Consider the following 115,343-nt stretch of genomic DNA (forward strand, 5'->3'; position numbering starts at 1 on the left):
TATGCCACTCTGGAAGCGAAATATGGAATGTGATTGTGGAAACTACATTGATAGAGATCGCAATAGTGCAATCAATATTATGTCAAATTTCCTATCACAGAATGCCCTGTGGACAGGCTATCGGAAATTTTCTGATAATCTTCGACAAACAGGTTTACCGATGTCGATGAGGTTCTTAGAATCTTACCCACAAATGACGTAAACAATCGAAGGAAGCTCCATTCTCGCTTTCGAAGAAAGCAGGGAGGAGTAGTTCACGTAGAGCTGAATATTTGAATGAAAAATAATTAGTTACTGAAAGAGCAAGCTATAATATCAATGGGTGTTAAAGACCTTGAATAGTTGATAGAATGATTTTTGGAATCTCAAACTTGCACCGAAATAAAAAAAGAGAAGGTAAAAAGAGAATAAGAAAGCTTTAATTTAACTGCTCAGGTTGTGGAGAGGTATTCCCGACTTGTATGATCAGATTTTTAATTTGAGAATGAACTTTTTATGTATGAGGCTGTAAGGGAAAATTGCTTTGACCTCAAGTTTTTTCGCTGATTCTTCAGGACAGATTCTTGAGACGTTCTATGTTCTGGAGAATAGTCTTGCTCTCAGCGATGACGTTTTCTTCTATTGTATTAATAATAGTCTCCATCTGGACTGTCAGCTTGTAGAGCTTTACCGGCCTGCCTTTGCCATGATTTTTCTTTTCTTCCCTCATATTTACCCAGTCGTTTTCACGAAGGTAGCGCATTGCAATGCTGACTTCCGGCTGCCTCAGGCCTGAAACCATTTCTATACACTGGGAAGAAATCTCTTCTCCTTTTGAGAGGCATGCAAGGGTCAAAGCTACAGGTCTGTTTATATTGAGCCTCCTTAAAAGCTCGACCATTTCGTACTCTACCTCTCCCATTTTAAAATTATTATCTTCTGTTATCAGTCCATTATCTGCCACAACTATCATCTGCCGTTTATACCGGTAATATGCCCAGACTCGGTTCCGGTACTCTATTTTATCCAAGTATCATCAGATCATAGAAATATATTGTTTTAAACGAATGGCTTTAGTAATTGTATTTCTCAAATGTTTCAAATATTCAGTTGAATTTAAACGACGAATTCAGATAACTATTTCTGATTTTTTTGCTTTTTTGTTAAATATATTTCTATTTACTTAAATTTAAAATCTGAGGAAGTGCCTGATAAATCTGGCATCTCAGTTGGTTTAAATAATAATACTCTCTCCCTATATATAATTATATGCATATAAAAACTTTCTGATAATAAGAGACACTAAATTTGTTTTAAGGACTTATGCATCGACAGAGTAAGGAATAGTTGGGAAATGTGATTTTTCGCAGTTTTTCATTCAGGTATATATAGGATTAAAACATTTGGTTATAATTGTTCAATTGATTTATTCGATTCGAGAACGCTGGCCAGGGCATAACATCATATATGGACGTTAAACTCGATCTTTTCTCCAAAATCTGTCCTAATCTTGCAACAACTTCTTAAAAAATGTCCTTTTTGGGTCATTTTTTATGCCTTTTTCGGCAAGCCTTAAATACAAATCCCTGAAAGATTTAGTATAATGACTGATGGGAAGACTGAAGGGCTGGACAAAGCTGCTGTATTTATCTGCCACTGCAGCGGGAACATCTCCGAACATGTTGATATCGATACTGTGAAAAAGACCCTTAAGGCAGGAGGGGTCTCGGTTTTTGATTATGAGTACCTGTGTTCAAGCCAGGGGCAGGCCCTGATCAAGAATAAAATTCTGGAAGGGCATTTGGACAGGATAGTAATAGGTTCGTGTACTCCTTCCAAGCACGGTACTCTTTTTAAAAAGTGCATACAGGAAACCGGACTAAACAGAGCCGGGCTTGAGATTGCAAACCTGAGGGAACAATGCGCCTGGGTGCACCCTGACAGATCAGGGGCTACGGACAAAGCCCTTTCTCTTCTTAAAGCCAAGCTGAAACGCCTGGAAAACATCGAGCCGCTTGAAGAAATAAAAGTGGATATTACTCAGCAGGCCCTTGTGATAGGCGGCGGGATTGCAGGAATCACAGCTGCACTGAATCTTGCAGATAACGGGATTTCCACCTTCCTTGTCGAGAAGGATTCAAGCATAGGCGGGCAGATGGCAAAAATAGGGAAAATCTTTTCTCCTGATAAACTTGCGGAGGAGTGTGCAATGTGCTCTCTCAGCCCTCTCATGAATGAGGTTGCAGCCCACCCTAAAATCACACTTTTGACCTGGACCGAAGTAGAAAACCTCAGCGGGAGTGCAGGAAATTTTACGGTCAGGCTAAAAAAGAAACCGAGATATGTAAAAGATAACTGTACCGCATGCGGAAGGTGCAGCCGGGTCTGTCCTGTCCTGGTTGAAGACGAGTTCAACTGCGGCTATATGGATAAAAAGGCAATTTCTCTACGCTTCTCTCAGTCAGTACCCAAGGTTTTCTGTATCGATTCCGATTACTGCCTGCAATTAAACGGGGAAACCTGCGGAAAATGTGCGTCCACCTGCAAAAACGGGGCGATCGATTTCTCTCAGAAGGAAGAGACAATCGAGCTTAATGTAGGTGCAGTTATCGTTGCCACGGGCTTTGAGGAGTATGACGTATCTCAGAAACCTCAGTATGGATATGGGATTTTTGAAAATGTGCTTACCCAGATGGAACTTGCAAGAGTCCTGGGCATTAATGGTCCTACAAAAGGAGAACTTCTCAGGATATCGGATTTCAGCAAAGCTTCCAGCGACCCTGCCCCTGCAACCTGTGATTCAAGGTGCGAAAATTCATCTAATAATTCCTCCGGTGCTGAAACGCCAAAAAGGATAGTCATGATCCAGTGTGTTGGTTCAAGAGACGAAAAGGAAGGAGGGAACCGCTACTGTTCGAGGTACTGTTGCATGGCGGCCCTGAAGCATGCAAGCCTGATTAAGAAAAGGTATCCGGAAACCGAAATTACGATCTGCTATATTGACGTGAGGGCTTTTGGCTTTTACGAAAACTACTATCGTGCGGTTCAGGAAACAGGAGTTAACTTTGTAAGGGGAAGGCCTGCCGAAGTTATTGAAAAACCGGATAAAAGCCTTGTTGTAAGGGTTGAAGACACCCTTGACCAGAAAATGAGAGAACTTCCTGCTGACCTGGTTGTACTTTCCGCAGCCATGATTCCCTCCCCGGGGACAAAGAGAATTGCCAGTGTACTGAACCTGAGCCAGGATGAAAACGGGTTTATAAAGGAGAGGCATTCCAAGTTGAAGCCTGTTGACAGTTCCCTTGATGGTATCTTTGTCTGCGGCACTGCCCAGAGTCCTAAAGATGTTACTGACACGATTGCCCAGGCAGGACTTGCAGCTGTAAGGGCAAGGGCTTTCATTACGGACAGTCCGAAAGCTCTGGATAACGAGATTGTAGCCATCAACCAGTTGCTCTGTACACGGTGCGAAGAATGTCTTAAATGTCCCTTCGACGCCCTTTCCATAAACGAGAGTGGAAGGGTCGTTCTTGATCCTCTAATCTGCACGGGCTGCGGATACTGTACCGAGCTCTGCAAGGAAGGAGCTGTCCAGGTTGCAGGCTTTACGAAACCCCAGATAAAGGCCGAGATGGAAGGCGTGCTTGAAGAAGGGGATGTGCTTGGCTTTGTAAACAGCGGAATAGCCTCCCTTACCTGTGACAATATCGGTAATAGTGTGCTCACATATCCTTCAAATGTTAAACTGATCAGAGTCCCTACCAGTCTCGTAGTTGATAAAGATCTGGTGCTGCATGCATTCAGGTATGGGGCGTCTTCTGTCCTGTTTGTAGAAGACCCGCCAGAAAGTCCGAGAGCTGAAGTGATATATCCTCTTACTGTGATGCACTTTGAAAAACTTAAAGAAGAACTTGGAGACTTAGGAAGCCGACTTCATTTCAAAAAAGCCTATGTTCCGAACACCAAAGGGCTTGCAGGAACTTTTACCAGCCTTGCCCGGGAAGGAGAGATGATAAAATGATGTCATATGTAAACGAATACGATGCCCCGGAGTGTAAAACTCTTGCAGAAACCGCAAAAAAAAGTATCCGAACCCCTGAATCTCTGGGACTGGACCGCTGTATCCAGTGCGGAGCCTGCACTGCTTCCTGTCCTGCAGCCCGGTTTACGGATTACAGTCCGAGGCAAATCGTAAAAAAAGTGCTGGAAAATGACCGCAGTGTTCTTGAATCAGAAATGATCTGGTCCTGCTTCTACTGCTATTCCTGCAATGTCCGCTGTCCCAGGAATAACAGTCCTGTAACAATCGTGCAGGTACTCCGGCAAATGGCTATCAACGAAGGAAATGGCATTGAGAAGCTTGCTTATTTCCTCGAGATTGGAGAATACCTTGCAGAAAACGGGGCGAGCAAGGTTCCCGGTGCCGGTATTAAGAATATGGAAAAAGATCTTGGGGAGCGCTGGATCGGGATTAAGAATAATCTGGAACCAATCCGTTCCGAGCTTGGGCTCAGCTCCAGGGATATCAGGAATACCCATGGAGAGGTTCAGGCTATTCTTGAGAGTACAGGGTATTTTGAAAGAGAAAAATGGATTAAAGCAAAGATACAGGAAAAAAAATTTCGCGGGTTCCTGAAGACAGACTGCACTGAAAACGAAAATAACAGCGGAGACTTCGGCTTTGAAAGCGATAGAGAGTATACCGGACAGGAAGCTCTTACTGTTTAAGAGCTGCATGGTCGGACAGGAATACCCTGGTGTGGAAACAGCTACACGTTATGTTTTTGACCGGCTCGGGGTAGATTACTGTATAAACGACGAGCAGTCCTGCTGCACAGGGATAGGGCACTATACCGATATCTTTGAAGGTCTCACAACAACAGCAATTGCAGCCCGAAACTTTGCTGTCGCAAGAAGGTGTGGGTACTCGAACATTACCTGCCTCTGTTCAACCTGCTATGCCATAAACAAGGAGGCCTGCGAACTCCTTAACACCAATACCGAGGTCCGGGAAAAAGTCAACTCTATTTTCAGAGAAAAGGGTTTTGACGACCTTGTTTACGAAAAGGGGGACATGAACCCGCGGACCAACTTCTATCATGCAGTAGAGATCCTTTTAAGTAAAGTCGGAAAGATTCAGGAAGAGAAACAATTCGATTTCTCAGGCGTTAAAGCAGCCGCCCATCACGCCTGCCATTATTATAAAGTCAAGTACCTTGATGTTGTCGGAAACCCCGAAAATCCCCAGCTTATAGATACGATAGCTGCAGCCTGCGGGGCCTCTCCTGTCCGCTGGTACGAAGACCGCACTCTTACCTGCGGGATGGGCTTTTCCCAGCTTCACCTTAACAAAAAAACCTCTCTCCAGGTCACAAAAACCAAACTCGACAGCCTCCAGAGAGCCGGAGTGGAACTAATGATCCATATGTGTCCGAACTGCCATATCCAGTATGACCGCTACCAGCCTGTAATCGAAAAAGAGTTCGGGGTAGAGTACGAAATGGTTCATATGAATATTGCCCAGTTAGTAGCTCTCTCAATGGGAGCAGACCCCTACAAAGTATGCGGTTTCCAGACTCACTCAGTGCCTCTGGAAGGATTTCTGGAAAAGACCGGCATAATATAAAAATTCGGACTTAACCCCCATTTTAAGGTTTTAGCCGGTCATTTTTTTCTTTTGATCTTTTTATTCCGATTTTTTAATCTTTTATTTTAACTTTAAGGCGGGAAGTCCCCTTCCTCGGAGCGAAGCGACAGGTGGGGGATGAAAGCCGTCAACTTCCTCACGTTCTCTTGTTATTGATTCTGCTAACTTACTTGTATTATTAAGGCCATTATATAGTGCTGTATTGTCACCACAAGCTGAAGCGAGAACCAAGCAAGGCGGTTGGAAACAGGATATGGCAACTCCTGAAGGGATCGGGAGATAACGCCACTGAAAGGTGGAAGCTGTAAAGCATCTCAAGTATATCACGCTCATAGATTCCAATTCAAATTCCATCACCTGCGGAACGCGGGGAAGAGCCTGTATGACTTGTCGCCATTAGGCGGAGGGGTGACTCAGGAAGCTCCTCCCTCAAAACTCTGAGCTTCGCGAAGAGTTTAGGGAGGGGTAGTTCACTTCACATCACTTCTGAAAACTCAGACCGATTTCTCCCAGCCCTGTCCCATATCAACGAGAGGTCTCAGCTCAATGATCTCGAAGGTAACCGTTGCATTCATCATCTGCGCAGCCTCCTCCCCGGCCATTTTTGCGATCTGGCTTTTAATCGTATCAAGCATTTCCCCCGACGTTGCAGATTCCTTCATCTTCATATAAACCCTGATCCCTTTCCATTCCGTATCTTGTTCCATTATCAGGTATATCGCGTAAGGGTTTTCCTGAAGGTTTGAAAACGTGCGGTTCTTACCTGTTGCAACTACAACGGTCTTTTCATCGATCATATTGGGTGAGCCGAAAATAGCTGAATCTACCTTTCCATCTTTACTCGCTGTGCTGAGAACTCCAATTCTCGGTTGCTTGTTAAAGTAGTCCATCAATTTTGATGTCATGTCTAAACCTCTTCTAATAGCCTGTTTTAGCGCTCTTTCCTTTAAGAGTTGAGTTTGCGAAATTGCTTGGTCACAAAATACTGTCATGAAAAGAACTATAATTAATCTGCAGGCTGCAATAATAATCGTCTTAAGTATGCTTAAAACTTTTTACTCTGCTAATCTGTATACCATAGAGAACTTCGATAATTTATGAATGAAAATATGACCAAAATCCATGAAGAATAAGCTAAGGCATTCAATAAAAACAAATTTACGGAAAGAAGGCAGAAAGCCCAATCCCTTTAGGGTTGGGATGAATGCCGTCAACTTCCTCACAACTACCTTTGTTATTTTACCAGTAACTTATATGCGGGTAAAACGTAATATCATGCTAATGTTAAATGCCTATAAGTACAGACTAAAACCTACAAAAAAACAAGAAACGCTAATAAATAAGCACATTGGTAGCTGTAGGTTTGTCTATAATTGGGCTTTAGAACAGAAAATTAAAACTTATGGACAGACCGGAAAATGTATAAATCATATGGGCTTAGATAAGCTTCTTCCTGCTCTGAAAACTGAAAAACCTTTTCTGAAAGAAACTAATTCTCAATCTCTTCAGGGAATGACTAAACATGTAGACGCTGCCTTTGTTAGATTTTTCAGAGAGAAGAACGGCTTTCCCAGGTTCAAATCAAAGAAAAATCCGGTACAGTCTTTTCCTGTACCTCAACACTACTCTGTAGACTTTGAAAAGGGCATAGTCAAGCTTCCTAAAATCGGAGAGGTTGAAGTTATATTCCATAGAACGTTTGAAGGTACTCTGAGAACAGCAACAATTTCAAAAACATGCACTGGAAAGTACTTCATATCGATTCTTGTAGACAATGGTCAGGAACTTCCTAATAAACAAAAATATTCAGAATTAACTACTGTAGGTATAGATGTAGGTATAAAAGATTTTGCAGTACTTTCTACTGGAGAAAAAATTGAGAATCCAAAATATCTTAAAAACTCTCTTAAAAGACTTAAATGCCTTCAAAAAAGAGTAAGTAGAAAGGTTAAAGATTCAAAACGCAGAGAGAAAACGAGACAGCTACTTTCTAAAATCCATGAGAAAATAAGCAATCAGAGAAACAATTTCCAGCATCAAATCTCTTCTAAATTAATAAGCGAGAACCAAGCTATTGCACTGGAAACTCTGAATGTTAAAGGTATGGTCAAGAATCACCATTTAGCACAGTCTATAAGTGATTCTGCATGGAGTAGTTTTGTAACAAAGTTAGAGTATAAAGCTGAATGGTTTGGTAAAACTGTCCTTAGAATAGGGCAATTTGAACCATCCTCTAAACTTTGTAACGTTTGCGGATACCACAATTCAGAACTAACATTAAAGGATAGAGAATGGGTCTGCCCCATTTGTAAGACTCCGCATGATAGGGATATTAATGCTGCAATAAATATCAAAAAATTCTCTCTCCTTGACCAAAATCTCATAACCACTTGACACCTGCGGAACGCAGGGAAGAGCCTAGGGACTTGCTCTCAAAAGAGAGAGGGATGAACTAGGAAGCCACACAGCTCTAGCGTCGGGGTAGTTCACAAATATGCAAGAAAAGAATATATTTCTTTTATGTTGATTGTGGTTCCAGTTGTTAAAAGTAAATGTTACAGGAGTAAAGAATGAAAGGTATTGAATACAAAACGAGTCCTCCTACCTGGCAAGAGTATTTTCAATTGTTCACAAGCACAGGTTGGATGTCGGTTCTGAAGATCTCCGAGGACGACTTAAAGAGGGTTTTTGATAACACATGGTATTGGATAACAGCATATCAAAATGAGAATATTGTCGGTTGTGGACGTTTACTTTCGGATAGAGTTTTGTATGCATTAATTTGTGATATAATAGTAACGCCAGATCATCAAAATAAAGGGATAGGAAGCACGATCTTAAAACGACTGGTTAGTAAGTGCCAGGAGACCAATATTAAAAGGGTCTGGTTATTTGCAGCTCCCGGAAAAGCCGGATTTTACGAAAAGTATGGTTTTTCAGTTCGTCCAAACGAGGCACCGGGAATGCAACTTATAGAATTTGAATTCCAGCAATGAAATTATGTTATTTTATCATCAACTTGGAACTATCGAATCGCGGTATTTTTTGGACAAAAAGTAGCTTGCAGAACAGATAGAAATTTTTCGGGCCAGCTTTGAAGATGCGATTGAAATCTTGATCCTTCAGAAACTGGCATACCTGAATGAAGCTCAGATCTACGATGAGTTGTCCATCCCTCTATGCTCCAAATTGTTGAAGAGATCAGAGATGAGTTCAGTACCATTGTGTTCCTCAAAGCCGTCAGCGAGCACTTGATTATAGGTTAACTTGTATATTTGGAAAAGATAGTGATTGAAAAAGCGCACATGAAATTCTCTGAATAACAGGCACAAATAATGAAAGTACCTGAGAGCACTCCATGCCAAAAGAAAAATATCGGATATAAAAATTCTTGATTTTTAATAGCCACTATAACCAGAGCGGTGGCGTGATACCCGTTACTTGCAGTCGGGCGCGCCACAACGACTTTGGTTTGTTATTTTTATCTCTATGACTTTTGAAAACTCAGATCGATTTCTCCCAGCTCTGCCCCATATCAACGAGAGGTCTCAGCTCAATAATCTCGAAAGTGACAGTTGCATATATCATCTTTCCCGCTTCCTCGCCAGCCATTTTTGCGATCTGGCTCCTGATCATATCAAGCATCTCCCCCGATGTTGCAGACTCTTTCATCTTCATATAAACCCTGACCCCTTTCCAGCTCATAATATCTGCCCCCGGCTCCATTATCAGGAACATTGCATAAGGGTTTTCCTGAAGGTTTGTGAACGTGCGGTTCTTACCTGTTGCGACTACAACGGTCTTTTCATCGATCATCTGGGGTGAACCGAAAACAGCCGAATCTGCCTTTCCGTCCTTACTCGATGTGCTGAGTACACCTATTCTTGGTTGCTTGTTAAAGTAGTCCATCAATTTTGACGTCATATTAAATCCCCTATCACAAACTTATTTTCTTGCTCTTTCCCTGAAATGAATAAACAGGCCGCTTTGTTCCTAAAGTACTGCCTGGAAAAGAGCTTTATTGTGATGCAAGCTGCGATAAATATGAGTCGTGAGTATTTTTAAAACTTCGCTTGATTAGTGAGAATTCCATTCTAAATTCAGTGAGAATTTTTTATCTCAAAACACTCATTTGAGATTTCCTAATTTTCTTATAAAATAAATTGATTCGGACTAATGTTTAAAAGGTCAACAATTCTATCAAATGAGTCCAAGTTTTTATGTTGATAGAGTCTCAATCTCTTCAGGGTCTGATTTTAACCGTCTGGAGTCTTCATTCCACTATTTCCATAGATTTACCAGTAGATCGTGTATTTTTCTACAGTTCCCATATCTTTCCAGTTAGTATTTTCTTTTATAAGACCTTTGAATTTTAAAGTTCCACCTTCTTCACAGGTAGCGATTACGTCCCAGGTCTGACTGCCAGTATATATCATACCATAATCTGTAGTCTCAAAGCAATTCAGTACATAATAATCGCCTTTAAGATCAACACGTACTACACCACATCTAATTCTCTTGCCATTTGCATTCTTTTGTACCTGTTCGGCATATTCCCAACAGTCGGTAAGTTTTTCTTTATCCGTCGTATCACTGTTGATGAGAGATATTACCTCTCGTTTTGTTACATCCCTTACCCGAACAGTATTTTCATAAGATTTTTCAACGGTTTGGTTTGTATCCTGGTCTACTTTTTGATTTAAAGTTGCGTTGTTTACTGAAGCAGGTTCATTTATAACAATTTGGCATTAGTTAATACTGCTACTTTCTGGTTATGATGCCAGGCGGTGCTTCCATGCATACCATACAACCAGTGACGAAGCTACGGCTGCTGAGAGTGTCATTAGTGCTCCTCCCCAGTATGCAGACTGTATAGCTTCAATTACGCTAACGAACCACAGGACAGAAAAGGCTGCGCCCACGATTATATTTAACTGGCGATTAAGCGAATCTTTCAAGGTCAGGGAAAGGAAAGCCATTATCATTGGAACCAGCATTAAGACTGCAAAGAACAGTATCATACCAGGGCTTATTTTCTGACCTTCTGCTATTCCTGCCATTAATTGTGCTATAACACCAGGTTCCATAAGCATTATTATCTGATGAGCCAGAAAGGCAATTGATGCAAAGAGCCAGAGCACCGAAATCTTTATCCTCCAATCTTCCAAAACTTCTGCCTCCTGAGAAATATCTTAAAGCAATTTTACTGTTTACCATTCTTAAAGCCATCGCTGATGATTTCAATCTCATTTTCATCTATTCACTTATCCGTTTTTATTTATACAATCTCTACTATTATGAGTCGATTTTAAGAATAAAGATTCCAGGGATAAAAATGACAGATATTGAATACAAATCTGACCCTCTTACCTGGCAGGATTATTTTCAATTATTCTCAAGTACAGGCTGGATACTCATTTTGAAGGTTTCTGAAAGTGATTTAAAAAAGGTCTTTAGCAATATCTGGTACTGGATAACTGTCTATCAAGATCGGAATATTATCGGTGCCGGACGTCTAATTTCAGACGGATCCCTGTATGCATTGATTTGTGATATAAAACCGGATTCTATGAAAAGTACGGTTTTTCAGTTCGTCCAGAAGAGGCATCGGGAATGCAACTGGGAAAATTCGAGTACAAAAAAATGAGAGCACGGCTCTTTTCTTCGCAGGTAGATTTTTCTCTGCATAATCTTGAATGTTTTTGGATACTTTGGATGCTTTTGGACTCCTAGCGTTTTCATTAGGCAAAAAATGACTTATAGGTTTGTATGTTTAGTAGTCGTGCAGTTCTCAAAAACTCGCAGCATACTAAGTCTTCTAGTCTTGCACTAAATTTGTTAACTTAAGAAGTGAGGCGGATGAAAAATATGGCGGAACAAATTGAAATTCTCTGGGCCACTCTTGAGGATGCAATCGAAATCTTAGCTCTCCAGAAGCTGGCATACCAGAGTGAAGCTCAGATTTACAGTGATTGGACAATACCTCCTCTACTTCAGACTGCCGAAGAGATCCGAAACGAGTTCGGTACTTATACATTCCTTAAAGCCATCAGCGGGCACTCAATTGTAGGATCTGTAAGAACTCGCACGACGGAAACTACTTGTTATATAGGCAGGCTGATTGTGCACCCGAAATGGCAGAACAGAGGGATGGGTACTCGCTTGATGACGGAGGTTGAGGTTATGCATCGGGATGTGGCTCGGTTTGAACTCTTCACAGGATCGGATAGCATCAAAAACCTTCATCTCTATCACAAATTGGGATATCAGGAGTTCAGGCGAGAGCCACTGAGCAACAAAGTTGAACTTGTATATCTGGAAAAGATTACAATTGACAAGCAGGCGTAAATATTGGCCAGGAGTGAGTATTGAGAAAATTCCTACTTTGATGCTGTTTTCATCTTATATGTTAACTTAATTTTAAAAAAGATGTAGAATTCTATTCATTGCTTTCTCAATCTTATGTTCTGGTTTACTATCGCGTTTTGAGGTTATTTCAGTTGAATACCCCGCTAGCTTGCTGCGGGATGGAAAACTTCCCTGGTAACCGTTGATGATAGTCTCCTGAATCAATTCCATTTCTCAGAAATCTATGCATGAGGAAAAAGTAATAATATATTTGTTCTTTCCGTTTGTGATGTGACCCCCTTACACGAAGTTTTGGAATAGGCTCATAAAAAATTTAATGTTCTTGTGCTTAACAGCGTGCCGTTTTGAGATTGTTTCTATATGGGTATTTATCCTTTCCTTCTGCCTCCCACCACTGTTTCGGAGAATTTATGTTTATAGATAGAATCATATCTTGAAGCAGCTCTGGAATTGCAATGCTTACTAAAGATTTCATCAGGCCGTATTCCATGACTAAGGAGGTAGTTAGAGCCCCTATTCCTGAAGTGGTCTTGTTCTTCTTAACTAAATTCTTCTCAAGCCCTTCTCTAAAATTGAGGATTGCTTTTCCGTTTTCATGTACCCAAGGCTGGTAATAGCCTTTTGTGGACTCTATGTTTATTGTAAATGAATAATCTCTGTATTTTTCGGGAACGGAAATTTTTACGATACAATTCATCTGTCCTAATTTGATATATTTAGTAGTTGTAAGGACTTTTGTTCCGTTTTTTGCAGTTATCTGAGAGATATTTTTGTTTCTTTCGTTATCCAATTCGATAGTTTCACATACTTGAGTCATTTTACCCCTTCCCACTTATATTGATGGATATATGATACTATAATTAATTATATGGTTATACCAATGTATAAATATTATACTATTGGTATAATATACCTCATAGAGTTATAAAAATAGCAATAGAACAGTCTGTAAGCTTGAGGCCTCAAAGCAAAGTGATTTATTCTTTATTCTTTTGAGTATGATCCAATATTAGTTCTTAACATTTAATTAACAGTACAAATTTAATTTGGCATTTGACCTCATTTTTTTGTCAAAGATTGTTTGACAGCTTTCAATATTCGATAAAAAATACTCATTATCTAATAATGAATACTTTAACTGCCGTATACTTGACTCGAAATTGTTCCTGCACGCAAGTGGACTACTGGAAACATCTTGTTTCAAAAACTTATGCTCCAGGGTTCAGATGAAGAAGGAAAGGAAAAAAAGGAGGTAGGGGTCGGGAAAAAGGAAGGGGGAGAGGAGGAGAAAGGGTATAAGGGACGGAAGGGCTTGCGAGCTTTTTCTTGGCCGGCCTGGCATGAGAAATATCGGTTTTCCAGGCTCCATAGGGTACGTTTAAAAAAGCAATAAAAAAGGATTAAACTGATCAGCGGCTGCTAAAAAAATGAAAAAATAGTTAAGCTTAGGCGGGGACCCCCATGTAAATTATGTGAAGTTCCTCAGCGACATCCTCAGCGCTATTGTATTGCCTGTCCGAAAGCATGCCAAGTCCCCGAAGTATGTCCGGGATTGCTCCGCTCTTCCTTGCTTGCCCAATAATGTCGTTCCTGTTTACGGGATAGGCTATGTTGTTCAATATCTTCTGAATTTCCACAGGAAGTTCTCTAATAAATCTGCTTTTACTCTCGGTTTCCATGATATTCCCCCTTTACTTTTGTTCAGTCTCCTTTAGATTTCCTGGTGGCATCTGCAGCATTTGTCTACTCGTTTTCCGGAGACTACTTCTATTTCGCAGATGTCGTCCCTGGTGTTACTATCCTTCTCGCTTAACAGCATTTCCTTCTTTGCAGGAAAATCGATACCTGCTAAAGCTTTATGAAGGAAACCTAACTCTTTTGTTAGTATTAGTATCAATGGTAATCTACTATTTAAATGTTAACATGTTAATGCACTGATATATTAAATATTAAGATCTTTCTATCAATTGGTGTTAATACATAACTTCTTATTAATGATACTGCAGGATAAAATTAACACGAACAAAACTAATAGTAACTCTTTATTTTTATAGATAGACAAATAGAATAAAGCCGTTTAGTGTCTCTGATCACTAATCTATTGCGGCGGCTTCGTTAGTCTAAGATTTCAAAAACTTACATTCGGGAGCTCAGGGGAGAAGAATAGAAAAAAGGAGGTAGAAAACCACGTTCTTTCCAACCCTATGGAAGATTACCTAAATCTAAATTGAAGTTTTTTGACACCGTTTCTTAAAATTCGGCAGGCTCAACTGAGAATATTTACAGACAGTGGTAGACATTAACAGACGGACAGGTTAAGTATATCGATTCATTTTTGCACCACGTTCATTTATTATAGTACTGGTCAAATGTCTACACTCAATTCTGGAAATAACCCAAAAATGTGTTAAATAATGTTGAGCAGCCCCTCTCAGTTTTGAGTGTATTTTTACGCGAATAACTAAAATAGAGCATTAAATGTTGTTCCGGGAAAATGGTAAATATAGAATTCCATACTAATTTTGAAATTTTTAACCTCAACATTTTTTTTGCTTTGAAACAATTTTTCGCTTAAGTAATTTAATATAAGTGTGAAAAAGTATTTTATTTTATAATCAACTACAACTTCTGGAAATTATCTTAGAGTTGATGTCGGCACACAATAAATATTGATTTTGGCTGCAAGGAGAATCCCCCATGAAAGTATTGATTGTAGATGACGATCCTTCATTTTTAGAGTTATCAAAGACATTCTTAGAAGTTTTCCACGATATACCCTCCGATACTGTGGATTCTGCAAGAGAAGCTCTCAATATGTTAGAGAAAGACTCCTATGATGTGATAGTCTCGGATTATGACATGCCTGTTATGAATGGTATTACATTCCTGAAGACTATCCGTGATAAAAGAATCAACGTTCCTTTTATTCTATTTACGGGAGTCGGAGAAGAACTTATGCACCAAGCAATAAAAAATGGTGCAGATTCTTTCATTCTCAAAAATAATGACCCAAAAACCCAGTATTTAGAGTTGTCAAAGCGAATATGGAAGATTGTAAACGGCGATACAAACCTTAATCCAAATCCTAATACTGCGATTCCAGAGTACATTCACAAAACCTGACTTTTAAATTATTTATGGGATGGGCTCTGTATTGAAATTCTTTTCAAGAGGATAGTATATTCAAGCCAAAAGTTTCAAAGCAGGCATAAGTTCTATGTTTACGTTTTTGCTGGAGCACTCTGTTCTTATGTATTATTAATGAGTGTTATCAGCTTATCTCGACGTTGTTAAACCATATAGTGAATTTCGTTCCTTGATCTCTTCTAAGCTCTATACAGCCATCTACTTGTTTCACAAGAGTATCCACAAGTTGAAGCCCAAGAGAATTAGCAGTTTGGAGATCTATTTTTTCTGGAATGCCTTTTCCGTTGTCTGCTACTGTAAGTTTATACTGGAGATCTTTTCCTTGATTATATTCACTATTTGTCTTAAAATTCTCTCTGTTTACATTGGATTCTTTCGTTTTCTTCAAGCTTATACTGATTTCACCTTTTCTGCCCGAAGGGAAAGCATGTTTTAAGGAGTTTGAGACCAGTTCATTGACGATGATACCAAGAGGGATTGCAGTATCCATGCCAAGATAAGCCTCTTCAAGATTCAATTTTAAGTTGACATCTTCGTTTCTAAGATTATATGAGCTGAAAAGTTTTTTAGTGAGTGTCTGGATATATGCTGCAAAATTCAGATTATCTGTTCCTTTGCCTTTGTAAAGTTCTTGATGAATTAGAACCATTGAAACTATTCGGTTCTGGCTATCCTTGAAGGCATCTATAACTTCCGAAGCGTTACAAGTCTTAAGGTGAGAGAAGGTCTCTGCTTGAAGGTCAAGCAATGATGAAATCACTTGCAGATTGTTCTTGATTCTGTGATGAATTTCTTTTATTCGAGTCTCTTCAATTTTTGCCAGAGCTTCTTCAGCCCTTTTTCGTCCGGAATTTTCTATTATCTGCCATTTCCCTTTCTTTTTGGCTAGAGCGAACTGATGGTTGGAGACCATCTCAGCAATTTCAACTATCTTGCACATCTCAAGATAATAGGTACATAGAACTATCATACGGTATTTGCCAATGATAGTATCCAGAGCGTCTTCGTAGTATACGAAGTCCTGCCAATGTGTTTCCAGCCAAAAAGAATGTCCGCTCAATCTCAAACCATCGTAACCACATTCGAGGCTCTGATCGGTTTTCTTAACCCAGTTCTTTAAGACCTTCTCAGGATCCAAACCACCGTCTTCTACGTATCCGAGAGTGTAGGGGACAATTTCGATTTGCCCTTTATCCAGATAAATATCAAAACCAGGAACAACTCTTCTCAGGGATTCTTCTGCATCCTCTACAGTCAGCTCTTGTGGTATGACCCATATACAGAATTCATTATTTTCCAGTCCTGTTTTAAAATAAGGAACAAGTATATCTAACAGATCCTCTTTAGTCTGGTAAAACTGACAGAAGTGCGTTCCCCATGGCAGATCTCCAATAATACCAATGCCAGAATTTCTCAGTTTTTCTTCCATCCCATATGTCCCCTTCGCAACACGACTCATTCAAACTGTTTTTCCACTCAGGAAAAATCCAAATACATTTTCTCTAAAATTAAGTATGGACTATAAAATGTAGAAACTTAATAAATATCAAATTATTATTCTATCATTTAATTTCATCGACTATTTAATAATTTAATATGAAATAGCCAATCTAATTTTTACTTATTATTAGATAAGTTTATTTTTTTACAAATAAACACTTCTAAATTTAGAAGCATTTCTAAATTTTGATATAATTCATATTCGTCATCAGAAGGCGTATATTAGAAAAAAGTAAAGTTGATATAAAATTCATTAACGATTTGAGGTATTAACATTCACCATTGCGATATTTGAGAAACACGTATATTAAGCAAGAATCTATGCCTTTTTTGCTAAGGAAAGAGACCAATTTAAAAAATCAGTGCTTTTCAAGAGGGCGGAAAACTTTCAAAACTTTTTGACCCCTGCAAGCTTCGTCTTTATAGTATTATCTGAGAGCTCCCTATTCTGCAAATATTTTCTAAAGCTGATGAGATAACCTTTTATCTTCCTACATCTCATAAGATGCCTGCTTTAATCTCGGCTTCGGCTTCGGTTAGTAACTCATCAGGAGATTTATTTACCCAATCATTATAATCTTGCATACCTTGGAGATAGATTTTCTTTGTGTTATCAGACCGGTTTAACTTTAAGGCGGGAAGTCCCCTTCCTCGGAGCGAAGCGACAGTTGGGGGATGAAAGCCGTCAACTTCACTATATTAAGTTTAACAAAACCTATATATTTCTTTAAAACGCATAATGTATAGTATGTTAAAAGCCTACAAATATCGAATCTACCCTAGCAAAAAACAAAAGGAAATGATACAAGTTCATTTTGGTGCATGTAGATTTGTCTATAACTGGGCTTTAGAACAAAAGATAAAAACTTATGAACAAACTGGGAAATCAATATCGAGGTTTGATTTACAGCACATTTTAGTCCATGAAGTAAAACCTTCTAACGAATGGTTAAAAGAAGCTAATTCACAGGCTCTACTTGCCTCTTTAGTAAATGTAGAATCAGCATTTACTAAATTCTTTAGAGAGAAATCCGGATTTCCCAAGTTCAAGTCTAAGAAAAATCCGGTTCAATCATATCAAATGCCTCAACATTATGCGGTAGATTTTGAGAAGCAGATAATTAAGCTTCCTAAAATAGGTGAAGTTAAAACCATACTTCATAGAAGGTTTGAAGGCAAACTTAAAACCGCAACAATTTCAAGATCAAGTACAGGAAAATATTATATCAGTATCCTTGTAGATAACGAAAAAGATATTCCTGAAAAGCAGAACTTTTCAGAATCAACTACAATAGGTATTGATGCAGGCATCAAAGATTTTGCAGTTCTATCAAATGGAGAAAAGGTTGAAAATCCAAAATACCTTAAAAATTCTCTAAAAAGAATGAAAGCTCTCCAAAAAAGAGTATCGAGAAAAGTTAAAGGCTCTAAGAATAGGAATAAGGCTAGACAGCATCTTTCAAAAATCCATGAAACTATTAGCAATCAGAGAAATAATTTCCAGCATCAACTCTCTTTTAGACTGATTAGCGAGAACCAAGCTATTGCGCTGGAAACTCTGAATGTTAAAGGTATGGTAAAAAATCATTGTCTGGCTCAATCTATTTCAGATGCTTCGTTGAGTAGTTTTGTAACAAAATTAGAGTATAAAGCTGAATGGTTGGGAAAAACCATTTTACGAATAGGAAGATTTGAGCCATCTTCTAAATTATGCAATGTTTGTGGGCATCACAATTCCAATCTAACTCTTGATGTTAGAGAGTGGACGTGTCCTGGTTGCAAAACAAAGCATGACAGAGACGTAAATGCTGCAATCAATATCAAAAAGTTCTCTCTTCAAGATCAAAATCTTATAGTTATCTGACACCTACGGAACGCAGGGGATGAGCTTGTGGACTTGCGAACGGTAGTTCGAGGGATGAAGCAAGAAGCCACTTCCTCGCTTTCATCAGAAAGCAGGGAGGGGTAGTTCACTGTATTAAGTCACTCGATTATGAACGGATCGTTACTAAGGTCTCGGGCTCTCATGAAATTCATCAATTGATAGATATATGCCGTTAGACATAATAGACATTTCATTATAGTGAGTTCTGAAACCTTAATTTCTTCACAATACTCATTCATTATTATTTGGTTATCGTAAATTATCATTTGATTATCGGAAAGGAGGTTTACTTTTGGGAACAATAAGCGAAAAAATCTTTTCCCGGGCAGCAGGAAAAGAGGCAAAAGCTAATGATTTTGTGCTGGCAGATGTAGATTACGCAATGGCGCATGACGGCACGTCAGTACTTGCAGTAAATGCTTTTAAGGAAATGGAGATGGAAAAGGTCTGGGATCCTTCAAAGATTGTAATTCCTTTTGACCATATTGCCCCCGCAAACACCGAGACTTCAGCTATCCTGCAAAAAGAGATCAGGGAATGGGTGCAGGAGCAGGGAATACCCAACTTTTATGAGGTTGGAGAAGGGATCTGCCACCAGGTGCTTCCGGAAAACGGCTTTGCACTTCCAGGAAAGCTGGTTGTCGGGGCTGATTCGCATTCCTGCACATACGGGGCTTTCGGAGCTTTTGCAACAGGGGTTGGAGCAACCGACATGGCTGAAATCTTTGCTACGGGAAAGCTCTGGTTTAAAGTGCCCGAAAGCTTCAGGATGACGGTCGAAGGCAGCCTTGAAAAAAACGTCTATGCAAAGGACCTTACCCTTTACCTGATAGGAAAAACCGGAATTGCCGGTGCAACCTATAAAGCAGTTGAATTTTACGGACAGGCTATCAGCGAACTTTCGGTTTCTGGAAGGATGACGCTCTGCAACATGGCAATCGAGATGGGCGCAAAAACCGGAATTGTCCCTCCTGACGAAAAGACCTTTGATTTCCTGAAAAACAGAGCAGTTGCTCCTTACGAACCAGTGTATACGGATCCTGACGCAACTTATGCGGGTGAGTTCACCTATGATGCAGGAGATATCGAACCTCAGGTCGCCTGCCCGCATCAGGTGGATAACGTAAAGCCTGTAGGAGAGGTTGAAGGGACTCATGTAGACCAGGTCTTTATAGGGACATGTACAAACGGAAGGCTCGAAGACCTCGAAGTAGCAGCAGAAGTTCTTAAAGGAAAGAAGGTTGCAGTCAGAACGTTAGTGATCCCTGCATCCCGAACCACTCTCCTTGCAGCAATCGAGAATGGAACAATGGAAACCCTTCTTAAAGCCGGTGTAACTCTTACAACTCCCGGCTGCGGTCCCTGCCTTGGCGCCCATCAGGGCGTGATCGGGGAAGGCGAAGTATGTATTTCAACCGCGAATAGAAACTTCAAAGGCAGAATGGGAAAAGGCGGCTTTATTTATCTTGCATCCCCTGTAACCGCAGCAGCCTCTGCACTGACAGGCGAAATCACCGACCCGAGGACAATCTGAACCGGCAGTCTTTATGGTTTCTTTCCAAAATATCCCCAAAAGCCGATTTTGACAGTATGAAAATTCATCTTAAATCCGGCTAAAATTTATACCATGAATTCTATATTCTTTAACAGGAGGGAATAGCTATAACTGAAGAACTTAGTCACGATAACCTTTCCCATTTAATTGAGCACTGGATCGAACATAACGAAACCCATATACAGAGTTTTAAAGAATGGGCTCAGAAAGCCAAAAAAGACGGTTTTCTCGAAGCCTCCGAAGATATTCTTGAGGCTGCCAGCAAAGTTGAGGAAGCAAATAAGCTCCTTGACAAAGCAAGGGAAGGGCTTTTCCATCTCCACAGCCACAAATAACTGTAATGGCTAAATGTACATAACTTTTTCTTAATTATTTGTGTGCCGGGCCTATGCACGCCATCTTTTTCCTTTTCCTTTTATTTCTTGTTTGCCTCTTTCCTTACCTGCTTTATTTTCTCACGGTCTCACCCTGCGTGTTCTATCCGAACAAGAAGTGCCTTTACACTTTTTAAATCAGTAATCAGCTCTCCCACCTCCGGTTCTTCCAGATATTTCATAAAGCCCTGCTCTTCTTCAGAGTTCAGGTCATCACTGTTCAGAAGCTCTTCAATCAGGTCATTTCCAAAAAGATTCACTGAGGGGTTGTTTTTGTTTTCGTTTCTTCCTTTATCAGTAAGAATTGAGCTGGAATTTCCGCTGGAAACTGTGTTTTCATTCACCCTCCCCGCTGAGAAAGGATAAACATTTTTTATTTTTTCTTCCTTCTCCTGAAGAGTCTTATCTTCCCTCTGTTCTTCTGCTTTACTTTTCGAGTCTTTTTCTTCTTTTTTTTCTGTTTCACTTCTTATAGTCATTTCTTTAGAATTGTCTATTTTCTCTATCATATCTTCAGGTTTTTTATCTTCAGGTTTTTTATCTTCAGATTTTTCGATTATTCCTCTGATCACTATTTCCAGTCCCCCAACTTTTACTTCTGAAACTTCAGATTCTATCATATTCAAAGACTCATGCTTGAATTCAGGAGCTTCGGACATTTTTAAACGTACTTTTTCGGGAAGCGGTGAGGAAATTTCTTCCCGCCAGGGGAATTCTGAAATTTCTTCGGTTTTTTCGGTCTCTGATTTCCGTGCCTTCTCAATGCGAGCCTCTATCTCCTTTTTTTCTTTCAACAGCTTTCGGATTTTTTTCCTGATCTCTTCTCTGCTTTTTGTCAAGTCCTTCATGTCTTTGGTATTTATATTAGCTGTTTTCGGCTTGAATATTAAGCCCTTCAAGTCGCTTGCTTTCAGTTCTTTTAACCCCTTAACTCCCAGTTCCTTTAAACTGTTCATTCCGTTACCTCCCACAAAGTTAGATTTATTCTAGATTCAATCCTTTTTCAGAAACTTTTTTAGAGTTTTTTCTGACGTTTTTCTTTCTGCCTCAAATGAAAGCATTTCATATCTGGAACGTAAACACCTTCGATACAACCGGTGGGATAAGAATCATACAGAGCCCTGAAATTCCAGACATCAAGCCCCCATAGAAAAAAAGTTTGTAATTCCCTCCGCCTTCAACTATCTTTACCACGAGTGTGTTTGAAATTGTCAGGATAATTATTACTGAGAAGGTTAACCTATATAGTATGGGTACACTTTCAGCTAAATTGAACATACTCATCCCAATTTCAGACATCCCGCTCATTCCCCCTTCTGCGGACATATACGATTCGCTCAACCTGGAGACAAGCCCGCTGAATTTGGAGATTATCTCCATTACAAAGATCAGGAGCCCTACCATAACAGTATGAAGGGTTATGGCAAGCCCCTTGAAGCCTGAACTGACCAGCTGCCGTTTCATTCTCAGGAGGACAATTGCCAGGCTTGAGGTCGAGACTATGTTCCCTATCTCCGCCGGGTCGCCGCCCAGTTCTACTGCATCGGTAAAGATCCTTGAGCACCTGTTAATCAGTTCGGAGCCTGTTTCCCCTATGAATTTTTCCCAGCAGAGCTTTGACTTAAATCCCATTGAAAGGCCAGAATGCAGCTCTTCAACTCCGGGCTTGAGACAACCTATGGTTTCCCTATCAAGGTTTTCCATCGCACTCCTGATGGTGATTCCTGTTGTCCCGGCAAGGGTTCCGAGAGTCTTTACAAAAGCAGGAAAACTGCTGTCCCTTTCGTTGATTTTCCGGTCATCTGCCATAGCAAGAATGCCTATCGGAAGTGTAAAAGCGGTCACTCCGAGCAGAATAAATTTCAGTTCTGTCCCATACAGAGTGAGAGTGGCTAGAGAAATCACTCCGAGAGGAAGCAAAGTCCGGCTCAATAGCCTTATTTGCTCCTGCTCCTTTGATTTGTGGCGGAGGGCATGTACTTTTTTTTCGGCAGGAGCTGCTTTATATATAATGTAAAGGGCAAGCCCGCATATGAAAAGAGTTAGAATCTCTATAAGAAAAGCAATGGTTTCCATATTCGTTATATTATAGATCATAACAGAAACAAGAGTTATGGTAATAACCAGGGTTACGGATACCATAAGGGCAGTATAGCCGTCAGTCCACTTTTTCAGGGATTCAACGCTTCTCTCGTACTCATTGGAGTAAATCTCTTCCCTTGTGATTTTCTCCTGTTTCAGAAAGTTTTTTTCCGGCTCTCCGGAAGAAAGGACATTTGCTATTTTTTCAAAAAATTTTGAAAGATAAACATCCTTTAATCTCTGAGAAGTATACTTGCAGGCTTTTGCATATTCGTACCCCCATTTTGAGGCAAGGATGTGTATCTGTCTGAAATACTTCGAAGCATCATATTCTTTCTGCCGTCCCGCATAATCGAAGATCCTGTCCCTTTCGATATCTGCAGTTGAAATCGCAGCCATGTATATTAGCAGAAAGAGCATATCATCATTGACTCTTTCAACAAATTTAGTATTTTTAAGTTTTCTGGCGAGATTAAAGTAGCCTTCAACTTCCCGTTTTGCAGCATTTAGAGTTAAGTTCGGAATTGCTTGCACAAAAGTCATGATGTTAACCCCGCCTCCTCAAGCCGGATCAGGGTATTGAACAGGTCGTAGAAATTGGTAATATTTGCCTGGTGAATCTTCCGGAGGATTTTTGCTCTTTTGTCAAGTTCGGAGTAAATTTTTCGTACCTGGTTTTCAGGAATTCCCAGGCGAGGGGCGATTTTATGTTCCAGCATGTATGAGTTGTTTTTCCCGATAAACTTGAAGGTATCCGTAGCAGGATCCCATTTGAAGATATCCATGAAATTAAAAGACTGGCTCTCGGAATCGTAGGCTACGATTTCGTTTATGCTCAGGACTCTTCTCCCAAGCCCTTTTCCCGGAACATTTACGGCACTCTGGATAAGAACGACGTTCAGGTTATCCACATAATTTCTGGGAATATTAATGGGATCTCCTGTCAGTCTCTGGATAAGTTTCTCAACAGAGGCGGCATGGAAGGTGGACATTACAGGGTGTCCTGTCTGCATTGCCTGAAAAGCGATATTCCCTTCAACCCCACGGATCTCTCCTATCATAATCTCATTCGGACGCTGGCGCAGGGCGGCCTTTAATAGGTCAAACATGGAGACATCCGAACCGCTATCATCCCTTGTAGTCCTTGTAACCTCCCGGGTCCAGTTCTTATGTGGAACTTGCAGCTCCGGAGTGTCTTCGATAGAGACGATTTTGGATTCGGGAGGAAGAAAAGTAGTCACTGCATTCATCGTTGTGGTTTTTCCGGAAGCTGTTTCACCTGAAACGAAGCAGTTCATCCCTGCCCTGAGCATCATCCACATGTATGCAGCCATTGTGTAGTCAATTGTTCCGAATTCAATAAGTTCGAGGATTGAAATAGGGACCTCCATAAATTTCCTGATGGTAAAATTGCTTCCGCGCTTTGACACATCTTCTCCGAACACGATATTAATTCTTGAGCCGTCCGGTAGAGCGGTATCTACTATCGGGTCCCTGTAGGTAATCGGTTTTCCTACTTTTTCGGAGATCTGTATGACAAAAGAATTGAGTTCTTCAATTTCTTCAAAAGAGATTGTTGTTTTAAGGGAGGAGAACACCTTATGCTCAACAAAGATCCTGCCAAGCCCACTGCAGCTGATATCTTCTATGTTTGAGTCCCGCAGTAAAGGTTCGAGCAGTCCCATCCCCACTTTGTCCCTGATCATCAGGTATTTGATTGCATCGAATTCCTCAGGCGTTACGGAAATTTTCTGCAGTTTTCTAGTTTTGAATATTTTGCCTGCTTCCTTCAGGTTCCCAAAAATTTCGGGTTTTTCGCTATTAATTCCTTCTCCGGATGAATTTTTTTCCTTCCCTGAAAAGTCCTTCTTTCCTCTGCGTTTTCCGTCCGATGTCCCGGAGCTTTCCTTTAATTCCTTTCTCACTTTACAGGTTTTTTCCAGAGCTTTTTCGAGGAGTTTCTTTTTTTCTTCTGGATCTTTTGTAGTAATATCCTGATCGTGTATTACGTCAATAAGTAACTTTTCTACTTCCTCAAGTTTACTGTCCAGCTTCTGAAAAAGGCAGGGCTCTATGGGAATGTAATAATTTCTTACATCCTCTTTATCCGGATATATATGGACGGCAAGCCCTTTCCCTGCAGGATAAATCAGGTTGGGATGTTTGATGCTTCTCATGGCTCTCGAGATTCTCGGATAGAACTCCGGAAACCCTATTTCCTCTGTCGGAAGCCTGCAGATATAATCAAGGATGTGATGATTTTCTTCTCTACTGACGAACTCCTGCATTTCTGAAGAAAGGCTGGAGTATATTTCTTCTCTGGAACACCCTCCATTCTCCGGTGCAGGCAACGGGTCAAAAGGCAGAGCTTCCATTTCAACTCCTCATTTGGGTTTTTTCTCCGATTGCCATTTTTCCGAATTTCTTTCAGGCTTTTACCTTTGAAACAGGAATAATTTTCAATCCGAACTCACTATCCACATCAAAACTCAGTAAATTTCCGCTAATTTTCCTGGCACCCCTCAGTTTCTGAATTTCCATAGTTTTTATCCATTGATCCCCAACCTGCTCTATCCGGAGTTCAAGATAGGCACTACAAACTGACCTCAGCCTGTAAAGCAGAGCCTGGGAAAAAGCATATCCATGCACGCTGATGAAAATAGTTTTTCCATTATCGCATAACTTTACACATTCGGTAAAGAAGTTTAACACTGCATTTTCCGAAGCATTTACTGCAAAGATCGTCAGAGAATCTATAAGGATCAGTTCTTCTTCGCACCTTTTTATCGATTCCAGAAGCACCTGAAGCAGGCACTCACTTAACATGGGATTTTCTTCAACGTAGACCGCATTAATTTCAAATATTTTTGCCCTGCCTATTATGAAGTAATCCGAAATCCCGTGCTTCAGGCTCTCCATCTGGTTCAAAAGTTCTTTTGAGGTTTTTTCCGTTGTTAAAGCAAGTACCTTTTTGTCCTGGTTCAGAGCTCCCCACATTATCTGCTGCAGAAAAATAGACTTTCCACTATCGTTTCCTCCCTCAAGCAGGCAGAGTGAACCTACGGGCACGCCTCCCTCCAGCTTCCTGTCTATTTCCAGGTTTCCGGAAGATATAAACTCCAGTGATTCTTTTTCTTCCTCTTTCAGGTCACTGAATACCTCTTCGTAGAACGAATCATTCTCAAACAGTGTTCCTTCGCCCTTCCTTCCTTCCATTTCTCTCTCCGCCCTTCTCCGGGATTCCAACGCAAATCCCTTTGTTCTTTTAGCCAGCCGGATCCGTCTGTTCCGGTTTACCTGCCTCTCAGGATCTCCTTGATGCCGAATTATCTGCTGAAACACTATTCACTGAAATATTATTCACTGAAATACCGTGAAGCCTTTGCGCCGTTGGGGGCAGTTACCAGAAGCCAGTTTACACTGGAATTCCCAATAGGGTTTGAAGAATCCAGCCTGACCTGCAATTTCATTTTCTCTCCCGGGTCAAAGACTCCCGGGTTTATCAGGTCAGGAACAATCTCCATTTTTGTCCACCTGTTATTAGAAGGAATTTCGCCTTCCTGGTAGGGAATCCAGACAGTTTTCATGTCACATGATTCATTTTGATAGGTCACGATTATGTCCATGTAAGTGAAGTCCCCGATTTTTGTCGAGCCCGTGTTCTGCAGGTATACCAGAATACCCACACTGTCAGTAGTGATGTTTGTAATATTTATTTCCGTTTTTACCATGTCGTTTTTGTTTTCCTGCATCTCAATGACCGAATCTGCAAGCACGTCTGCCATGTAGAACCCTCCTTTCGAGCAGACATACGATACCAGGAGGATGGTTGCAACCGAGATCATTGCTGCAATTATTGACCCGAAACCCATTATGACACCGTGAAATAGGTCTCTTCGGAAACCCCGTTGTATGTACTGAACTTGATAAAGTATTTCTTCCCGCTCACAGGCAAGTCTACAGGTTTTATTCTTATAAGCAGGGTCTCTCCTTTGTTCCAGTTCTCGTCTCCGTTCTGTTCAATCCGATAGTTCCAGCCCGGGCCTGAACTTCCGTTTTCGTCATAGGGTATGCGCTCAAAGTTTCCTGCCTCTCCGAAAAATAGGTCGGAATCAGTGATCATGCCTGACGATATTTCCTTGCATCCTACATTCTTTATCCATACATGAATCTCGGTACCTTCGGCCCCGGTTGTTTCGTGCAGGATTTCAATATCTGTCAGGATCTGGTCTCCCATAGCGTCCGAACGGCTCATTATCGGGTCTCCTGCCGAGATAACAGAGGGGTACACAGCTGAAACAAATCCAAACGCACAGATTACGGATGCTATTGTCAGAATTGCAGAGCTTATCGATTCCCCACTCAATTTTCGACCCCCGCTTTTGCTTTCCAGTTTTTCAAACCGGATAAATTGCTGCTGATTTCTGATTATACAATTTATCAAATTGGTTAATGTATGATCTATATGATCCTGATTTGTATCAAATGAGATGATATCAGATAATGCTGCTAATGAAGGTGATATTCCTCAGTAAAATGATCTTGATTCATGAAAATGACACTGATTTATCCCAAATTTATCGCTTACTGCTGGAAGCAGTTAGTTTCAACCTCTCAGTTCCTTCTGAGCTTCAAATTCGATTGAGACGTGCCCTGTTCTCTTCTCTTTTTCTTTATCTTTCCAGCCTGAAGAATTTTCATAAAGCGGCTGGATATTTTTCCGGAAGCCTTCAGGACTCAGGATTGCACTCAGTTGAGAAAGCACCATGATATTGTCTTTCATACTGACACTTTCTTCTTCCGCAGGCTCTTCAATTGAAAGGTTTGCAATGTTTTCTATAATCCTTTTAGTTTCTTCAGGGAGATGTCCGGTAAGAGTATAGAGACTCAGCAGTTCTTCGAGGTTGCTGTGTCCTATTGTTCTGACAGCATAATCCACCCAGCGCATTAATTCAACCAGCGTAAATGTATCCATTTTTCGAAAATCTTCAGGTTCAGGCCCGTACATTACCTGTTTCTGGACGTTCTGTACAGAGTTTTCTTCGGATCTGGCTAATCTCTGGGAATGCTCATTGTTTTTTACTATTTGATTCACAGGTTCCAGAATCTTTGCAGAAGGATTGCATTCTATTTCTCCATTTCCTGTTACAGCTGGCTGGTTACATGCAGCTTCCTCTTTTTCCTGTATCGGATTCTTCAATGTTTCAGGGTATGGGATACCGAGGAAAGGATTTTCGTTTTTGTTCACCAGGTCTCTTATATCCACAAGTAACTCTTTGATCTCCCCTTTCATAATTTTTAGTTCGGTTTCAATTTCGTTTACCCTTTTGTCCAGTTCCATACTGACCACCCGAAAATGAAAATTAAACTTTCCGTTTTTGTGCCCGTAAAAGGGGAAGTATCCCCTTACAGCATGGGATTACCTTAGGTTCATCACAGCGTCAATCTGCGGAGGTGTAACTCTGGTAACGGGCACAATTGCACCTATCTTCGGTTTTACCTCAAGCCTGAACTCTCTATTGACTACCTGTGTCGGAGTTCCCTGTAGCATTGAGGGTTCAGGGACAGTAATTGTTAGTTCAACTTTTTCATGCCGTTCCAGCACACTATCTCCATCATCGTCTCCGATGAATTCTTTTGTCCAGCTTACATCTGGAACATAGGTTGAGTTGTCAGTGTAAGATACAATCATCAGTCCTGAAGTATTATCGGTCCCTATATCCACCGGGGACTGGCCTGCTGTGAGTTGAAGAGTAACAATTATGGTATCCACCGAGGGGGTTGCAGGAGTGCCTTTTGCGATCACATCCCCTGCAAGCTCAACGGAAGAAGTAGTTTGTTTGACACCCTCATCAATTGTTTTCTTGGCGGTATCTGAGGTCGTAAAACCAGCCCCGAGGACTACATAAGAGAAAACTGCTGCCACCACTACGAAAGCAGTCAGCACTATTGCAGACTCAAGCCCTGTAAAAGCTTTCTCGTCTTTTCTAAAGATGTTAAAAATCCCTTTCATTCTGTTTTCACTCCATAATTTATTTTACAATTAATGTATATAGAAAAGTCAACGGGCTCCATTTACCAGCGCCTGATTTTTCTATGTTTTCTGGATTGCAGTTTGTTATAGGGATATCTGTTCAGGAGCTGATGCTTGTGGTTCCTAGTGTAATGACCCCCTGATATACATGCCAATAAATTTACAACAGATAGTACCCCTTTCTAATTTATTAACTTTTGCCAAAAAATTATAAAGTTTTTATATTAGTAATTTTTTAAATTTTTAAGTTTATTTAAAAAAACAAAGATTTTCAGGCAAAATATTTCGAGAAAAAAGAACTTTAGATCTTTAGAGAATGAGCATAAACAATAAATGAAACATATATCTAAGTGATAGATAAAAAAATATGTGAGAAATTTTAATAAAATTTCTCAATTTCGTGCTTAATATCCTCAAGTGAGAACTTTTTCCTCACAAGAGGGGTTTCATGGATTGTCGGCATCATTTCTTCCAGGGTTTCCTTATCGCTTTTGTAAAATATGCCATTGGGAATTCTATCTCCCCATTCAAGAGCTTTTTCGAATGCTTTTATCTGGTTGTAAGGGTCATGGTCATCCTCAAGTTTGTAAACCCTTTCCCGATACCATTTAAAAGTATTCACTTTATTAAAAGTGACACAGGGCTGAAGAATATCAATCAGGGAAAAACCTCTGTGTGTTATTGCAGCTTTCATGAGCTCTTTCAGATGCTCCTGGTCTCCTGCAAAACCCCTGGCAACAAAACTGCAGTCCTGAGAGATTGCCAGAGAAAGCGGGTTAAACGGGTGCGCAAGGTACCCAAAAGGCTGAGCCGGTGTATGTGTCCCTTTAGCTGTTGTGGGAGATGCCTGTCCTTTGGTCAGCCCGTAGATCTGGTTATTGTGCACGAAAAGACTGATATTCGGGTTCCTGCGGATCGCATGAAGGAAATGGTTTCCACCTTCGGCATAACAATCTCCGTCCCCGGCAACCGCAATGACATGCAGGGAGTTGTTTGCAAGCTTTGCAGCTGTGGCAACAGGGAGTGTCCTTCCGTGAAGCCCATTGAAGGTGTGACACTTTATGTAATGGGGAAGCTTCCCGGCCTGTCCTATTCCCGAAACCACCAGGACTTCCCAGGGCTCGATGTCAAGTTCGACAAGTGCTTGTTTAATGGTCGAAAGAATCTGGAAGTTTCCACATCCAGGGCACCATGCAGGGACCTGGCCTTCATAGTCCTCAGAGGTAGGCATTCAATTCCTCCTTCAGATTTTCAATGGTAAACGGTCTTCCATCGTACTTTAAGATCTGATGGGTAATTTCAAAGCCTGTTTCGGTTCGCATGAGCTTCGCAAACTGCCCGGTGGCGTTATTTTCTACAGAAATGACAAGATCCGCATTCTTAAGAAGTTCTGTATAATCGAACCTATCCCGTTCGGAAAACGGATAGATCTGGCTGAAATGCATCATTGCGATCTTTCTATCCTTTGAATAGATATCCACTATCTCTCTTATCACACCATAGGTCGAACCGTGCCCAACAAGCACTACCTCCGGAGAAGGATCCCCGTATAGTAGCGGAGCTTCGATTTCTTTTTTTATCAAAGGCAGTTTTTTCAGCAGTCTTTTCTGAACCATCTTTATGCGCGTTTCAGAGTCTTCTATGATATGCCCTTCTTCGTCATGCTCGTCGCTATCTGCCACAACAAGATGCTTTCCTGCTTCTCCGGGGATTGCAAGAGGAGAGACTCCTGTATCCGTGTATCTATAGCGTTTATACTCTTCTGTTGTCCCTTCCAGGTCTTTTTCCCTGATGCGGTAATCATTGTATATCAGGCGTCCTAAGTCGAAGTTTTCGAAGGTCCATTCGGACTCTCCAAGGTACTGGTCAGACTGGATAAAAACAGGAATCTGGTACTTTTCTGCAAGTTCAAAAGCCTTATTGGTAAGGTAAAAAGCCTGCTCCGGGGTTCCCGGCTCAAAAATTACTCTTGGAAATTCCCCGTGTCCTGCGTGCAGGACAAAAAGCAGGTCACCCTGTTCGGTACGTGTGGGCAAACCCGTAGCAGGCCCGGGACGCTGCATTTCTGCGAGCACCAGCGGGGTTTCGGTAATCCCTGCAAGGGAAAGACCTTCTACCATTAGGGAAAAACCTCCTCCCGAAGTGCCGGTCATGGATCTCACACCGGTAAAAGAGGCTCCTATTGCCATATTAATTGCCGATATCTCATCTTCAGCCTGCTCAATTACCAGCCCGTATTCTTCTGCTCTAGAAGCCAGATAATTCAGAATTCCTGTGGAAGGGGACATAGGATATGCCGAATAGAACTTGCAGCCTGACGCAAGAGCTCCCATCCCTATCGCCTGGACCCCGTCTATGAGCAGGAGTTTTCTGGCTTCCGGTTCAGGAGCTCCGAAAGCTTCGCAGCGGGGACAGTTTGAACGGGCATAATTGTACCCCGCTTCTGCGCAGGCTATGTTTTTTTCAATTATTTCTTCTCCTTTTCCTTTGAAAGTCATTCTCAAAATATTGTTCAGGACATCGAGCCCCAGGTCAAGCAGCCCAAGCACTGCCCCTGTTGCTACGGTGTTCGCCATGACGCTGTTCTTCCCAACATCAAGCGCTATTTTCCTGAAAGGGATATCTATAAACTGAGGGCCTTCAAATTTCTTTTTCATGCTCTCAGAATCGTAGAGGATAAACCCTTCCTCTTTAACGCTATTTTTATGGATCTCTACCGTATTCAGATCAAGAGCGAGAAGAATGTCAACAATTTCTCTTGAAGCCATCACTTTACGGTCAGAAAAACGGACCTGATAAAAATTATGCCCGCCGCGTATCCTGGACATATAGTCCTGGTGCGTAAATACATAATATCCTTTTCTGGAAAAGATTTTTGCAAGAGCTCCTCCTATTGTTTGCAGCCCCTGCCCGGCTTCTCCTCCTACCCGAAGTGTATAGTCCAGAAGCTAAACCCCCTAATTTTCTTTCATTTTCTATCTGATCAGGCAATTCCCAGATTTTCCAAAATTTCTGTACATTTCCTGGATTTGAGTTTAAGACTCTATAAGAGTCACAGGAATATAAATAAGAGCACAACCTGTCTGAAATAATTAGCAAAATAGAAACTCTTCTTACTTTGTATTCTTTCTTTTTCTATTCTCCCCTGTCTTTTTCAGGCCTTTGTCCCCTTTAGCTAAGAAGTATTAATATTAAACCTTAAATAATCTTGCTTCTGAAGCCGATCCGGAAAATAAGTGAAATACTGGTAATAGAACGTGACATTAAAGTATTAGTAAAATAAGTTCACATATGAGTACAAAAAGATAAGCAGGTTGTGGAATAGGAAGCCAGATAGACGTATTTTGGAAGTAACGTCTAAAAATATTCTGCTTGTCTGGAAACCAGGTCTATTAAGAGTAAACTCTCATGAATATGGTCTCTATCAGTGAATCGTTTTAAGAATATTTGCACAGGAGAATGAATCAAAGTGTTATCTAAAGATTCTGTAAAGGACTTTTTTACAAAAGGTCGGGGTGTTTTGATAGGTTTTTCCCTCATACTTATTGGAGCCCTTTTGATTACGGTCAACAAAATTCTTGGCTCAATTGCAGTCCTCATTGGAATTATTTTCCTTACTCTTAGTGACTATATTAGTGAAAGTGAAGAGGAGGAACCTGCCTGGGGTGAGGAAAACGATGATGAGCCGAAAAACGAGAAATGATGTTCAAAACAGATAAAGTACCTTCCCGAAAAGAACACAGCCTATCAAAACAATTCCCAGTAACACTTCAAAAATATAATGCCCCCTCCTACTCTTTTCCAAAGGAAGGAGCTTCTTGTTTTTGTGCAAATTCGGTATGTGTTTTTAAATAAATATTGTGTTTTTGTTTCTAATATGGATTAGACTGAGTCCTCTCTATGTTTTTACTGTAGAATTTCAGAACTTTCCGCGGCCGAGCTGTGCGTGCGCGCGTGCCAGATGTCCTGCAGCCTGTGCTCCTATAAGGGAAATCTCTCCTGCAAGCACTGCAGAGGCTACGATTTCTGCAAACTTGCGCGAGTTTATGCCAGGAGTGTCTCCTGCTCCTGCCACCCCAAGGATATTGAGGCAGTCTCTCTGGGTTCCAAGACCGGTCCCTCCTCCTACCGTACCTGCAGGAAGGGCTGGCAGGGTGACCGAACAGTGAATTTCTTCATACCTGGTAAGTTCCATACTCGTAATTGCGGTACTGCCTTCGACAACATGAGCCGCGTCCTGTCCGCAGGCAAGATAGATAGCCGCGATAATGTTTGCAGCATGCGCATTAAACCCCATGGCTCCTGCTCTTGCTGAACCAAGCATGTTTTTACTGTAATTCACTTCAAACATTGACTCCGGGGTGCACTTGAGCCTCTCCTTGACTATTTCTTCAGGGATAGTTACTTCGGCAACCACAGTCTTTCCTCTGCCAAGAATAGTACTTATGGATGCAGGTTTTTTGTCAGTGCACATATTGCTTGAAAGGGTAACAGGCTGTGCTCCAAATTCGTCTTCTATAAGGTGCATCACCGCATCTGTGGCTATTGTCACCATATTCATGCCCATTGCGTCTTTTGTATCATAGGAAAACCTGAGATACACGTATGTTCCGGTTACAAAGGGCTTTACAGAGAGCAGTTTTCCAAACCTGGTCGTCTTTTCAGCAACCTGCTTCATCTGCTCGAAAATTTCAGGGCTCTTTACCCAATCATAAAACTTTTTGGCTCTATCAAGGTTTTCTAGCTTAAAGACCGGGGCTCTGGTCATCTCATCTTCGAAAACTCTGACGTTTGCTCCGCCCGATCTGGTAATTACCGAGCAGCCGCGGTTTACACTGGCAACGAGAGCTCCTTCCGTTGTAGCCAGAGGAACATAGTATTCAGCATCTGCATATTCTCCGTTTACCTTCAGAAGCCCGGCAACCCCTAAAGGAATCTGGACTGCTCCAATCATGTTTTCGATATTTCTCTTTGTTACGGTTTCCACATCTAAAGAGAAATTCTGTATATGTTCGAACTCAAGTTTTGCATACTCCTGGATAGCAAGTCTTCGGATTTTTACTGCTGTTAACGGGTCTGCAAACTCTTCAATCTTACGAAATGCTATATTCCCATCGAGAACCTTTTGCAAAAGAAGTTTCTCTTCCTCAGTAAGTTCATAGTCTTCTAAAAACATGAAATCACCAGTTGATCTTTTTATTTTATACTAAAAATTAAAACCCTGTAGTCCTGAAGTAAGGAAAGCTAATTCAAGTGTCTTCCTCGTTTGGATATGGCGCCTTTGTATTAAGATAATACTCCTTTTATCCTAAATATCTGCATATTAACATATAATTCATTTCTCTAAAACAGTTTTTTAGACTATCTTACATAGTCCTCAAGGATATTGTTGGAAAGTATAATAACTGTTGCCTTTTTTGTAATAGTTGTTTATAATAACTTAAGAATATTTTCCCTATCTGGTTTGGTTTCCGCAAATATATCTTGGATGGTAAATCAGGCTTGCAGTCTTGAATTGAGTTCTTGAGAAGAAGATTAGCAGGATAAAGAAGATATCCTGGATAAAGAAGAAAATGCTACAGGACAATAATGAATTTAAAATCAACTTTGAAACCTTTCATAAAAACAATGCAGGAAATCTTTAGAAAAATAGTTATTGAATAATAACTATTAAGTAATTATTTTAAAAGAGATTTTAAAATAACTTTAAATATCCTTTAAAGTTGACCTCGAATAAGCTGTCATATTCAGAAGTTTATAATCAACTGGTTTTCCTCTCTGTATGTCAGAAAAAGTTCAGCCACATCTTTTGAGCAAATAAACTCAATTCCCGGGATTAGTTCTTCCTTCTTAAGCCCAATCATATCTGAGGCAAGCTGACAGCATCTGAACTCTACTCCCATCTCGATGCATTCCTGAACTGAGGCATCGTACTTGGGTGACCCTCTCGTTTTATCTTTCTTTGCAAGCAACACTCCCATAGGTCCCCACAGAATAACCAGAACATCGAGCCCTTTACTCCTATAATACTTAGCAAACTTGAGAGTTTCCTGCGGGCTGGTGCTTTCATACACCATATTTTTGAGTAGCAGTAATACCTTTTCGACTTTTGTCATAAGAACCCCAGGTCTGAATAATACTTTTCTGAAACAGATTACCTGGATGTATATAAAGTTTCACATTGAAACTGAGGATATATACATTTTTTCACTCCAATTATATAAATTTGTTAACTCTCCTGGAAACTTGCAAAGTCTGTACATATACCTAATTTAGTCAATTCTACTGCGTCATGAAACTATACGAGTGATCTTTTACCTCCAAAACGTCTGAACTCTTTGACTCAAAAAAATTTATAAAGTATGGGGCTAATTATAGAGTCATATTTTGAAAATTTATTTAACTGATATTGTCACATCCGATGCAATCTTTTTCATCTTATTTTTATATAGTTGCTACTCTTGAGTATGAAAATTAATAATCGGCTCAAAAATGGATTTAATAAGAAACTTTGAGTGCACAAGACATAATTAAAACTATGAAAATTGCATTTATCTGGTTGAATGTTTTATGGACAACTTGAAACCTAATTTTTATAACTGTTTATTTTTACCTATATCTTTATATACTTTACCAAATTATATTTATAGTGAATATATAAACTATTGGGAGAGTATTGCATTATGGTTTCGTTAGATTACGATTCAAACCTTATGCCACAAAAACATCTTACAAAAAAAATTACTGAAGACATAGATTCAAATGCAAAAGAATTAAGCTGGCTAATAGATAACCTTCCATTAACTGTTTTCAGGTTATCGAGCGAGTCTGCCTGGACGATACATTACATAAACAAAAATGTAGAACAGCTTACCGGTTATTCTCAAACAGATTTCATTTCCCAAAAATTGTCGTGGTCTGACATTATCCTTCCAGAGGATCGTTCCATTATAAATACAGTTGTACAGAAAGCAATAAAAAACAGAACTCCCTATCAGGTTGAGTACAGAATCAAAAAATCCAACGGTAATACTGTGTTTGTTCAGGAGCAGGCTCATCCTGTAAAAGATGATAAAGGAAATATCGCTTATTTTGATGGGGTATTCCTGGACTTAACTCTACAGGTAAATAGGCAAGAAGAGTCCCAGAGAGCGATTGTTAACAGCATTCCAAAGCCGTCTCTTGCATATTTAGTAGACTCTTCTCGAAAAATAAAGTTTATTAATGACTACTTTGTCGAAATTTGCAATCAGAAAAGTGCAAATGAGCTGATAGGGCTGACCCCTTCTGACATAGTGGAAAGCAGTACTCTGGTCCATGGTACCGGGAAAACCAAATCGGTTGCTGAAACAGTGCTGGATACTGGACAAGGGGTCTATAACATTGACGGGTTCATTAAACTCAGGGGTGCAGACCGAGCGATATATGTAATAACTTCTGCCACGCCGATAAGAGATGATACTGATTCCATTATTGGCAGCCTCATGGTCATGACCGATATGACCGAAATGAAAGACAAAGAGAAAGAAGTTGAGGACCTTTTAAATTATACCAACACCTGTCTGAAGGACCTTGGAGAGGGTATCAGAAGAATCGGTGAAGGTGATCTTGAAGCTCATCTGGAGAAGATTAAGGACGACGATTTTGGCAAGACCTTTGACGAGTTCAACAGGCTTGTTGCCAATCTGAAGTCGGTTATTGAAATCATTCTGGAAGACATGCTTACTACCCTGGAAGAAGCCCGGCAGTCCGAAGAAGCTGTTGGCCAGATGAACACGGGCATGCAACAGATTTCAACTGCTGCGGAACAGATTGCAACCGGTTCTGAGAACCTTTCCAGGCATGCAGGTACAGCAGCTTCTGATATAAAATCTTCCCAGGAAATCTTCAGAAAGTTGAGTGATTCTTCCACCAAATCCTCAAGTTATGCTTCCCAGGCAGGTAAAACCAGCGACGAATCCCAGGGCCTCAGCAATATGGCTCTGGAAGAAGTGGAGCAGCTTGTTGCAGAAATTTCTAAACTTGGAGATATTGTCCACTCTCTCGATGATGCTGTGAATAATATCGGTGCCGTTACAGGGAAAATCAAATCCATTGCTGATCAGACTAACCTTCTTGCCCTGAATGCAGCCATCGAAGCTGCAAGAGCTGGCGAGTACGGCAGGGGATTTGCCGTTGTTGCTGATGAGGTTAGAAAACTTGCTGCCGATTCGAGAAAGAGCACTGATGAAATTAATGAGATCGTCACAAACGTCCAGAAAGAGACCAAGAAAGTGACAGAAGCTATTAACACCGCAGACGGTCAGGCTAAAACCGGAAGCAAGAACATTAAACAGGCTTTAGGCAAGGGACAGGAGATTGCTACAGCAGTTGCCACTATAAACTCCATGCTTGCCGAACTTGACAGGCTTGCAGAAGAAGGCCTGGATAGAATTGAGAATATCGAAAAAAGCATCAGTGAGACCGCATCTACAGCCGAAGAAAATGCAGCAAGCAGTGAAGAAACCTCGGCTGCAATTGAAGAGCAGACAGCTGCAATGCAGCAGGTAAGCAATTCTGTGCAGAATGTTAGTGAGCTTGCTCAGAAAACGGTCAATACTCTCTTAGAAAATTTCCAGGTATCGGGAGAACAGAAAAACAGTCAGCCATCTTCTGGAAAACCACAAAGTTTTGACAGAAAGAAAAACCCAAAAATATACTGAATACCAACCTCAGGTTTTTTGAGCTCAGGGCTAATGAAACCAGGAGTTTCTATTAGCCCTATTTTAGTACAGCATGAAAATGAGCCTCGTTCCTGTTTTTTTTTCGCCACTTTTTAAAGTACATTGCATAATGTGGAATTACCAGAGTAATTTATTTTTGCAGTCTTTATATTCTATTTATAATCCCATACTTGAATAATTTGATCTAAATTTTTTTATCTAGGCTAATGAAAAAAAAAATAAACTCTAAAGTCTCTTTCTAGTCAAATATTCTCAAAATTAGATTAAACAGTCTACTGGGCGCTAGCCAGATAGAAGTTTTTCTTTTTCTCACCTATACATTTAAATACTTCCTCCAATTATAAACATAGTTATTATATAAATCATTAGGGGATTGATTGGACATGTCGTCAATAGTTTCTGATTTAGGAAAGACAAAACAAAAAAACTTATCAAAAAATTTAGTTGAAAACATTGATTCCAAAGAAAAAGAAATAAGCTTGTTAATAGATAGTCTTCCAGTAACTGTTTTCAGAGTTTCGAATGAGTCTTCCTGGGCGATACATTATATCGGTAAAAGTGTGGAACAACTAACCGGTTACTCCAAGATGGATTTTATTACCCGGAAACTGTCCTGGTCTGATCTTGTTTATCCAGAGGACCTTCCGGTAATCGACAAGATTGTAGAGAAAGCGATGAAAAACAGAACTCCCTATCAGGTCGAATACAGAATCAAAAACGCAGATGGCAGTACAATATTCATTCAGGAACAGGCTCATCTGGTGAACGATGATAAGGGAAACCTGGCTTACATTGACGGTGTGTTTCTGGATGTAACTCCTCAAATAAAAAGGAGAGAAGAGTCCCAGAGAGCAATTGTTAGCAGCATACCCCAGCCGTCACTTGCACTTTACGTGGATTCTTCTGGAAAAATAAAGTACATCAACGATTACTTTGTGAAAGCTTGCAAATTTAAAAGTGCAACTGAAGCAATAGGTCTTTCTCCTTCTGATTTAATGGAGAGCAGTACCAAAAAATCACTTGCCGAAAAAGTCCTGGAAACTGGAGAAGGGGTTTACAACCTTGAGCGGACACTTAAACTTAAGGCTCAGGATAAACCTCTGCACACAGTGACTTCTTCCGTACCTATAAAAGACGATACCGGAGCAATCATCGGAAATCTTACGATCATAACTGATATGACCGAAATGAAAGAGAAGGAGAAAGAAGTTGAGGATCTTTTAAATTATACCAACACCTGTCTGAAGGACCTTGGAGAGGGTATCAGAAGAATCGGTGAAGGTGATCTTGAAGCTCATCTCGAAAAGATTAAGGACGACGATTTTGGCAAGACCTTTGACGAGTTCAACAGGCTTGTTGCCAATCTGAAGTCGGTTATTGAAATCATTCTGGAAGACATGCTTACTACCCTGGAAGAAGCCCGGCAGTCCGAAGAAGCTGTTGGCCAGATGAACACGGGCATGCAACAGATTTCAACTGCTGCGGAACAGATTGCAACCGGTTCTGAGAACCTTTCCAGGCATGCAGGTACAGCAGCTTCTGATATAAAATCTTCCCAGGAAATCTTCAGAAAGTTAAGTGATTCTTCCACCAAATCCTCAAGTTATGCTTCCCAGGCAGGTAAAACCAGCGACGAAGCCCAGGGCCTCAGCAACATGGCTCTGGAAGAAGTGGAGCAGCTTGTTGCAGAAATTTCCAAACTTGGAGATATCGTCCACTCTCTCGACGATGCGGTGAATAATATCGGTGCCGTTACAGGGAAAATCAAGTCCATTGCTGACCAGACTAACCTTCTTGCCCTGAATGCAGCCATCGAAGCTGCAAGAGCTGGCGAGTACGGCAGGGGATTTGCCGTTGTTGCTGATGAGGTTAGAAAACTTGCTGCCGATTCGAGAAAGAGCACTGATGAAATTAATGAGATCGTCACAAACGTCCAGAAAGAGACCAAGAAAGTGACAGAAGCTATTAACACCGCAGACGGTCAGGCTAAAACCGGAAGCAAGAACATTAAACAGGCTTTAGGCAAGGGACAGGAGATTGCTACAGCAGTTGCCACTATAAACTCCATGCTTGCCGAACTTGACAGGCTTGCAGAAGAAGGCCTGGATAGAATTGAGAATATCGAAAAAAGCATCAGTGAGACCGCATCTACAGCCGAAGAAAATGCAGCAAGCAGTGAAGAAACCTCGGCTGCAATTGAAGAGCAGACAGCTGCAATGCAGCAGGTAAGCAATTCTGTGCAGAATGTTAGTGAGCTTGCTCAGAAAACGGTCAATACTCTCTTAGAAAATTTCCAGGTATCGGGAGAACAGAAAAACAGTCAGCCATCTTCTGGAAAACCACAAAGTTTTGACAGAAAGAAAAACCCAAAAATATACTGAATGTTGAATCCGTTTGAGTTGGGGGCTAATGAGATGCAGTAGTTTGGATCATGCAGTTTCTATAAACCCTCTTTTAGGTGGTAAAATGAGTTATCATAGTCAAATCGTAAACGTGGATAATACAATTCAGGTGATTGTTTTCAGTCTTGGAGAAGAGCGATATGGAGTCGAAATCTCTCAGGTAAAAGAGATTATCCTGCCAACTCAGATCACCCGAATTCCAAATGTGCCTGGCTTTGTAGAGGGAGTCCTGAACCTTAGAGGACAGATTGCAACAATTATCAATCTCAGAAAAAGATTGGGTAAAGAATCGAAGAAGAATGATGAGAATACCCGAATTATTGTTGTCGAATACAATAATGCTACTATAGGGATGATGGTTGACAGTGTAAGTGAAGTCAAGTACCTATCTTCTCAGAATATCGAAGAAATCCCCAGATTCCTGGCTTTGAGAGATGATTCTAAGTTTTTGAAAGGAGTTGGTAAACTTGAGGACGGGCTTCTCACATTAATGGACCTTAAAGAGTTGTTCAGTGAAGACGAGTTGAAGGAGATAAAGGGATGACCGACAAAGTCCACCTTAGAACTCCTGTTAAAACTTATGATAATGGTGGATGGGTGGATGTTGAACTGATTATAACTGACAGTGACCTTGTTATAGGTAAAAAAAGCATCTCCCTCAAGGAAATAGAAGACCTGGAAGATATTGATATAGAAGGTGTTAGTTGCATCAAGATTAAAAAAGATGGCAAGTTCATAATTAAACTGCCTCTGAATCTTCATCAACAGGTTTTCAAATACATTGCGTTTAATCTCAAAGCAGATAAATTTGCAGTGTTTTTCCTATCGTCCGCTACTGTTGGGGGTGTTGTTTCATCGGGTGCACAGTGGGAAAAAGGATATTTCAGTGTAACCGATGAGGGTTTCTGGTTTTTGTCCGCCAAAAATCAGAAAAGAATCCCAATTGAGAATCTCGGATCTGTCAAAACAGATCTTAGAGATGTGGGAGGGAAACAAAGAAAGGTTCTGGTCCTTTCTCACGTTGAAAAAAGTAATGTAGTAACAAGCCTGGTCCTTTGCCCGGAAAGTACGCTGGAAATGCTTGAAGGCTACCTTCAGAGGCTCTTCGAAAAACACAAACCTGCAATTAAACTGTCCGATAACGAAATGGAAATTCTTACTCTGATCTATTCCGGGCTGGACTTTGCATCAATTGAAAATATAGCTGGAATGTCAACAGATGAATTAAACAGTTATTATGATCGCCTTGTCGATTCTGGCCTGGCTAAAGTCGTAAAAATTAGAAAAGAAATTGAATTGACTCCTCACGGGGTAAGTATGGTTGATAAAATATCTAAGAGATAATTCGGGGGATACATATGGCAAAAGTATTAATTGTCGATGATACAGCTTTCATGAGAAAACTTCTGAAAAACATTCTTTTCGGTGCCGGATTTGATATCGCAGGGGAAGCCGAAAATGGAAAGCAGGCTGTGGAAATGTACCGCACACTCAAGCCAGACGTTGTTACAATGGATGTTGTCATGCCTGAAATGACAGGAATTGACGCATTAAAGCAAATAAAGACCACTGATAAAGACGCTAAAGTTGTGATGTGCACTGCCATAGGGCAGGAAAATATCGTAAAGACAGCCATAAAATTGGGAGCAAGAGGCTACATTATAAAGCCTTTCCAGGCTCCCAAAGTCATTGAAGAGATTAAAAAAGTAGTCGGTGAATGAGTAGGGGATAGCATGATTCGTACTCTTATTGTTGATGATTCTGCCTTCATGCGGATGGCAATAAGAAGCATGCTTGCCAGCAGCCCTGACATAAAGATAGTCGGAGATGCGTGTAATGGAAAAGAAGCTGTAGAAAAGTCAAAAGCATTACACCCTGACATAATCATAATGGACGTTAACATGCCAGTCATGGACGGGCTGACGGCTGTTAAAACCATTATGAGTACGGACCCTGTCCCCATAATCATGTTTAGCACCCTGACTACAGAGGGCTCAAAAGAGGCATTAGAAGCTCTGCAGCTTGGAGCAATAGATTTTACTGCAAAATCCGAATCTCACCATGATGTGAATAAGGCTGAGAGAGAGCTTGTTGATAAAATAAGAAACATTCACAGCTCAAACCCTAACATATTAAGACTAATTAATATGAGGAAATTTAAGGGTGAGGTTGTCAGGGGGAAATGGAAATGTACCGGAAATTTTGGGGTTCTGGTTGGGTCATCTACCGGAGGCCCTTCATCTCTTGAACAGGTGATTCCAAGGCTTCCAGCCGATTTGCCTGCACCGGTTTTTGTGGTCCAGCACATGCCTGAAGGCGGTTTTTGCAGGCAACTGGCAGAAAGACTGAATTTTCTGTCAGAACTGGAAGTAAAGGAAGCCAGGAATAATGAAAAAGTAAATGCAGGTGTTGTTTACATAGCCCCTGGCGGCTACCATATGACCGTTAGAAAGGCTCTGGACATCGTCAGAATAAAACTCGTAAAAGGTCAGCCGGTTCATGCTGTAATGCCTGCAGTTGATGTGACAGCTGAAAGCGTGTTAGATGTATATGGAAAGAACATAGTCGCCGCTATCCTTACAGGTATGGGGGTTGACGGAGCTGCCGGGTTTAAAAAGATACGGGATGCAGGCGGTTCCACAATCGCATGCAGTGAAGATACCTGCGTTATTTTCGGAATGCCAAAAGCTGCGATAGAAGCTGGAGGTATTGATATTGTGAAACCCCTTTTTGAGATCCCTGAAGAAATAGTGAGGATGTCGGAGGTGAAATGCAGTGGAAAGTGATATGGCAGCCTATAAAAACGATTTCCTTCAAGAAACATACGAGTGTCTGGATATATACAATCAATCTTTTGTGGACCTGGAAAACGGAGATGCTGCTGCAATTGATGAAATCTTCAGAATAACCCATACAATAAAAGGGATGGCTGGATTTCTCGGATATTCATCACTCGAGCACCTGTGCCATAATATGGAAGAAGTCCTCTGCGGCATAAAAAACGGAGATATAGAGATCGACGGCGAACTGGTTGATATTTTACTTTCAACAGTCGACCGAATAACAGACATTGTCAAACAAATAGAGAGTGCAGATAATGATAATGTAAAAATAGACGATCTGATTGAAGCTTTTAAAAACTACGATAAATCGAAGAATGAAGAACATACATCTCTTTGCACTTTATCTGCAGAAAAGGAAGTCTCATCTCCGACAACAATGTCTACACGGCAGCCAGAGGAAAATGTCTTTTCAATCTCTGAATGTCAGGAGAAACCTGAAAATGAAAAGACCTGCAGTCTGGATAACTGTAATCTTATTCTGGATATAATCCTTGTTAAAGACTGCGTTATGAAAGGTTTGAGAGCGTCATTGATCATAGAGTCTCTCAAAGACATAAGCAAACTGGCTAAAACAGAGCCTGATGAAAACGAAATGGACAATAGCTTTGATGGCCATTTTAAAGTGTTTCTTTCAGGAGACCGGGACAAAGTTGAAGGTCTGATGGATCGAATTCCGGAGATTGAACAGTTTGATATTTCTGAAATCGAGCCCTCTAATTCCGAATGCTTTGATGTCATGGAACAAAGGAGTACTTGCAGCCCGTATGATTGCAATCTTGTTCTGGATGTAACCATTGTTAAAGACTGCGTTATGAAGGGTTTAAGAGCGTCTCTGATCATAGAATCACTGAGGGATGTCTGCAGCATAGCCAGCACGGATCCGGATGAAAATGAGCTGGATAACAATTTTGACGGTCACTTAAAAGTGTTTCTTTCAGGAGACCGCAGCAAAATTGAAGGTTTGATGGATCGAATTTCCGAGATAGAATGTTTCGATATTTCTGAAGTTAAACCGCTTAATGCTGCCTGCAATGAAGAAATCAAATGTAATATCCCCGTAGAGGAAGAAACGCTCTCCGATGCCTCTTCAACTTCATCCTTTATCCGTGAAGATCCAGCTGCATCAGCCGCAAACAATCCGAGTTCATTTCACTCCTGTATATGCAGTTTGGCAGCAAGATTGCGTTATATTCTGGACAGAATAGGCAGGTCCATAAACTGTTTCAGAACTACCGAATCCGCTGGAATACTTCCAAAGAAAAAATGCAAGGAATCTTCCCCTGAAGTTCCGAAGTCTCAGGAAGTACGGGTTTTGGAAGAAGCTTCAGAGGTAAGTTCTGCGGTTCCTGATCAGGAGTTGCAACTGGACGAAATCGGGGTTTCCGAACAAATTTCTGAGCCGGCTTTTGACGAGCCCATTCTTGATAGGAGTGTTCCTGATAAAAATGCTACTGATGACAGTGTTCCTGAAAACAATGTTCCTGATAAAAATGTTTCTGATAAGGGTATTTTCTATCAAGAGCTAAAGCTGAATAAAGCCCAACCTCCGATTGAAAAGTCTGAAGTAACTCATATCTCGGAACCAAAGTTACATGAGGTCCGGAAAAATGAGGAGTCGGAAATTGACTCAAGCAATCACTTCTCTGAAACATCAGCTTCAACAAAAGCGCCTCTTGAAACACAAAGACAGGAAACTATCCGCGTCAGGACCTCCAATCTGGATAATATAATGAATCTTGTCGGCGAGCTTGTCATAAACAAAGGGCGTCTGCTTCAGATATCTCAGCAATATAACCTGCCTGAACTGGGAGAAGCAACCGGAACTCTGGATAAATCAATTTCAAGCCTGCAAGATGAAGTGATGAGAATACGGATGGTAAAAATTGAGAGAGTATTCAGCAAGTTTCCACGTATGGTAAGAGACTTAAGCAGGAAATTTAACAAAAATATTGAATTTGAAATCGAAGGCCAGGATACGGAGTTAGACAGAACGATTCTGGATGAAATTAGTGATCCTCTGGTCCATCTTGTGAGAAACTCCGTTGATCACGGTATCGAACTTCCTGATGAGCGGGAAAAAACCGGAAAAAGTGAAGCCGGACATATAAAACTCTCAGCCAGAAGAGAGAAAAACAACGTAATAATCGAGATCGAAGATGACGGCAAAGGCATAGACGTTGAAGTAATAAAAAGGAAAGCAATTGAGAAAGGAGTATTGTCATCATTCGATGCAGAGAATCTAAGCGAAGAAGAAATAAGGATGCTTATTTTTGCCCCGGGCTTTTCGACAAAAGACTCCCCTACAGAAATCTCCGGCAGGGGAGTGGGCATGGATGCAGTAAAAACTGCTGTCGAGAAACTGGGGGGAAAGGTCAGGGTATATTCGAAGAAAGGGGAATTTACGAGAATCAGAATTGACCTGCCTCCCACGGTTGCTATAATAAAATCCCTTTTAGTAGATGTCGGTCCTGAGACGTATGCGATCCCGATTTCTAATGTTGTGAAAGCTTTGAGTGTCGGTAGTAACGATTATAAAATCGTTAAAGAAACTCCTCTGCTCTATATCCGGGATAAACTAATACCGATTATCGAATTGAAAGAAATTTTTGGTATAGAATGTGAGAAACTTGATCAACAAATTGCTATAATTGTTGAAAAAGAAAATGAAGAAGTTGGCCTGATTGTTGATTCGATCATTGACCAGCAGGAAATTGTTATTAAACCACTTGGAAACGTTTTATCAAACTCAAAAGGATTTATCGGTGCCACAATACTGGGGGATGGACGTGTGATACCGATCATAGATGTTTCAATGCTTATAAAAGGTGATAATGATGACTGATTTGGAAAATCTTAGCGAAGTGGAACTTGATGTTCTGAAGGAACTGGGGAATATTGGGACAGGTCATGCTGCAACATCTCTTTCCAAGTTACTTAATAAAGATGTTTATCTCTCGGTTCCGAGGGTCAAGATAGGAGAAATAAAAAATCTCTCCAGAGAATTCATCGGCGACATTGTTGCAGGAGTTATTATAGCACTTCAGGATCTCGAAGAAAAAAAATCCGGGTATCTGTACATTATGTTCCCGGAAGAGTCGGCAAGGAAAATCGCAGGCGATCTATTTGGCATGGACGAACTGGATGAGGAGATGTATGCGTCAACAATTATGGAGGTCGGGAATATATTGTCTTCATCTTTTTGTGACGCATCAGCTGATTTTATGGAAATAATCCTGCTCCCGTCTCCTCCAAGTTTCGCAGTAGATGTACCTACGGCAGTCATTGACTCAGTAGTTTCACAGATGGCTAAGAACAGCAACCATATTATCCTGTTTGAGACATCTCTAAGCTCTGAATCCAATATACAGATTTATTTAGCCCTGCTTCCGGAAACCTGCCTGCTTGATGATATGATGAAGATATTGGGACAACTATGAGCGGGGATATTTTATTTGTCTCGAACGGAAGTGGAAAAGCGATTTTTTTAACCAGCAGGGACGTGCTGGTTAAATCTTTTTGTTCGCTTTCAAGTACCTGCTCATTTCAGGACTCTTGCCGGTCATGTGACATTGTCAGTGCCGCAAAAAATCATCTGGCTGGCAATAAGTCTAATTTGAACATTAAAAATCTGGACGGAGAATTGTCTGCCGGTATAGGAGAGTACAAGATCGGAAAGAATGTCCTGTTAAAAGTTATGGGGCTGGGTTCCTGTATTGGCGTCATTCTTTCCGACGCTTCAACCGGTATATGCGGAATAGCCCACGTGCTGCTTCCCGGGGCTTCAGATAAGGGAGAAACCAAGTATGCAGAAACAGCCATAGAAAAAATGTTAGAAGAAATGGTAAAAATGGGAGCAAGAAAAAGCAGGATTACTGCAAAATTTGCAGGCGGAGCCCAGGTTTTTAAACATATGAACCTGGATATCCTCAAAATCGGTGACAGAAACGCAATATCTGTTGAGGAAGTCCTGAACAGGAAAAATATCCCTATCCTGGCAAAAGATGTGGGTGGGGATACTGGCAGAAATGTTATTTTCAATCCTGCGGACGGAAGTATGATCGTTAAGTATACTAAAGGGGATGTACTGTGGTTGTAAATCTTGATGATGATTTTAACTTTCTTATTCGAAAGATTTCCAAATCTTCGGGCATTGTTCTCTCCGGGTACAGGGATAGTTATCTCAGAAGGAGAATTGACCTGAGAATGAAAGCTGTAGGTACGAATAACTATACAGCATATATGGGACTTCTGGAAAAGGATAAAAATGAGATGAAGGAAGTCATAAACACGCTTACAGTAAACGTTACCGAGTTTATGCGGGACAAAACTCCGTTTATATTTTTCCGGGAAGAAATTCTGCCGGATATAATGGAAAGGAAAAAGCAGTGTAAAAGTAATATGGTCAGGTTCTGGAGCGCTGCCTGCTCTTACGGGGAGGAGCCCTATTCTATCGGCATCTGCTCAAAAGAGGTTCTGCCTGACGACTGGACCGTGTCAATTTATGCAACCGATATTGACGAGAAATGCCTGGAAGGCGCTTCACAGGGAGTATACAGTAAAGAACAATTAAAAAACATGGACCCTTCCATTGTACGAAAGTATTTTGAACCTGTCGGAGAAGAGTTAAAAGTAAGAAGAATTCCCAAAATCTCTATTCGTTTCAAGAAGCATGACCTGACCAGCGAACCTCCTATATCCAAACATTTTGATGTCGTATTCTGCAGAAACGTCATGATATATTTTAATGAAAATCAAAAAGTAAAAATGTTGAATGACTTCTATAATTCTCTTTCAGACAACGGTTATCTTATTATTGGAAAGTCCGAAACTCTGCCGGTTGAAATAAGAGAACTGTTTGCTCCTGTAAGTGTGAAGGAGAAAGTTTTCAAAAAAATATAATTGTTTAATTAAGTACCATGTTTTAATATCTTTATATAGATCTTTTTCGCCAGACTATTATCTCTATTTTTTCTTACTAGATGGAGAAGAAAACTGTAAAGATATTTCTTCTTTTCTTTTCAATTAAATGACTCTTCGCTGTTTTGTATGAGTGATTTATTATAAAATATTTAGTATATCTTATAGTAATCACTTATTTCGTTCATATAATTGCAGGAGTTTGATCTACCATTTACAAAGAACTTTTTTCAGAAAGCTTTGAATATCGAAGATCCCTGGTACATTAAAGATATCGATTTTAATCCAGAATTAAAGCAACTTGATATTTGGATCGATTTTAAAAAGGATCTAACTTTCCTTGCCCTAAATGTAGCGGTGCAAACTGTTCCGTCTATGATACGGTTGAAAAAGTATGGCGTCACCTTAACTTCTTTGAATATAAGACCTATCTGCATTGCAGAGTTCCAAGAGTTAAATGCGATGACTGTGGAATTCATCAAATTGAAGTTCCTTGGGCTCGTAAACAAAGTGGGTTTACTCTCCTTATGGACGCAATGATCTTAATGCTGGCACAAAGCATGCCGATATTAAAAGTTGTCATGTTACTTGATGAACATGACACAAGGATTTGGCGAGTCATAATCTACTATGTTAAAAAATCAAGAGCAAAAGGGACTTTTCAAAAGTTTCGAAAATTGGTATTGATGAAACTTCATTTAAAAAAGGACATAAATACATCACTATATAGCCGACATCGAAAATTCAAAGGTTGTATATGTTTGTGAAGGAAAGAACTCTTCGACTCTTACCAGATTTAATGAGGACTTAACAAATCATGGTGGATTTTCCACCATGATTCAATCCATTAGTTGTGATATGTCACCAGCATTCATCAATGGAATTTTAAGTGAATTTCCAAATGCAAAAATTACGTTTGATAAGTTCCATGTAATAAAAATAATGAGTGAAGCAGTCGACGACATCAGAAAACAGGAACAATCATCGATAAAAGAACTGAAGAATAGTAAGTACTTATGGCTCAAAAATGAAGGGAATTTGAGTGAAAAGCAAAAAGAAAGGTTTCTAGATCTTAAGAATCAAAACCTGAAAACGGTAAGAGCATATAATGTAAAGTTAAGTCTTCAAGAATTTTGGAATTCAAAAAATAGGAAAGAAGCTACACAATATCTCAAAAAATGGTATTTCTGGGCAACTAATAATAGGTTAACTCCAATAACTGAAGCAGCAAATACTGTTAAGAAGCATTGGGATGGAATGCTGAATTATTTTGATTCAAAGATAAACAATGGAATCCTGGAAGGAATTAACAGTATTGTACAGTTGCAAAAAAGAAATGCAAGAAGCTTCAAAAACGTACAATGTTTTATTAATATTATCTATCTAAAATTAGGGAAACTTAAGTTTGAGTTACCCACATGAAATAGCGAAGAGCCAAAAAATATTAATAAAAATAGAAAAAGATTATATAAAAGAAAAAGCTATAAAATAAAAACAAACTAGTTTATTAAGTAATAAAGATAAAAAATGATGAGAATAAACCATATGTTTTGGCTAGTCAGTTATCATATAAAGAATAACTTTGCTTTAATTGTCAAGTCTATAATTTATAACTCCCAGAAACTCAATTTATATCAGCGGCTTTATTTTTATGCATCAAACGGAAAGTCAAATCATGAGTATAAAGGAAAGCCAGTTAAGGAAAGCCAGTTCGAGGTATAAAAGAAATTGAAATAATATTGGAGAACTTAAAAATGGTAAATAAAAAAATGTTCATATTAATGTTTATAGCGATAATGTGTTGTGTACAGACAGCATCAGCTTTATTGTATTGTAATGATGTATTGTACCCCGGAAATCAAGGAGTAACTGGTTATGCTCCACTCATAATAGATTTTTATTATGCAGGACTTTCTAATTCTACTACAATTGCTTGGAAATATAGTGACACCCCTTGGGATTATGGTGCAACTTCAACGCACACATTTAATGCTTCAACAGGATTTTTTGTTGAAACATGGGCACCAGGTTCACATGGAACTGCTTATATAAAAGTCAATGTACTTCCTCAATCGGTTGCTAATTTCACTGCTAGTCCTGAAATTGGTTGTGCACCATTAAATGTTAGTTTCACTGATTGTTCAACTAATGCAACATATCGTGAATGGGACTTCGGAGATGGAAGTCCAAAAATGATAAATGTGCTTAATCCAGTTCATACTTATGCACAGCCAGGAAATTACACAGTCAGTTTAATGGTGCATGGTTCAACAAAAGGTACATTCGGATGGGATAATAATACTGCTACAAAAGTGATAAGTGTGTATGGAGTACCTGTATCTGGATTCTCTAAATCTATAACTGTAACATTTACTGATCAATCACAGTACGCAGATACAGTTCTTTGGGACTTTGGAGATGGATCTACTTCAACAGAAAGAAACCCAACACATACGTATGCGGCATCAGGTACATACAATATAACACAAACAACAAGTAATCCAGCTGGTTCAAGTGTTTCGTCCAGTGTAATTACAATTTAAACGAACTTACTTTCGTTTAAATTTTTTAGGACTTACGCGGTTGCCTGCTTTGCAGGCAACTTTTTAATTTTCTTATTTTTTATCCTAATGCATATTTTGGATTACTTAAAAATTGATTAACAGCATTTCTTGTAATGCTTCACTTTGTTTCAAACCAAGTAATACCTGTTTTTATTCGGCTCTTCACTGTTTCTTTCTGCATGAATTGCCCAAGATGTAAGAGTTCCATTCACAAAAAGAATGGCATAGTTAATGGACGTCAACGCTATAAATGCCATGATTGTGGATATAACAGCATACTGAGGCACTTTCTGGCAAGGTTGAGACGAAAGACAAAGTGTTATACTAAGAGTATTGAAATGCTAAAGTACTCTGTTCTTCTATTGATAAAATACAGAAATAGAGAGTTAGCTATACTTAATTAACAATACCAATTATAGATATCTTGTAAAACACTTTGAGGACTGCTCTATTCTAACTATTCTTTGCACGCTTACCATAACAAGAAACTAATTTTCTATTTGATCTTTTATAAAATGTGTAAGGAGATCTGTAAAATAAATCAGGTATTTCTATGGTTGTTCTTTATCTGTCTATGGACTACATCATTATAAAATATATGTAAAAGCATCCTTCGATTAATCGAATCTCGTGTGACTAAATACTTTTATCTTTTTATAATTCTCAAATCAATGACTATATGTCGCGGCAATAACGAAAATATAGTATTCCAAGCCTTTAAATTTTCATAAAAGAGATTTTAATTAATTTAAAAAGTGTTTTTTCGGCAAACTTAATAAATTAATTTGTAAAAGACAGTACTAATTATATATCTAAGATATTCCCCTTTTTTACGTGTATGTGGTAACTGGATGAAATAAATATTTCTTGAATTATGTTTGAAATCATTTTAATAAACGATATCGATAAATTATTTTTATTTTTAATGTCCTTCCAATAATTTATCAAAAAATCTTTTTTTCTATATCTGGATGTATTCAAAATACTTCTTATCTGTACCAAACTTTATATAAAGTTAACCCTCTAACAGCCGAAACATTTATAATATCATTTGATATTCTAATTACTGTTATAATAATCACAATATTAAGGTGATTTATTATGTGGAATCGATTAATCAAAAATGAAAAAGGGTTTACCGGGCTTGAAGCTGCAATAGTGCTGATAGCCTTTGTTGTCGTAGCAGCAGTTTTTAGCTACGTCATGTTGGGAGCGGGGTTCTATACGACCCAGAAAAGCCAGGAAGTCGTGCACACTGGTGTAGCACAGGCAAGTAGCAGTCTTGCACCTTCCGGAGATGTAATCGTTAAAGCAACTAATGCCGGCGACACAGCAGAGTCCATTACATTTTATGTGACGAACACGGCCGGTGGAACCGATGTTGACCTGGATAAGACCATAATTACCTACACTGATAAGGATGAAGCTGAAACACAGGAGTATGGCGCTGGAGCAAATGGATGGGTATATACTGGTGTCATATCCAACACAGCAGTTGCAGACAATCTGCTTTCAAAAGGTGAAAAGTATAAGATAGTAATGACTCTTGGTACAACATTCGGTGCTGATTCTTTACCTGGTATAAATGAACAGATTAAGGTCGAGGTAAAACCGCCAGAGGGTGCAGTTCTCTCTATCACAAGAACATTACCAGCTGCACTTACTTCAGATAATTATTATCCGGTTTACTGAGGTGATTTGTAATGTGGAAAATTTTCTCTAAAGACGAAAAAGGTTTTACTGGGCTTGAAGCTGCAATCGTTCTCGTGGCTTTTGTAGTCGTGGCTGCAGTTTTCAGCTACGTCATGCTCGGAGCAGGTTTCTATACAACCCAGAAGAGTCAGGAAGTTGTGCACACCGGTGTTGCGCAGGCAAGCAGCAGTGTTGAACTGAGTGGAGATTTAGTTGCCACTGGCGATCTCACCGCTGGTAGTGAATGCCTGGACATTGTCACACTGTGCTTACAACCTACTGCAGGTGGTTCAGCAGTCGATATGGCTACAACTCTTATTACCGTTACGACTCCAAACCATGCCCCAACTGATTTGAAACTGCCAGCTGGAGCAACTTACGCAGCTGCAACTGCTGGACCCAGTACTGTCGTTCCATCTGCCACAGAGTTTGGGATAGCAAACATCTACAACGACAACGGCAATTCAAACTTACTCTTGGAAAGGGGCGAGAAGTTTGAAGTAACCGTTGATATGAACTTAGTGGATACGGTAGGAGCTAATGAGGGTTTCCAGCTTGAAATCAAGCCACCTCAGGGCGCTTCCTACACCATCCACAGGACTGCACCGCCGGCAATCAGTGCTCTAATGACACTCGTCTAAACTCGAAACAAAAATTCAAGCAATAATGACACTCTCCGGAGTGCCATTATTTTTATTTTTTAATGCTACAGTTGGGTGATATGATGAATAGTGGGGAAACCTTTGACCAGTCCATGATTGATAGTATTGTAGCTTCGGCTGAGAGCGACACTATAGAGTCCAAGGTTGCAAACCTTGAAGAAGAGGTTGCAGAGATCAAAGGCTCCATAAAGACTCTTCTCATGGATATAAGGGAAACGATGGGGGTCCTGGAAAATCCTTTCCAGAATATTCAGGGTATTGCTAATATTTCCAGTGCCATAGTAAATCCCAAGGCAATAGAAGACCAGCTTCCTAAGGATGAAGAAATCGAAGAAGAGGATGAGCCTGATGATATGGAAATGGAGCAGGTTCCAAAAAATCTCTTTGAAGATCTGAGAAAAGCTGCTAAAAAACAGGCTAAAAGGGCTGACTCAAAACTGATTGATCCCATTTCCTTCTACAGGACTATTGTCTGGAGTAAGGATATGGTGGAAAAATATGACCAGGACGCCATAAAGGAGTTAATCGAAGTATTCTCTCTCTTAGGATATATTCCCGGCGAAATTAAGGAAATTATTATTAAAGTCATTGAGATCCTGATTAAAAATAACAACCTTGATGATGCAGTTATAGACCTGTACAGACTTTATCACATACTTTATCCGGAAGACATGTCTCTTGACTCCAAAGTGCTGGATCACATCCTGAATGAAAGATAAAACGGTGAATAATACATGTCAAAGGAAGTGATATCGTCAGCAATACTCGTAATAGTGAGTGTTATAGCTGCAGTGGCTTTTGTTAATGCCGTACTTCCTTCCGTATATGGTCTATCCGAGTCTTACAGTTCCGTTGCTCGCAGCATGGAAGACCAGTTCAAAACAGATATCGATATCATCTTTATTTATCCTGACGGGGACAACGTGTATGTCTGGATAAAAAATGTAGGGTCCTCAAATATACCCCTGTCGCAGCTACAATTCAGTGATGTCTTCGTTATGTCTTCTTCAGGCTACTGGAACCCCGCGTTTGAAGCTGCTTCAAATCCTTCATGGGATTATACTCTTGAAAACGGGGACGGAGATACCTGGAACCGCGGAGAAACCATTAAAGTATCTATAAAATTTGATGTTGATGAGCTGTCAAGTGGTATTTATAAAGTTACCTTCTTCCTTTACAACGGGGTATCAGCATCAGACACATTCTCAAGGTGATGCAATGGGCCTTGACACGGTAATCGTAGCGTTCTTCGTAGTCGGAACGATTCTGGTTGTTGCAGGTACTCTGACAATGGGGACCAATAATCTTGTTGAGTCGTCTTTCCACGGATACGTCTCAGCTCATCAAACCATGATGGACAGGCTTCAAACCAGGATTGAAATCCGGAACATAGCCTTCAATGTCTCAACAAATCATGCCAGCTTTACAGTTGCCAATACAGGTGAGACCAAATTATACAACTTCGATCACTGGGATGTTCTCCTGGTAAAAAACGGTCAGGTATCCTATCTGGATAACTCTCAGTACACCATTACACCTGATGTTGATATCATAAATCCGGGTATTCTGGACCCCCATGAAAGTGTTAAAATGGAATTACTGGTTGATCTCGAATCTAATGAGAGTTTCATTGTAAAAATTATTACCGAAAACGGTATCGTCTCTTCCGCAGAGCACGAGGCAGGTGAATAAAATGGGAGAAAGTGAAGACAAGAAAAACATTATCTCAAGCGGCAATGATGAAATTGATAAAAAGCTGGGTGAGGGCATCCCATTGGGTTCCCTTGTGCTCATTGAAGGTGAAAACGATACGGGAAAGAGTGTATTCTGCCAGCAAATGACATATGGCGGATTGAACCAGCTTCACAGGATAGCTTACTATTCAACCGAGAACACCGTTAAAAGCATGCTGGCTCAGATGGATAGCCTGAGCCTCGATATCTCGGATTTTTACAGCTGGGGCTATTTCAGGATTTTTCCTGTCCATCTCGAAGGTGTCGAATGGACTTCCGAGCAGATGAAAGGTACCCTGCATCTCGTTACAACTCACATTAAAAGTATCAGAGAAAAAGTCATTTTTATCGACTCTCTTACAATGTTTACCACTTATTCTGATGAGGATAATATCCTTGAATTCCTTACAAGTTTGAAAAATTTGTGTGACAAAGGATATACTATTTTCATTACTTTACATCAACATGCTTTCAAAGAAGACACTCTTGTCAGAATACGGTCTTCATGTGATTGTCACCTGTTCCTCAGGAAGGAACAGCTCACTGACCGCTATATTAGCGTTATGGAAGTCTCAAAAATAAGGGGCGCCAAGAAGAGTACAGGTAATATAGTGAGTTTTGAAGTCCAGCCTGGGTTCGGTTTGAAAATAATTCCGATATCACAGGCTAAAGTCTAAATAAATTTAAACACTATTAGCCACGCATGGGGTTGACATGGATAGCATTGAGGAAAAGCTGGGTACTGAAGACGGTCATGTACTTAATGCAGGAGTATACACAAATTTTCCGTTTAAGCCAAAAAAATACGACGGACATGACCATTCAAACCTGAAAACGTGTAACCTTTACAAACTCCTCCCTCCGGAAATGAAATCCGAAGTTGAAAAAAATCTTCATCTTCTGGAGTACCTGCATATCCTGCCCATAGATACAATGGGCATACCCAGATATGTTCCCAAGCTTGAGTCAAAACACGGTGATATAGAGGATCCCAATCTGATATACAGGGTCAATGACCAGATATACGTCCATATTTATCCAAACAAAAACGATGTAAGGAACTTCTATATTCCTATTGAGCCCATACTTCTTACCGGAGTTGGAGGTCTTATTAAAGAACTGGAAATCAAGCTTGTAGACCACCTTACAGGGATTGAATTTGATCCTGAAAATTTAGAGGAAAAAGAAAGGATACTTAGAGAATCCCTGGATGCTATCTGCGTAATCGGCAATAAAAAAGAGATTGACAGTTCTGCTGCTGGTGCTGGTTCCGGGATCAAAAAATTGGGGTCAAAGTTTTTTCCAGCAAAAGAAGACCCGGAGAAGAATCACATTTACGTAACAAAGGAACAGTATGAAGCCCTGAAATACTCGATTATAAGGGACAAAATCGGAGTCGGTTTTCTTGACCCTTACATAAATGATAATAAAATTGAAGATATTACCTGCAATGGTCTCGGGCCCATCTTTATTGAACACAAGGTGTTCAAGGGGCTCCGAAGTGTCATAGAATTCAATGACAATGATGCCCTCAACCATTTCATAGTCAGGCTTGCAGAGAGGATAGGAAAGCCAATTACTTTCAAAAACCCTATAGTTGACTCCACACTCCCTGACGGATCAAGGATTAACATTGTTTTTGGGGACGATATCAGTAAAAACGGGAGTAATTTCACTATACGTAAATTCGCTGACATTCCTTTCAGTATTCTTCAGGTCATAAAAGGAGGAACTCTGGATTACAGGATGGCAGCCTATCTCTGGATCCTGATCGGTGAAGGCATGAGCGGTTTCATATGCGGAGAAACTGCCAGTGGTAAGACAACCACATTGAACGGAATCACAGCATTTGTAAATCCCGAGTCAAAACTGGTTTCAATCGAAGACACTCCAGAACTTCAGATTCCTCACAAAAACTGGACCCGGGAAACAACCAGAGGCAGTACAAGAGGTGCAGGAACCGGAGAAGGCAGCGGTTCGGATGTTACAATGTTCGACCTTCTCAAAGCAGCATTGAGGCAGAGGCCAAACTACATCCTTGTAGGAGAAATTCGAGGAGTTGAAGGTAATGTCGCATTCCAGGCCATGCAGACCGGCCACCCTGTCATGTCAACGTTCCACGCTGCAACCGTTGAGAAACTTATCCAGAGGCTTACTGCTGATCCTATAAACATTCCCAAAACGTATGTGGATAACCTCAACTTTGTCATCATTCAGTCTGCGGTACGGAGACCGGACGGCAAGCTTGTGAGGAGAGTTCTCAGTATAAATGAGGTTCTCGGGTACAATCCGGACAAAGGCGGAATTTCTTTCATTGAAGCCTTTTCCTGGGATCCTGTTACTGATACACATGTTTTCAGTGCTATGGGAAGTTCGTATATCCTTGAGAACAAAATCGCCACAAGGCTTGGAATTCCAGGTAAGAAAAAGAAAGCAATTTATGATGAGATTGAAAAACGGGCAAAAATCCTGGAAAGACTGAACGATGAAGGAATTGTAAACTACTGGGACTTTTTTAACACAATCGCAAAGATTACGAAGTCCGGTATGCTGAGGATTCAGTTCTAAATGGTGGTTTAGATGGGTGTCAATAAGATAAAAAACATTTTTAGCAAAAAGTCTAATTCAGGATCCATTTTAGACCAGCTTTATGTTAAATATCAAGGCTACCAGAGAGAACTCTATATGAGCAATGATATGCTTTTTGCTCTTACTTATATGGCTTCAATCTCGACTGCCAATCTTACAAGGGACAAAATATTCTCAAGCATATCTGGGAAGAAAGAGTACTGCCCAAGTAAATATTTTAATCTGATTAGAGAACTGGCTCAACACTGGCATTATGATTATGCCAATGCCTGTGAGCTAATATCCACAAAAGTAAAGAATGACAGAATGAGGTCACTTCTCAACAGGCTGTCAAACGCCATAGCGGCAGGAGAACCTGACAGTGAATTCCTCACCAAGGAATGGAGATTATTCAAGACAAAAAGAAAAGATGAGTTCGAAAGAGACCTTGATACCACGAAAGAATGGTCAAACGCATACACAGCATTGCTTGTCTCCACATCGCTTGTAGCTATAATTATATTGCTTTCAGTGATTTTATACAATATCGGAGATCCGGCTGATACGCTTTATTCCACAATGTTTATCATATTTTTTATGGCCTTCTTTGGGGTAGGCCTGCTTTTTAGATGTTCTCCAAAAGACACTAAAGTCCATAATTTAAGTGTAAAATCAAAAGAACAGACTTACATTTATAAGTGGACTCCTCTTACGCTTGTTATCGCAGCCCTGGCTGTTTTATTGCTAACTGTTCTGCCGGCTTTCACCGGCTCAGCTGCTGATTTCTTTATTGATATTAAAGGAGTCGGGATGATTGTTGCAGGAGTTACCATGATTCCTGTAGGGATTGCGGCAAAAAAAGATATTGAAAAAATTAACAAAAGGGATGAAAGTTATACAACTTTCATAAGAAGCCTCGGGTCTATTATAAGCGGGTCCGGTCTGACTGTTCCAAAAGCTCTTTTAAAGATTGACCCCAAGAATCTTGGAGAGCTTAAAGATATGAGCCAGGAGCTCTATAAGAAATTGGCATCCGGGCTGGACCCTGCCCTTTGCTGGGGGAGGTTTGTCGGAGAAACGGGCAGCTATTTGATCTACAAATTTACAAGCGTTTTTGTAGACGCTGTCAATTTCGGGGGTAATGCAGAAGTGGTAGGTGAGCTCGTGAGCTCGTCAAACCTTGAACTGGTCCTTTTGAGAATGAAAAGAGAACGCATAGCCAAGGGATTTTCCAGTCTTGTTATACCTCTCCATGTATCGATGGTTGGCCTTCTCCTTTTCATAGGGCAGATCCTTACAATCTTTTCAACCATTATAAACTCCCTTTTTACCCAGTTTGATATAAACGAGTCCGAACTCGGGGGTATACCCGGCGGTATGGGCGGTATGAATATGGGGATATTCGGAGGCGTCCCTCTCGAATTGCTGGGGCAATTTGTTGTAATAGTCACTATTATTCTAACGATTGCCAACCTACTTGCGATCGTTGCCGTAAAAGGAGGGCCGATGTACCTGGCGATCTACTATGGTACATTTATGTTCATACTTTCGGGAATACTGATGATTATAGTCCCTCCGTTAGTGGAAATGGCTTTTTCATTTAATGGAGTACTCGATAGTCTAGCAGAAGGTATGTGATATGGATTTAATAACGATATACGAAACAAATTTTACAATATTCATAGGTATTTTTGTAACTCTGGCTGTAATGGGAACAACAACTCTATACGATAAATATAAAAGTAAAGGCGGAGCCTCATTCGATCTCGATAATTTTAAGTTTTTTTCGGATCTGAACCAGAAAATAACAGCTTTTGGCTCCAAGGGCTTGAAACAGTTTTCTAAATACAGCAAAAAACTTAGCAGTTTAATCCTGAATAAGTCCAGCTCAGGTCCGAAAAAGTCCAGTTCGATGAGGAAAAAACCCGCCTCAACCCGGAGTAACTCTAATAAAAATTCCTTTGAAAGAGTGGAAACAATACTCTTTAAAGTAAAAGGTGCTGTTCAGGATCTTTTTGTTAATCTCCGCAGTAAAACTTTATCCCTTTCGTCAGCTTTACCCCGCAGAAGCAATAAAGATAAGGAAAAATTTGCTTCTTTATCTGATAACCAGAAAGCAGATCTAAACTACAGTGCTGCTGACAAAGCTAACACTCTTGATAAAGTAGTCGAATCCAAAAAAGACGAATTAGATTTTGATGACGACCTTCTAACTGAAATGTCTACTTCAGACACTTTAACAGTCAGCAGTCCTGAACTTAAGACTGCAGAGCCATCTCTTGGTGGTATGTCTCTGGATTTAGATACGTCATTTAATAACGATTTTAAGTTAGATGAAAATGAATTTGCGATTAAAGTTGATGGACTGGATGATGAACCTGATGAAAATAACTTCAAATTTAGCGAGAACACTGAAGAGATAAAGTTTGGTGACGAAAGTGATAATTTCTTAGCTTCACTAAAGAAAGATATCATAGTTAAGAAAGAGAAAACGATCAATTTCATGGATAATATGCAGGACGAAAATCTGGATTTGAAGTTGATGAAATCCGACCTTGAAGGTGTTCTCAAGAATCTTAAAAAGTACAGACGGTATTCACATAGAAACTGATCAATCGTTTATTCTGAAACAGAATAAATTGCAGTACTTCTAGCTAATATTCTAACTTTAAAAACAAAAATAATTTGTAGAAAAACAAAGTGAGTGACGAAAAATGATAGAAGCAAAATATATCGGACTTATAGTTTTAGCAGTGTTTTCTGGGTCAATGCTGGTATACACCTGGCTGTCCCTGTATAACAGGTTTGATCCCAGTGTAATGTTCTATGCAGCGCTTTTGATCCTTTCTTTCTCTCTGATGCTAGTAAAAGGTAAAACATCAGAACCAAACTAAAAATATGTTATGAGGATTTCGAAATACCTGTAAAACCACACACAGTAGAGTAAGTTCCATTGAAAACTTGTCGGAACTGCAGGTCAATTGAAATCCTACTCATTTATATTTTTTAACATTTACTCTGCATCTTTGTGAGCACACCGGAAGCAGGGAAAAATAGTAAAAAGAAGGAAAAGAAGTCGCAGGTTATTCTTTGCCTGTTCTCTTCTTTTTCCTTTTAAGCTTACCTGACAATTACAACTACTGCACCTTTTATGTCCAGAACATCGACCTCACGGCCTCCGGAAATTACTTCTTTCCGGATTTCGACTGCTTCGGGTTCGAGTTCTATTTTTTCTCCGTTTACGGTAACGGTTATCTTACCTGAAGCTGCCTGAGCCTCGACTGAAGTGGGGTCTTCTGCCTTGAGGGCTTTCACAATGGCCCCTGCCTCTTTTCTGAAGCGTGGCCCGAGAACGCCCATATTGGGTTTAACTTCCACGGGCACGTACTCAAACGAAGGAGCTCCTTCCATAAGCTCAACCTCGGAGTTTGTAGCCCCTGCAATATCCCCTGTATCGATCTTTGCATTATAGATCTCTATTTTCTTCAGGGGAGCATTCAGTGCCATTCCCAGGTCTGACTTATATCTGCGGACCTCACCTGTGATATCTTTGATCATTTCGCCTGCAGCTTCGGCTTCTTCGCTTATCAGGCTTTCATTGACCACAGGCCAGGCACGGGTGTGCACGCTTTCGTTGTCGAACCTCGAATACATTTCTTCTGCAAAGAAAGGTATGAACGGTGCCAGCAGAAGGGACAGAGTCCTGGTTGTTGTATAAAGGATATACTGGGCTGCTTTCCTGCCTTCGGTATCTTCGCCATAGAGTCTGCCTTTCACAAGTTCAAGGTAGTTGTCTGCAAGAATCTCCCAGGCAAAGCCCCGAATAGCCTTGAATGTGGAATCAAACTGGTATCCGTCAAGCTCCTTTGTGGTCGTTTCAACAAGCCTGTTAAGCTTGCTCAGAAGCCACCTGTCAATGGTATAGAGGGAGTCCAGAGAGAAGCTTTCGGCATCTTCAGGCTCAAAGTCCTTCAGGTGGGACATAGAGAACCTGTAGATGCTCCACATTTTCTGCAGGAAACGAGAGGCTGAGACTACGTCTTTCCAGCGGAACATTACGTCCGAACCTGTGGAACCTCCAACTGCCCCCCACTGCCTGAAAGCGTCGGCACTGTACTGTGTGGTCACTTCTTCTGGAGAGATGACGTTTCCAAGGGATTTGCTCATCTTGTGCCCGTCTGGCCCGAGCACCATTCCGTTGATCACTATAGAGTCCCAGGGTCTCTTTCCTTCGAGAGCCAGGCTCCTCAGGATAGTGTAGAAAGCCCAGGTCCTTATGATGTCATGCCCCTGAGGGCGGATCTGTGCAGGCAAGCGGAGGTCGTGCTCGCTTTCCCAGCCAGAGACATGCAATGCGGTAATTGAAGAGTCCATCCAGGTATCCAGAACATCGGTTTCGGGTTCAAATTCTGTTGAGCCGCAGGCACATGCTTTCTTTGGTGCATTTTCGTTCGGGTCAATGGGAAGCCAGCTTTCTTCGGCGATCATGACTTCGCCGCACTTTTTGCAGTACCAGATGGGAATCGGGGTTGCAAAGATCCTCTGCCTGGAAATGCACCAGTCCCATTCCATAGTGCCTGTCCAGTTCTGGAGCCTGACTTTCATGTACTCAGGGTACCAGCTAATCTCGTCTGCAGCTTTCAGGATACCTTCATGGTTGATTTTTACAAACCACTGCGGCTCGGAAAGGATTTCTATAGGGGTATCGCAGCGCCAGCAGAGCCCGACATTCTGCTCGAGGGGTTTCTGGTCATAGAGGAAACCTGCAGCTTTCAGGTCGGAAATGACAGCCTGTCTGCATTCGGGAATGCTCATGCCTTCGTACTTGCCTGCAGCTTTTGTCATTTTTCCCTGCTTGTCAATAGCTTTTACGAGAGGCAACCCGTATTTTACCCACCAGCGCACGTCCTGCTTGTCTCCGAAAGTACAGATCATCACAGCACCTGTACCGAATTCGGTCTCGACAGCTTCGTCGGCAATCAGAGTCACTTTCTGCCCGAAGATCGGCACTGTAATTTCCTTGCCGATATACTGGCTGTAACGCTCATCTTTGGGGTTAACTGCAACTGCAACGCATGCTGCCATCAGTTCCGGCCTGGTGGTTGCAATGTTTACCTTGTCGAAGTGGACAAAATTAAGCTTTGTTTGCCCTTCGTCGTACTCTACTTCCGCAAAGGCAATGGCGGTCTCACAGCGGGGGCACCAGTTGACAGGGTGGTCTTCGTGATAAATGTGCCCGTCGTTATACATCCTGACAAAGGACTTCTGTGTCTTTACGAAGTACGAGGGTTCCATGGTGACGAATTCGTTGCTCCAGTCCACGGAGAAGCCCAGGCGCAGCATTGTCTGGCGCATTTTGTCGATATTTCCTGCAGTAAGCTCTCTGCACATCCTGCGGAATTCAGCCCTGGGGACCTGGTTCTTAGTAATACCGTGGATTTCTTCAACCTTGACTTCAGTCGGCAGGCCATGGCAGTCCCAGCCCTGGGGGAACATTACGTTATATCCGCGCATGCGTTTGTACCTGGCTATGAAGTCGATATAACACCAGTTAAGCGCGTTTCCGATATGGAAATTGCCTGTAGGATATGGAGGTGGGGTATCAATGATATACTGGGGGCGGGTATCTTCTCCCCAGTTAAAGTGGTACATGGAGAGGTTCCACTTCTCCATCCACTTTTTCTCAACCTCATTTGCATTATATTCTTTTGGAATTTCTGATTCTGTCATAAAGACACTCCGTAATGAGAAATGAGTGTAAGAATTTCTTTGGTTTTAGAGTGCTTGCGATTATTTAAATATATCTGGTTTCGAACAAAATGTTAATTCTTACTGCCCAATGATTCTCAGGAATATAAATCGGTTTTCGTTGATTACGTTTTTATCCGGAAATTGGCTTCAGGTGATAGGTAAGGAACCGGCTAGTCTCATTCCTCGGCAAACTGGCTAATATTTACTGTGTTTCTGTCCTGCTGTCCTGCGCGGCCGGAACCGCTGGCTTCGAGCAACAAAAACAAATCTTCAGCACTACCGAATAAGTTAAGTCTCAAGTCTCAAAAGAGGCTTTTCAGTAGTCGGATGCCTGAGTGAAGGAAAGAAAATATTTTGAGTTGGCATATATAGGTCATATCGGATCCAGTGCAGGAACATTAAAAGTGAATTGCAGTTTTTCTTTTTCTTAAAAACACCATAACTTGCCAATAAATCTTATTTTCAGGGATTATTTCTAACTTCAGAGATAATTTTTCATGAGTAGTTAAAATCCGCTGATAACTTTCTTTGCCTCTAGCAAAAAGTTTGTTATATCTGATTCTTCCATCAGTTCTATCTCCTGAGGTATTTTTTCCTTGATACCACAGATTGCTGCCTCCACGGCACAACCGTATAAAGGTATCCCGTCAGCCTTAGCCCCTTCCAGAAATTTCATGGGATCGATTGGAAGTCCCATCTTTTCTGCATTTTTGTTGATTTTAGTAGCATATCTTGCTACTGATGGCGAAAACTCGAAGTGCCCCTCTGCAAAAGCAATCAGAGCCCTCCACTGAAAAGATACAGATACATCTGCTCCTTCGTTCTTGAGCCTGGTAGCCATGATCAAACCGGGTATAATTGTATCCAGGTTTCCAGAGTTGATTTGAATAAGTATATCCATACTCGTTCCCCTCTTTTTCACTCCTTTCTGCTATAGAAGCAGGGAAAATAGGCATATGTTTAACTGAACAAAGGTTTCGATTACTCCCTTTTCCCAGTCAATAATGTGACATTCTATCTTTAATAAGCTTTCTATTATAATATTTCAAAAATATTTCTGTAAATTGTCCGAAAAGTAGATTTCTGAAAGGAATATGTTTACCTGCGTATCAGCAGTATTGAGTTAGATAACAGGCTCAGCGCTAAGTAAGAAGGTTGTCAATAAGAAACGAATTATTATGATCAATACGAGAATCAATTTATGGATAATATGATCAGGAAACTAGGAAAAAAATTATGTAGTTTTTAAATAATTACTTTGCAGTAATTTTTCTCATTACAGCCACCATTTCATCAGGTTCAAAAGGTTTTACTATAAAACCCACAGCACCTATTTTCAGCGACTCTGTTATCACGGCCTGCTGTCCAAGAGAAGAACACATTAACACTTTTGCTTTCGGGTCCATAAAAAGAAGTTTTTTCAATGCTTCTTCTCCACTCATATTTGGCATGGTTATATCCATTAACACAAGATCAGGTTTTATCTTAAGATATGTTTGTATTGCTTCCTCTCCGTCAGCCGCTTCAGCAACCACTTCGTATCCATGCTTTATAAGAGTATCTCTGATCACCATTCTCATAAATTCGGTGTCGTCCACAATCATAACTCTTGTCATTTATTTGCCTTCTTTTGTTTTATACTTCTTTACGCATATCTCCATGCATCCCGGATATGCATGGCATTCATTCCAAGGCTCTGAGGTGGATAGATATCATTTTCGGGTGTATCTCCGATAGATAGCACTTCCCAGGGTTCAAGTCCAAGACCATCGAGAGCCATCCTGAAGAGCCGGGTGTCAGGTTTCTTGAAATAGTGGTCCGAAGACATAATTGTAAAATTGAAACGGTCATACAGGCCTAAAAAGCGCAGTTCCTGCTCAGTAAACACTCTCTGAGCATTGGACACAATGCATTTCGGAACATTTCTGTATTTCTCAAGCAGACGGAGGCTCTGTGGGTAAGCTTCGAGTTTTCTTACAGATGAAGTTCTGAATACCTTGGCTGTTTCAATTCCAAGCCAGAAGGGATCGATCTCTCTAAAAGCGTTTTCTGCACAGATCTCTGCAAAGATCTCCTCTATGCGGATATCCGGGTGCTGCTGGCCTGAATTACCAAGCCTGCCTATTACTTTCCACCTGTATTCTTCTCTGAGCCGGTCGGGTTCTATCTTTACCCCCTGATAGAGTAGCCATTTGCTTACTCTTTCATTTGTTTCTCGGCTTCCTTCATCTGTTTTTATATCTATAAGAGTTTTATAACAATCAAAGATTAAACCTTTTATTTTTCCTTTCTGGAGCATAGGGACTCTCCGTTTAGTTTTTTGGATTTTTATATGGTTTGGATCTTTCTATCTCTATCTTCTATCACTCTAGATATTATCCTTTGAATATATAGATATTTCGTAAATACTCCTCTTATTTATAGACTTCAATATATAGTTCTATATAACTATATACTATCTCTTTGGTATCGACTCGGAGATGAAATTAAAAGTGATAGGTTTAAACTGATCTGGTGGTGCCATAGTCGTTGTGGCTACTTAGTAATAGAAAAGTCCATTTGTAGGAGTGTATGTCTTTCATCGATGAGTTTTCAAACGGCTTGAAGCTGACAGCAGATCAAGGGGAAATTTCCATTAGGTGAAAGGCTTCTACTCAATAGGAAATGCCCCAAAAAGTGAAATCACAGTGCTGCTCTCTGATTGCCAGTTAAAGCTCTATTAAATCAGACCTGGGATCGGTGATGGACCTCAATTCTGAGCCAATGAGATTTGTCGCAAGCACAAACAGCATGATCATGCCTCCCGCAGATAAAGCCATCATAGGGGCGGTCTGAAGGTATACCAGCCCGTCCTTCAGGATCGCCCCCAGTTCAGGTGTGGGAGGCTGAACCCCGAGCCCAAGGAACCCAAGCCCCGATATTGCAATAATCCTGGACCCCAGTCCGAGAGTTGCAATCTCAATAATAGGTCCGAAGCTGTTAGGGAGAATATGGCGGAAGAGAATATATCTGTCAGATGCCCCGAGAGCCCTGGCTGCCTCGACAAATCCGCTATTTTTTAACGAAAGGGTAGATCCCCGTATCATCCGTGCATACTTTGCCCAGCCTGAAACGGAGAAGGAAAGAATGATACCTGCAGGACTGGGACCGACAACACCAACAATAGCAATTGCAAGGACAATGTTGGGAAAAGAAAGCAGGATATCAGTTATTCGCATCAGGAACGCATCATACCTGCTGAAATAACCCGCATACATACCTATGATGATCCCTGCGGTTACTACGATGAGAGTTGAGATGATCGCAATTGAGAGCGATGTCTGCGCCCCGTATACTATGCGGCTGAAGATACACCTGCCGAACTGGTCGGTCCCCAGGGGAAAGGATGCTGATGGTGTAGATAATCTTTCTTCAAAGTGCATTTCTGCAGGGTCGTGCGGAGAAATTGTAGGAGCAGCTATGGCCATGATGGAGATAATGACAAACAGCAGAATCCCGATTGTGAGCGTTGCATTTCCTCGCAGAAGTGACAATGCCCGGTTTATGCCGGACACAGCCCATTTTTCGTCCAGGTACGGATATTCCATCTTACTGCCCCCTTATTGAAGGATCAAGATAAAAGTGGACGAGGTCGACACCGAGATTGATAAGGACAATAATCACTGCAAAAGTGAGCATACACCCCTGGACCACCATAATGTCCATCGAGGAAACCGAATTTACAAGAAGCCTCCCAAGCCCTGGCAGTGCAAACATGCTTTCGATAACGACCACACCTCCAAAGAGCCAACCAAACTGGGTGCCCATGTATATCAGAACAGGGACCAGAGCGTTCCTGAGAGCATGCCTCTGAATAACGTTTCTGCGGCTGAGCCCTTTTGCGCGGGCTGTCCTGATATAATCCTGCTCAAGCGTTTCTATCATGCTCGTTCGCATAATGCGCATTGTTACTGCGGTAAGGCCGACCGAGAGAGTCAGGGAGGGAAGGATAAAATACTCTATACCGCCAGTTCCTGCGATCGGAAAAATTCCCAGGTAAACGCCTCCAACCAGCATAAAAATTATCGCAACGAAAAAGTCAGGGCTTGAGAGACTGATAACGGAAGTAAGCCTGCAGAGATGGTCCACAGGCCCGTTCTGTCTCAGCGCAGAGACAATTCCGAGAGGAATGGCTGTGGCAGCTGAGAAAAGCATTGCAAGGACGGAGAGAGAGATAGTTGTGGGTAGAGCATGTGTAATTTCCTCGAAAGTGCTTCGTTTTGTCTGGTAGGAATACCCCAGATCTCCGTGCACAACCCTTGATGCCCATTTCAGATAACTGATATGCCAGGGATCGTCAAGTCCCATTTCCTCGTGAAGTCTGGCTACCGCCTCTTTCGGTGGGCTTTCAGTGCCAAGTGTAGCTCTCAGCGTGATTTCAGCCGGGTCTCCGGGAGAGAGGGAGACTACAGCAAAGGTAATGAGTGAGACTCCGACCATTACATATGTCAATTGAAACAGGCGATTCAGTACGATTTTGCGTGTCATTCTTACTCAAACCTGTTATTAATTACAGCAGGATGCGGGTGGCTTATCCCGCATCAGGCGATTGAGACATTCTCAAGGTTGAGAGAGTACTCCGTAGGATGGAGGCGGTATCCTTCTATATTCGAGGTGGTGACGTCGATATTGACATAATAGTTCAGATATGCAACAGGTGCTTCTTCAACTACTATTGCCTGAACCTCATCATAGAGTTCTTTTCTGGCAGCCGTGTCGGACGTGGTTCTGGCCTGTTCGATCAGCTCGTCCACACGGTCGCTGTGCCAGTGATAAGCTCCCCAGCCGTCTATTGACGTACCGTTCGAGTGATAATCAGTCATCATGATCTCGTCGGGGTCGGGTACGAAGAGTAGCCCTCTTCCAACCAGGAAGATATCGAACTCGCCTTTATTTCGAAGGGAATTTGCGGCATCGGTGTTGAGAACCTTAAGTTCGGTCTCAAACCCTACTTTCCTGAGCTGCTGCTCGATCACCTCGGCTATCGGCGGCAGTTCTGCCCGCTCCGGGTAAGTAACGAGCGTAATCTTCAGAGGTCTGCCGTCTTTATCCAGGGTTCCGTCTCCGTCCGTGTCGGTCCACCCTGCCTCTTCAAGAAGCGACTTCGCTTTCTCCGTATCATATGTGTAAGGAGCAATCCTCTGGTTAGCCCAGTAAAAGTTCGGAGGGAAGAGCCCTGCTGCCGTGGTCCCGTATCCGTGAAGGATATACGTCACTATTGCTTCCCTGTCAATGGCATAGTTGACTGCCTGGCGCACCCTCTTGTCGTCAAAAGGCTCCTTCTCCGTGTTGAACCCTATCATCCTTACGCGAGCGATCGGCTGCTGCAGGACGGTATAACCATCCTTTTCCGTATATTCTTCCGCAATCTCGGGAGGAAGGATCATTGCGATCTGAATTTCCTTACTGTCAAGGAGCATCTTTCTCGTAAGTGCTTCAGGGATTACCCGGTATATCACTTTATCAACTGAAGCAGCCTGCCCCCAGTAATCGGGGTTTTTGACGACAACAATCTCTTCTTCCGGTTTCCATGACTCGAAAATAAAAGGTCCTGTACCGATAGGTTTTGTTACATTTCCGCCTGCATCATAAGACCCTGGGGCAAGGGCCGCACTTTCCGCTCTGGAAAGATAGGCAGGCAGTGCAGGAAAAGGTGAATCAAGGCTTATTGTCAGGGTAAGGTTATCAGGAGTTTCAATGGCTGATACCGGGATTTTCCCGAAAACCGAGTCCGACTTGACAAAGGACCTTTCGAGTGAGTCCTTCATGGTCACGGCTGTAAACCGTGTCCCGTCATGGAACCGGACACCTTCTCTCAATATAAATGTCCAGTTTTTACCATCGCTGGAAACCTCCCATGATTTTGCAAGGTTAGGGATGATCTTCCCCTCATAATCGACCCCTACAAGAGTTTCTACATACCCGAGCCTTTGAGATATGTAACCTGACAGGTGAGGATCAATGGTATTGGGGCTCCACTGACCCGAGATAGATAACGTCCGAATGCTTTCCTTCTGTTCCTGGTCTGCACAGCCCGCTCCCATGACAACGAGAGCCAGCAGAACCAAAATAACCTCTTCTTTTCTTTTCATTTAACTCATCACACCCAATTTATGTGTCAATATCAGTGCTGCAAAATCAGTATGCAGTAAATGTATGGAATAATCTGGAGTAATCCAGCTGTTTTCTGCCCCTTCCTGCCTCCGGCTGTTGCAGGCCAGCGCTGCTGTCAGGCGTATGAAAAATTATGGCAGCGTACCCTCCTTCCTTTGTATTCCAACATATCGGGGCTGTGAAGACATTTTTCTGTTTTTTCCGGGCAGAACTGGTAGTATACGCATGAGCCTGGGACCCGTGTCCCTTCAGGCTCAGTGCATTGTAAGGAACCCGTGCCCGGGAATGATGTGATCCTGCGGGTAAACGGGTGGAACGGCTTGTCCAGGATTTCACGACCCTCTTCTACAATTTGCCCCCCGAACATTACGGCGGTCCGGTCTCCTATAGCATGAGCCAGTCCCTGGTCGTGGGTAATAAAGAGAAGAGCACACCCAAGCCTGCTCTGTAGTGTCCGGAGAAGGCGGACAATAGCTGCCTGGGTGGATACGTCCAGCATTGACGTTGGTTCATCACAGATAATAAGGGCCGGTTCCAGTGCGATAGCGCGGGCAATGACCGCACGCTGCAGTTCTCCGCCGCTTAGCTGGTGTGGATATCGGAATGCCTGTTCAGGCTCAAGCCCGACAAGCTCCAGAAGCTTTTCCAGCTTTTCTCCCATATGACTTCCTGGGGGTAGTGAGTCCGGGTGGATGCGAAAGGGCTCACAGATGGAGTCAGCTATCTTCCACCTGGGGTTCAGCGCACTTTCCGGCTGCTGGGACACGATCTGGATTTTTCGCCGGATCAATCGGAGTTCTTTTTCTTTCAGACCTGTCAGTGCCTGTCCTTCAAAGAATACCTCTCCCCGGGTCGGAGGGATGAGCAGAAGGAGCAATCTCGAGAGGGTTGACTTTCCGCATCCGCTTTCCCCTACGAGAGCAAGTGTTTCTCCGGCATCGATCCGGATATCCACATTGTCAACAGCAATAATCCGGTTCTTTCCGGGAGGATTGAATACTTTTGTCAATCCTCTTCCTTCAATCATACAACCAGCACCTTACTGCCGATCCATCAGGAAGGGCAATTAGCGGCGGTTCGGCTCTACACCGCTCCATTGTGTATGTGCAGCGGAATCGGAATCTGCAGCCTCCGTCATATTTATCTGACTCTCTTGTCTTCCCTGATATTGGGTGAAGGCCGTTCTCAGGGAGTGAGAGGAGCATCCCCTTTGCATAGGGGTGCAGAGGGCCATCAAAAAAACTCTTTCTTTCCCTGATTTCCATGATTCTTCCGGAATACATGACCGCGACTCTATCGGCAAGGTTTTGGGCAAATGAGAGGTCGTGAGTGATAATTAGCAGGGTGATTCCTTTCTCGCGTAAAACCCGGAGAAGGGCAGAGACCGCCTGCCTGTTTATTATGTCTATACCTTTCGTCGGCTCGTCAGCTATGAGCACTTCCGGGAGACCTGCAATCCCCATTGCAACAAGCGATCTCTGGAGCATTCCGCCGCTGAAGGAGTAAGGGTATGAGCCGATTCTCTCCTCGGGAGGAGTTATGCGAATGAATTGGAGCAGTTCAAGAACTTTTTTTCGAACTATAGATCTGTTCTTTTCCACATGGAGAGCAATCGGCTCTCCTATCTGGTATCCCACGGTCATCGAAGGGTTCATGGATCCAGCAGGGTTCTGCGGAACCCAGGCAATCTTTCTGCCGCGGATCTTTTCAAGTTCACTCTCAGGGAGAGTTAGAAGGTCAGCGCCACGATAACGTACAGATCCGGTAACGGTACAGTTTACAGGCAGCAGTCCGAGGACTGCAAGGCCCAGTACCGATTTTCCACTTCCACTTTCCCCAATGACTGCAAGTGTTTCGGACCGAGCGATACCGATATCAATTCCGTCAACAGCCCTGACAGTCCTGTCTGACGTGGGAAAGTGTATATGCAGCTGTTGAACCTCAAGAATCGTGGTCATGCTCAATTTTTCCCATTTTTTTTGCTAACTTTTATTACGAAAATTGCAGAGTGTATGTTATTACTATTTATATTTGTTTTCATATATTCTATGACAATTGAAAAATAAATTGCTATAAATTCACACATATTAGCAGAAACGTATCATGAAGAAGGAGATAGCATGACTGTACAGATCGATTGGGAGACAGCATGGGCAGCAGGTATAGAGGAAATGAACCGTCTTTCCACCACAGGCTACTGGAACCGGCGGGCAGAGGATTACTCAGATATGGTTCTGGCAAGCGATTGTAATCATGGACGGAACATCTTCAACCTGTTTGAACGGGAAGGATTGCTGCAGAAAGAGTGGCATGTTCTCGATATTGCGTCGGGGCCTGGAGCGGTAACGGTTCCGTTTGCGGAAAAGGTATGCAGGGTGACCGCGGTTGAACCTGCAGAGAAAATGGCAGCGGCCCTGATGTCATATGCGCAGACAAGAAGGCTTTCCAATATCGATATAATACCGCAGACCTGGCAGGCTGTGGATATTGCAACGTATGCAAAGAACTACGATTTAACCATCTGCTGCCATGCCCTGTGGCAATTTCCGGACATTCTCCCGCAGATCCGGCGCATGGAGGCAGTTTCCAGGGGGTACTGCTGCCTCGCTCACGGATTTGAAGCCTCTCCTGAAGGACGTGAACTGACGGATACCCTCGGGATTGATACCGGTAGCTTTGACCAGTTCATTGCTATATTCAACCTTCTTAATAATACTGGAATATGCCCGAATATTGATGTGATAGATTACACACTTACCAGGTCGGTTGCCTCGGCAGTTGCCTCGGTCGAGAATCTCGTTTGGAAATACCGGCCGCTGGATGCCAGTGATAGTGCGTTTATTCGGGAGTATGTGCAGAATCGTGCTGTGGAAGGTATGTATCAGGTTAACGGGAGGATGGGTGTTTTATGGTGGAAAGTAGCGTAATGGACAGCTCTCTTATACCCGGTATCGACTGGGTCAGATCCTGGGAAGACAGCTATGATGCCCGTTCAAGGATAATGCGCAGGGACTACGGGCTCGATGACTGGAGTGAACGGGCAGAAGACTACTCGGAATCAAGGCGGACAAACCAGTATGAGTTCGGAGAGTCAGTATACTCTACACTCGACCTTCACGGAGTCATCCCTCCTCATGCCAGGGTCCTTGAAGTCGGCTCGGGTCCAGGGACTTTTGTAATACCGTTTGCACGGCATGTTGACCATATAACTGCTGTCGAACCTGCGGAAGGTATGATCCGTATGATTCGCAGGAACGCTGCGGAAGCAGGAGTGAAAAACTATGAGATTATCCAGAAGATCTGGCAGGACGTGAACAGCACAGAGTTCCGGGGTCAGTATGATCTAACCATTACTTCAACCGTTATCTGGATGTTCCGTGATATCATGACCCAGATCAGCCGGATGGAAGAGGTAACACGGGGGCACTGCTGTGTGGTCGGTGGTGTCAGTACCGGGCAGACTTTTGAAACAGAACTCTGGCGGAAGATTATGGGCAATGTGCCGTACCCGCAGTATCCGGAGTACCCGTTGATATATAACCTTCTCTATATGCGTGGCAGGGTGCCGCATGTGCGGGTTATTGATTATACAAGCACGAGAACACCTGAGAATATGCTAAGGATGTACAGGGTTTTCTACTCGATCTATACGGAGTTCACACCTGAGGTCGAAGAAAAGATTCAAGATGCCCTGTACAGTGATTCGGGTAAAGGGCCGTGCGTCAGAAAATACCGGTCTGCTGTAGTCTGGTGGGACCCGACTGTTCGACGGAAGGAGTTAAAAGGCATAGCCTGAAAACTCCGACAGGAGCTTTGTGGAAAATTTATGGAAAAAAACGGTACGCTGGAGTACCAATGGGAAGGTGAAGTACCCACAAATGTACCCACCTTCATAATTTAAAAATCAGTCAATTATCCCGTAATGTTTCCAGGCTTCTTCAATGGTCATTGCCCGCATCCCGAGCTTTCTTGCCGGAAGTATCTCGTTTTCGTAAGAGTCACCAAGGGATAGAACACATTTGGGTTCAAGTTCAAGTTCCATCCTCTTGAGTGCGGTCATAAAGAGTCTGAGGTCAGGTTTCTTGTACCCTACGTCGGAAGAGAAAATTACAAAGTCAAAATAGTCATAGAGCCCCAGGAACCGGAGTTCCAGTTCGGAAAAAACCCTTTGCCCGTTGGAAATTATGCACTTGGGTGTGTTAATGCAGTGTTCTATTAACTTTATGCTCTCAGGAAAGGGACGAAGTTTCCTGATGGAGGCTGCCCTGAAAACTCTTGAAGTCTCAATTCCGAGGCTTTTTTCGTCGATTTTCCAGATAGAGTTTTCCCTGCAGATCTCTGCAAAGATATCTTCTACCTTTACTTCAGGGTATATCTCTCTTGATTCCTCCATCCTTTCCTGCACCTTGAGTATGTAAGTATCCCACAGCTTTTCAGGCTTTATTTTTACCCCGTGGTAGGCAAGCCATGCGCTTACGGTTTTATAAGTCTCGATCTCGTGTTCTTCGGTATGGATGTCAATAAGCGTCTGGTAGCAGTCAAAAATGACCCCTTTTATCTTGCAGCTCTCAAATGTATCTTCCCCTGCTATGATAGGATCGGCGGGAACGATTATAGTGCTCTCATCTGTTTCCAGTTCATTGTTTCTTGAAATGTTCTTGCCTCCCATATCCCCTTAATAATTGTTTTTAATCTCCTTAGTTTTACCCTCGGTTCCTAGCTTAAAGTTTTCTCTTTCCTTAATTTCCTCTATTAATCGCCTTTAAACACTCACGAGCTTCTCTTATCAAATAATTCCTGTACTCACTCTGGTGAAGCCTTGCTGAACGGAGCAGCCCTATACTCATGAAAAAAGGCAAAACTCTGGTAGTATGGTAAAAGTCTTTCTCTCCGCGGCTGTATTCCCAGAGAAAATTCCCTATATAAGGCTCGGCTTTCCAGCCTCCCCCTTTGTGTGATTCAAACTCGTTCTTAAGTTCTGCAGTAAGAATTCCGAGATCCCTTACAGGATGTGCCTCAAACCAGGAACTCTCAAAATCAAGAGCATAGGGCTTGCCTTTGCAAAAAATGTAATTGGAAGGATTAACATCCCTGTGGACCATACAGCCGTGCTCTCGGTCTAGCCAGGAACTGTACCACCACTCTCCAAGGAGTTTATTGAAAGTCTCTCTCGTGCTGTGGTCAAGTTTAAGGTGGTCCATGACTTCTTGATAGTTCCTGAACTCATTTTCTTTATTATAAGAAGACTGTGTATTTTCATGCAGCTGCCTTAGCATATGGGCTACTGCAGCGAGTTTCTCATAAAGGTTCTCTTCGCGTTTAAGGTACCAGCCAAGAGATTTTCCGGGTATGTGTTCGGTTACGAGAACGCAGTTAAAATCTTTCCTGACTGCGAGGGGCTTTGCAACATTTATTAGCGAAGCTGCTTTTTTCAGGTTCCTGTACTCGTTCATCATGCCTTTATAAGGATTGTAAGCCTTCAGCTTCCCTGTGGGTTCGGCAAAAAACTTTGCCATTACACTGAAGTGTTCTCCTTTGAACTGATACCTGCAAACGGTATGTGAGGAATTATATTTAAAAACGTTTACACAGCACTGTTTGTTGTGAATTCGATTTCCTACAACTTCTTCTACAAGCCAGTCCCTGAACGGGTCTCCAGAGCTTAAAGTATTAACATGGCGATTTGCCACTTCAAATTACCCCCATTTTTCCAAAAACAATCTCAACAATGCTTTGCCTCTCAGTTTCTCTTCCTTTAAACAGTGCTGCAATGAGATGCAGACCGTGAAATACGTCGATGATGAAACGCGGCTCTTAAGAATCATATAAATAATGAAGTATATTGTAAATAAAAGGCAGAAATAATCGAATCCTATAATAACTAAACATAGCCAGTGACAGGATTTTGATTCCTTTTTTTGAATCTTCATTACTGGTAAGAGTATAGTATAGTTCGGGTATCTTATATTATTATTGGTGTTTCAATACGGATTTTTATCCTCTCCTCTCAAAAGCAGGCCCACCGACATTGGCCGTATTATTATACCCGCGCTCCTCCCAGAAACCTCTATAAGGTGAATCGGTGAGTTCGATCCTTACTACCCATTTAGCCCATTTATACCCATACTTATCTTCAGCCACAAGCTGCAGGGGGAACCCTCTTTCGGGCGGCAGGGTCACATCATTAAGTCTATACGCAAGTATTATGTCATTTTCCAGTAGATAGTCCTTATCAAGGGATGTGGAGTATCCGTCAGCGCTGTAAAATATAACCGTTGTTGCATTTTCCATAGCTTCTGTCTCTTCAAAAATCTCAGCTACCTTTACTCCTGTCCATTTTGCAGTAAAGCTCCAGCCTTCTACGCAGTTAAGGTCAACAACTTTCGAGGTTTGAGGTAACTCGATTATTTCTTCATACGTAAAATTTCGGGGATTTTCCACAAGCCCGTCAATCTGCAGCCTGTAACTCTCTCTGTCAATATATTGAGTACCTTTGATCGCATTGTTACGCTGCTGTGCAATTGGGGTTAACTGCTCGCCCTGATAAGAGAGAGTTTCAGTCTCGTTATCATAAACTCCCGGACTTCCTCTATCGGATACGCAGCCTGAAAAGGCTATAAAAAGTACTGCGAAAGCAGCTGAAAAAAACAGAAGTAAATGGATTTGCTTCATATATTTGCCCTGCCTCCCTTAACTCTTTTTCTTACTTTTCTTCTCTAAAAATATGCATTCAACATGAATAAATGGTTATTTATAAAAGAAATTTTCGACGTCCCGAGTTTCGCTTCCCGAGTTTCGCTTCCCGAGCTTCGCTTCCCGAGTTTCGCTTCGGGAGCACGAAGTCCTTTTCGCTCGCTTCGCTCGCTCAAGAGGACTAATTTATGGATTTTAAGAGTGAACCGAATTTAAAGGACTAGAGATATTGAATTAATTGAATTACAAACGTCTTGCCTGTACAACCTTATTCGCTTTACTGAACCATTCTTGTCACGCTGACGAAGGAGAGCGGCCTGGCAGACGAAAAAAAAGAAACAGAAGAAAACAGATAATAAACTACTTCTGCCCTTATCATATTTTCAAGTTTTTTTCTGCCTTTACTCTTTCTATTTGTCCCTACCTTTACATTCTTTCTTCTCTTTGGCAGAGCCGCCAGGCAAGCTGGTGGGGGCATTTATGCTTACCTGTGGATTAAAACTCGGTTCTGGAAGTAAACAGAAGTATCTCTCTGGCTAAATGGGATATTTTCTCTCTAATATTCAATGCAATATGGGATATCAAGGAAGTTAGAAAGTAAAGAAGAATCAGAAAAAGCTAAATATAGAAGAGATAAGCTAAAAAATAAGCCTGAATTCTTTTCAGGCTTCATCGTATCCTATTTCTTCGTTTGTGAGATAGCAGGCAGGGTCATCTGCCCAGACGTCTCCGTATACGGCTTCGGCTCTTACTCTGAAGTTTCCGTTGCAGACATCGAACCATTTGCATTTTGCACATCGGTCTCCGTGAGCCTGGATAAGGGGCTTTCTGTTCTTGAGCCCTGCCATAAGTTCGTCACTCTGGTCGGTCCAGATCTCGCTGAAGGGTCTTTCCCGCACATTTCCGAAAGAGTAATGCCTCCAGAACTGGTCAGCGTGCACCGAACCGTCCCAGGATACGCACCCGATCCCTATTCCTGAGGAATTTCCCTGGTTCATGGAAAGAAGCTCAAAAATCTCGGCAGCCCTTTCCGGGTTTTCTTTCAGCATTTTCAGGTAGAGGTAGGGTCCGTCGCAGTGGTTGTCCACTGTAAGGACTTCTGCTGGAAAGCCTTTTTCGTGCAGTTTTCTTGTCCTTTCCATAATCAGGTCCACAGCCTGCCTGGACTCTTCAAGGGAGAGGTCTTCGTCCACCATTTTTGAGCCTCTGCCTGCATAGACCAGATGGTAGAAGCAGATCCTCGGGATTTTTTCTTTCTCAAGCAGGTCAAAGATAGCAGGAATATCCTTTACGTTTTGCTTGTTAATGGTAAAACGGAGGCCTACCTTTATGCCTTCTTCCTGGCAGTTGTGCAGGCCTCTGAGAGCTGCATCAAAAGCCCCGGGCATGCCTCTGAATTTGTCGTTTGTCTCTCTTATGCCATCAAGAGAGATTCCAACGTAAGAAAGCCCTACCTCCTTTAGCTTTTTCGCAAGGGGTTTGTCTATAAGGGTCCCGTTTGTTGAGATTACGGCCCTCATCCCCTTTTCCCGTGCATAGGCTGCAAGTTCGGGCAGATCTTTTCGCATTGTTGGCTCACCTCCGGAGAAGAGCATAACCGGAGAGCCAAAGGCTGCAAGGTCATCAATAAGGGCTTTTCCTTCTTCTGTCGAAAGCTCATTTTTGAACTCGATATCCTTTGCCTGAGCATAACAGTGGACACATTTCAGGTTGCATCGGCGGGTCATATTCCAGACTACAACCGGTTTTTTATCTTTTGAAAACTGCAGCAGGTGAGAGGGAAGTCTCTTTGAGTCCCTTCCATAGCGAAGGGCGTCAGAAGGTTCCACGGTTCCGCAGTAAAGTTTTGAAATGCCTATCATATCGATCGTCAAAAGTGGAATTGTTTTCTGCAATTTTAAGTATTGTTTTTTGAGTTGATTTTTTTTCAATCACAGCTCTTTCTTCATAGCTCTTATGAGTGCTTCGAAAGTGAACTCATCAGGAATTACATTCGCATTGACCCCGTGTTTTTTCAGGGTATTTCCAGTCGGGGTTCCGATTGCGCCTACAACAGCCCTGCTGAGAGTTTCTTTTATGGCCTCTCCTGCTCCCAGCTGCTCCGCATGCCTCATGAAACCTTTAACCATCATCGAGCTTGTAAAGGCAAAGGCGTCAACCTCTCCTGCAAGGGTACGCTCTATGAGCTCTTTCTGGGCTGAACCTTCAGGGATGCTGAGGGTATATACATGAGTCTCGTAAACAGTTGCTCCGCACTTCTCAAGGCCTTCTACTAAGACTTTTGCCCCGAAAGCGCTTCTTGCAAGGTCAACTGTTTTTCCTTTTACTTCGGGGCAGAGAGCTTCTACGATTCCTTCGGAACTGTAGTCCGCAGGGAGGAAAGAGTTTTCAATTCCTATTTTTACGAGCTCTTTTTCCGTATTAGGACCGATTGCTATTACTTTGCTTTTTTTCAGGGCTGTTATAAAGTTCTCCTTTTCAACATCAGAGAGCTTATCCAGTGTGAAGGTTATTCCGTTTGCACTTGTGAAAACAACATAATCCGAAGTTCCGTCAATGACTCTCTGCACAAAAGGCTCAAATCCGTCATCTTTTACGCCTTCAAGCTTTATCATTGGGGCATATATGGGCTCAAAACCGCACTCTCTGGCGATTGCCTCGGATTTTTCGCGGTAACTTTCCGGCCTCATTATAGCAAGCACTGGGATCTTTTCTTCTGCCATATTCCCTTCTCCTATTTTCGGCGAATTAAAACTCCGCTCCAGTCAGCTGTTCTCCGAGGATACCGTGCAGATTAACGACATCTCCTACAACCGTAATGGCAGGAGCTTTTACTTTTCTTTCTTCTGCCAGGTCAGCAATGCTTTCAAGGGTGCCCACGGTTACCCTCTGGTCAGGCCGGGTTCCCCTCTCTATGACTGCAACAGGGGTTTTCGGGTCTTTGCCGTACTTCATAAGTTCTTCAGTGTTTCGCCTGAGCATCTTTACGCCCATAAAGATTACAATGGTCCCGTTGAACTTTGCCAGGGTCTTCCAGTCAAGTCCACTTTCTTCCTTTGTGGGGTCTTCGTGTCCGGTTATGAAGGTTACCATCGAAGTGCTTTCCCTGTGGGTTACAGGAATTCCGGCATAGGCGGGCACTGCGATTGCAGAGGTGATTCCGGGCACGACTTCAAATTCTATACCTTCTGCTACAAGCACCTCAGCTTCTTCTCCACCTCTTCCGAAAACGTATGGGTCTCCTCCTTTCAGGCGGACTACCATCTTGCCTTCCTTTGCTTTCCGAACAAGCACTTCGTTGATCTCGGACTGGGTCATGGTGTGGTTGCCCGCATATTTTCCCACATCAATCTTCTCTGCACTTTCCGGCATTGAGTCCAGAATTGCTTTTCCCGGAAGCTGGTCATAAATAACGACTTCAGCACTGTCAATCAGCCGGCGGGCTTTCAGGGTAAGGAGTTCAGGGTCGCCCGGACCAGAACCCACAAGATAGACTTTTCCGTAATTTCCTGACATGTGACGACGGTTCCTTTTTTTCCTTTACATTGCTGCTTTACAATTGGAGATAAATAGTCCTCTTCCTTCGTATCCTGAGAGATGACCTTACACCTGGATGGGAGTTCCATAACAGAATAGTTTCTTCTGAGGGGAGAGCCATCTTCTGAGAAGGAGAGGTTTGATAGAAGTGTAAATCTGTAGGGTTTAAAGAGCTTTTATAATAAATAATATACCATCTTTATGCAATTTTATTGCATAACTTCTATATATTTAATCATATATTTTTCTTCTACTTGAATCTTCTGACTAACACTTGCTTGCCTTCCTGTTCTTAATGAGGTGCGGACAGAGCGAGTAGTAACCAATAAATACTCATAATGTAATTAGTGAGTTCTTTATAATCATAGTTCATCATAATCAGTGAGTTAATTATGCTTCGTATTATTTTTCTTGGCACTGGAGGCTCTCTCCCGACCCGCAATAGAAATCCGTCTGCAGTAATTGTTAACCTTAAAGGGGAACTTCTCCTTTTTGACTGCGGAGAAGGTACCCAGCAGCAGATGATGCGGGCAAAGACAGGAATGATGAGCCTATCTTCCATTTTTGTCAGCCACTTTCATGCTGACCATTTCCTTGGGATTCCAGGCCTTATTCAAACCATGTCTTTTCTGGGCAGGAAAGAGCCGCTAATAATCTATGGGCCTGAAGGGACAAGAGAGTTTACCGAGTTTTTTAAGGTCCTTGGCTATTGTAACCTTAAATATGAAGTCCGGGGTGTGGAACTGAGCCCCGGAGACACAGTAGAAGGGAAAGATTATGTGGTTCGAGCCCTGAAGACCGAGCACAGCACTCCGAGTCTTGGCTATGCTCTTATTGAAAATGCCAGACCCGGACGTTTCAACAGGGAAAGGGCAGTCAAACTTGGAGTCCCTCCCGGCCCCCTTTTTGCAAAACTGCAGAAAGGCAACCCTGTAGAGGTGAATGAAAAGCTCGTAAAACCCGAAGAAGTCATGGGAGCCCCGAGGCCTGGAAGGACAGTTGTTTATACCGGGGATACCAGACCCTGTAAAGCAGTACTTGAAGCCAGCAGGGATGCTGACGTCTTAATCCATGACGGCAGCTTTGCCGATGAGATGGCAGACTGGGCTGAAGAGTCCATGCATTCAACAGCAGGCGAGGTTGCAGCTCTTGCAAAAGAAGCTGGGGTCAGGAAACTGGTTCTTACCCATATCAGTTCGCGTTATACTGATGATGTGGAACCTATCCTGAAAGATTCGAAAAAAGTATTTGAAAATGTTATTGTAGCCGAAGACCTGATGGAAATTGAGGTGCCTTATCGACCTGAGTGAGCCTTCGGGTACTGGCTTTATAAATAGTTTAATTTTTAAAAAACAGGTTAAAAAAGTAGATTAAATCTTTCTTCAGAAAACAAGTCCGTAGAAAGGATCTTTGTCCGGTGTTCTAAGGTCAGACAAGTGTCCAATCCAGTTTTTTGTCCTCAGCGTCGTAAAGTGTAACTCTCATGGTCTTATCTTCTATTTCATAAATCGGTTTTACTCCAAGATAGAATGTGTCTCCAGGGTTAATTTCAATTTCCCCGTTAACCCTGCTAAAGTACACCCTCCCTTTGGTATCTTTCTCTTCAACTGTCACGCCTTTCCAGGCTAAGTTTTTGATTACACTTATAACCCTGCACTCAAAACGGTCAACTTCACGTATTTCATTCATGGGGATCCCTTTTAAATATTGTTTCGGGTATTGTTGAGACTCACTTGAATATGGTTTCTGATAGAGAATAACGATTTCTATACATAAAACTATCCCAGAGGCTTTAACAGCAAAAAATTCTTTAACTTTTTAACATCTTTTTATAAATGCAAGTCCAAAAAGAAGCTTTCTTGACTGAAAAAGTTATCTACAATATGGACTACAGGAGATTAATTCTGAAACCAGTGAAATGAAATGACCAATAACAAAATAATGCATAAGAGATGTGCCTGGAGTATTTAATAGAAAGAAAGTAATGAGGCACTTTCTCTTTTAATTCTTCGTTTTCTACTTTATACGTACAGATGAGTCGGGTCCGGAGTGAAATCTTTCCTGCCCAATCTTGCAAGAGCCTTTTCAAAATCTTTGCCGGTGACAACTTCCCTGTCTTCGATAATAGCCTGGTGCAGGGCAGTTTTAAGGATCTTCTCGACAATATCCCTTCCAGAAAGCCCTTTGGCCTTCTTTGCAAGTGCCTGAAAATCACATTTCTCTACACTCAGAGGGAAAGTTCTTACATTTGATTCCAGTATGTGAACGATTTCTTCTTCCCCTGGAAGGACAAACTCGATCTCTTCTTCGAACCTGCTTCTTACGGCAGAGTCCAGGGAATTGACACGGTTTGTCGAACAGATGGTGCAGACTCCGTCACGTTCAACTATCCCGTCCATTTCTGTCAGAAGGGCATTTACAATTTCGCTTACGTCTCCTCTGATCTCCTGGAACCTTCTGTCGAGAGCTATGGCGTCAAGTTCGTCAATGAAGATTATACAGGGGGCCATCTCTTCTGCACGGTCGTAGAGCTGATGGATCTGGCGTGCTCCATCTCCTACGTATTCTCCTATTAACTGGGTGGCCTTGACCGGAATGATCGGTACATCGGTTTTGTTTGCAAGGGCTTTTGCAAGCATGGTTTTTCCTGTGCCAGAAGGTCCGAAGAACAGGATATTTCTTGGTGCCCATTTCCCGAAGCGTTCGGGTTCTTCAAGGAAACGTTCGATCAGCCTGCATTTCTGTTTTGCGAGTTCCTGCCCTATGACATCTTCGAATCTGACATCGCTTCTAATCTCTGAAGAAGAAGGAATTCCGGTTTCCTCTTCGGTTACGATAATAGATGTTGAATTCCCTATTATGGATTCTGCAGGCTCCACATCTATAATGCGGTATGCAAAGTCAGGAAACATCCTCCTGTCAAAGAGATAGTCTCCTTTGCGGGCAACATATCCGCTCCACTGTTCCCGTGCATAGAATTCAAAAACATCCCTATTTTCAATAACAGGATACTCTTCCATCATGCCGCTCAGTGGGTATCCTTCAGGCTTCAGGATAAGGAGTTCGGATGTGGATTTCCCAAATTCGGTGTTGTTCTCGTGAGTCTTTTTCGCGTTCACTCTTTGTGAGACTGGTCGCACTTTGTTATCAACTCGAATACTTTTCTATACCCTATAGTGACATGAAGAGCTAATAAAATTAACCCATGATCCAATCCTTAGATTCGATTGCGAATGCCTTCTCCCTACTCTGTAAAAAGGAAACCTGTTTACTGAAAACCACTTTTTCAGGATGTCATTTTTCCGGCGTTTTTCTGTAAATCATTATCTAATTTCAGGTAACCATTATATATTCAGATATTTAATCTACAGATATGCATCCTGAAAGGCATTGTGTGGATGTAAAATATTTATAGGAGTAAGGATAAAGAGCTTATTGTTTAAAACTCGTTTGAACAAACGATGAGGCCTCAATGAACTATCTGTTATGAGTAAAGAGGCTTTCATAACGAGTTCTTTGTAAATCCTTTGATCTACTCATTTAAAGTATGAATGAAATTGATCAAAGGGAAAGCTAATATATTAAGATCAATAATATAAATATTTGTATTATCAAATTGAAACTATTTTCCAGAATAGTTAAAACTGGCAATTCATTACCAGTGCACTACTTAATTAACATATTTGTATCGTAAAATATTACATTGAAATCAAACAATGTAAAAAATCTTGAACACATAAGTAAGTTAATTCCAGAGTATGATTTATATGTTTACTATGGAGAACACGGAAGGTTTCGACCAGAAAACTCTTGACAAAATGAACGCTGAAGTCAAAAAAACTATGAGCAAGCACGACCCAAAGTCGAAAGATTATAAGAAAATCTGCGAACAGGTTGAGGACAAGGTCTTTGACAAGTACTGTTCTGAAGTATTCAGACCATCCCTCAAACTTTAAAATCTTGCCGCTGGATAATATTTATCCCGGTAAATTTTTATTTTTATTTTTATTTTTATTTTTCAGCCAATATACTTAACCATTATTTTTATTTAGTTTAAGTGCAAATATGGAACTATGCCTTTAAACAAATATAACAAGTCCTGGATTTTACTTGCTATTGTTTTTTGTTTGTTTTTGATGCCATTTATGGCAGCTGCTGAGGGTCCCGGGTACGGAAACAGTACATATCTTAATGAAACCGAAGACCCGGAATCAGAACTGTTTGATCTGATTAGTTATAATATCGGGGTTTACAACCAGAACCTCAACCTTACTCCCAGTGCTTTGAAAAGTCTCATCGGGGACGAGCAGATCCTTTTTGTCATAACCCTTCAGAACGGTGGAGAAATGTACGCATTGGGCACTACGGAGAATGCTGAATTTGTTGAATTTGAAAAACTTGAGGAACTAACCGGTCAGGAGCCCTCATTAACGGTCCGGAGCGATGAATCAACAGTTCATTCAATTATTGAATCTCCTTCTCCTGTGCAGGAGTTCAGCGAGGCTGTGAAATCAGGAAAGGTGACGGTTGAAGATGCAGGTTTACTGCAAAAACTTATACTCTGGGCAATGAGTATGGGGCTTGCTGGCCTGTTCATGTAAGTCAGGCAAGACTGCCTGCTACTATTTTTTAATAACATCACAGGTACTCAGGCATGGAAACTAGCTTTTTATTATCCTATTTTTTTGAGAACCTTTCTTTCTATGAGAACTTTTTTATATCTCTGATTCTTACTTTTAACTATGGTTTCTTACAGTAAAAATAGAATTCTGGGTTTATTCTTAGTTTTGCTTTTGCTTGCTTCAATAACAGGTATAGCTTCCTGTGTGGGTGACATTACAGAAGCCAGTACTTTTACAACTTCTGTTAATTCCAGTGCTGAAAATGATCTTTTTTCCGAATTAAGCGCACAGATGGAACTTTATAACGAAAACTTCGATAATGTCCCCTCGCTCGTTAAAAGGCTGGTTGGAAGTGAGGAAATTGCCGGGAAAATCGAGCTTAATAATGGTGAGATGCTCTACGTAACTTTACTTATGAACGGTGGAAAAGTAGGAGACTTTTACAGATATGACACTCCCAATGACCCAAATTCAAAGTTCGGTCCTTCCATAACCGTTGAGTCCGATGAAGAAACAGTAAGAGAGATACTTGATTCTGATGATCGTTTAAGGAAAGCAGTAGAAGAGATGAATGATGGATCTCTCAATGTGGAAGTTGAGGGTTATTTCCGAAAAACAGTGTTCTGGAGTATAAAACAGTTGTATTCGTAAATAATATCTTAATAAAATTCTTCAAAAAGGGTTAAGTAAACTCAAACAAAATAAAACAATTAACAGAACAAATCTGGATAAAAAATACGGAAGATTTCCCTCCTTATTCCAGCAGGAATAAGGAGGAGCCCTAACTTCTTTTAATACTTTGATCGACTTCTCAGTGCTTGACCACTTCTCCGGGAAGTGTGGCTCTTCCTTTGTGCATTATTACGCCTATATTTATACTCGTATTGATGCCTGTATGCACATCGTCTCCCATGATCACGCCCAGCTTTCTTCTGCCGGAGTCGAGAATCCTGCCTTTGAGCATTACCTTTATGTTCTTCCCGTCGTGACGGAGATTTGCAACTTTCGTACCGGCTCCGAAATTACAGCGGCGTCCTATTACACTGTCTCCAACGTAACTCAGATGCCCCACGTGAGTGCCTTCCATGACAATTGTGTTTTTTACCTCGACCGCATTTCCTATTCTAACCCGATTGCCTATTGCTGTTGACGGGCGAATATAACAGTTGGGTCCTATATCGCAGTTCTCTCCTATTACGACAGGCCCTTCTATATAAGCCCCGCTTCGGATAAGAGAGCCTTTTCCGATCGTAACCTCTCCTTTTATTACAACGTTTGGCTCAATAGTACCCTGGCAGTAGCCTTTCACGGCTTTTAATAGATATTCGTTTGCTTTCAGGAGGTCCCAGGGGTATCCGATGTCGATCCAGCTGTCTTCAAGAGGGCTGTAACCTACAGGTGCCCCGCTGTCGATCAGCATTTGAATTGAGTCTGTAATCTCAAGTTCATTTCTTACGGAAGGCCGGGTTCTGTCAATGAGGTCAAAAATTGACTCCCTGAATAGATAAATTCCGGCGTTTGCAAGGTTTGTCGGAGGATTTTTCGGCTTTTCAATTATCTTTATCACTTTACCGTTCTCGATTTCAAGCACTCCGAAATCCGAGGGATTTTCCACCTCTTTTACGCAGATAATAGCTTCTTCCTGTCTTGAGATAAGGGCTTTTAAGTCCTGCTGACCTATGAGCATATCCCCGTTAAGTACCAGAAATGCCCCTTCAACATGTCCTTTTGCGTAACCTATGGCGTTTGCAGTCCCTAACTGTTCTTTCTGCTGTACATACTCAATACTCACTCCCCATTTGCTTCCGTCCCCGAAATGAGCTTTTATCTGCTCTTCGAGGTAGCCTGTAATGAAGACAAAACCATCAATGCCTGCTTCTACGGCTGAATTAAGGATATGTTCAAGTACAGGCTTGTTCGCAACCTGAAGCATTACTTTCGGGCAATCGGAAGTGAGAGGCTCCATCCTTGTGCCTTTGCCTGCCACAAGGACAACAGCTTTCATTTAAGCGCCTCCTTCACTATTTTTTCTGCCATCTCATAGATTCCATCCACGTTTTCGCGGGCTTCTGCCGTAATCCTTACCTTTGCTTCCGTGCCCGAGGGGCGGACAAGCACCCAGCCATCTTCAAGTTCCACACGGATGCCGTCAATATCAAGAACTTTTCCAAGGGGTTCCAGCTTTGCTTTTGCATTTTTCATGAACTCGGCTTTCTTTTCGTTTGCACAGGGTAAAGCGCCTCTCTTTGTAGCGTAGGCCGGAAGTTCTGCCCTGAGCTCACTTAACTTCTTTTCCCTGACAATCTCAACAAGCTTTGCAGCTGCATAAATTCCATCCGGGCAGTAAGATATCTTCGGGAAAATCCAGCTTCCGGAAGGTTCTCCGCCGTAGATTGCCCCGCACTGCTTTATGCCTTCTGCAACATAAACATCCCCTACTCTTGTCCTTATGATTTCCGAGCCTCCAAGATAATCGTCTACCATCATGGAGGTGTCAACAGGCACGACAACGGACCCCTTTTCATCTCCGCATTCAAAACGCCCGAATATTGCAAGCAGTTCGTCGCCTGACACGAAATTGCCTTTTTCGTCTACTGCCATCATCCTGTCTGCATCCCCATCATGGGCTATTCCGAGATCGGCTCCGAATGCCACAACTGCTTTTTTAAGCAGGGAGAGGTTCTGGTCGTTAGGCTCAGGATTTCTTGCCGGGAAATGTCCATCAGGCTGGGAGTTCAGGGTTATTATCTGACAGCCAAGCTCCTGCAGGAGATAAGGAGTGATTGTACTTCCGGCTCCACATCCGCAATCGAGAACCACACGCAGCCTAGAATTACCTACAAGCGCCTCAATCATATCCATGTGGTCCCGGATGGCGTTCTGGTCTTCAGTAATTTTTCCTATTAAGTTCCAGGTAACCCGCGAGAAGTTTTCTTTTTCAATAGCTTCCTCAATCTCTTCCTGCTGGGCCGAGTCAAAAGCCATGCCGTCAGGGTTCCATAGCTTTATCCCCACATACTCTGAGGGGTTATGCGAAGCTGTAACCATCACTCCGCATTCGTATTTTCTGGCTGCATATGCAAGAGTTGGGGTTGTTACCATTCCCACTTTAGTTACGTCACAGCCTGCTGCAGTCAGCCCGGCAACCAGGGCGTGCTCTATCATAGGCGCCGAAACTCTGGGATCTCTCCCTATTACCGCAGTTCTTTTCCGGCTTCCGAGCACAATCCCTACCTGCAATGCAAGTTCGGGTGTAACTTCCTTATTGACTATACCTCTAATTCCTGAAGATCCGAAGAGTTTCATAAGTCCCACTCCATATTTCATGAAGTTCAGTTCTTTTTCTGAAAATTTATCTATAGTAATTAACCTGGTTTTAAGTTCCAAATTCTGAAATTCGAAGTTTTTACTATTATTCGACAGTGACACTCTTTGCAAGGTTGCGAGGTTTGTCAATAGAGCAGTCCCTGGCAAGAGCAGTGTAGTAAGCAAGCAACTGAAGCACAACAACACTTAAAAGGGGAGCCAGCAGTTCGTCGCTTTGCGGAACTCTAAGGACGGTATCCGCATACTTCGCTATTTCCGTATCCTTGCTGTCGGCAACCGCTATTACAAAAGCATCCCTTGCTTTTACTTCTTTTATATTGCTGAGCATCTTATCATAAGTCTGCCCTCTGGTGGCAATTGCAACTACCGGAGTTCCTTCATCAAGCAGGGCAATAGGACCGTGTTTCAGTTCTCCTGCAGCAAAGCCTTCGGCATGTACGTACGAAATCTCTTTGAGCTTCAGAGCCCCTTCAAGTGCTATAGGGTAGTTCAGGTGCCTTCCAAGGAAGAAGTAGCTTTTTGAACGGGCAAAGCTCTCAGCACATTCTTTTATCGATTCTTTCTGATTGAGGACCTGCTGAATCTTTCCCGGGACTTTCCTGAGTTCCGTAATGAAACTCTTTACATAGTCAGGGCTAACTTTACCCCTTACAAGAGCGAACTTTACGGCGAGGAGATAAAGAAGGGTAAGCTGGGTACTGAATGTCTTTGTGGCAGCGACTCCTATTTCAGGGCCGGCTCGTGTATAGAGCACACTGTTTGCCTCTCTTGTAATCGTACTTCCCACGACATTTGTAATTGCAAGGGTGGGACAGTTATAAGACATAATCTCCCGCACGGCTGCAAGTGTGTCTGCAGTTTCTCCTGATTGAGTAATCGCAATGGCAAGAGTCCCTTCATTCATAACAGGGTTTCTGTATCTGTATTCCGAGCAGATGTCAATATCGCAGTGAATCCCTGCCAGCTGTTCAAAGAGGTATTTTCCAAGCAAACCTGCGTGCCATGAGGTCCCGCAGGCTAGAATCTGAACCCTTGAAAGTTTCTTTATTTCCTCCTCACTCAGGTTCAGTTCTTTTAAGTATATAGCTCCTTCAAGTTCAGAGATTTTGCCTGCCAAGGTGTCGTGGATTGCAGTTACCTGTTCGTGAATCTCTTTCAGCATGAAATGCTCATAACCTGCTTTTTCTGCAGCTTCGAAGTCCCATTCAATCTTTTCTATCTTCTTTTCTCTGATATTTCCTTCCCTGTCAAATATCTCTACACCGGTTGGGCTCAGGACTGCTGTCTCAAAATCATTTACGAAGATAACATCCCTTGTATGATTCAGAAAAGCAGTTACATCAGATGCAGCAAAGTTTTCTCCTTTTCCAAGCCCTATGACCAGCGGGCTGTCCTTTCTGGCAAGTACGAGCTTTCCGGGTTCATCGGCAGAAAGGATTGCAAGAGCATAGGATCCTTCAATCTCTTTTAAAGCTTCTCTGACACCTGCAAGGAGTTCACAGCGAGCTTCTTTTCCTTCCGGGCTTCCGTAAATATGTTTATGCAGAAGATGTGCGACCACCTCGGTATCGGTCTCGGATTTGAATACATAACCCTCTTCAGTAAGCCGCTCTTTTAATGCCATATAATTTTCAATAATTCCGTTGTGCACTAGCGAGATTTTTTCCGGGTTTACCCCCGAGTTATGAGGGTGAGCGTTTACCGTACTTGGACGTCCGTGGGTTGCCCAGCGGGTGTGTCCTACTCCTACAGTGCCTCCGAGGTTCTTCGGGATTTCGGATTCGAGATTTACGATTTTTCCTACTGCTTTGTAAGTCTCAATTCCGCTTCCCAGAACAGTAACTCCTGCGGAGTCGTATCCCCTGTATTCAAGCTTCTTAAGGGATTCTATGATAACCGGTGCAGCAGCATTTTGCCCTGCATATCCGACAATTCCACACATTTTTCTATCTCCTCTTTATAGAACTCAAAGGACTACCGAATCACGGGACAGGTTTCTGTAAATGGTATTTCCAGATTCTACCTGACAGTTGACAGCAATCATCACTCCGGCTTTCACGAGCACTCTGCCTCCTATCCGGTTGTCGTCCCCAAGTATGGTGCCGAGCTTTGGAGCTTTATGGATCGTGCCGTTAATGTTTATCTCAAGGTCCCCCTTTTCCTCTGAGGTAAAGCCGGGACCAAGGGTGTTATTGCTCCCGATTATGGAATTCGAAATCTGTCCATGGGACGAAATCCTGCAGTCATTCATTATGATGCTGTTCTGAATTTCGGTAAAGGATCTTACGGACACATTGTCCCCTATTGTAGTGGAGGGCAAAATTACTACATTAGGTCCTATATCACAATTTTCCCCGATTACCGCGGGCCCTACGATATAAGTTCCGGCACGGATTATTGTGTTTTTCCCGATTGTGACCTTCCCTCGGATTATTACTCCTTCTTCAAGTTCTCCTTCCTGTTTCTGATTTCGGGAGGAGTTCAGTACAGTTGCGTTCGCTTTCAGGAGATCCCATGCATGGACTGCATCCAGCCACTTGGATTCTGTCGGGATTGAAGTAACCACTTTTCCCTCGTCTATCATAAGCTGGAGAGTATCGGTTATCGCATATTCCCCGTTTTCGGATATAGGAGTCTTTTCAATGGTTTCAAAGACCTGCGGTGTAAAAATATAAATTCCGGTGTTTACAATGCGGCTTAAACCTCCGGGTCTCTTTTCCAGGATCTGGGTGACTCTCTTCTTTTCTTTAAGTACCACTCCATAACCTGCCGTATCCTCCATTCTTACGGTTAGAAGGCTCGCATCTCCTTCATGATTGTTCAGGAGATCGGCTATGGTTTTTGGTTCGACGAGGTTATCCCCGTTCAAAACAAGGAATTCGGAGTCTTCGGGATTTATTAGTTTTTTTGCCTGCTCAATCGCATGCGCTGTCCCGAGTTGGGCTTTTTGCTCTACATATGTTATATTGACCCCGAAGTTAAGCCCGTCTTCAAAATAGTTCATTATACGCTCTTTTTCATACCCGACAACCAGGATAATCTCTTTGATCCCGTTTTTCTCAAGCGAAGATATGACATGTTCCAGAATAGGCCTGTTGGCGACAGGAAGCATTACTTTGGAACGAGTAAGAGTAAGAGGCCTGCAACGCAGTCCTTCTCCTGCTGCGAGGATAATAGCTTTCATAAAGTTAAAGAACATTTTTTAGAATTTATACATTCCCTTCAAAACTAGTGGAATAAATATATAAACTTGCGTTTATATATTTAGGAATGTTCAAAGATATTTTATAATATGTAATAATGAGTGTTATATCTATAAGAGGGGAAAAAATTTATATAAGTTGTGGAGATCTCCCCTCGAAAGTGAAGAGAGTTCTGGCTTTACTAAAAAATCACAGGACAGAATTATCCGTAGAACTTAAAAAGTCCTGCTACATAAGCAAGATATGCCCCGAGAATTATGGCTCCCTCCCATCTTTCCAGTTTTTTTCCTGTAATTCCGAAGATTATCAGGGCAAGAGATATCAGGAACATGAATGGGAAGTCATATCCTGCAAGCTGTTCCGAGACAGGAAGCACCCTGATCTGAGAAGAGGCTCCGAGAATCATGGCAATGTCCATTGTATTTGCCCCCAATATATTGCCTATGGAAAGTTCCTGATGTCCTTTTTTGAGGGAAGTAATTGCAGTTGCAAGTTCTGGCAGGGATGTCCCTATTGCAACAGCTGTCAGGGCTATTATTACCTCAGGGACGCCGATCAATTCAGCGATTTCTATTCCGGAATCTACCAGGATCCTGCTTCCTATAACTACGGAAAGGGAGCCAAGGATAAAGAAAGCTATATCTTTCTGGACATCTTTAAATTTTAGTTTTTGTTTCTCAGCTTCATCATCTCCGAATATCACGCGTTGAGTCTTTGAAGCATGGAACATGAAAGCAAAGAATACTAACAGAAGTAAAACTCCATCAAGCCGGTTTACACTTCCGTCCTGGCTGACTATTATCAGGATAATTCCTGCGAGAAGCATAAGCCCGCTCTTAATGTGAAACGTATCATCTCTCATAGGAATTGCTTTTATGACTATAATAGAGCCCAGTATGAGTCCGGTATTGCAGATAACAGAACCAACGGCATTTCCTATTGTTACATCCGTATGCCCGAGATAAGCTGCTGTTGCAGAAACTGCAAATTCCGGGGCTGTGGTCGCAAAACTCACGATTGTAGCTCCTATTATCATCTTCGGTATCCCGCTCTTATTTGAAATTGCAACTGCAGCTTCAATGAACCAGTCAGAACCTTTGCTTATCATAGCAAGGCTGAGTAGAAAAAGAAAAACTAAAAGCAAGTCCATGTCGTCTTTTAAAGTGGACAAAGAATATAACTCAAACGCTCTTTGACCAAAAGCTCTCGTTTTTGCAGTACTTTATAAGTTTTTTGATCATAAGAAGTTATAACTACTATCGACAGTAAATTTACAAAACGAATTATCTGATTTATTTAAGGGTTATTTAAGGGGACAAAATACCGAACGAATTATCGGATACTGTGGGGGAAATCAAATGAAATTTTATTTTATTGCAGCCCTTTTGCTTATAGCCTCTCTTCTGGTCAGTGGCTGCGCGGAAAACAATCAAACCGGGGAAAATAATGCGCAGCCTGCCGAAAATGTTGTAATAGGGACAAAGCTCTTCCAGGAATCCTATATTACCGCTCATATGGTTTCTCTTTTGCTCGAAGAGCAGGGGTATGAAACCGAGGTTAAAGAAAACCTCGGGGGAACGCTTGTAAATTACGAGGCTCTAAAAAAAGGAGACATCCAATCCTATATCGAGTATACAGGGACAATTTATAGCCAGATCTTAAAAAAACCGCCTCTTGAGGAATGGGATCCTGCTGTAGTATACGAGGAGTCCGAACAGGGTATGCTTGAAAGTGATGGAATAGTGATTGCGGCTCGCCTGGGCTTTGAAGATGCCTATGCAATAGCTGTTGATAAGGAATGGGCTGAAAGCCGGAATGTATCCACAATTAGTGATCTTGAGCCTTATGCCCCGGAAATGTCGATAGGTACGGATCCTGAATTTGCAACGAGAGAAGACGGGCTTCCGCAAATTGCCCACATTTACGGTTTCTCATTCCAAAGCTACAATTCAATGGCTCCTGGTATAATGTATGAGGCTATGAGGAATGAAGAAGTTGATGCTATAAGCGCTTACACCACGGATACCCGAAACGACCTCTATGAGCTAAAAGTGCTTGAAGACGATAAGCATGCTCTTCCTCCATATGATGCCGTGATCCTTGTTACTGAGACCTTTGCAGAGGAAAATCCTGAAGCTATGGAGGCCCTTGCACAGCTTAACGGCAGAATTGACCAGGACACTATGAGGCGCCTTAATGGAGAATATGATATTGAGGGCAGGGAAGCAAGGGACATTGCCAGGAATTTTCTGATAGAAGAAGGTCTGATTTCTACCTGAACAGTCACTACCCTGAACATTCTGTCTATGTCATCCAAAAAACTTTTTGACCGGATCGATTCAGTCCGGCTTGAGAACATTACAAAGACGTACGGAGAGCAGTTTGCCGTTAAAAACCTGAACCTGGAAGTTCAGGGAGGAGAACTTCTTATCCTTATAGGAAGAAGCGGCTCAGGAAAGACCACGGCTATGAGGACTATAAACCGCCTGACAGAGCCTGACTCGGGAACTGTATTTATAAATGGAACTGATGTCAGGGAGTTTGATCCTGTCCGTCTCAGGCGAAATATTGGCTACGTGATCCAGAATATTGGCTTGCTCCCTCACTTCCGCATCTCGGAAAACATCGGGCTGCTCCTTAAGCTTGAAGGCTGGAAAGAAGGGGAAATCCGGGAAAGGGTTAGAGATCTTCTAAACCTTGTTTCCCTTCCTCCCGAGAATTTTATGGACCGCTACCCTCATGAATTGAGCGGGGGTCAGCAGCAGAGAGTAGGGCTTGCGAGAGCGATGGCTTTGAACCCTCCTCTGTTTCTTATGGATGAACCTTTCGGAGCACTTGACCCTCTCCTGAGGACACAGCTGCAGGATGAATTTTGTAAAATAAAAAAAGAACTTGGAAGAACTATTGTCTTCGTCACGCACGATATTAACGAAGCCTTCAGGCTTGGTGACCGAATTGCAGTTATGAATAGCGCTGAGCTTGTCCAGATAGGAACCCCCGAAGAATTAATTTTCTCGCCGGCCAGTGACCTTGTTGCCGAGATCGTAGACTCAAAAAGAAAATACAGGCATATCGATGCCCTGAAGGTCGGTGACATGATGCAGCCGCTTGCCAGAGAGTACATTCTGGATCCGGGACTGTCTGCAGAGAACGCCCTTGACATCATGGTCAGGAAAGGGCTTGAAGTTGCTCTTGTTACAGGTAAACCGGATACTTTGGGGCGCGTCGGCTTAAACGATATCCTGAAAGCCAGAGCTGAAGGAAAAGGAACTGAGGAAGCTGCAAAACCTCTGCCCTTTTTCTCTTTTGATACTCCGCTTCTTGAAGCCCTTGCAAAGCTCAAATCCGAAGGAGAATCTATGGGGCTTGTATTCGAAGCTAACGAACCTGTCGGGATCCTGTTTTCTGACCAGGTTGTCCAGAGCCTGATTTAATTTTACTTTACATTACGCCTGCTCAAAACCTATTAAACTTGAAAAAACGGTAGCCTGTGAGAAATCAGGTAAGATCTTTTTCGAGAAAACCGGATGGTACTGTCAATTCATTCTTTACAGCGCCGTGAACTGCTTGACCCCATCCTGCATATGGATAAAAAGAAATCAATACACACCTGGATTGTGATACCTAACTACTATTCATATAAGGTACAGTCGGGAAAGGTGATTGTCTGATGATTGAGAGCGTTAATGAGCTCATCTCAGAAATAATAAGAGTCTGGAACACGCAATTGCTCTCTCTTCGCACACTTGAGCACCTCTACATGTTCCTGGTTGCTCTCTTCTTTTCTATTCTCATAGGTGTACTCATCGGAATTTTTGCCTACAGGAACAAGAAACTTGCAGACCCTGTTCTAAACGGCTTAAACGTGGTAGAAACAGTTCCCGATGTGGCTTTGCTTGTCCTTTTGCTCCCCATGTTCGGGATAGGTACCAAGCCGACAATTGTAGCTTCTATACTTTATTCCATCCTCCCTATTGCCAGAAATACTTATACCGGTCTTTCAAACGTGCCAAGGGAGTACATAGAGGTTGCCGAAGCCCTGGGTCTGACCTCCCGGGAAGTTCTCTTAAAAGTCCGTTTCCCTCTATCTCTTCCTCTGATTGCCGGAGGTATAAGGATTGCAGTCGTGTTTACAATGGGAGTCGTAACCCTGGGAGGGCTAATAGCTGCAGGAGGGCTTGGAGCTGCCCTTCAGAACGGGATTCAGCTTTATGATATGGGAACTATCCTTGTAACCGGAGCCTGGGTGGGGCTGCTTGCCATACTCCTGGATGGGATTGCAGGCTTAATAGAAAGCAGTCTTAAAGAGAGGTATGGAACATGGTAATAACCGCGGAGATCCTGGAAGCTACGCTTGAACACCTTTTTCTTGCTTATACCGCTCTCCTTGCCGGAATTCTTATTTCCATTCCCTTGATACTTCTTTCCCTTTATAATGCAAAACTGGCCTCCCTTGTCATTAGATTTTCCAATCTCGTCCAGGCAGTCCCCAGTTTTGCGGTTGTAGCTGTGGTTGTGCCTTTAATAGGTATCGGCTTTATCCCTGCTGTTATCGCCATAACGTTGAGGGTACTGCTTCCTATCATCAAAAATACATACATAGGGCTTTTCAGTATAGACCCTTCACTGCTGGATTCTGCAAAAGGAGTTGGGCTGACAGAGTTTCAGATTATAAGGTATGTGAGGCTTCCAAATGCATACCCTGCCGTTTTTGCAGGAATTAAGTTTGCCGCCATCCTTGCAAACAGCGTTGCAGTCCTGACAGCCCTTATAGGTGGAGGAGGTCTGGGATCCATGGTTTTTGAAGGACTTACAAATTTCAATACCAGCAAAATTCTGGCAGGGACCCTTCCGGTCATAGGCATAGCTCTTTTTCTTGACTTCTTCTTTTCAGCGCTGGAACGCCGTTTGACCCCGGAATACCTTAAAACTTAAACTGTAAATAGAACTTAAGACATTTGTAAAGACAGGACCTAAACGCTATAATTTAAGATATCATGTGGAATTTGCAGATATTGTAAAAAACTGTTCTTTCTCCGTGAATTGCCTTTCTAATTTATATATGATGAGAGCACTCGTAGAGAATGTTGCTGGAAGTTGAAACCACAGGCTAAATTTATATCAAGCGATTCATATACAATAATAAGCATTATCTTGAGGAAGGTTTTCAGGTAGTTAACAGCCAAGAAGTTAACAGCCAGAATTCAAACTTATATAATATAATTATATTGTAATACATTATCGGGCATTTTGTACTTTTTTGGCAATGCAACCCTGGCATATCTTTCCGTTCAATTAATCTTGGATGTTTGCTAAATATTTTTGTTAAGTTAACGCCTCATTACAGGGAATTTCATGCTTGATCCGATACTTCTGCTTGGGCTGGTAGTTGCCGTGCTTATCATGTCCCTTGTAGCACGCGCCCTCAGCTGCTATTTTCGGATTCCTTTTATCATTTTCCTGTTGATCGAAGGAATTCTTGTAGGGCCCGAAGTCCTCAACCTGCTGGACCCTGCTCTCTATATCGATGGGCTAAGCGCTATCGTGGCAATTTCGATATCCGTGATTGTTTTTGATGGAGGGCTTCACATCGACCTGAAGCATATAAGGATGGTCCAGGAAAGTGTTCTGAAACTGACAACAATAGGGGTCTTTGTGACCTTTTTGGGGACTACGGTTCTTACCAGCCTCCTGATAGGCCTCCCTCTTGAGCTTGCAGCCCTTTTCGGAGCGCTCGTCACAGCAACAGGGCCGACAGTAATAACTCCTATTGTAAGAGATATCCGGATTAGTCACAGGCTTGGAAAGATTCTGGAACTTGAGGGGGTTCTGAATGATGCTGCCAGTGTAATCTTGCAGCCATGGTTTTCGAATGGGTTGCGGCAGAACTTTCCGGGACTGATGCTGTTGTCTTTATCCTTTACAGATTGGGGATAGGAATTGCACTCGGGACTTTAAGCGGTTTTGCCCTCAGGTGGTTCTTTACCAGGGGTATAGCAATCAGCAATCAGACTGCAAGACTGGTTTCCCTGACTGCGGTATTTGCCTGTTTCGTCCTTTCGGAACACCTGGGCAATGAATCCGGAATTCTGGCAGTAGCTATCTTCGGGATTATCCTTGGGACTTCAGAATTCCCTTACAAGGAGAATATCAAAGAATTCAAGAGTGATATTGTGACTGTGATGCTCTCTCTGATTTTCATCTTGCTTGCTGCAATGCTTAAGTTCGAAGATATCCAGAGAATAGGAGTGAGCGGGATAGTCCTTGTATTGCTTCTCATATTCTTTATTCGTCCAATGGCAGTTTTTGTTTCGATGTGGAATTCGCGGCTTAAAACTAACGAAAAACTTTTTCTTTCCTTTATTGGCCCCAGAGGCGTTGTACCGACTTCGATTGCAACCTATTTCGCAATCAAGCTCGATTCAATGGGTATTCCTGGAGGGCAGGCCCTTGTGGGGCTTGTTTTTCTTACGGTTATTATCACGGTCTTTTTAAGTGGCAGTCTCTCAAAAAAAATCGCAGAGATGCTGGAGGTAATTCCTATGGAAATTCTTATCATTGGTGGAGGAAAGGTGGGCAGGATTCTTGCCGAACGTTTTGACAGAAGAGGAGAAAATGCAGTTGTTGTGGATATTTCCGGGTCCAACTGCAAGAAATGTATGGACCTCGGAATCCGGACTATTCAGGGTGATGCAGGGGATGTAAATGTCCTTAAAAAGGCAGGAATCGAGAATGCCAAATATGTGGTTGCAACAACCAATAAAGATGACACAAACCTTCTCTTCTGCCAGATTGCTAAAACTTCTTTCGGATTCGGAGGCGAGCAGCTGGTGGCCAGGGTAAACGAGATAGAAAACCTTCAGGCTTTCTGGAACCTGGGAATCCGTGCCATTAGCCCGGCCATGACCACTGCAGTGATGCTTGACAATATGATCGGAAGGCCTCATCTCTTCTCCATGTGTGAGGTAGGCGGCGAAGGAGATATGATGGAAGTCAAGGTCACGAACCCCAGGGTAATCGGGAAAGCCATCAAGGATATCCAGTTCCCTGAAAAGAGCCTCCTAGTTATGGTCCAGCGGGGAAGTGATTCTATTATTGCCCACGGAAGCCTTGTGCTTGAATATGAAGATATAGTAACCGTTATTGGGGAAGGAGATGCGACCAAGAAGACCGCGGATATACTTTACAAATAAAACAAATTAGTTTGTGGATTATTCTCTGGTAATATAAATAGAGAGAAAATAATTTTAAAATAGTTTGCATTATGAATCCGATTTGTAAAGGAAGAAATCTCTCTTCCCTAACTATGAAAAAATACATGGAAAAGATATTTGCTTCGATTCAATTTTTCTTGGGAAAACTATAGAGTAAATACGCAAATTTTAAATGTTCAAATAATGAATTTAATAAAAAGGACTTTTATATGTTTTTCAGTTCTCAGAGACTTCCTACATCCCAAAATATATCAATATTAAGAAACAATCTATTCTAAGCTACTGGGCAAAATTTTGTCCTGAGTAACTTATATTATCAACTGTTTGACTGACTATATAAAATGTTTACTACAAAGTGCCTTGTGGGTAAATTATTGGGTGGTTATTGGCAATTTAATAATATCTCTCTACCGATGAATAATTGTAAAGTTAACGTAACCATCCGATTGTATAACCAATTAATAAAGCGTATAAAGAAACTTGAGGCTAATTTCGAAGCAGAGACAAGAGGAAGGCAAGTGAATTTTCTTTGAGGAGAGGCGGGACTACCTTAAAAAGGATAAACTCATCCCTCAAAATCGGTTGAGTCAATGAGCATGTGCCTTTTCGGGCTTGTAATTCATTACTGTGAGACTCTTAAAGGGGCAGCTGCTTCCTGCCGGAAGAATACTTTCACCCCGCTTCACTCAACTTTATATCCTCTGCTGCAGTAATTTAAAGTGCCTCACAATAAGATTCAGACAACCATGAGGCTTGAGGTCGAATAAAATGAGACAGACTGCAGAATCCATTAGAGACCGGTTTATGAAACTTGGCGTCGATGTGCCTGTTGAGGACATCGAAAGCAGACTCGACGAGCTGATTAAAAAGTTCAAGGTACCTTCAAACGAAGCTCAGCGCAGTGTAACGAACTATTTTTTGAAAAAGTATTCAATTCCTAAAAATGAGTTTTATGTCAGGCAGGCTGAACCCCAGCTCACCAAAATCGCGAATATTTCGGAAAACGGGCAATGGGCAAACCTTAAGGCAAAGGTTGTTCAGCTCTGGGAAAATACCCATGAATCCATATCTCAGGTTGGACTTCTTGGAGATGAAACAGGAATCATAAAGTTTACCATCTGGAAAAATGCCGAACTTCCTCCTCTCGAGCAGGGAGAAAGCTACCTTCTCAGGAGTGTAGTTGTTGGGGAATATAACGAGAGGTTCCAGGTCCAGGTTAACAAGAACAGCTCCATTGAGAAGCTCTCCGAGCCTGTTGAAGTAGGAGGCGGGGATTTCACTCCTGTGGTAAGGGAAGCCGAACTCAGGAACATTGCTGATCTTGTCGAAAACCAGTGGGCAACAGTAAGAGGAAAAGTTGTCCAGCTCTGGGAGAACTCCCATGAGTCTATAGAACAGGCAGGGCTTATAGGCGACGAAACCGGAGTCATCAAATTCACCAACTGGGCAAGTTCCGAACTTCCGGACATGGAAGAAGGGAAGAGCTACATGCTGAAAAATGTGGTCGTTAGCGAATGGAACGGCAAGGCTCAGGTCCAGCTTAACAGATCAAGCTCCATAGAAACACTCGATGAAGACATTGAAGTAAGGACTTCCATGTTTACATACTTCGGGGCAATGGTTGATATTCAGACCGGATCCGGACTTATAAAACGCTGCCCTGAGTGTAAAAGAGCTCTGGTTAAAGGTGCCTGTGCCGAACATGGAAAGGTCAAAGGAGAATATGACCTCAGGATAAAGGCAGTTCTCGATTCCGGAACCTCCACACAGGATGCCCTGATTAACAGAGAACTTACCGAAGAGCTTTCAGGCATCTCTCTTGACACTGCTATTGCAATGGCTGCAGATGCCCTTGACCCCGGAGTTGTGCTGGACAAACTGAAACACGAGCTTGTCGGCAGGTACTATACCGTCACCGGACACAAGCTTGACCGTTATATCCTTGTGGAATCGATTACTCCAAGGACTTCTCTTGATAGGGAACTGCTTGATCAAATGCTTGCTGAACCGCTCGCCCAACAGGAGGTGGAGTAAATGGCAGGCTTCTTTAGAGAGGCAGCTCGCCGAGTTTTTGCCCAGGAGCTGAAAGACTCGAACCTTACCTCAAAGGATGAAAGCGACCAGTATGCTCCGCAGTATCTCCTCACCCCGACAGGGGCAAAAGTGAACCGCATCTTCGTTGTGGGTACACTTATTGAAAAAGAAGATATAGGCACTGACTCCGAGTACTGGAGGGGCAGAGTTTCCGATCCCACAGGTTCTTTCCTTGTCTATGCAGGGCAGTACCAGCCCGAAGCTGCTCAGTTCCTTGCTGAATGCGAACTGCCTGCTTTTGTTGCGGTGATCGGTAAGACCAGTACCTATACTACAGATGATGGAAATGTCCTTACCTCCATTCGTCCGGAATCTATCCAGCAGGTGGATGAGCTGACAAGGAATCTCTGGGTGCTTGATACTGCAAAGCAGACTCTTGAGAGGATAAGGGCAGTCGAGGCGCAGGAAGATCCTAACTCAAAGCTTGCAAAAGAGCACTATTCCACTGATACGGAGATTTACCGCGAAACAGTGAAAAAGGCTCTCGAATCCCTTAAAGACAATACATAAAAAGTAATAAATTTTGTAACCGTGTAAAACGGTATATTTAAATAGTCGGAAATTCAGGGACTTTTTATCCTGAATTTTCGTTTTCAAGTAAAGGAACTTTATGTTTCTTTAGTTTTTCTGAATCCTTTTCTCAGGTTTTTATTTTGTTTTATTCTGGTTTTATATGCTTTTCCTATTCTTTTCCAGATTTCTTTCCATAAAGTTCCCTGAATTTAATTTAATGAAAAAATTTCTCTTTTTTTCACTAAATTAGAGAAGTTAAAGGCAAAATATAGATAAATAAACGAAGCAGATATAAAATAAGTACTACATGCTTGAATTAGAATCTACGTTAAAATTGATCAGTTAATCGATATATGGGATGATTCTGTGAAAACCTATCTTGTGGTCTGGTTCAGTAGTGAAGGAGTCCGCCCGTCTGAGGTCAACAGGAGGTTGCTGTCCCTGGGTTTCGAACCCATGCAGGGCAGCTATGACTTTGTATATAACTGGAACAGCAATGTTGGTGTTGAAAAGATTCTCGAGTTTGGAGATAAAGTCTATCTGAGCCTTCAGGGCACAGGTGTAATGTTCAAACTGGAGAGTATGTGAATTCCCAAAAGTTTGCTGAATAAGTAGTAGTTCCAGAGATCTCACCTAGCGAGGCATGTGCCTGATTTCTGGCAGCAGGTCCGGCAATAAGAGATCCCTAAACAGGTCTGAATCTATCTTCTTAAAAATCCACTGGCAGTTTAAGACGCCTGTACTTCTTTTTTATTTATGACTCTTTTCCTCTTTTTGTTTTTTCAGGGCATCCCGGAACTTAATATATTCACAGCTGTCTCCTTCAAGTGTAATTACCCTTCCTTCTATACTCCCTTTTTTGATAATGAGTTCTACTACACTTGGACTTGACATTCTGGGTTTTGTAGGAGAACCAGGACAGACAAGCATTACGTCTTTTCTTTCAATCAAAGGGCGGTGCAGGTGGCCGAAAATCAGAATATCCACTTCCATTTCTTTTGCCAGATATCCCTGTGCTGTTGTATCCATTACTGAGAGCCCTCCTTCATGAATCACCCCGATTTTTACCCCTTCAACCTCAAATTTCAGCCTTTCGGGAAGGAGTTGCTTGAGTTCGAAGCTGTCATCATTTCCGGAAACGGCTTTCAGCTTGCCGCTGGCATTAAAGGCCTGATAAGCCTCTATAGTACTGAAGTCTCCTGCATGGACGATCAGGTCGCAGTCTTCGAGAAGGCTTTGAAGCTGCCCGGGAATCTCTCCTGTTTTAAGATGAGTATCGGAAAGTGCAATCAGTTTCATGAGAAACCTCCGTTATAACGTAAAATGTACCGTTTGAAGATAAAAATGTACAGCGTAAATTCAGGAAGCCTGAGAGTCACACTTTAATTTGAAATTTACGCTTAACATTTGAAAAACGAAGATTCGAGTTCCGGATCCATATTCAGAACCTCAGAACCCGAATTAAATATAAAAATAAAAATGAAAGATATTTTACTCGACTGTCAGTTTACTCAACTGTCAGGTCCACAAGTTCATACTCAAGGTTCTCGGTTTCCAGCCTATTCAGGAGAGCAGATACCTGTTCGTCCACTGAGACTACCAGAGATGAAAGTCCATGATATGCAGCCTCAATGACAGATTCATTTGTCCCGAACATGACATTGGGACTTATGCCGATCTTGCGAAGAGCAATTAATGACTCCACACCGATTGCTGCTATATACGGTTTTGAACTTGCCAGCATTTTCAGACGCTCAAGGTCCACTTTCCTTGACCCTCCGCGCTCAACTCGCGGAACCTTGCAGATCGTGATATTTGCGTTTTCCAGGTCTATAAGTCCCTTGAGGCTGGTTACTCCTACATCGTCTCCCTGGGCAGCGTCGGATATGACAGTTCCTGATGCTCCTGTCTTTTCCGTGGTGCTCACATAGAGAAGCCCGTGATCCATTTTCAGGTAAACCTGCTGACCTTCTTTTACTTCCTCTTTCGTAATGGCTGTCCAGGTTGAGACATGGCTGATTATATCCTCCATGACAAAGCGGGCATACCGCTTCATTTCGGCAGCGTTTTCAAGGACCCATTCAACGCCTTCTTTTGTTATCCTGTACCGGACACGGCCCTCTGTGACAATCAGCCCGTCATTCACAAGTTCCTTAATGTATTCGGAAACAGCCTGGGGGGTTATTCCAATTTTTGCGGCAATCTCTTTTTGCCTTACATTCGGCTGGTGGGCTGCAATCTCAATAAGGACCTGAAACTTGGTGACTCCGCTCTTGGTCTGGAGGATTTTAATCATCAATCGTAATTCTCCTCAACATCTTCAATTAATTTTAATCTCTGCCCCATTACTGAAAGCCTTTCGGACCTGCGGGCAACAGCACAGATATAGAAAGGATTCTTGTTAAGAGTCCTTGTGAGGTTGCTCATTGAGGTGTTGCCTTCTTCTACCAGTCTTTCCAGTTCTTCCATAGCATCCTTGACCTCCTCATAAGGTTTGAAGGTCAGCATGATGATATCACTGAGGTCTTCAAAGGAACACTGAAAGTTCACCTGAACCTTTGAGTAAGAACTGTGGTATTCTTTTGAAGGTTTTTGTCCTGCTTCAGGGACTCTCCACTGGCTTTCAAGGAGCCCGGCTTTTTTCAGAATATGAAGACTTTTTGATGAGTCCGAGCCTATAAACTCATCGATTTCCGCTCTGGTCATCCATTTATTAGAAAGTGCATCAAATATTTTTTTATGGGTTCTGGATCCAAAAGTCCTGAGTAATGGTACTAAATAGGAAGGATCGTTAATTATTCGAGTTCTTTTACCCATTTATGTCCTCTCCTTCTCGCCTTATGTTATCAGCTTTTAAATTTTATAAGATTTGTGATGTGATTTATTCGTTATAAGCAATCTCAAGCCCTTCGGGCCCATCCCATGTAAAAACAGGGGCAGAACGCTTTATCCCGCGGGACTTTTCATGCAGGGCATGAGCAACGATCGGGAGAGCAATGGTAGCGTCCACAAAAACCTGCACTTTTTTTGCCTGAGGTGCAATCTTACCCCAGGAAACCGCTTCGTCAAAAGTGCAGCCTGAAAGCCCGCCCCAGTGCGGAGCATCCGAGGTATACTGGATAGCATATTCATGCCCGGCGACATCCATTCCCAGAATCGAAGCTATCACTTCTGTCTGCTGGATAAAGTTCTTCGGGACTCCGCCCCCTACATAGATTACTCCCGTATGTCCTGACTTTTCTACAATCTGAGTAATTTCATCAACATCTTTTATCTGGTCTATTTCAAGTTTCAGCCCTCTTCTCCTTGCTATGGTGAGCCCTATGCCTATGGAACTGTCAGACAGGGCAGGCACAAATATAGGGATATTATGCCTGTATGCACTTACAACTATTGAGTCTTCGGCAGCTCCTCTCCTTACAAGCTCTTTTCCGAGAAGATACATGAACTCCCTTGAAGAACAGCTAATCTCTCCGATCTCCTTTGCAAAATCTGCAATCAGGTTGTCTGCGGTTCTAAATTCTTCTTCAACTGCAAAGATATCATAAATTCTGTCCACGCCGTGTTCAAAGAGTTTTTCATCGTTAGCGAGGTGTGAACCGACATAGTGCTTCCTACCGAGAGCTTCGTGAGAATCGTGAAACAGATTTGCCCCTGTGCTTACAAGGCAATCGATCTTTCTTTCCCGAATCAGATATGAAATAACCCTGCGCATTCCTGCAGGAACCATGGCTCCGGATAAACCCATAAGCACAGTAGTGTCCTTTTCTCCGAGCATATTGTGCCAGGCCTGAACTGACTCAGCAAGCTTTCTGCCCTGAAAGCCGGTTCTGAGCATTCCGTCCATCAATTCGCTTATAGACCTGTCTTTTACATCAATTGGAACTGTCGGGTTGTTCGTGAATACATTGTGACGCATACCATTCTCCACATAAATAAGCAGATTGCGATAGATAGGTTTTGCCTGTGATCCCCTTATTGTCCTGTCTTGCAGGTACCCGGCAATAGACGGTAAGAGACGCAAATAACGTTAAGGGATTATATATTTTTTATTAAATATCAATATATGCAGACTCTCTCGCCTGAAGAATCCTTGCAGAGGCAGGCTCTCTAAAGGAAGCCCGGTTTGATGTTTTTAAGAGTTATAAATTAAGAGTGAATTGCGTGTAATGAACGGTTAATGATTTTACTGCTTTAAGTTAATGATTCATAAAGGAAATATTAAAGTAAACATGGGGATGTTCATAAATAAGTGATACTGTGCAAATGATGTACGTAAATAATACTGCTAACGTATATGAAGTAACAGCATTACTTGAGTTCTGTACGAAAACCTTTTTATTTAAACTACAAAAATTGCTGCGGATATTACAGTCATCCAGTTTCCGTTTCCGTGCAAGAAGGCTGACCTGGAAATGCTGAAAGTTTTAAGAGGTGCTTCGTTTGTCCAAGTACTATACATGCTTTCTGCAAGTTTTACGGCATGTTTCCCTGCATCCTCCTCACTTTCTTCGTAAGTGTGATACTCGGAGACATAACCGTGCTTGCCAGCGTCCCTGGGAAGAGCGCATCCGACGGAAGTAGTTAATGTTCTTCCGGGCTCATTGGAGGAGATCCTGGACATCACACAGAAAACTATCTCCCCAGGGATCAGTTCTTTCAGACCTTCTTCCTTTGTCACAATTTCACATTTCGGAGGCAGGATGGAACTTACAGTTACAAGGTTAAACTTTTCAATGCCTGCATCCCTGAGTGAAACCTCAAATGATTCAAGTTTTTCTGGGTGTGTGCCGATTCCACTTGTGAAGAATACTTTCCTCGGAATTAACTTTGCAATCATTTTTGCAGCCTTGAAATACCATCAATTTAAGCTTAAATCAGATAGCAATTATTATTTTTAAGCGTTACCCTTCAATTCTGCTGGAAAAAAGTTTGATTTTTATTTCTTCAGGTATTGCGGACTGCAAAACTTCATTTCTATCCATTTCTATTTAAATGCGTTTCTCAGGAAATCCTTACACTAAGTTTTTTACACTAAGTCTTTCGATTTAAAGTTCCTTTACTTTTATTACCTATGTTAAATAAATTTCTTCACTCAAAATTAATCTCTAACTGATAAGATTTTCTTTGCTTTTATATTTTCTTACCAATACTTCCTGGCTCCTGGATTTTTTCACTGGAATTCTTTTACTTTCCGGTTACTTCCCGATCTTTCTGCAAAATCTCTCATAAGCTTTATATTATGCAGGATAATTACATCGTGTGTTACTCCCTGCAATTTTCCTGTCCGCAGCCTTTTAATCGGGAAATGTTCAGTTTTTTCCGGAGGCTTTCGGAAATGCGGACCCGATTACATGCGTTATTGTAGCAGGAGATTGTGTTTTCCTGGCTTCAGGCCTGAAGACAAACTATCATTAATTAACCCTAATCTCGATATAAAGGCAGAGAAAATGGCAGAGAAACTCAACCTTAAACTTATGCAACTGCTCGATGGCAGGCAGCTTTCAATAAGCGGACTCACGCGGGAATTGAAAGCTGAGGGAATAGAAGAACACAGGCTGGTTCTGACCGGCTACCTCAGGGCACTCAGGGATCTTGAACTTCTAGAAGAAAGCGAGGTTCCCCCCTCCAAAATCTATGCCTTGTCTGAAAAAAGCAAAGAGCCTTTGCCGGAAAAAGGCAGGGACCTCAAGTCAGCAGATTCCTCTGAGCCTGAGGACATTTACCTTATTTTCAGGACACAGCTCCTTAAAATCGATCTGGACTTCCGGATTCCTGTTGGCGTATATGTAATTTCCCGACTTTTCGAAAGACCCTGTTTCCGCAGGGAATTAAAACTGGTAGGGATCACCCAGAAGCATCTTGACCAGTATATGGAAAAACCCGGCATTGTTTGCGAAGCTCCGGACTCACATCTGAGAAAGTCCAGAGCCGACATCACAAAAATTGAAATCCCCTCAGATGACCCTGCATACGAAATTCGCGAAAATAGGGAAGAGATAACAAGGCTTGCAAATGACGTGCTTGCAGGGATGATAAAACACAGGATAGACCTTGAAGGGCTCGTGGCAAAAAGCAAGCAAACTACCCTGCTTCCCTGAAAACCTTTACACTGATTCCAATCCTACCTTTATGCGGATCTGAACTAATCAACGATCAAGCCGCAGGCTGGCCAGAACATGAAAGTTGCCTGTATCCAGATGGATGTGCTTCACTGTAAGAAGCAGGAAAACCTTGAAAATGCCCTTTACATGGCTCTCGAAGCTGTTGAGAAAGGGGTCGAATTAGTTGTTTTTCCCGAAGTTTTCTCCACAGGTTTTTGCTATGAAAATCTCGGCCATGTCGCAGAAAGTTTTCCTTCCCCGGTCCTTGAAAACCTGGCATGTTTTTCCGAAGCTAACGACTGCATCATTCTGGGTTCAATTATCCAGAAGGACAGTGGAGAAAAGTGTAGAGAAAATGGTTTTAGAGAAAATGGTTTTACAGAAGAAGACTCAGAAGAAAACGGTGCTGCAGGAAAAGAAAATAATATTTCCGGAAAAAAAAGGGAAATACCGGAAAGTAAAAACTCCGCCTTCTACTACAATCTCGGCTTTTGCTTTGAGTCAGGAACCCTTGCGGGTACTTACCGTAAAACTCACCCCTTCAAAAAAGAAAATAGTTATTTCTCAAAGGGCAGTTCGATAGAACCTATTTCCCTGAAAAAACAAAACCTGAAAATTGGCTTTGAGATCTGCTATGAGATCCGTTTTCCCGAGGTTGCAAGAAAACTGGCCCTTGCCGGCTCTGACCTGCTTGTGACCACAGCTGCCTTCCCAAATCCCAGGTCCGAACACTGGAAGATCCTTGCAAAGGCAAGAGCAATCGAAAACCAGATCCCGCACATCGCCTGCAACCGGACAGGTTCTGCTCCTGACTGCGACTACTTCGGAAAATCGATGATTATCGATGCATGGGGTGAAGTAAAAGCCGAGGCAGGGCATAAAGAATGTGTGATTGTTTGCGACCTTGACCTGTCCGGAAAAGATGAGATTCGAAAAGTTATTCCAGTTTTTGAAGATAGGAGACCTGAGCTTTATTCCGACAGTTAATGTATTTTCGGAACTTTTTTGAAAAATCAGATTAATCTTATTAAACCTGTGTTGTTTTTATTACTGTGAGCAGCACGCAATTTGATTGAAAGCTGGTTTCTCAATTCAATCGTATAAGTCCTGTACCGGAATATTTTAGGGAAGTAGAAAAATGAAAAATATAATTACAATTCAGCATACACAATCTGTCCATCATACAAATGGAATGATCGGGTCCTGGACTGATTGGGAATTAACTGCTCTGGGAAAGCAGCAGGCATTTAATATCGGTGAAGCATTGAGAAAAGAAGTAACAGATCAACATTATGTGATGTATACATCCGACTTATTGCGAGCCAGACAGACAGCAGACATCGTAGCTTCCTCCCTGGAAATAGTCCCGATTTATAAAAAGGAACTTCGAGAAATTGACCTGGGGAGCGCCACCGGGAAATCGGTTGAATGGTTACGTAAAAATCAAATCAAGCAGGATATACTTATATCGCCACTGGATTATAAGCCCGTACCGGATGCAGAATCAAAAAGAGATCTATATGGTCGACTGCTTCCTTTTTTATGCGAAATACTGAGTTCTCAGGAAGAAAATATTATAATAGTCTCTCACGGCGGCACATTAAGTATGCTATTTTACATGTGGCATCACCATAATATCAATAATCTGGAACACACGGAGTTTCGGGGATTACCGGGAGGAGTTTCAGTTTTAAGTGAAAACGGTAAAGGGGTAAGAATTATACGAAAATTAAACGATTTATCTTACTTATGTAACTCTGCCAAATGAAATTTTCTGCGCTTAAATTCTCTTATCCAGCATCCCGGTAATCAGCTGCAAATCAATCCCTGCTCCACTGATTAACAAACGTTCTTTTTTATTGCCAAGTAATTTCTGTGTCCAGTCAACAAAGCCGCCGTCCACAATTTCTATGTCATTAACGCTGATCTTGAAATTGAGGCCCTGATAATAGGTGTTATCGGTTTCTTCCCTGTTCACTATGAAATCAATCTCCGGATATCTTTCACGAAGATAGCAGTGGATTCTATCAATAAATCCCATTTTATCCTTATGGCCATTTCTTATGTTAAGGGACACTTTGAGGTTATGCCCCAGTTTCTCTCCGAAATAGTTTATGTAAAATCCTATCTGTCTGGATATCGCATCTTTTTCAAAGCCGTAAGAACCGGTGTCTTTGCCGGAACTGACAATAGTAAACAAGCTAAAATGAGGGACAAATGCATTACTCTTAAACATCTGTCCGCGAGTAACCCTGCAGGTTGCAGATAAATGAACTGGACTTTTTGTGTTATCAATGGTTTTGTTTTTTATTCCATTTGCAAGGTATATGGCAAGCATATTGGTGCTGTCTGCAGTGAGCTCCAGTCCTCTTGTTGCAGAAATGACATTGTTCTGGTCAACCTTCGCTATAACAGAACAGCTTCCCAGCGGGCTTGCGGGAGATAATAAAAGAGGTGAAAAATCCGAAGCTTCAGCCATTTCGAGCATTAATAGTTCTACCTGCTTGACTTTAATCGGATTAAGCTCGGATGGCTTTACAAAGCGGCTGGACTCATACCTGCTTAATATGTCATGTGGAGTGTTTTTGTTCGCCATCTCTTTTGAAAGGGCAAGCAAAAATGCAGTGATTTCAGACTGCGATAGCCTGGTTGTAAGTTCGTTTATTAAATTTTTGTTGCCTGCTTTTTCAAGCACATGTTCGATTATACTGTGCTGATTCATTATCACACCATCCTTCTTTTTGTTTATTGACAGAAACCGGCCGTCCTCAACTACATAGCTGATATTCCGGGATCAGACTTCCCGGCGCGGACAATAATTTTATTTTTATCTACTGTATGCAGGCGGGTTCGAGCGGAGCGCGGCGCGTGGACAGAAAGAACTTGAGATGCAATTTACAGCCGTTCAGGAATAATACCTGCCAATTAACCAGGGAGCACAAAAAAAGAAAAAAGTAAGAAGTCCCGAGCTTTTTCTTTGCCCGGATACAGAGTATTCTGGTCGAAAAGAAACTTTTTACTCTTCCTTCTTTTCCTCAATATAAATTGCAGGCCTCAGGGGTTCTGCAAACCTGGACTTTTTCTGCGGGTCATACTCAGGAGAATCTGCGCTCTGGATTTCAACCGGGCAGCCGATTTCTTTTTCCAGGAAGGAGGCTGATTCTTTCAGGAGGTCCTGTTCATCAAGACCGAGATAAGCAAATGTCTCATAGCGTTCTGCGCCTCCGCTCTTGAACTCGGGAACTATTTTCTGAACAAACTTCGGGATCTCCTTTCCAAAGCGCTTTATCTCAGGTTTTGCCATCAGCGCTTTGATCAGCGTACCGACCTCAAGAGGAGCTTCTACCTGCAGTTCGCAGGCACACCTTATGGCTTCGGCTTTCCAGGCAGGAGCTGTATAAAGATAGACCTTCTGAGGGGTCATCTTCGTAACCCTTATGATCTCTTCAATATCGTTCAGGGTACTCTTTACAGCCTCTTCTGCAAGTTCTGCGCCCTCATCTATAAGGTCTTCGTTGTAGAGAGGGTACTGGGCAAGGGAAATCGGGTCTTCGTGTCCCATGGCTTCCCAGATCTCTTCACAGAGGTGAGGGGTGAAAGGAGCCATAAGCCTGACCCAGTTGTCCAGCACGTAGTAGAGAAGGGCTTCTCCGCCTCTCCTCTGGTACCACCTGACATCATTTATGAGCAGGAAGAAGGAGTTCTGGATGGCTTCCCTTGTCTGGATGGAGTCAAGGGCAATATTTGTCTCCTTTATGTAGTTCTGCATTCTCGAAAGCATCCAGCGGTCGATTTGCTTCAGCTCGGTATTCAGGCTTGCACGCTTTCCGCTTTCAATGACATCCTTTGAAAAGGCGTAGAACCTGTCAACCTGCCTGCGGGCAGAATCTATTCCTGTCTTCTGCCAGTCTGCATCCTGGGTCTGTTCGGCTGTTGAAAGGATATACATCCTTGTTATGTCTGCTCCGTAAGCACTGACCGCACTTTCCAGAGTCAGGATAGGACCTTTGGACTTGCTCATTTTCTGTCCTTCAAGGGAAACAAAACCATTTACTGCAAGGGCTCTTGGCCACCTGTCCTCTTCAAAGAGGGCCACATGGTGGAAGAGGAAGAAAAGCAGGTGGTTCGGGACAAGGTCTTTTCCTGAAGAGCGCAGGTCAACCGGGTACCAGTAATTGAAGTGGCTGCGAATTTCTTCCAGGAGTTCCTGTTTGAGGCCGGTTTCTGCAGAAACTGCTGCGGAATCGCCTGTTTCGAGAAGGACATAGTCGAAGAATGAAAGGGTAAGCTGTTCAAGGGCAAGCTCGCCTTTCTCGATGAACCTGGCAATGATATAATAGCTCATATAGATTGTCGAGTCCCCAAGGGATTCAATTAGCCACTCTTTATCAAATGGCAGGCGGGTTCCAAGCCCTTTCCTGCGGGCACATGCCTTGTCTTTGAGCCAGTCAACCTTGTTTTCGAACTCCACTCTGTACTCTTCTGGAATGATCCGCATCTGGCTGAGACACTTGTAAACCTTTGCTTTCCATTCGGGATTTGAGTAGTTCAGGAACCACTGTCCCTTCACCATGTTCACGACACATGGAGTCCCGCAACGGCAGACCACTGGTTCGCTGAATTCATAAAAAACTTCTCCTGAGTTCGAGGCAATGAAATCTCTGGTAAGTACGTCTTTGATTTTGGAGACCGGATATCCTTTATATTTCCCTGTAAGCTCCTTAAGGACTCCGCCGTGGAATTCTCTCCTGTACACGATCTTTGTGGCTTCTTCGGCTTTCGGGTCTTTCTGGTTTACAATTCCCATGCTTTCCACTATTTCTTTTGCCGGAAATTCCCCGAATTCAGGGACCTGGATCAGAGAGATAAGTTCGATTTTCTTGAGGTCTTCGGTTATTCCATATTCGCTCAGGTCAGCATCATAGAGGTCGCGGAGGGCAAGGTAGTCAAAAGGCGCGTGGGCGGGGACACTCATCACTATTCCGCTTCCGTTTTCAGGCCTCACAAAGGATGCCGGAAGGGAAATTACTTCATCTCCGGTTACCGAGTTTGTGAGTTTTATCCCTATTATGGATTTTGCAGGCACATCCTCAACATATTCGACTGTCCTGTCAGTGAAGGTAAGTTTCCTGAACGCGTCCCTGCTGACAACCCAGAACTCCACGTTTCCGTCCTTCTCAACCCTTGCTTTTACGTAATCTACTTCAGGGTTGACCCAGAGGTTTGTTACTCCGTACGTCGTTTCAGGCCTGAGGGTAGCACAGGGGAGAACCAGGTCTTTATACCTGAACTTTATCAGAGTGTACTCCACGATTGTAGCTTCTTCTCCATGCAGGATATCGTGGTCTTCTACAGGGTTATTGTCGTTGGGGCACCATTTTACGGGGTGGGACCCTTTGACGATCAGACCTTTTTCTTCAAGCCGGATATACTGCCATTCAATGAACTTTTTGTAGGTCGGGTCAGTTGTTGTAAACTTTCTCCTCCAGTCAATGGAGTACCCTATCATGCGCATGGCTTTCTCGGCTTCCCTTTTGAAATAGTCTACAATCTTTTCCGGAGTATCGAGTGTCGGCAGGATATCTCCGGGGATCCCGTGGAGGCGCTCATAGACATCCATAGTCTGCGGATCACGGTTTGCAATAAGTTCTGCAAGCCCGACAATGGGCGTACCTGTTACATGGAAGCCCATGGGGTAAAGCACGTTATACCCGAGCATCCTTTTATGCCTTGCCACCACGTCGCCTATTGTGAAGGTACGAGTGTGGCCTGCATGCAGGTTCCCGTTAAGGTAGGGGTAGGGGATTGTTATGAAGAACTTTTCCCGTTTGTCCGGTTCAGCCTGAAAAATCCGGCTCTCATTCCATTTTTTCTGCCATTTGTTTTCGATTTCGTGAGGCTTATAGTCCTGCTCCATTCGTGTTCACGCCCACCGATAATTGTTATGATATAAAAGTCTGAATACAAACCAGAGATATTAGTTATAATAGTAAACAGCTAAGGGAAGCTGATTTGCTGCCCGGAAAACCTTAAAGGAACGAAGGGTACCGGAGCCCGGTTGTCAATCTTTCAACTGTTTACGGTTCCGGTATGTAAATACTTATCTTCGTAACACTTAACTTTGCATTTGTCTGGTTGGTTTTTCCAATAATCTGATCGTCTAATTAATCCAATTCTCTAATCAAGTATTTTTTATCGAATATATCTTATCTTTCCGATTTTATTTTTTCTTTCCGAAGATTGCTTCCCGGATAGACTCAATGTCTGCATCAACAACAGTCGGCTCCTCACACACATCAATTACGGTCTGGGGATCTTTAAGGAGGTGCCCTGTGGTAATGCAGACCACGGTTTCGTCCCTTCCTATGGTTCCCATCTCGACAAGCTTCTTAAGCCCTGCGACAGAGGCTGCACTTGCGGGTTCGACCCCAATGCCCTCAAGCCTTGCGAGGTCTTTCTGGGCTGCAAGGATTTCCTCATCAGTTACGGATTCCGCAGTTCCGCCTGATTCCCGAATTGCGCTCAGGGCTTTTGTTGCGTTTACAGGGTTTCCTATCCTGATCGCCGTTGCAACCGTTTCCGGATTATCTTCTGGAGTGATTTCCGGAGCCCCGCTCTGAATGGCTTTTACTATGGGACAGGAGCCTGCTGCCTGGATTCCGGTCATTTTCGGGAGGGAGTCCGTGATGCCAAGCAGCTTGAACTCTCTGAAACCCTTGTAGATGGCAGTAATATTCCCTGCATTTCCTACGGGAAGGACAACTCTATCAGGCACTTTGAAGCCGAGCTGGTCTGCAATTTCAAAACCAATGGTCTTCTGGCCTTCGAGCCTGTAAGGGTTAATAGAGTTTAAGAGATAGATCTTTTCCTGGGAGCAGAGCGTGCGTACAAGAGCAAGTGCATCATCAAAATTTCCGCGGATACTAAGAACTTTTGCCCCGTGCATAAGGGCCTGAGCTATCTTTCCAAGGGCAACTTTTCCTGCCGGGAGCAGCACAACTACGGGAATTCCGGCTTTTGCTCCGTAGATTGCAAGAGCTGCTGAAGTGTTTCCGGTTGATGCACAGGCAACTGTGCTCATTCCGAGTTCGAGTGCCTTTGTAACCCCAACGGTCATTCCCCTGTCCTTGAAAGAGCCGGTCGGGTTCATACCTTCGTGCTTTACGTAGAGCTCCTTAACCCCTATCTTTTCAGCAAGGCGGTCACATTTATAAAGGGGGGTACCGCCTTCCTTTATAGTCACAGGTTCTCTTTCTACCGGGAGAAGTTTTGCATATTTCCAGACCGAAGGGCATTCGGTTTTTAATTTTTCCATATCAAGTTTAATTGAAGAATAATCATAAATAACATCAAGCAGCCCGTCACACTTGCTGCAGGTATAGATTACTTCATCTTTCGAATACTCTGCACCGCACTCGATACATTTCAGATGGTACATTAAATTGCTCCTGTTTGTGATTAATATCTGATTATCATGAAATATTTAACAGTTTGATTCAGTCAGACCCGAACTAGTGCAACGTATATCTGTATAAACCCTGTACTGTGTAATCCGGGTTTCAGGTCAACATAATCTGGATTTCTGATTAGTATAATATTAGAGTTTAATAATATTTTGTATCCTTAACACTCTACTTGCTTTTAAATCATACTGTTTCTGGCTTCGGACGTCCCTCCAGGACAGGAGCCTTTTATAAAGGATCTTAAAACTATGTTATTAAAGCTAATGCTGTAATTACTACCAGAAAACAGATTTCGAAATTGTGCTCTCATATTTTGACAGTTATACTGATGAGCAAAAACATATCTTTTTCTAACTGGCTGTTTTCAATCACAGTTAAACATTATACATTGTGCATTGCAAAACCATTTTGTCCGCATATCAGTGGGAGTTTTAGAACCGTTTTCAAGGACCATAAACTTGAAGGATAGTCTAAAATTCTTTGTTTAGATTTATACCCTGACAGGTAATTCCATGTCTCGGAACCGGCTTAATATTAAACACATAGTGGATATTATTAGATACCTGCTCAAAATGATACATACTCAATCAAACTTATACTCTTTAATTTCCTTACTGAGGAAATAACCAAGTACAGTCCTGATAAGCACAATAACGCCAAGAATAATCAGATCATCTCTTGAAGGATTCCTCATAGTTCCGAAGATAGCAACAATGATATAAAACTCCAGTCCAAAAAGTATTTTATTTGTAAGTTCCTTTCTGATTTCCTCCAGGTTATAAGATTTTTTTGATATTTCTTGAAAAACTATTTGAAGTACTGCTCTTAATCCGCCGTAAATTATAATAGTTGTGCCAATTGCTTCGAAAACCCACTCAAAAATCTGCAAAAATGCTTCAAATGACCCCAGAACCAATTTTTATCCCTCAAGTTGTCTTTCAAGATTCGGTTAAAAAAGACTCTTTTGTTTCCTTACTCAGGAAGTAACCAAGAATAGTTCTAATGATCACTATGGTTCCAACTATCAGCAGTTCCTCTAAGAAGGGTTTTCTCAGAGTTTCAATCAAATCAGCAATTATCAGCAGTTCAAGCCCGAAAAGGATTTTGTCCGTAAATTCTTTTCTTATACCTTGATAATCTTCAGGCCTTTTGTGAGTCTCTACAAGCAGGATTTTAATTGTAGCTTTTAACCCTCCATAAATTATCAAAACTGCACTCACAACCTCAAAAAATGTTACAAAAGTTGTCAGAACCACACCAGTTATTTCAAGTACCATTCTTCCACTTCCAGAAGGTATCCTGCATCTACATTGATCTCAAAAACGAAATTTTATAAATCCAGAGAAGTGATTTTCCAGATTTTTCCATGCCTTTGTTTCAGGTTCTCATTTATACCCTATATTTGTTTCAATTTTTTTATCTATATCATTTTATCTGTATTCTACATCTTATCTATATTCTATAATTATCTTAATATAATAGACTTGCCTGCATCATCTGCAAATAACAGGTCTATCAAATATGTAGAAAAGGTAAAAAGATCTGAACGCTGGCTAAAATAAAGTCTGAAACCACTGCCTGAAAAATTCGGTTAAAAAGTTTTGCTCCGGTAGTTTATTTTCCGGAGCAGAGAAGGCAATTCCAAACAAAATTCATTTTTAAAAGTTCAGGACTGCAGAGCCTGAATTTTTCCATGCTCTATCCCGTAGGCTTCGACAGCTTTGGGAGCCCCGAGAAGGAGTTTTCTAATCCTGTTATATACGCTCGGGAACTTCTGGGGGTCAAGCTCCTCAAGGAGGCCTGCAAGGATCTCCACCAGGGGAATATGGTACCTTATCTCCATCTGGTCTATGTTTGCAAAAGCATTGAGCAGGTTTACTGTAGTATATTCGTTCACAGGAGCAAGTTTTCTCAGGATTTCTGCAAAGAGGGCCCTGCCTTCCTCGGTCTGGAGGGACTTCTTGCGGTTGCGGGCAAAGCTCCCGTAAAGAGC

At 42.1% G+C, this 115,343-nt stretch carries 107 protein-coding genes and 3 pseudogenes (2 of these 110 only partly in view); 56 read left to right on the plus strand and 54 right to left on the minus strand.

Annotated elements, in window-relative coordinates:
• On the plus strand, positions 1-202 hold the 3' portion of the coding sequence (locus MSHOH_RS25950) for a zinc ribbon domain-containing protein (protein WP_449405455.1). It extends 53 nt beyond the left edge of the window; 202 of the gene's 255 nt are visible here — the last part of the coding sequence; its start codon lies off the left edge, out of view; it ends in the stop codon at positions 200-202.
• A 348-nt stretch (positions 203-550) separates the two neighbouring features.
• Here MSHOH_RS25950 and MSHOH_RS05870 read toward each other — a convergent pair whose 3' ends face one another.
• Entirely contained in the window at positions 551-952 is a 402-nt protein-coding gene (locus MSHOH_RS05870; RefSeq protein ID WP_048143225.1) for a transcriptional regulator, read from the minus strand.
• A gap of 630 nt (positions 953-1,582) precedes the next feature.
• Here MSHOH_RS05870 and hdrA point away from each other — a divergent pair.
• From hdrA to hdrB, 3 genes are read left to right on the plus strand one after another with little or no spacing between them, the layout of a single operon-like run.
• Positions 1,583-4,000 carry a ferredoxin:CoB-CoM heterodisulfide reductase subunit HdrA gene (gene hdrA / locus MSHOH_RS05875; RefSeq protein ID WP_048138094.1) on the plus strand — a complete coding sequence of 806 codons (2,418 nt, stop codon included), beginning with the start codon at positions 1,583-1,585 and terminating at the stop codon, positions 3,998-4,000.
• Entirely contained in the window at positions 3,997-4,707 is a 711-nt protein-coding gene (gene hdrC / locus MSHOH_RS05880) for a ferredoxin:CoB-CoM heterodisulfide reductase subunit HdrC (RefSeq protein WP_048138095.1), read from the plus strand. The genes hdrA and hdrC overlap by 4 nt, the downstream gene beginning before the upstream one ends.
• A complete protein-coding gene (gene hdrB, locus MSHOH_RS05885) occupies positions 4,661-5,605 on the plus strand; it encodes a ferredoxin:CoB-CoM heterodisulfide reductase subunit HdrB (RefSeq protein ID WP_048138096.1) in 945 nt (314 codons plus the stop codon). The genes hdrC and hdrB overlap by 47 nt, the downstream gene beginning before the upstream one ends.
• 515 nt (positions 5,606-6,120) lie before the next feature.
• Here hdrB and MSHOH_RS05890 read toward each other — a convergent pair.
• Positions 6,121-6,531 (minus strand): pyridoxamine 5'-phosphate oxidase family protein, encoded by a 411-nt coding sequence (locus tag MSHOH_RS05890; protein WP_048138097.1) that lies wholly within the window; start codon positions 6,529-6,531, stop codon positions 6,121-6,123.
• 376 nt (positions 6,532-6,907) lie between these two features.
• Between MSHOH_RS05890 and tnpB (MSHOH_RS05895) the strand changes: the two genes are divergently transcribed.
• Positions 6,908-8,020 (plus strand): IS200/IS605 family element RNA-guided endonuclease TnpB, encoded by a 1,113-nt coding sequence (gene tnpB, locus MSHOH_RS05895; protein WP_048143226.1) that lies wholly within the window; start codon positions 6,908-6,910, stop codon positions 8,018-8,020.
• 176 nt (positions 8,021-8,196) lie between these two features.
• Positions 8,197-8,622: a GNAT family N-acetyltransferase gene (locus tag MSHOH_RS05900; RefSeq protein ID WP_048138098.1), complete on the plus strand. Its 426-nt coding sequence runs from the start codon at positions 8,197-8,199 to the stop codon at positions 8,620-8,622.
• Positions 8,623-9,130: 508 nt separating this feature from the next.
• On the opposite strand, the gene MSHOH_RS05905 is transcribed toward MSHOH_RS05900, so the two are convergent.
• The 3 genes from MSHOH_RS05905 to MSHOH_RS05910 form a co-directional block, all read right to left on the minus strand.
• Complete coding sequence (locus MSHOH_RS05905) at positions 9,131-9,550, minus strand: pyridoxamine 5'-phosphate oxidase family protein (RefSeq protein ID WP_048138100.1); 420 nt, start codon at positions 9,548-9,550, stop codon at positions 9,131-9,133.
• A 371-nt stretch (positions 9,551-9,921) separates the two neighbouring features.
• The gene (locus MSHOH_RS23505; RefSeq protein ID WP_158024062.1) at positions 9,922-10,062 is read right to left on the minus strand and encodes a hypothetical protein; all 141 of its coding nucleotides are present in this window, start codon (positions 10,060-10,062) and stop codon (positions 9,922-9,924) included.
• A 336-nt stretch (positions 10,063-10,398) separates the two neighbouring features.
• On the minus strand, positions 10,399-10,794 hold the full coding sequence (locus tag MSHOH_RS05910) for a DUF6326 family protein (RefSeq protein WP_239451245.1): 396 nt from the start codon (positions 10,792-10,794) through the stop codon (positions 10,399-10,401).
• 167 nt (positions 10,795-10,961) lie between these two features.
• On the opposite strand from MSHOH_RS05910, the gene MSHOH_RS23510 reads away from it, so the two are divergent.
• Together MSHOH_RS23510 and MSHOH_RS05920 are read left to right on the plus strand one after the other, a co-directional pair.
• A complete protein-coding gene (locus tag MSHOH_RS23510) occupies positions 10,962-11,273 on the plus strand; it encodes a hypothetical protein (protein WP_158024063.1) in 312 nt (103 codons plus the stop codon).
• A 221-nt stretch (positions 11,274-11,494) separates the two neighbouring features.
• Complete coding sequence (locus MSHOH_RS05920) at positions 11,495-11,974, plus strand: GNAT family N-acetyltransferase (RefSeq protein ID WP_048138107.1); 480 nt, start codon at positions 11,495-11,497, stop codon at positions 11,972-11,974.
• Positions 11,975-12,323: 349 nt separating this feature from the next.
• Here MSHOH_RS05920 and MSHOH_RS05925 read toward each other — a convergent pair whose 3' ends face one another.
• Both MSHOH_RS05925 and MSHOH_RS05935 read right to left on the minus strand, forming a co-directional pair.
• Positions 12,324-12,785, minus strand: a complete 462-nt coding sequence (locus MSHOH_RS05925; RefSeq protein WP_158024064.1) for a hypothetical protein — start codon at positions 12,783-12,785, stop codon at positions 12,324-12,326.
• Positions 12,786-13,440: 655 nt separating this feature from the next.
• Positions 13,441-13,674 carry a DUF2795 domain-containing protein gene (locus MSHOH_RS05935; protein WP_048138112.1) on the minus strand — a complete coding sequence of 78 codons (234 nt, stop codon included), beginning with the start codon at positions 13,672-13,674 and terminating at the stop codon, positions 13,441-13,443.
• Positions 13,675-14,692: 1,018 nt separating this feature from the next.
• Here MSHOH_RS05935 and MSHOH_RS05940 point away from each other — a divergent pair.
• Positions 14,693-15,118: a response regulator gene (locus MSHOH_RS05940; RefSeq protein ID WP_048138113.1), complete on the plus strand. Its 426-nt coding sequence runs from the start codon at positions 14,693-14,695 to the stop codon at positions 15,116-15,118.
• A gap of 148 nt (positions 15,119-15,266) precedes the next feature.
• On the opposite strand, the gene MSHOH_RS21995 is transcribed toward MSHOH_RS05940, so the two are convergent.
• Positions 15,267-16,571 (minus strand): MEDS domain-containing protein, encoded by a 1,305-nt coding sequence (locus tag MSHOH_RS21995; RefSeq protein ID WP_052730738.1) that lies wholly within the window; start codon positions 16,569-16,571, stop codon positions 15,267-15,269.
• A gap of 819 nt (positions 16,572-17,390) precedes the next feature.
• On the opposite strand from MSHOH_RS21995, the gene tnpB (MSHOH_RS05950) reads away from it, so the two are divergent.
• Positions 17,391-18,506 carry an IS200/IS605 family element RNA-guided endonuclease TnpB gene (gene tnpB, locus MSHOH_RS05950; protein ID WP_048143228.1) on the plus strand — a complete coding sequence of 372 codons (1,116 nt, stop codon included), beginning with the start codon at positions 17,391-17,393 and terminating at the stop codon, positions 18,504-18,506.
• A 322-nt stretch (positions 18,507-18,828) separates the two neighbouring features.
• Positions 18,829-20,061 (plus strand): homoaconitase large subunit, encoded by a 1,233-nt coding sequence (gene hacA, locus MSHOH_RS05955; RefSeq protein ID WP_239451360.1) that lies wholly within the window; start codon positions 18,829-18,831, stop codon positions 20,059-20,061.
• A 484-nt stretch (positions 20,062-20,545) separates the two neighbouring features.
• Here the strand turns inward: hacA and MSHOH_RS05960 are convergent, their stop codons facing one another.
• The 10 genes from MSHOH_RS05960 to MSHOH_RS06005 form a co-directional block, all read right to left on the minus strand.
• Positions 20,546-21,412: a hypothetical protein gene (locus tag MSHOH_RS05960; protein WP_048138115.1), complete on the minus strand. Its 867-nt coding sequence runs from the start codon at positions 21,410-21,412 to the stop codon at positions 20,546-20,548.
• A gap of 106 nt (positions 21,413-21,518) precedes the next feature.
• Positions 21,519-23,081, minus strand: a complete 1,563-nt coding sequence (flaJ, locus tag MSHOH_RS05965) for an archaellar assembly protein FlaJ (protein ID WP_048138116.1) — start codon at positions 23,079-23,081, stop codon at positions 21,519-21,521.
• A complete protein-coding gene (locus tag MSHOH_RS05970; RefSeq protein ID WP_052730739.1) occupies positions 23,078-24,913 on the minus strand; it encodes a type II/IV secretion system ATPase subunit in 1,836 nt (611 codons plus the stop codon). The genes flaJ (MSHOH_RS05965) and MSHOH_RS05970 overlap by 4 nt, the downstream gene beginning before the upstream one ends.
• A 52-nt stretch (positions 24,914-24,965) precedes the next feature.
• Positions 24,966-25,754: an ATPase domain-containing protein gene (locus MSHOH_RS05975; protein ID WP_048143230.1), complete on the minus strand. Its 789-nt coding sequence runs from the start codon at positions 25,752-25,754 to the stop codon at positions 24,966-24,968.
• Positions 25,755-25,894: 140 nt separating this feature from the next.
• On the minus strand, positions 25,895-26,410 hold the full coding sequence (locus tag MSHOH_RS05980; RefSeq protein WP_048138117.1) for a hypothetical protein: 516 nt from the start codon (positions 26,408-26,410) through the stop codon (positions 25,895-25,897).
• On the minus strand, positions 26,410-26,904 hold the full coding sequence (locus MSHOH_RS05985) for a hypothetical protein (protein ID WP_048143231.1): 495 nt from the start codon (positions 26,902-26,904) through the stop codon (positions 26,410-26,412). The genes MSHOH_RS05980 and MSHOH_RS05985 overlap by 1 nt, the downstream gene beginning before the upstream one ends.
• A 240-nt stretch (positions 26,905-27,144) precedes the next feature.
• Complete coding sequence (locus MSHOH_RS05990; RefSeq protein ID WP_239451246.1) at positions 27,145-27,879, minus strand: hypothetical protein; 735 nt, start codon at positions 27,877-27,879, stop codon at positions 27,145-27,147.
• Positions 27,880-27,957: 78 nt separating this feature from the next.
• Positions 27,958-28,551, minus strand: coding sequence for an archaellin/type IV pilin N-terminal domain-containing protein (locus MSHOH_RS05995; RefSeq protein ID WP_052730740.1), 594 nt, complete (start codon positions 28,549-28,551; stop codon positions 27,958-27,960).
• Positions 28,552-28,951: 400 nt separating this feature from the next.
• Positions 28,952-29,803 carry a 2-oxoacid:ferredoxin oxidoreductase subunit beta gene (locus tag MSHOH_RS06000; RefSeq protein ID WP_048138119.1) on the minus strand — a complete coding sequence of 284 codons (852 nt, stop codon included), beginning with the start codon at positions 29,801-29,803 and terminating at the stop codon, positions 28,952-28,954.
• Positions 29,790-31,517 (minus strand): 2-oxoacid:acceptor oxidoreductase subunit alpha, encoded by a 1,728-nt coding sequence (locus tag MSHOH_RS06005; protein ID WP_048138121.1) that lies wholly within the window; start codon positions 31,515-31,517, stop codon positions 29,790-29,792. Before MSHOH_RS06005 ends, MSHOH_RS06000 begins: the two co-directional genes overlap by 14 nt.
• Positions 31,518-32,041: 524 nt before the next feature.
• On the opposite strand from MSHOH_RS06005, the gene MSHOH_RS06010 reads away from it, so the two are divergent.
• On the plus strand, positions 32,042-32,275 hold the full coding sequence (locus MSHOH_RS06010) for a hypothetical protein (RefSeq protein WP_048138123.1): 234 nt from the start codon (positions 32,042-32,044) through the stop codon (positions 32,273-32,275).
• A gap of 216 nt (positions 32,276-32,491) precedes the next feature.
• On the opposite strand, the gene hmgA is transcribed toward MSHOH_RS06010, so the two are convergent.
• Both hmgA and MSHOH_RS06020 read right to left on the minus strand, forming a co-directional pair.
• The gene (gene hmgA, locus MSHOH_RS06015) at positions 32,492-33,748 is read right to left on the minus strand and encodes a hydroxymethylglutaryl-CoA reductase (NADPH) (protein ID WP_048138125.1); all 1,257 of its coding nucleotides are present in this window, start codon (positions 33,746-33,748) and stop codon (positions 32,492-32,494) included.
• Between the two features lie 571 nt (positions 33,749-34,319).
• A complete protein-coding gene (locus MSHOH_RS06020) occupies positions 34,320-34,688 on the minus strand; it encodes a DsrE family protein (protein ID WP_048065599.1) in 369 nt (122 codons plus the stop codon).
• 567 nt (positions 34,689-35,255) lie between these two features.
• On the opposite strand from MSHOH_RS06020, the gene MSHOH_RS06025 reads away from it, so the two are divergent.
• The 24 genes and pseudogenes from MSHOH_RS06025 (at position 35,256) to MSHOH_RS06135 (ending at position 59,570) form a co-directional block, all read left to right on the plus strand.
• Positions 35,256-37,274: a methyl-accepting chemotaxis protein gene (locus tag MSHOH_RS06025; protein WP_048138127.1), complete on the plus strand. Its 2,019-nt coding sequence runs from the start codon at positions 35,256-35,258 to the stop codon at positions 37,272-37,274.
• A 404-nt stretch (positions 37,275-37,678) separates the two neighbouring features.
• On the plus strand, positions 37,679-39,676 hold the full coding sequence (locus MSHOH_RS06030) for a methyl-accepting chemotaxis protein (protein ID WP_048138128.1): 1,998 nt from the start codon (positions 37,679-37,681) through the stop codon (positions 39,674-39,676).
• A gap of 85 nt (positions 39,677-39,761) precedes the next feature.
• Positions 39,762-40,241, plus strand: coding sequence for a chemotaxis protein CheW (locus tag MSHOH_RS06035; RefSeq protein WP_048143233.1), 480 nt, complete (start codon positions 39,762-39,764; stop codon positions 40,239-40,241).
• Positions 40,238-41,041, plus strand: coding sequence for a CheF family chemotaxis protein (locus tag MSHOH_RS06040; protein WP_048138129.1), 804 nt, complete (start codon positions 40,238-40,240; stop codon positions 41,039-41,041). The genes MSHOH_RS06035 and MSHOH_RS06040 overlap by 4 nt, the downstream gene beginning before the upstream one ends.
• Positions 41,042-41,055: 14 nt before the next feature.
• Positions 41,056-41,418: a response regulator gene (locus MSHOH_RS06045; protein ID WP_048138130.1), complete on the plus strand. Its 363-nt coding sequence runs from the start codon at positions 41,056-41,058 to the stop codon at positions 41,416-41,418.
• 12 nt (positions 41,419-41,430) lie between these two features.
• Positions 41,431-42,483 (plus strand): protein-glutamate methylesterase/protein-glutamine glutaminase, encoded by a 1,053-nt coding sequence (locus MSHOH_RS06050; protein ID WP_048138132.1) that lies wholly within the window; start codon positions 41,431-41,433, stop codon positions 42,481-42,483.
• Positions 42,473-45,382, plus strand: a complete 2,910-nt coding sequence (locus MSHOH_RS06060) for a chemotaxis protein CheA (RefSeq protein WP_082089252.1) — start codon at positions 42,473-42,475, stop codon at positions 45,380-45,382. Before MSHOH_RS06050 ends, MSHOH_RS06060 begins: the two co-directional genes overlap by 11 nt.
• Positions 45,375-45,977 (plus strand): chemotaxis protein CheC, encoded by a 603-nt coding sequence (locus tag MSHOH_RS06065; RefSeq protein WP_048138134.1) that lies wholly within the window; start codon positions 45,375-45,377, stop codon positions 45,975-45,977. The genes MSHOH_RS06060 and MSHOH_RS06065 overlap by 8 nt, the downstream gene beginning before the upstream one ends.
• A complete protein-coding gene (locus MSHOH_RS06070) occupies positions 45,974-46,636 on the plus strand; it encodes a chemotaxis protein CheD (protein WP_048138138.1) in 663 nt (220 codons plus the stop codon). The genes MSHOH_RS06065 and MSHOH_RS06070 overlap by 4 nt, the downstream gene beginning before the upstream one ends.
• On the plus strand, positions 46,627-47,439 hold the full coding sequence (locus MSHOH_RS06075; RefSeq protein WP_048138140.1) for a CheR family methyltransferase: 813 nt from the start codon (positions 46,627-46,629) through the stop codon (positions 47,437-47,439). Before MSHOH_RS06070 ends, MSHOH_RS06075 begins: the two co-directional genes overlap by 10 nt.
• A 210-nt stretch (positions 47,440-47,649) precedes the next feature.
• Positions 47,650-48,879, plus strand: a pseudogene (locus MSHOH_RS06080) (ISL3 family transposase).
• Between the two features lie 332 nt (positions 48,880-49,211).
• Complete coding sequence (locus MSHOH_RS22000; RefSeq protein ID WP_052730741.1) at positions 49,212-50,000, plus strand: PKD domain-containing protein; 789 nt, start codon at positions 49,212-49,214, stop codon at positions 49,998-50,000.
• Positions 50,001-50,200: 200 nt separating this feature from the next.
• Positions 50,201-50,284: pseudogene (locus MSHOH_RS26110) on the plus strand (transposase-like zinc-binding domain-containing protein); the annotation flags it as partial.
• Positions 50,285-50,425 (plus strand): annotated as a pseudogene (locus tag MSHOH_RS25955) (IS1 family transposase); the annotation flags it as partial.
• A gap of 697 nt (positions 50,426-51,122) precedes the next feature.
• Positions 51,123-51,713: an archaellin/type IV pilin N-terminal domain-containing protein gene (locus MSHOH_RS06090; RefSeq protein ID WP_048138143.1), complete on the plus strand. Its 591-nt coding sequence runs from the start codon at positions 51,123-51,125 to the stop codon at positions 51,711-51,713.
• An 11-nt stretch (positions 51,714-51,724) separates the two neighbouring features.
• Positions 51,725-52,354, plus strand: coding sequence for an archaellin/type IV pilin N-terminal domain-containing protein (locus MSHOH_RS06095; protein WP_048138145.1), 630 nt, complete (start codon positions 51,725-51,727; stop codon positions 52,352-52,354).
• 83 nt (positions 52,355-52,437) lie between these two features.
• Entirely contained in the window at positions 52,438-53,094 is a 657-nt protein-coding gene (locus MSHOH_RS06100) for a hypothetical protein (protein WP_048138147.1), read from the plus strand.
• A gap of 15 nt (positions 53,095-53,109) precedes the next feature.
• A complete protein-coding gene (locus MSHOH_RS06105) occupies positions 53,110-53,589 on the plus strand; it encodes a hypothetical protein (protein ID WP_048138148.1) in 480 nt (159 codons plus the stop codon).
• Positions 53,590-53,593: 4 nt separating this feature from the next.
• Positions 53,594-54,067, plus strand: coding sequence for a flagellar protein FlaF (locus MSHOH_RS06110; RefSeq protein ID WP_048138149.1), 474 nt, complete (start codon positions 53,594-53,596; stop codon positions 54,065-54,067).
• 1 nt (position 54,068) lies between these two features.
• Positions 54,069-54,785, plus strand: coding sequence for an ATPase domain-containing protein (locus tag MSHOH_RS06115; RefSeq protein WP_048138150.1), 717 nt, complete (start codon positions 54,069-54,071; stop codon positions 54,783-54,785).
• A gap of 37 nt (positions 54,786-54,822) precedes the next feature.
• Positions 54,823-56,676, plus strand: coding sequence for a type II/IV secretion system ATPase subunit (locus MSHOH_RS06120; protein WP_048138152.1), 1,854 nt, complete (start codon positions 54,823-54,825; stop codon positions 56,674-56,676).
• Positions 56,677-56,688: 12 nt separating this feature from the next.
• Positions 56,689-58,314: an archaellar assembly protein FlaJ gene (flaJ, locus tag MSHOH_RS06125; RefSeq protein WP_048138154.1), complete on the plus strand. Its 1,626-nt coding sequence runs from the start codon at positions 56,689-56,691 to the stop codon at positions 58,312-58,314.
• A gap of 1 nt (position 58,315) precedes the next feature.
• Positions 58,316-59,287 carry a hypothetical protein gene (locus MSHOH_RS06130; protein ID WP_048138156.1) on the plus strand — a complete coding sequence of 324 codons (972 nt, stop codon included), beginning with the start codon at positions 58,316-58,318 and terminating at the stop codon, positions 59,285-59,287.
• 103 nt (positions 59,288-59,390) lie between these two features.
• Positions 59,391-59,570 carry a hypothetical protein gene (locus tag MSHOH_RS06135; RefSeq protein ID WP_048138157.1) on the plus strand — a complete coding sequence of 60 codons (180 nt, stop codon included), beginning with the start codon at positions 59,391-59,393 and terminating at the stop codon, positions 59,568-59,570.
• A gap of 226 nt (positions 59,571-59,796) precedes the next feature.
• On the opposite strand, the gene MSHOH_RS06140 is transcribed toward MSHOH_RS06135, so the two are convergent.
• From MSHOH_RS06140 to MSHOH_RS06180, 10 genes are all read right to left on the minus strand, one after another.
• The gene (locus MSHOH_RS06140; RefSeq protein ID WP_048138158.1) at positions 59,797-62,406 is read right to left on the minus strand and encodes a valine--tRNA ligase; all 2,610 of its coding nucleotides are present in this window, start codon (positions 62,404-62,406) and stop codon (positions 59,797-59,799) included.
• Between the two features lie 197 nt (positions 62,407-62,603).
• Positions 62,604-62,726 carry a hypothetical protein gene (locus MSHOH_RS25535; protein WP_275425551.1) on the minus strand — a complete coding sequence of 41 codons (123 nt, stop codon included), beginning with the start codon at positions 62,724-62,726 and terminating at the stop codon, positions 62,604-62,606.
• Between the two features lie 206 nt (positions 62,727-62,932).
• Complete coding sequence (locus tag MSHOH_RS06145) at positions 62,933-63,328, minus strand: hypothetical protein (protein WP_048138160.1); 396 nt, start codon at positions 63,326-63,328, stop codon at positions 62,933-62,935.
• Positions 63,329-63,680: 352 nt separating this feature from the next.
• Positions 63,681-64,043: a response regulator gene (locus MSHOH_RS06150; RefSeq protein WP_048138161.1), complete on the minus strand. Its 363-nt coding sequence runs from the start codon at positions 64,041-64,043 to the stop codon at positions 63,681-63,683.
• Positions 64,044-64,072: 29 nt separating this feature from the next.
• On the minus strand, positions 64,073-64,726 hold the full coding sequence (locus MSHOH_RS06155; RefSeq protein ID WP_048138162.1) for an HAD family hydrolase: 654 nt from the start codon (positions 64,724-64,726) through the stop codon (positions 64,073-64,075).
• A gap of 409 nt (positions 64,727-65,135) precedes the next feature.
• On the minus strand, positions 65,136-66,014 hold the full coding sequence (locus tag MSHOH_RS06160; RefSeq protein ID WP_052730742.1) for an ABC transporter permease: 879 nt from the start codon (positions 66,012-66,014) through the stop codon (positions 65,136-65,138).
• Position 66,015: 1 nt separating this feature from the next.
• Positions 66,016-66,954: an ABC transporter permease gene (locus MSHOH_RS06165; protein WP_048138163.1), complete on the minus strand. Its 939-nt coding sequence runs from the start codon at positions 66,952-66,954 to the stop codon at positions 66,016-66,018.
• Positions 66,955-67,007: 53 nt separating this feature from the next.
• A complete protein-coding gene (locus tag MSHOH_RS06170; protein WP_048138164.1) occupies positions 67,008-68,558 on the minus strand; it encodes an ABC transporter substrate-binding protein in 1,551 nt (516 codons plus the stop codon).
• Between the two features lie 137 nt (positions 68,559-68,695).
• A complete protein-coding gene (locus MSHOH_RS06175; protein WP_048138165.1) occupies positions 68,696-69,607 on the minus strand; it encodes an ABC transporter ATP-binding protein in 912 nt (303 codons plus the stop codon).
• Positions 69,600-70,538 carry an ABC transporter ATP-binding protein gene (locus MSHOH_RS06180; protein WP_052730743.1) on the minus strand — a complete coding sequence of 313 codons (939 nt, stop codon included), beginning with the start codon at positions 70,536-70,538 and terminating at the stop codon, positions 69,600-69,602. The genes MSHOH_RS06175 and MSHOH_RS06180 overlap by 8 nt, the downstream gene beginning before the upstream one ends.
• A 162-nt stretch (positions 70,539-70,700) precedes the next feature.
• On the opposite strand from MSHOH_RS06180, the gene MSHOH_RS06185 reads away from it, so the two are divergent.
• Together MSHOH_RS06185 and MSHOH_RS06190 are read left to right on the plus strand one after the other, a co-directional pair.
• Complete coding sequence (locus MSHOH_RS06185) at positions 70,701-71,507, plus strand: class I SAM-dependent methyltransferase (RefSeq protein WP_048143239.1); 807 nt, start codon at positions 70,701-70,703, stop codon at positions 71,505-71,507.
• On the plus strand, positions 71,489-72,376 hold the full coding sequence (locus MSHOH_RS06190; RefSeq protein WP_048138167.1) for a class I SAM-dependent methyltransferase: 888 nt from the start codon (positions 71,489-71,491) through the stop codon (positions 72,374-72,376). The genes MSHOH_RS06185 and MSHOH_RS06190 overlap by 19 nt, the downstream gene beginning before the upstream one ends.
• A 108-nt stretch (positions 72,377-72,484) precedes the next feature.
• Here the strand turns inward: MSHOH_RS06190 and MSHOH_RS06195 are convergent, their stop codons facing one another.
• The 6 genes from MSHOH_RS06195 to cobA form a co-directional block, all read right to left on the minus strand.
• Entirely contained in the window at positions 72,485-73,249 is a 765-nt protein-coding gene (locus tag MSHOH_RS06195; protein ID WP_048138169.1) for an HAD family hydrolase, read from the minus strand.
• 70 nt (positions 73,250-73,319) lie between these two features.
• Entirely contained in the window at positions 73,320-74,270 is a 951-nt protein-coding gene (locus MSHOH_RS06200; protein ID WP_048138171.1) for a phosphotransferase, read from the minus strand.
• 304 nt (positions 74,271-74,574) lie between these two features.
• Complete coding sequence (locus tag MSHOH_RS06205; RefSeq protein ID WP_048138173.1) at positions 74,575-75,252, minus strand: molybdopterin-dependent oxidoreductase; 678 nt, start codon at positions 75,250-75,252, stop codon at positions 74,575-74,577.
• 683 nt (positions 75,253-75,935) lie between these two features.
• Positions 75,936-77,135, minus strand: a complete 1,200-nt coding sequence (gene ahbC, locus MSHOH_RS06215; protein WP_048138177.1) for a 12,18-didecarboxysiroheme deacetylase — start codon at positions 77,133-77,135, stop codon at positions 75,936-75,938.
• Positions 77,136-77,204: 69 nt separating this feature from the next.
• Positions 77,205-77,996 (minus strand): uroporphyrinogen-III synthase, encoded by a 792-nt coding sequence (locus MSHOH_RS06220; protein WP_048138179.1) that lies wholly within the window; start codon positions 77,994-77,996, stop codon positions 77,205-77,207.
• A 25-nt stretch (positions 77,997-78,021) separates the two neighbouring features.
• The gene (gene cobA / locus MSHOH_RS06225; RefSeq protein WP_048138181.1) at positions 78,022-78,789 is read right to left on the minus strand and encodes a uroporphyrinogen-III C-methyltransferase; all 768 of its coding nucleotides are present in this window, start codon (positions 78,787-78,789) and stop codon (positions 78,022-78,024) included.
• Between the two features lie 413 nt (positions 78,790-79,202).
• On the opposite strand from cobA, the gene rnz reads away from it, so the two are divergent.
• Positions 79,203-80,120: a ribonuclease Z gene (gene rnz / locus MSHOH_RS06230; RefSeq protein ID WP_048138183.1), complete on the plus strand. Its 918-nt coding sequence runs from the start codon at positions 79,203-79,205 to the stop codon at positions 80,118-80,120.
• 118 nt (positions 80,121-80,238) lie between these two features.
• Here rnz and MSHOH_RS06235 read toward each other — a convergent pair whose 3' ends face one another.
• Positions 80,239-80,499, minus strand: coding sequence for a hypothetical protein (locus tag MSHOH_RS06235; protein ID WP_048138185.1), 261 nt, complete (start codon positions 80,497-80,499; stop codon positions 80,239-80,241).
• Between the two features lie 332 nt (positions 80,500-80,831).
• Positions 80,832-81,950, minus strand: coding sequence for an AAA family ATPase (locus tag MSHOH_RS06240; protein WP_048138187.1), 1,119 nt, complete (start codon positions 81,948-81,950; stop codon positions 80,832-80,834).
• Between the two features lie 618 nt (positions 81,951-82,568).
• Here MSHOH_RS06240 and MSHOH_RS06245 point away from each other — a divergent pair.
• The 3 genes from MSHOH_RS06245 to MSHOH_RS06255 all read left to right on the plus strand — a co-directional run bounded on the left by MSHOH_RS06245 (position 82,569) and on the right by MSHOH_RS06255 (position 84,083).
• Positions 82,569-82,766, plus strand: coding sequence for a hypothetical protein (locus tag MSHOH_RS06245; RefSeq protein ID WP_162197611.1), 198 nt, complete (start codon positions 82,569-82,571; stop codon positions 82,764-82,766).
• A 189-nt stretch (positions 82,767-82,955) separates the two neighbouring features.
• On the plus strand, positions 82,956-83,411 hold the full coding sequence (locus MSHOH_RS06250; protein ID WP_158024065.1) for a hypothetical protein: 456 nt from the start codon (positions 82,956-82,958) through the stop codon (positions 83,409-83,411).
• A gap of 141 nt (positions 83,412-83,552) precedes the next feature.
• A complete protein-coding gene (locus MSHOH_RS06255) occupies positions 83,553-84,083 on the plus strand; it encodes a hypothetical protein (RefSeq protein ID WP_048138192.1) in 531 nt (176 codons plus the stop codon).
• 160 nt (positions 84,084-84,243) lie between these two features.
• On the opposite strand, the gene glmU (MSHOH_RS06260) is transcribed toward MSHOH_RS06255, so the two are convergent.
• The 5 genes from glmU (MSHOH_RS06260) to MSHOH_RS06280 all read right to left on the minus strand — a co-directional run bounded on the left by glmU (MSHOH_RS06260) (position 84,244) and on the right by MSHOH_RS06280 (position 91,133).
• Positions 84,244-85,437 carry a bifunctional sugar-1-phosphate nucleotidylyltransferase/acetyltransferase gene (glmU, locus tag MSHOH_RS06260; RefSeq protein WP_048138193.1) on the minus strand — a complete coding sequence of 398 codons (1,194 nt, stop codon included), beginning with the start codon at positions 85,435-85,437 and terminating at the stop codon, positions 84,244-84,246.
• On the minus strand, positions 85,434-86,738 hold the full coding sequence (glmM, locus tag MSHOH_RS06265; RefSeq protein ID WP_204245436.1) for a phosphoglucosamine mutase: 1,305 nt from the start codon (positions 86,736-86,738) through the stop codon (positions 85,434-85,436). The genes glmU (MSHOH_RS06260) and glmM overlap by 4 nt, the downstream gene beginning before the upstream one ends.
• A 106-nt stretch (positions 86,739-86,844) precedes the next feature.
• A complete protein-coding gene (gene glmS, locus MSHOH_RS06270) occupies positions 86,845-88,701 on the minus strand; it encodes a glutamine--fructose-6-phosphate transaminase (isomerizing) (protein ID WP_048138195.1) in 1,857 nt (618 codons plus the stop codon).
• A 24-nt stretch (positions 88,702-88,725) separates the two neighbouring features.
• Positions 88,726-89,943 carry a bifunctional sugar-1-phosphate nucleotidylyltransferase/acetyltransferase gene (gene glmU, locus MSHOH_RS06275; protein ID WP_048138197.1) on the minus strand — a complete coding sequence of 406 codons (1,218 nt, stop codon included), beginning with the start codon at positions 89,941-89,943 and terminating at the stop codon, positions 88,726-88,728.
• Positions 89,944-90,164: 221 nt separating this feature from the next.
• Positions 90,165-91,133 (minus strand): calcium/sodium antiporter, encoded by a 969-nt coding sequence (locus MSHOH_RS06280; RefSeq protein ID WP_338037918.1) that lies wholly within the window; start codon positions 91,131-91,133, stop codon positions 90,165-90,167.
• A gap of 187 nt (positions 91,134-91,320) precedes the next feature.
• On the opposite strand from MSHOH_RS06280, the gene MSHOH_RS06285 reads away from it, so the two are divergent.
• The 11 genes from MSHOH_RS06285 to MSHOH_RS06325 all read left to right on the plus strand — a co-directional run bounded on the left by MSHOH_RS06285 (position 91,321) and on the right by MSHOH_RS06325 (position 100,371).
• Entirely contained in the window at positions 91,321-92,241 is a 921-nt protein-coding gene (locus MSHOH_RS06285) for a glycine betaine ABC transporter substrate-binding protein (protein WP_048138199.1), read from the plus strand.
• 27 nt (positions 92,242-92,268) lie between these two features.
• Positions 92,269-93,396: an ABC transporter ATP-binding protein gene (locus MSHOH_RS06290; protein WP_048138201.1), complete on the plus strand. Its 1,128-nt coding sequence runs from the start codon at positions 92,269-92,271 to the stop codon at positions 93,394-93,396.
• Between the two features lie 93 nt (positions 93,397-93,489).
• A complete protein-coding gene (locus MSHOH_RS23515; protein WP_158024066.1) occupies positions 93,490-93,633 on the plus strand; it encodes a hypothetical protein in 144 nt (47 codons plus the stop codon).
• On the plus strand, positions 93,633-94,289 hold the full coding sequence (locus MSHOH_RS06295) for an ABC transporter permease (RefSeq protein ID WP_239451248.1): 657 nt from the start codon (positions 93,633-93,635) through the stop codon (positions 94,287-94,289). The genes MSHOH_RS23515 and MSHOH_RS06295 overlap by 1 nt, the downstream gene beginning before the upstream one ends.
• Positions 94,283-94,897, plus strand: a complete 615-nt coding sequence (locus MSHOH_RS06300; protein ID WP_048138205.1) for an ABC transporter permease — start codon at positions 94,283-94,285, stop codon at positions 94,895-94,897. Before MSHOH_RS06295 ends, MSHOH_RS06300 begins: the two co-directional genes overlap by 7 nt.
• 420 nt (positions 94,898-95,317) lie before the next feature.
• A complete protein-coding gene (locus tag MSHOH_RS25540; RefSeq protein ID WP_275425552.1) occupies positions 95,318-95,899 on the plus strand; it encodes a cation:proton antiporter domain-containing protein in 582 nt (193 codons plus the stop codon).
• Positions 95,824-97,155, plus strand: coding sequence for an NAD-binding protein (locus MSHOH_RS25545; protein ID WP_275425553.1), 1,332 nt, complete (start codon positions 95,824-95,826; stop codon positions 97,153-97,155). Before MSHOH_RS25540 ends, MSHOH_RS25545 begins: the two co-directional genes overlap by 76 nt.
• Positions 97,156-97,766: 611 nt before the next feature.
• Positions 97,767-97,889 (plus strand): hypothetical protein, encoded by a 123-nt coding sequence (locus MSHOH_RS25550; RefSeq protein ID WP_275425554.1) that lies wholly within the window; start codon positions 97,767-97,769, stop codon positions 97,887-97,889.
• Between the two features lie 55 nt (positions 97,890-97,944).
• Positions 97,945-99,210 (plus strand): replication protein A, encoded by a 1,266-nt coding sequence (locus MSHOH_RS06315; protein ID WP_048138210.1) that lies wholly within the window; start codon positions 97,945-97,947, stop codon positions 99,208-99,210.
• Entirely contained in the window at positions 99,211-99,780 is a 570-nt protein-coding gene (locus tag MSHOH_RS06320; protein WP_048138212.1) for an RPA family protein, read from the plus strand. It abuts the gene before it with no gap.
• A gap of 369 nt (positions 99,781-100,149) precedes the next feature.
• Positions 100,150-100,371: a hypothetical protein gene (locus MSHOH_RS06325; RefSeq protein ID WP_048138213.1), complete on the plus strand. Its 222-nt coding sequence runs from the start codon at positions 100,150-100,152 to the stop codon at positions 100,369-100,371.
• 162 nt (positions 100,372-100,533) lie between these two features.
• Here MSHOH_RS06325 and MSHOH_RS06330 read toward each other — a convergent pair whose 3' ends face one another.
• The 5 genes from MSHOH_RS06330 to MSHOH_RS06350 form a co-directional block, all read right to left on the minus strand.
• Positions 100,534-101,082: a metallophosphoesterase gene (locus MSHOH_RS06330; protein WP_048138215.1), complete on the minus strand. Its 549-nt coding sequence runs from the start codon at positions 101,080-101,082 to the stop codon at positions 100,534-100,536.
• Between the two features lie 208 nt (positions 101,083-101,290).
• Positions 101,291-102,079, minus strand: a complete 789-nt coding sequence (locus tag MSHOH_RS06335; RefSeq protein ID WP_204245392.1) for a DUF7839 domain-containing protein — start codon at positions 102,077-102,079, stop codon at positions 101,291-101,293.
• Positions 102,079-102,600: an ArsR family transcriptional regulator gene (locus MSHOH_RS06340; RefSeq protein ID WP_048138219.1), complete on the minus strand. Its 522-nt coding sequence runs from the start codon at positions 102,598-102,600 to the stop codon at positions 102,079-102,081. The genes MSHOH_RS06335 and MSHOH_RS06340 overlap by 1 nt, the downstream gene beginning before the upstream one ends.
• A gap of 64 nt (positions 102,601-102,664) precedes the next feature.
• Positions 102,665-103,702, minus strand: coding sequence for a deoxyhypusine synthase (locus tag MSHOH_RS06345; RefSeq protein ID WP_048138222.1), 1,038 nt, complete (start codon positions 103,700-103,702; stop codon positions 102,665-102,667).
• Positions 103,703-104,125: 423 nt separating this feature from the next.
• Positions 104,126-104,623: a pyruvoyl-dependent arginine decarboxylase gene (locus tag MSHOH_RS06350; protein ID WP_048138225.1), complete on the minus strand. Its 498-nt coding sequence runs from the start codon at positions 104,621-104,623 to the stop codon at positions 104,126-104,128.
• A gap of 610 nt (positions 104,624-105,233) precedes the next feature.
• Here MSHOH_RS06350 and MSHOH_RS06355 point away from each other — a divergent pair.
• The 3 genes from MSHOH_RS06355 to MSHOH_RS06365 all read left to right on the plus strand — a co-directional run bounded on the left by MSHOH_RS06355 (position 105,234) and on the right by MSHOH_RS06365 (position 107,655).
• Positions 105,234-105,884, plus strand: coding sequence for a hypothetical protein (locus tag MSHOH_RS06355; protein WP_048143242.1), 651 nt, complete (start codon positions 105,234-105,236; stop codon positions 105,882-105,884).
• 78 nt (positions 105,885-105,962) lie between these two features.
• Positions 105,963-106,874 (plus strand): nitrilase-related carbon-nitrogen hydrolase, encoded by a 912-nt coding sequence (locus tag MSHOH_RS06360; protein ID WP_048138228.1) that lies wholly within the window; start codon positions 105,963-105,965, stop codon positions 106,872-106,874.
• A 151-nt stretch (positions 106,875-107,025) separates the two neighbouring features.
• Positions 107,026-107,655, plus strand: a complete 630-nt coding sequence (locus MSHOH_RS06365) for a histidine phosphatase family protein (protein ID WP_048138230.1) — start codon at positions 107,026-107,028, stop codon at positions 107,653-107,655.
• A 12-nt stretch (positions 107,656-107,667) separates the two neighbouring features.
• Here the strand turns inward: MSHOH_RS06365 and MSHOH_RS06370 are convergent, their stop codons facing one another.
• The 6 genes from MSHOH_RS06370 to MSHOH_RS06395 form a co-directional block, all read right to left on the minus strand.
• Positions 107,668-108,609, minus strand: a complete 942-nt coding sequence (locus MSHOH_RS06370; RefSeq protein ID WP_048138233.1) for a hypothetical protein — start codon at positions 108,607-108,609, stop codon at positions 107,668-107,670.
• A gap of 294 nt (positions 108,610-108,903) precedes the next feature.
• Complete coding sequence (leuS, locus tag MSHOH_RS06375) at positions 108,904-111,804, minus strand: leucine--tRNA ligase (protein WP_048138236.1); 2,901 nt, start codon at positions 111,802-111,804, stop codon at positions 108,904-108,906.
• Positions 111,805-112,107: 303 nt separating this feature from the next.
• Positions 112,108-113,325, minus strand: a complete 1,218-nt coding sequence (gene thrC / locus MSHOH_RS06380; RefSeq protein WP_048138238.1) for a threonine synthase — start codon at positions 113,323-113,325, stop codon at positions 112,108-112,110.
• 608 nt (positions 113,326-113,933) lie between these two features.
• Complete coding sequence (locus MSHOH_RS06385) at positions 113,934-114,266, minus strand: DUF1622 domain-containing protein (RefSeq protein WP_048138241.1); 333 nt, start codon at positions 114,264-114,266, stop codon at positions 113,934-113,936.
• Between the two features lie 22 nt (positions 114,267-114,288).
• Positions 114,289-114,627, minus strand: coding sequence for a DUF1622 domain-containing protein (locus MSHOH_RS06390; protein WP_048138243.1), 339 nt, complete (start codon positions 114,625-114,627; stop codon positions 114,289-114,291).
• A gap of 389 nt (positions 114,628-115,016) precedes the next feature.
• Positions 115,017-115,343, minus strand: partial view of a M1 family metallopeptidase gene (locus MSHOH_RS06395; protein ID WP_048138245.1) — the end only. The gene runs 2,526 nt beyond the window's last position; the window shows 327 of its 2,853 coding nt (coding positions 2,527-2,853); its start codon lies beyond the right edge, outside the window; the stop codon is at positions 115,017-115,019.

Origin of the sequence: Methanosarcina horonobensis HB-1 = JCM 15518, from assembly GCF_000970285.1 — an archaeon.
Lineage (GTDB): Archaea > Halobacteriota > Methanosarcinia > Methanosarcinales > Methanosarcinaceae > Methanosarcina > Methanosarcina horonobensis.

Excerpts from the sequence above, each read along its gene's own strand:
- MSHOH_RS06295 (WP_239451248.1), top strand. The coding sequence starts at position 93,633 with ATGATTGAGAGCGTTAATGAGCTCATCTCAGAAATAATAAGAGTCTGG.
- MSHOH_RS06155 (WP_048138162.1), bottom strand. The coding sequence starts at position 64,726 with ATGCTCCAGAAAGGAAAAATAAAAGGTTTAATCTTTGATTGTTATAAA.
- MSHOH_RS05940 (WP_048138113.1), top strand. The coding sequence starts at position 14,693 with ATGAAAGTATTGATTGTAGATGACGATCCTTCATTTTTAGAGTTATCA.
- MSHOH_RS06345 (WP_048138222.1), bottom strand. The coding sequence starts at position 103,702 with ATGCGTCACAATGTATTCACGAACAACCCGACAGTTCCAATTGATGTA.
- MSHOH_RS06115 (WP_048138150.1), top strand. The coding sequence starts at position 54,069 with ATGGGAGAAAGTGAAGACAAGAAAAACATTATCTCAAGCGGCAATGAT.
- MSHOH_RS06180 (WP_052730743.1), bottom strand. The coding sequence starts at position 70,538 with ATGACCACGATTCTTGAGGTTCAACAGCTGCATATACACTTTCCCACG.
- MSHOH_RS06365 (WP_048138230.1), top strand. The coding sequence starts at position 107,026 with ATGAAAAATATAATTACAATTCAGCATACACAATCTGTCCATCATACA.
- MSHOH_RS06320 (WP_048138212.1), top strand. The coding sequence starts at position 99,211 with ATGGCAGGCTTCTTTAGAGAGGCAGCTCGCCGAGTTTTTGCCCAGGAG.
- MSHOH_RS06110 (WP_048138149.1), top strand. The coding sequence starts at position 53,594 with ATGGGCCTTGACACGGTAATCGTAGCGTTCTTCGTAGTCGGAACGATT.
- MSHOH_RS06035 (WP_048143233.1), top strand. The coding sequence starts at position 39,762 with ATGAGTTATCATAGTCAAATCGTAAACGTGGATAATACAATTCAGGTG.
- MSHOH_RS06195 (WP_048138169.1), bottom strand. The coding sequence starts at position 73,249 with ATGGGAGGCAAGAACATTTCAAGAAACAATGAACTGGAAACAGATGAG.
- MSHOH_RS06135 (WP_048138157.1), top strand. The coding sequence starts at position 59,391 with ATGATAGAAGCAAAATATATCGGACTTATAGTTTTAGCAGTGTTTTCT.
- MSHOH_RS06315 (WP_048138210.1), top strand. The coding sequence starts at position 97,945 with ATGAGACAGACTGCAGAATCCATTAGAGACCGGTTTATGAAACTTGGC.
- MSHOH_RS06145 (WP_048138160.1), bottom strand. The coding sequence starts at position 63,328 with ATGGATATACTTATTCAAATCAACTCTGGAAACCTGGATACAATTATA.
- MSHOH_RS05975 (WP_048143230.1), bottom strand. The coding sequence starts at position 25,754 with ATGGAAGGAAGGAAGGGCGAAGGAACACTGTTTGAGAATGATTCGTTC.
- hdrC (WP_048138095.1), top strand. The coding sequence starts at position 3,997 with ATGATGTCATATGTAAACGAATACGATGCCCCGGAGTGTAAAACTCTT.
- MSHOH_RS06000 (WP_048138119.1), bottom strand. The coding sequence starts at position 29,803 with ATGCCTACCTCTGAGGACTATGAAGGCCAGGTCCCTGCATGGTGCCCT.
- MSHOH_RS06190 (WP_048138167.1), top strand. The coding sequence starts at position 71,489 with ATGGTGGAAAGTAGCGTAATGGACAGCTCTCTTATACCCGGTATCGAC.
- flaJ (WP_048138116.1), bottom strand. The coding sequence starts at position 23,081 with ATGACTTTTGTGCAAGCAATTCCGAACTTAACTCTAAATGCTGCAAAA.
- glmS (WP_048138195.1), bottom strand. The coding sequence starts at position 88,701 with ATGTGTGGAATTGTCGGATATGCAGGGCAAAATGCTGCTGCACCGGTT.
- cobA (WP_048138181.1), bottom strand. The coding sequence starts at position 78,789 with ATGTCAGGAAATTACGGAAAAGTCTATCTTGTGGGTTCTGGTCCGGGC.
- MSHOH_RS05905 (WP_048138100.1), bottom strand. The coding sequence starts at position 9,550 with ATGACGTCAAAATTGATGGACTACTTTAACAAGCAACCAAGAATAGGT.
- MSHOH_RS06175 (WP_048138165.1), bottom strand. The coding sequence starts at position 69,607 with ATGATTGAAGGAAGAGGATTGACAAAAGTATTCAATCCTCCCGGAAAG.
- leuS (WP_048138236.1), bottom strand. The coding sequence starts at position 111,804 with ATGGAGCAGGACTATAAGCCTCACGAAATCGAAAACAAATGGCAGAAA.
- MSHOH_RS06250 (WP_158024065.1), top strand. The coding sequence starts at position 82,956 with ATGGCAGCTGCTGAGGGTCCCGGGTACGGAAACAGTACATATCTTAAT.
- glmM (WP_204245436.1), bottom strand. The coding sequence starts at position 86,738 with ATGAAACTCTTCGGATCTTCAGGAATTAGAGGTATAGTCAATAAGGAA.
- MSHOH_RS06205 (WP_048138173.1), bottom strand. The coding sequence starts at position 75,252 with ATGAAGCAAATCCATTTACTTCTGTTTTTTTCAGCTGCTTTCGCAGTA.
- MSHOH_RS06090 (WP_048138143.1), top strand. The coding sequence starts at position 51,123 with ATGTGGAATCGATTAATCAAAAATGAAAAAGGGTTTACCGGGCTTGAA.
- MSHOH_RS05935 (WP_048138112.1), bottom strand. The coding sequence starts at position 13,674 with ATGGAAACCGAGAGTAAAAGCAGATTTATTAGAGAACTTCCTGTGGAA.
- MSHOH_RS25550 (WP_275425554.1), top strand. The coding sequence starts at position 97,767 with ATGAGCATGTGCCTTTTCGGGCTTGTAATTCATTACTGTGAGACTCTT.
- MSHOH_RS06170 (WP_048138164.1), bottom strand. The coding sequence starts at position 68,558 with ATGAAAAGAAAAGAAGAGGTTATTTTGGTTCTGCTGGCTCTCGTTGTC.
- MSHOH_RS06370 (WP_048138233.1), bottom strand. The coding sequence starts at position 108,609 with ATGAATCAGCACAGTATAATCGAACATGTGCTTGAAAAAGCAGGCAAC.
- MSHOH_RS06360 (WP_048138228.1), top strand. The coding sequence starts at position 105,963 with ATGAAAGTTGCCTGTATCCAGATGGATGTGCTTCACTGTAAGAAGCAG.
- MSHOH_RS06350 (WP_048138225.1), bottom strand. The coding sequence starts at position 104,623 with ATGATTGCAAAGTTAATTCCGAGGAAAGTATTCTTCACAAGTGGAATC.
- MSHOH_RS05995 (WP_052730740.1), bottom strand. The coding sequence starts at position 28,551 with ATGAAAGGGATTTTTAACATCTTTAGAAAAGACGAGAAAGCTTTTACA.
- ahbC (WP_048138177.1), bottom strand. The coding sequence starts at position 77,135 with ATGATAGGCATTTCAAAACTTTACTGCGGAACCGTGGAACCTTCTGAC.
- MSHOH_RS06390 (WP_048138243.1), bottom strand. The coding sequence starts at position 114,627 with ATGGTACTTGAAATAACTGGTGTGGTTCTGACAACTTTTGTAACATTT.
- MSHOH_RS22000 (WP_052730741.1), top strand. The coding sequence starts at position 49,212 with ATGGTAAATAAAAAAATGTTCATATTAATGTTTATAGCGATAATGTGT.
- MSHOH_RS05920 (WP_048138107.1), top strand. The coding sequence starts at position 11,495 with ATGGCGGAACAAATTGAAATTCTCTGGGCCACTCTTGAGGATGCAATC.
- MSHOH_RS05970 (WP_052730739.1), bottom strand. The coding sequence starts at position 24,913 with ATGGAAGCTCTGCCTTTTGACCCGTTGCCTGCACCGGAGAATGGAGGG.
- MSHOH_RS06025 (WP_048138127.1), top strand. The coding sequence starts at position 35,256 with ATGGTTTCGTTAGATTACGATTCAAACCTTATGCCACAAAAACATCTT.
- MSHOH_RS06020 (WP_048065599.1), bottom strand. The coding sequence starts at position 34,688 with ATGACAAAAGTCGAAAAGGTATTACTGCTACTCAAAAATATGGTGTAT.
- MSHOH_RS25545 (WP_275425553.1), top strand. The coding sequence starts at position 95,824 with ATGGTTTTCGAATGGGTTGCGGCAGAACTTTCCGGGACTGATGCTGTT.
- MSHOH_RS06285 (WP_048138199.1), top strand. The coding sequence starts at position 91,321 with ATGAAATTTTATTTTATTGCAGCCCTTTTGCTTATAGCCTCTCTTCTG.
- tnpB (WP_048143228.1), top strand. The coding sequence starts at position 17,391 with ATGTTAAAAGCCTACAAATATCGAATCTACCCTAGCAAAAAACAAAAG.
- MSHOH_RS23510 (WP_158024063.1), top strand. The coding sequence starts at position 10,962 with ATGACAGATATTGAATACAAATCTGACCCTCTTACCTGGCAGGATTAT.
- MSHOH_RS06095 (WP_048138145.1), top strand. The coding sequence starts at position 51,725 with ATGTGGAAAATTTTCTCTAAAGACGAAAAAGGTTTTACTGGGCTTGAA.
- MSHOH_RS23515 (WP_158024066.1), top strand. The coding sequence starts at position 93,490 with ATGGTACTGTCAATTCATTCTTTACAGCGCCGTGAACTGCTTGACCCC.
- MSHOH_RS06165 (WP_048138163.1), bottom strand. The coding sequence starts at position 66,954 with ATGACACGCAAAATCGTACTGAATCGCCTGTTTCAATTGACATATGTA.
- MSHOH_RS06355 (WP_048143242.1), top strand. The coding sequence starts at position 105,234 with ATGGCAGAGAAACTCAACCTTAAACTTATGCAACTGCTCGATGGCAGG.
- MSHOH_RS06030 (WP_048138128.1), top strand. The coding sequence starts at position 37,679 with ATGTCGTCAATAGTTTCTGATTTAGGAAAGACAAAACAAAAAAACTTA.
- MSHOH_RS23505 (WP_158024062.1), bottom strand. The coding sequence starts at position 10,062 with ATGATATATACTGGCAGTCAGACCTGGGACGTAATCGCTACCTGTGAA.
- MSHOH_RS06330 (WP_048138215.1), bottom strand. The coding sequence starts at position 101,082 with ATGAAACTGATTGCACTTTCCGATACTCATCTTAAAACAGGAGAGATT.
- MSHOH_RS06105 (WP_048138148.1), top strand. The coding sequence starts at position 53,110 with ATGTCAAAGGAAGTGATATCGTCAGCAATACTCGTAATAGTGAGTGTT.
- tnpB (WP_048143226.1), top strand. The coding sequence starts at position 6,908 with ATGTTAAATGCCTATAAGTACAGACTAAAACCTACAAAAAAACAAGAA.
- glmU (WP_048138193.1), bottom strand. The coding sequence starts at position 85,437 with ATGAAAGCTGTTGTCCTTGTGGCAGGCAAAGGCACAAGGATGGAGCCT.
- MSHOH_RS06290 (WP_048138201.1), top strand. The coding sequence starts at position 92,269 with ATGTCATCCAAAAAACTTTTTGACCGGATCGATTCAGTCCGGCTTGAG.
- MSHOH_RS06140 (WP_048138158.1), bottom strand. The coding sequence starts at position 62,406 with ATGACAGAATCAGAAATTCCAAAAGAATATAATGCAAATGAGGTTGAG.
- MSHOH_RS05960 (WP_048138115.1), bottom strand. The coding sequence starts at position 21,412 with ATGAACAGTTTAAAGGAACTGGGAGTTAAGGGGTTAAAAGAACTGAAA.
- flaJ (WP_048138154.1), top strand. The coding sequence starts at position 56,689 with ATGGGTGTCAATAAGATAAAAAACATTTTTAGCAAAAAGTCTAATTCA.
- MSHOH_RS06040 (WP_048138129.1), top strand. The coding sequence starts at position 40,238 with ATGACCGACAAAGTCCACCTTAGAACTCCTGTTAAAACTTATGATAAT.
- MSHOH_RS06185 (WP_048143239.1), top strand. The coding sequence starts at position 70,701 with ATGACTGTACAGATCGATTGGGAGACAGCATGGGCAGCAGGTATAGAG.
- MSHOH_RS05900 (WP_048138098.1), top strand. The coding sequence starts at position 8,197 with ATGAAAGGTATTGAATACAAAACGAGTCCTCCTACCTGGCAAGAGTAT.
- MSHOH_RS25540 (WP_275425552.1), top strand. The coding sequence starts at position 95,318 with ATGCTTGATCCGATACTTCTGCTTGGGCTGGTAGTTGCCGTGCTTATC.
- MSHOH_RS06235 (WP_048138185.1), bottom strand. The coding sequence starts at position 80,499 with ATGAATGAAATACGTGAAGTTGACCGTTTTGAGTGCAGGGTTATAAGT.
- MSHOH_RS06300 (WP_048138205.1), top strand. The coding sequence starts at position 94,283 with ATGGTAATAACCGCGGAGATCCTGGAAGCTACGCTTGAACACCTTTTT.
- MSHOH_RS06100 (WP_048138147.1), top strand. The coding sequence starts at position 52,438 with ATGAATAGTGGGGAAACCTTTGACCAGTCCATGATTGATAGTATTGTA.
- MSHOH_RS06160 (WP_052730742.1), bottom strand. The coding sequence starts at position 66,014 with ATGGAATATCCGTACCTGGACGAAAAATGGGCTGTGTCCGGCATAAAC.
- MSHOH_RS06220 (WP_048138179.1), bottom strand. The coding sequence starts at position 77,996 with ATGGCAGAAGAAAAGATCCCAGTGCTTGCTATAATGAGGCCGGAAAGT.
- MSHOH_RS05870 (WP_048143225.1), bottom strand. The coding sequence starts at position 952 with ATGATAGTTGTGGCAGATAATGGACTGATAACAGAAGATAATAATTTT.
- MSHOH_RS05890 (WP_048138097.1), bottom strand. The coding sequence starts at position 6,531 with ATGACATCAAAATTGATGGACTACTTTAACAAGCAACCGAGAATTGGA.
- MSHOH_RS05990 (WP_239451246.1), bottom strand. The coding sequence starts at position 27,879 with ATGGAACTGGACAAAAGGGTAAACGAAATTGAAACCGAACTAAAAATT.
- MSHOH_RS06255 (WP_048138192.1), top strand. The coding sequence starts at position 83,553 with ATGGTTTCTTACAGTAAAAATAGAATTCTGGGTTTATTCTTAGTTTTG.
- MSHOH_RS06340 (WP_048138219.1), bottom strand. The coding sequence starts at position 102,600 with ATGGGTAAAAGAACTCGAATAATTAACGATCCTTCCTATTTAGTACCA.
- MSHOH_RS06335 (WP_204245392.1), bottom strand. The coding sequence starts at position 102,079 with ATGATTAAAATCCTCCAGACCAAGAGCGGAGTCACCAAGTTTCAGGTC.
- MSHOH_RS06120 (WP_048138152.1), top strand. The coding sequence starts at position 54,823 with ATGGATAGCATTGAGGAAAAGCTGGGTACTGAAGACGGTCATGTACTT.
- MSHOH_RS06070 (WP_048138138.1), top strand. The coding sequence starts at position 45,974 with ATGAGCGGGGATATTTTATTTGTCTCGAACGGAAGTGGAAAAGCGATT.
- hdrA (WP_048138094.1), top strand. The coding sequence starts at position 1,583 with ATGACTGATGGGAAGACTGAAGGGCTGGACAAAGCTGCTGTATTTATC.
- MSHOH_RS06050 (WP_048138132.1), top strand. The coding sequence starts at position 41,431 with ATGATTCGTACTCTTATTGTTGATGATTCTGCCTTCATGCGGATGGCA.
- glmU (WP_048138197.1), bottom strand. The coding sequence starts at position 89,943 with ATGAAAGCTATTATCCTCGCAGCAGGAGAAGGACTGCGTTGCAGGCCT.
- MSHOH_RS21995 (WP_052730738.1), bottom strand. The coding sequence starts at position 16,571 with ATGGAAGAAAAACTGAGAAATTCTGGCATTGGTATTATTGGAGATCTG.
- MSHOH_RS06245 (WP_162197611.1), top strand. The coding sequence starts at position 82,569 with ATGATTTATATGTTTACTATGGAGAACACGGAAGGTTTCGACCAGAAA.
- MSHOH_RS06150 (WP_048138161.1), bottom strand. The coding sequence starts at position 64,043 with ATGACAAGAGTTATGATTGTGGACGACACCGAATTTATGAGAATGGTG.
- MSHOH_RS06065 (WP_048138134.1), top strand. The coding sequence starts at position 45,375 with ATGACTGATTTGGAAAATCTTAGCGAAGTGGAACTTGATGTTCTGAAG.
- hmgA (WP_048138125.1), bottom strand. The coding sequence starts at position 33,748 with ATGTTTTTAGAAGACTATGAACTTACTGAGGAAGAGAAACTTCTTTTG.
- thrC (WP_048138238.1), bottom strand. The coding sequence starts at position 113,325 with ATGTACCATCTGAAATGTATCGAGTGCGGTGCAGAGTATTCGAAAGAT.
- rnz (WP_048138183.1), top strand. The coding sequence starts at position 79,203 with ATGCTTCGTATTATTTTTCTTGGCACTGGAGGCTCTCTCCCGACCCGC.
- MSHOH_RS05980 (WP_048138117.1), bottom strand. The coding sequence starts at position 26,410 with ATGGGTTTCGGGTCAATAATTGCAGCAATGATCTCGGTTGCAACCATC.
- MSHOH_RS06045 (WP_048138130.1), top strand. The coding sequence starts at position 41,056 with ATGGCAAAAGTATTAATTGTCGATGATACAGCTTTCATGAGAAAACTT.
- MSHOH_RS06130 (WP_048138156.1), top strand. The coding sequence starts at position 58,316 with ATGGATTTAATAACGATATACGAAACAAATTTTACAATATTCATAGGT.